104 protein-coding genes, 2 tRNA genes and 3 pseudogenes (2 of these 109 running past the window's edge) are annotated in these 114,187 nt (G+C 68.7%); 38 read left to right on the forward strand and 71 right to left on the reverse strand.

Annotated elements, in window-relative coordinates; genetic code table 11:
• Positions 1–617: 617 nt before the first annotated feature.
• Genes AC25Y0_RS10785 through AC25Y0_RS10800 form a run of 4 tightly spaced genes read left to right on the forward strand, consistent with a single transcriptional unit; the run spans position 618 to position 4,655 of the window.
• Positions 618–1,748, forward strand: a complete 1,131-nt coding sequence (locus AC25Y0_RS10785; RefSeq protein ID WP_488121911.1) for a glycosyltransferase family protein — start codon at positions 618–620, stop codon at positions 1,746–1,748.
• Complete coding sequence (locus AC25Y0_RS10790; protein ID WP_488121910.1) at positions 1,745–2,815, forward strand: glycosyltransferase; 1,071 nt, start codon at positions 1,745–1,747, stop codon at positions 2,813–2,815. The genes AC25Y0_RS10785 and AC25Y0_RS10790 overlap by 4 nt, the downstream gene beginning before the upstream one ends.
• Positions 2,812–3,813: a glycosyltransferase gene (locus tag AC25Y0_RS10795; protein WP_488121909.1), complete on the forward strand. Its 1,002-nt coding sequence runs from the start codon at positions 2,812–2,814 to the stop codon at positions 3,811–3,813. The genes AC25Y0_RS10790 and AC25Y0_RS10795 overlap by 4 nt, the downstream gene beginning before the upstream one ends.
• Before the next feature lie 5 nt (positions 3,814–3,818).
• A complete protein-coding gene (locus AC25Y0_RS10800; RefSeq protein ID WP_488134650.1) occupies positions 3,819–4,655 on the forward strand; it encodes a glycosyltransferase family 2 protein in 837 nt (278 codons plus the stop codon).
• Here AC25Y0_RS10800 and AC25Y0_RS10805 read toward each other — a convergent pair.
• The 10 genes from AC25Y0_RS10805 to AC25Y0_RS10850 are packed head-to-tail and all read right to left on the reverse strand — an operon-like array spanning position 4,642 to position 13,339.
• A complete protein-coding gene (locus AC25Y0_RS10805; RefSeq protein ID WP_488134651.1) occupies positions 4,642–5,412 on the reverse strand; it encodes an enoyl-CoA hydratase/isomerase family protein in 771 nt (256 codons plus the stop codon). The two genes, AC25Y0_RS10800 and AC25Y0_RS10805, sit on opposite strands and share 14 nt — an antisense overlap.
• A gap of 39 nt (positions 5,413–5,451) precedes the next feature.
• Positions 5,452–6,597, reverse strand: coding sequence for a 1,2-phenylacetyl-CoA epoxidase subunit PaaE (paaE, locus tag AC25Y0_RS10810; RefSeq protein WP_488121906.1), 1,146 nt, complete (start codon positions 6,595–6,597; stop codon positions 5,452–5,454).
• On the reverse strand, positions 6,597–7,079 hold the full coding sequence (paaD, locus tag AC25Y0_RS10815; RefSeq protein WP_488121905.1) for a 1,2-phenylacetyl-CoA epoxidase subunit PaaD: 483 nt from the start codon (positions 7,077–7,079) through the stop codon (positions 6,597–6,599). Before paaD ends, paaE begins: the two co-directional genes overlap by 1 nt.
• Positions 7,073–7,906, reverse strand: a complete 834-nt coding sequence (gene paaC, locus AC25Y0_RS10820) for a 1,2-phenylacetyl-CoA epoxidase subunit PaaC (RefSeq protein ID WP_488121904.1) — start codon at positions 7,904–7,906, stop codon at positions 7,073–7,075. Before paaC ends, paaD begins: the two co-directional genes overlap by 7 nt.
• On the reverse strand, positions 7,903–8,208 hold the full coding sequence (gene paaB, locus AC25Y0_RS10825) for a 1,2-phenylacetyl-CoA epoxidase subunit PaaB (protein WP_488122284.1): 306 nt from the start codon (positions 8,206–8,208) through the stop codon (positions 7,903–7,905). Before paaB ends, paaC begins: the two co-directional genes overlap by 4 nt.
• A complete protein-coding gene (paaA, locus tag AC25Y0_RS10830; RefSeq protein WP_488121903.1) occupies positions 8,208–9,179 on the reverse strand; it encodes a 1,2-phenylacetyl-CoA epoxidase subunit PaaA in 972 nt (323 codons plus the stop codon). Before paaA ends, paaB begins: the two co-directional genes overlap by 1 nt.
• Positions 9,180–9,223: 44 nt before the next feature.
• Positions 9,224–9,643 carry a hydroxyphenylacetyl-CoA thioesterase PaaI gene (gene paaI / locus AC25Y0_RS10835; RefSeq protein ID WP_488121902.1) on the reverse strand — a complete coding sequence of 140 codons (420 nt, stop codon included), beginning with the start codon at positions 9,641–9,643 and terminating at the stop codon, positions 9,224–9,226.
• Positions 9,640–11,700, reverse strand: a complete 2,061-nt coding sequence (gene paaZ / locus AC25Y0_RS10840) for a phenylacetic acid degradation bifunctional protein PaaZ (protein WP_488121901.1) — start codon at positions 11,698–11,700, stop codon at positions 9,640–9,642. Before paaZ ends, paaI begins: the two co-directional genes overlap by 4 nt.
• Positions 11,697–12,596, reverse strand: coding sequence for a 3-hydroxyacyl-CoA dehydrogenase family protein (locus tag AC25Y0_RS10845; RefSeq protein ID WP_488134652.1), 900 nt, complete (start codon positions 12,594–12,596; stop codon positions 11,697–11,699). The genes paaZ and AC25Y0_RS10845 overlap by 4 nt, the downstream gene beginning before the upstream one ends.
• Positions 12,593–13,339 (reverse strand): enoyl-CoA hydratase/isomerase family protein, encoded by a 747-nt coding sequence (locus AC25Y0_RS10850; RefSeq protein WP_488121899.1) that lies wholly within the window; start codon positions 13,337–13,339, stop codon positions 12,593–12,595. The genes AC25Y0_RS10845 and AC25Y0_RS10850 overlap by 4 nt, the downstream gene beginning before the upstream one ends.
• A 114-nt stretch (positions 13,340–13,453) precedes the next feature.
• Here AC25Y0_RS10850 and AC25Y0_RS10855 point away from each other — a divergent pair, with 114 nt between their 5' ends.
• On the forward strand, positions 13,454–14,086 hold the full coding sequence (locus AC25Y0_RS10855) for a TetR/AcrR family transcriptional regulator (RefSeq protein WP_488121898.1): 633 nt from the start codon (positions 13,454–13,456) through the stop codon (positions 14,084–14,086).
• 440 nt (positions 14,087–14,526) lie between these two features.
• Here AC25Y0_RS10855 and AC25Y0_RS10860 read toward each other — a convergent pair whose 3' ends face one another.
• Positions 14,527–15,696, reverse strand: a complete 1,170-nt coding sequence (locus tag AC25Y0_RS10860; RefSeq protein ID WP_488134653.1) for a thiolase family protein — start codon at positions 15,694–15,696, stop codon at positions 14,527–14,529.
• Between the two features lie 127 nt (positions 15,697–15,823).
• Here AC25Y0_RS10860 and AC25Y0_RS10865 point away from each other — a divergent pair, with 127 nt between their 5' ends.
• Positions 15,824–16,753: a helix-turn-helix domain-containing protein gene (locus AC25Y0_RS10865; RefSeq protein WP_488121896.1), complete on the forward strand. Its 930-nt coding sequence runs from the start codon at positions 15,824–15,826 to the stop codon at positions 16,751–16,753.
• Here AC25Y0_RS10865 and glgX read toward each other — a convergent pair.
• Both glgX and AC25Y0_RS10875 read right to left on the reverse strand, forming a co-directional pair.
• The gene (glgX, locus tag AC25Y0_RS10870) at positions 16,729–18,981 is read right to left on the reverse strand and encodes a glycogen debranching protein GlgX (protein WP_488134654.1); all 2,253 of its coding nucleotides are present in this window, start codon (positions 18,979–18,981) and stop codon (positions 16,729–16,731) included. The two genes, AC25Y0_RS10865 and glgX, sit on opposite strands and share 25 nt — an antisense overlap.
• Positions 18,954–20,129, reverse strand: coding sequence for an alcohol dehydrogenase catalytic domain-containing protein (locus AC25Y0_RS10875; RefSeq protein ID WP_488134655.1), 1,176 nt, complete (start codon positions 20,127–20,129; stop codon positions 18,954–18,956). Before AC25Y0_RS10875 ends, glgX begins: the two co-directional genes overlap by 28 nt.
• 195 nt (positions 20,130–20,324) lie before the next feature.
• Here AC25Y0_RS10875 and AC25Y0_RS10880 point away from each other — a divergent pair, with 195 nt between their 5' ends.
• Positions 20,325–20,780: an SRPBCC family protein gene (locus tag AC25Y0_RS10880; RefSeq protein WP_488121893.1), complete on the forward strand. Its 456-nt coding sequence runs from the start codon at positions 20,325–20,327 to the stop codon at positions 20,778–20,780.
• A gap of 23 nt (positions 20,781–20,803) precedes the next feature.
• Here the strand turns inward: AC25Y0_RS10880 and AC25Y0_RS10885 are convergent, their stop codons facing one another.
• Positions 20,804–21,325: a gluconokinase gene (locus tag AC25Y0_RS10885; RefSeq protein WP_488121892.1), complete on the reverse strand. Its 522-nt coding sequence runs from the start codon at positions 21,323–21,325 to the stop codon at positions 20,804–20,806.
• A gap of 120 nt (positions 21,326–21,445) precedes the next feature.
• Between AC25Y0_RS10885 and AC25Y0_RS10890 the strand changes: the two genes are divergently transcribed.
• The 4 genes from AC25Y0_RS10890 to AC25Y0_RS10905 all read left to right on the forward strand — a co-directional run bounded on the left by AC25Y0_RS10890 (position 21,446) and on the right by AC25Y0_RS10905 (position 24,826).
• Positions 21,446–22,111, forward strand: a complete 666-nt coding sequence (locus tag AC25Y0_RS10890) for an RraA family protein (protein ID WP_488121891.1) — start codon at positions 21,446–21,448, stop codon at positions 22,109–22,111.
• A gap of 117 nt (positions 22,112–22,228) precedes the next feature.
• Positions 22,229–23,110, forward strand: coding sequence for a manganese catalase (locus AC25Y0_RS10895; protein WP_488121890.1), 882 nt, complete (start codon positions 22,229–22,231; stop codon positions 23,108–23,110).
• 162 nt (positions 23,111–23,272) lie between these two features.
• Positions 23,273–23,890, forward strand: coding sequence for a manganese catalase family protein (locus AC25Y0_RS10900; RefSeq protein WP_488134656.1), 618 nt, complete (start codon positions 23,273–23,275; stop codon positions 23,888–23,890).
• Between the two features lie 87 nt (positions 23,891–23,977).
• Positions 23,978–24,826: an SDR family NAD(P)-dependent oxidoreductase gene (locus AC25Y0_RS10905; protein WP_488134657.1), complete on the forward strand. Its 849-nt coding sequence runs from the start codon at positions 23,978–23,980 to the stop codon at positions 24,824–24,826.
• Between the two features lie 66 nt (positions 24,827–24,892).
• On the opposite strand, the gene AC25Y0_RS10910 is transcribed toward AC25Y0_RS10905, so the two are convergent.
• Positions 24,893–25,093, reverse strand: coding sequence for a hypothetical protein (locus tag AC25Y0_RS10910; RefSeq protein WP_488122306.1), 201 nt, complete (start codon positions 25,091–25,093; stop codon positions 24,893–24,895).
• Positions 25,094–25,138: 45 nt separating this feature from the next.
• On the opposite strand from AC25Y0_RS10910, the pseudogene AC25Y0_RS10915 reads away from it, so the two are divergent.
• Together AC25Y0_RS10915 and AC25Y0_RS10920 are read left to right on the forward strand one after the other, a co-directional pair.
• Positions 25,139–25,306: pseudogene (locus AC25Y0_RS10915) on the forward strand (transposase); the annotation flags it as partial.
• A gap of 44 nt (positions 25,307–25,350) precedes the next feature.
• Positions 25,351–26,004 (forward strand): DUF6226 family protein, encoded by a 654-nt coding sequence (locus AC25Y0_RS10920; RefSeq protein ID WP_488134658.1) that lies wholly within the window; start codon positions 25,351–25,353, stop codon positions 26,002–26,004.
• 10 nt (positions 26,005–26,014) lie between these two features.
• Here AC25Y0_RS10920 and AC25Y0_RS10925 read toward each other — a convergent pair whose 3' ends face one another.
• Genes AC25Y0_RS10925 through AC25Y0_RS10940 form a run of 4 tightly spaced genes read right to left on the reverse strand, consistent with a single transcriptional unit; the run spans position 26,015 to position 29,625 of the window.
• Positions 26,015–27,121 (reverse strand): glycerate kinase family protein, encoded by a 1,107-nt coding sequence (locus AC25Y0_RS10925; protein ID WP_488134659.1) that lies wholly within the window; start codon positions 27,119–27,121, stop codon positions 26,015–26,017.
• Between the two features lie 19 nt (positions 27,122–27,140).
• Positions 27,141–28,010 carry a 3-methyl-2-oxobutanoate hydroxymethyltransferase gene (gene panB, locus AC25Y0_RS10930; RefSeq protein WP_488134660.1) on the reverse strand — a complete coding sequence of 290 codons (870 nt, stop codon included), beginning with the start codon at positions 28,008–28,010 and terminating at the stop codon, positions 27,141–27,143.
• The gene (gene panC, locus AC25Y0_RS10935) at positions 28,007–28,864 is read right to left on the reverse strand and encodes a pantoate--beta-alanine ligase (protein WP_488134661.1); all 858 of its coding nucleotides are present in this window, start codon (positions 28,862–28,864) and stop codon (positions 28,007–28,009) included. The genes panB and panC overlap by 4 nt, the downstream gene beginning before the upstream one ends.
• On the reverse strand, positions 28,861–29,625 hold the full coding sequence (locus AC25Y0_RS10940; protein ID WP_488121883.1) for a DUF2520 domain-containing protein: 765 nt from the start codon (positions 29,623–29,625) through the stop codon (positions 28,861–28,863). The genes panC and AC25Y0_RS10940 overlap by 4 nt, the downstream gene beginning before the upstream one ends.
• Before the next feature lie 84 nt (positions 29,626–29,709).
• Here AC25Y0_RS10940 and AC25Y0_RS10945 point away from each other — a divergent pair, with 84 nt between their 5' ends.
• The gene (locus AC25Y0_RS10945) at positions 29,710–31,215 is read left to right on the forward strand and encodes an aminotransferase class I/II-fold pyridoxal phosphate-dependent enzyme (RefSeq protein ID WP_488121882.1); all 1,506 of its coding nucleotides are present in this window, start codon (positions 29,710–29,712) and stop codon (positions 31,213–31,215) included.
• Here AC25Y0_RS10945 and AC25Y0_RS10950 read toward each other — a convergent pair.
• From AC25Y0_RS10950 to AC25Y0_RS10980, 7 genes are all read right to left on the reverse strand, one after another.
• Complete coding sequence (locus tag AC25Y0_RS10950; RefSeq protein ID WP_488121881.1) at positions 31,161–31,871, reverse strand: RibD family protein; 711 nt, start codon at positions 31,869–31,871, stop codon at positions 31,161–31,163. The two genes, AC25Y0_RS10945 and AC25Y0_RS10950, sit on opposite strands and share 55 nt — an antisense overlap.
• Complete coding sequence (locus AC25Y0_RS10955; RefSeq protein WP_488121880.1) at positions 31,868–32,869, reverse strand: glycosyltransferase; 1,002 nt, start codon at positions 32,867–32,869, stop codon at positions 31,868–31,870. Before AC25Y0_RS10955 ends, AC25Y0_RS10950 begins: the two co-directional genes overlap by 4 nt.
• The gene (locus AC25Y0_RS10960) at positions 32,866–33,267 is read right to left on the reverse strand and encodes a 6-pyruvoyl trahydropterin synthase family protein (RefSeq protein WP_488121879.1); all 402 of its coding nucleotides are present in this window, start codon (positions 33,265–33,267) and stop codon (positions 32,866–32,868) included. Before AC25Y0_RS10960 ends, AC25Y0_RS10955 begins: the two co-directional genes overlap by 4 nt.
• On the reverse strand, positions 33,264–34,247 hold the full coding sequence (locus AC25Y0_RS10965; protein ID WP_488134662.1) for a zinc-dependent alcohol dehydrogenase: 984 nt from the start codon (positions 34,245–34,247) through the stop codon (positions 33,264–33,266). The genes AC25Y0_RS10960 and AC25Y0_RS10965 overlap by 4 nt, the downstream gene beginning before the upstream one ends.
• Positions 34,248–34,369: 122 nt before the next feature.
• Entirely contained in the window at positions 34,370–34,768 is a 399-nt protein-coding gene (locus AC25Y0_RS10970; protein ID WP_488121877.1) for a DUF1304 domain-containing protein, read from the reverse strand.
• 138 nt (positions 34,769–34,906) lie between these two features.
• The gene (locus tag AC25Y0_RS10975; protein ID WP_488134663.1) at positions 34,907–36,613 is read right to left on the reverse strand and encodes an acyl-CoA dehydrogenase family protein; all 1,707 of its coding nucleotides are present in this window, start codon (positions 36,611–36,613) and stop codon (positions 34,907–34,909) included.
• A 62-nt stretch (positions 36,614–36,675) separates the two neighbouring features.
• On the reverse strand, positions 36,676–37,095 hold the full coding sequence (locus AC25Y0_RS10980; protein WP_488134664.1) for an OsmC family protein: 420 nt from the start codon (positions 37,093–37,095) through the stop codon (positions 36,676–36,678).
• Positions 37,096–37,170: 75 nt separating this feature from the next.
• Here AC25Y0_RS10980 and AC25Y0_RS10985 point away from each other — a divergent pair, with 75 nt between their 5' ends.
• Genes AC25Y0_RS10985 through AC25Y0_RS10995 form a run of 3 tightly spaced genes read left to right on the forward strand, consistent with a single transcriptional unit; the run spans position 37,171 to position 39,467 of the window.
• Positions 37,171–37,935 (forward strand): ATP-binding cassette domain-containing protein, encoded by a 765-nt coding sequence (locus AC25Y0_RS10985; protein WP_488121874.1) that lies wholly within the window; start codon positions 37,171–37,173, stop codon positions 37,933–37,935.
• The gene (locus AC25Y0_RS10990) at positions 37,932–38,603 is read left to right on the forward strand and encodes a methionine ABC transporter permease (RefSeq protein ID WP_488121873.1); all 672 of its coding nucleotides are present in this window, start codon (positions 37,932–37,934) and stop codon (positions 38,601–38,603) included. The genes AC25Y0_RS10985 and AC25Y0_RS10990 overlap by 4 nt, the downstream gene beginning before the upstream one ends.
• Positions 38,604–38,648: 45 nt before the next feature.
• Complete coding sequence (locus AC25Y0_RS10995; protein ID WP_488121872.1) at positions 38,649–39,467, forward strand: MetQ/NlpA family ABC transporter substrate-binding protein; 819 nt, start codon at positions 38,649–38,651, stop codon at positions 39,465–39,467.
• Positions 39,468–39,625: 158 nt separating this feature from the next.
• Here AC25Y0_RS10995 and AC25Y0_RS11000 read toward each other — a convergent pair whose 3' ends face one another.
• From AC25Y0_RS11000 to AC25Y0_RS11020, 5 genes are all read right to left on the reverse strand, one after another.
• Positions 39,626–39,772 (reverse strand): hypothetical protein, encoded by a 147-nt coding sequence (locus AC25Y0_RS11000; protein WP_488121871.1) that lies wholly within the window; start codon positions 39,770–39,772, stop codon positions 39,626–39,628.
• Positions 39,773–39,897: 125 nt separating this feature from the next.
• Positions 39,898–40,083: a hypothetical protein gene (locus tag AC25Y0_RS11005; protein WP_488134665.1), complete on the reverse strand. Its 186-nt coding sequence runs from the start codon at positions 40,081–40,083 to the stop codon at positions 39,898–39,900.
• Positions 40,080–40,610 (reverse strand): cation efflux transmembrane domain-containing protein, encoded by a 531-nt coding sequence (locus AC25Y0_RS11010; RefSeq protein ID WP_488134666.1) that lies wholly within the window; start codon positions 40,608–40,610, stop codon positions 40,080–40,082. Before AC25Y0_RS11010 ends, AC25Y0_RS11005 begins: the two co-directional genes overlap by 4 nt.
• 234 nt (positions 40,611–40,844) lie before the next feature.
• Positions 40,845–41,084 (reverse strand): putative acetyltransferase, encoded by a 240-nt coding sequence (locus AC25Y0_RS11015; protein WP_488121869.1) that lies wholly within the window; start codon positions 41,082–41,084, stop codon positions 40,845–40,847.
• Positions 41,081–42,562, reverse strand: a complete 1,482-nt coding sequence (locus tag AC25Y0_RS11020; protein WP_488121868.1) for an SDR family NAD(P)-dependent oxidoreductase — start codon at positions 42,560–42,562, stop codon at positions 41,081–41,083. Before AC25Y0_RS11020 ends, AC25Y0_RS11015 begins: the two co-directional genes overlap by 4 nt.
• Before the next feature lie 38 nt (positions 42,563–42,600).
• On the opposite strand from AC25Y0_RS11020, the gene AC25Y0_RS11025 reads away from it, so the two are divergent.
• Positions 42,601–43,011, forward strand: a complete 411-nt coding sequence (locus AC25Y0_RS11025) for an NUDIX hydrolase (RefSeq protein WP_488121867.1) — start codon at positions 42,601–42,603, stop codon at positions 43,009–43,011.
• Positions 43,012–43,047: 36 nt separating this feature from the next.
• Here AC25Y0_RS11025 and AC25Y0_RS11030 read toward each other — a convergent pair whose 3' ends face one another.
• On the reverse strand, positions 43,048–44,019 hold the full coding sequence (locus AC25Y0_RS11030; protein ID WP_488121866.1) for a carbon-nitrogen hydrolase family protein: 972 nt from the start codon (positions 44,017–44,019) through the stop codon (positions 43,048–43,050).
• 134 nt (positions 44,020–44,153) lie between these two features.
• Between AC25Y0_RS11030 and AC25Y0_RS11035 the strand changes: the two genes are divergently transcribed.
• Positions 44,154–44,915 carry a patatin-like phospholipase family protein gene (locus AC25Y0_RS11035; RefSeq protein ID WP_488121865.1) on the forward strand — a complete coding sequence of 254 codons (762 nt, stop codon included), beginning with the start codon at positions 44,154–44,156 and terminating at the stop codon, positions 44,913–44,915.
• Between the two features lie 27 nt (positions 44,916–44,942).
• Here the strand turns inward: AC25Y0_RS11035 and AC25Y0_RS11040 are convergent, their stop codons facing one another.
• From AC25Y0_RS11040 to AC25Y0_RS11075, 8 genes are all read right to left on the reverse strand, one after another.
• Positions 44,943–47,033, reverse strand: a complete 2,091-nt coding sequence (locus AC25Y0_RS11040; RefSeq protein ID WP_488121864.1) for an ABC1 kinase family protein — start codon at positions 47,031–47,033, stop codon at positions 44,943–44,945.
• A gap of 100 nt (positions 47,034–47,133) precedes the next feature.
• Positions 47,134–48,039, reverse strand: a complete 906-nt coding sequence (locus tag AC25Y0_RS11045; RefSeq protein WP_488121863.1) for a DMT family protein — start codon at positions 48,037–48,039, stop codon at positions 47,134–47,136.
• 7 nt (positions 48,040–48,046) lie between these two features.
• On the reverse strand, positions 48,047–49,702 hold the full coding sequence (locus AC25Y0_RS11050) for a cation:proton antiporter (protein ID WP_488121862.1): 1,656 nt from the start codon (positions 49,700–49,702) through the stop codon (positions 48,047–48,049).
• A 9-nt stretch (positions 49,703–49,711) separates the two neighbouring features.
• Positions 49,712–50,383, reverse strand: coding sequence for a GAP family protein (locus AC25Y0_RS11055; protein ID WP_488121861.1), 672 nt, complete (start codon positions 50,381–50,383; stop codon positions 49,712–49,714).
• Between the two features lies 1 nt (position 50,384).
• Positions 50,385–51,428 (reverse strand): DUF998 domain-containing protein, encoded by a 1,044-nt coding sequence (locus AC25Y0_RS11060; protein ID WP_488121860.1) that lies wholly within the window; start codon positions 51,426–51,428, stop codon positions 50,385–50,387.
• Positions 51,425–52,138, reverse strand: a complete 714-nt coding sequence (locus AC25Y0_RS11065) for a hypothetical protein (RefSeq protein ID WP_488121859.1) — start codon at positions 52,136–52,138, stop codon at positions 51,425–51,427. The genes AC25Y0_RS11060 and AC25Y0_RS11065 overlap by 4 nt, the downstream gene beginning before the upstream one ends.
• Positions 52,139–52,218: 80 nt before the next feature.
• Positions 52,219–53,628 (reverse strand): glutamate decarboxylase, encoded by a 1,410-nt coding sequence (gene gad / locus AC25Y0_RS11070; protein WP_488121858.1) that lies wholly within the window; start codon positions 53,626–53,628, stop codon positions 52,219–52,221.
• Positions 53,629–53,731: 103 nt separating this feature from the next.
• Positions 53,732–55,015, reverse strand: a complete 1,284-nt coding sequence (locus AC25Y0_RS11075; RefSeq protein WP_488121857.1) for a metal-dependent hydrolase family protein — start codon at positions 55,013–55,015, stop codon at positions 53,732–53,734.
• Positions 55,016–55,221: 206 nt separating this feature from the next.
• On the opposite strand from AC25Y0_RS11075, the gene AC25Y0_RS11080 reads away from it, so the two are divergent.
• The 4 genes from AC25Y0_RS11080 (at position 55,222) to AC25Y0_RS11095 (ending at position 59,566) form a co-directional block, all read left to right on the forward strand.
• Positions 55,222–55,464, forward strand: a complete 243-nt coding sequence (locus AC25Y0_RS11080) for a LapA family protein (RefSeq protein WP_488121856.1) — start codon at positions 55,222–55,224, stop codon at positions 55,462–55,464.
• Positions 55,465–55,574: 110 nt separating this feature from the next.
• On the forward strand, positions 55,575–56,618 hold the full coding sequence (locus tag AC25Y0_RS11085) for a linear amide C-N hydrolase (protein ID WP_488121855.1): 1,044 nt from the start codon (positions 55,575–55,577) through the stop codon (positions 56,616–56,618).
• Between the two features lie 58 nt (positions 56,619–56,676).
• Positions 56,677–58,221, forward strand: coding sequence for a response regulator transcription factor (locus AC25Y0_RS11090; protein WP_488121854.1), 1,545 nt, complete (start codon positions 56,677–56,679; stop codon positions 58,219–58,221).
• 7 nt (positions 58,222–58,228) lie between these two features.
• Positions 58,229–59,566, forward strand: a complete 1,338-nt coding sequence (locus AC25Y0_RS11095) for a threonine/serine exporter family protein (protein WP_488134667.1) — start codon at positions 58,229–58,231, stop codon at positions 59,564–59,566.
• Between the two features lie 15 nt (positions 59,567–59,581).
• Here AC25Y0_RS11095 and AC25Y0_RS11100 read toward each other — a convergent pair whose 3' ends face one another.
• The 7 genes from AC25Y0_RS11100 to AC25Y0_RS11130 form a co-directional block, all read right to left on the reverse strand.
• Positions 59,582–60,943 (reverse strand): hypothetical protein, encoded by a 1,362-nt coding sequence (locus AC25Y0_RS11100; protein ID WP_488121852.1) that lies wholly within the window; start codon positions 60,941–60,943, stop codon positions 59,582–59,584.
• A 265-nt stretch (positions 60,944–61,208) separates the two neighbouring features.
• Positions 61,209–62,642, reverse strand: coding sequence for a helix-turn-helix transcriptional regulator (locus AC25Y0_RS11105; RefSeq protein WP_488134668.1), 1,434 nt, complete (start codon positions 62,640–62,642; stop codon positions 61,209–61,211).
• A 390-nt stretch (positions 62,643–63,032) separates the two neighbouring features.
• Positions 63,033–63,344 (reverse strand): response regulator transcription factor, encoded by a 312-nt coding sequence (locus AC25Y0_RS11110; protein ID WP_488134669.1) that lies wholly within the window; start codon positions 63,342–63,344, stop codon positions 63,033–63,035.
• Between the two features lie 4 nt (positions 63,345–63,348).
• A complete protein-coding gene (locus AC25Y0_RS11115; protein WP_488134670.1) occupies positions 63,349–63,840 on the reverse strand; it encodes a hypothetical protein in 492 nt (163 codons plus the stop codon).
• A gap of 59 nt (positions 63,841–63,899) precedes the next feature.
• The gene (locus tag AC25Y0_RS11120; RefSeq protein ID WP_488134671.1) at positions 63,900–64,241 is read right to left on the reverse strand and encodes an ATP-binding cassette domain-containing protein; all 342 of its coding nucleotides are present in this window, start codon (positions 64,239–64,241) and stop codon (positions 63,900–63,902) included.
• A gap of 277 nt (positions 64,242–64,518) precedes the next feature.
• Positions 64,519–67,728, reverse strand: a complete 3,210-nt coding sequence (locus AC25Y0_RS11125) for a M20/M25/M40 family metallo-hydrolase (RefSeq protein WP_488121849.1) — start codon at positions 67,726–67,728, stop codon at positions 64,519–64,521.
• Positions 67,729–67,888: 160 nt separating this feature from the next.
• Positions 67,889–68,458 carry a GAF domain-containing protein gene (locus AC25Y0_RS11130; RefSeq protein WP_488121848.1) on the reverse strand — a complete coding sequence of 190 codons (570 nt, stop codon included), beginning with the start codon at positions 68,456–68,458 and terminating at the stop codon, positions 67,889–67,891.
• Positions 68,459–68,587: 129 nt separating this feature from the next.
• On the opposite strand from AC25Y0_RS11130, the gene AC25Y0_RS11135 reads away from it, so the two are divergent.
• Positions 68,588–70,300 (forward strand): AMP-binding protein, encoded by a 1,713-nt coding sequence (locus AC25Y0_RS11135; RefSeq protein WP_488121847.1) that lies wholly within the window; start codon positions 68,588–68,590, stop codon positions 70,298–70,300.
• 24 nt (positions 70,301–70,324) lie between these two features.
• Here AC25Y0_RS11135 and AC25Y0_RS11140 read toward each other — a convergent pair whose 3' ends face one another.
• The 3 genes from AC25Y0_RS11140 to AC25Y0_RS11150 all read right to left on the reverse strand — a co-directional run bounded on the left by AC25Y0_RS11140 (position 70,325) and on the right by AC25Y0_RS11150 (position 71,947).
• Entirely contained in the window at positions 70,325–70,831 is a 507-nt protein-coding gene (locus AC25Y0_RS11140) for an Hsp20/alpha crystallin family protein (protein ID WP_488121846.1), read from the reverse strand.
• Between the two features lie 158 nt (positions 70,832–70,989).
• Positions 70,990–71,145: a hypothetical protein gene (locus AC25Y0_RS11145; RefSeq protein WP_488121845.1), complete on the reverse strand. Its 156-nt coding sequence runs from the start codon at positions 71,143–71,145 to the stop codon at positions 70,990–70,992.
• A gap of 97 nt (positions 71,146–71,242) precedes the next feature.
• Positions 71,243–71,947 carry a response regulator transcription factor gene (locus AC25Y0_RS11150; protein WP_488134672.1) on the reverse strand — a complete coding sequence of 235 codons (705 nt, stop codon included), beginning with the start codon at positions 71,945–71,947 and terminating at the stop codon, positions 71,243–71,245.
• 263 nt (positions 71,948–72,210) lie between these two features.
• Here AC25Y0_RS11150 and AC25Y0_RS11155 point away from each other — a divergent pair, with 263 nt between their 5' ends.
• From AC25Y0_RS11155 to AC25Y0_RS11165, 3 genes are all read left to right on the forward strand, one after another.
• The gene (locus AC25Y0_RS11155) at positions 72,211–72,531 is read left to right on the forward strand and encodes a transposase (protein WP_488134673.1); all 321 of its coding nucleotides are present in this window, start codon (positions 72,211–72,213) and stop codon (positions 72,529–72,531) included.
• 99 nt (positions 72,532–72,630) lie between these two features.
• Positions 72,631–73,149, forward strand: a complete 519-nt coding sequence (locus tag AC25Y0_RS11160) for a DUF1269 domain-containing protein (protein ID WP_488121842.1) — start codon at positions 72,631–72,633, stop codon at positions 73,147–73,149.
• Positions 73,150–73,229: 80 nt separating this feature from the next.
• Complete coding sequence (locus tag AC25Y0_RS11165; RefSeq protein ID WP_488121841.1) at positions 73,230–73,841, forward strand: trimeric intracellular cation channel family protein; 612 nt, start codon at positions 73,230–73,232, stop codon at positions 73,839–73,841.
• A gap of 49 nt (positions 73,842–73,890) precedes the next feature.
• On the opposite strand, the gene bsh is transcribed toward AC25Y0_RS11165, so the two are convergent.
• Complete coding sequence (gene bsh / locus AC25Y0_RS11170) at positions 73,891–74,865, reverse strand: choloylglycine hydrolase (RefSeq protein ID WP_488121840.1); 975 nt, start codon at positions 74,863–74,865, stop codon at positions 73,891–73,893.
• 251 nt (positions 74,866–75,116) lie between these two features.
• Here bsh and gad (AC25Y0_RS11175) point away from each other — a divergent pair, with 251 nt between their 5' ends.
• Positions 75,117–76,493: a glutamate decarboxylase gene (gene gad / locus AC25Y0_RS11175; protein ID WP_488121839.1), complete on the forward strand. Its 1,377-nt coding sequence runs from the start codon at positions 75,117–75,119 to the stop codon at positions 76,491–76,493.
• Between the two features lie 9 nt (positions 76,494–76,502).
• Positions 76,503–78,023 carry a glutamate/gamma-aminobutyrate antiporter GadC gene (gadC, locus tag AC25Y0_RS11180; RefSeq protein WP_488121838.1) on the forward strand — a complete coding sequence of 507 codons (1,521 nt, stop codon included), beginning with the start codon at positions 76,503–76,505 and terminating at the stop codon, positions 78,021–78,023.
• A 68-nt stretch (positions 78,024–78,091) separates the two neighbouring features.
• On the opposite strand, the gene AC25Y0_RS11185 is transcribed toward gadC, so the two are convergent.
• The 6 genes and pseudogenes from AC25Y0_RS11185 to AC25Y0_RS11210 form a co-directional block, all read right to left on the reverse strand.
• The gene (locus AC25Y0_RS11185) at positions 78,092–78,910 is read right to left on the reverse strand and encodes a tyrosine-protein phosphatase (RefSeq protein ID WP_488134674.1); all 819 of its coding nucleotides are present in this window, start codon (positions 78,908–78,910) and stop codon (positions 78,092–78,094) included.
• 879 nt (positions 78,911–79,789) lie between these two features.
• Positions 79,790–82,474, reverse strand: coding sequence for a helix-turn-helix transcriptional regulator (locus AC25Y0_RS11190; protein ID WP_488121837.1), 2,685 nt, complete (start codon positions 82,472–82,474; stop codon positions 79,790–79,792).
• 80 nt (positions 82,475–82,554) lie between these two features.
• On the reverse strand, positions 82,555–86,268 hold the full coding sequence (locus AC25Y0_RS11195; protein ID WP_488121836.1) for a hypothetical protein: 3,714 nt from the start codon (positions 86,266–86,268) through the stop codon (positions 82,555–82,557).
• The gene (locus tag AC25Y0_RS11200) at positions 86,265–86,891 is read right to left on the reverse strand and encodes a hypothetical protein (protein WP_488134675.1); all 627 of its coding nucleotides are present in this window, start codon (positions 86,889–86,891) and stop codon (positions 86,265–86,267) included. The genes AC25Y0_RS11195 and AC25Y0_RS11200 overlap by 4 nt, the downstream gene beginning before the upstream one ends.
• 138 nt (positions 86,892–87,029) lie before the next feature.
• Entirely contained in the window at positions 87,030–87,176 is a 147-nt protein-coding gene (locus tag AC25Y0_RS11205) for a hypothetical protein (protein ID WP_488121834.1), read from the reverse strand.
• 484 nt (positions 87,177–87,660) lie between these two features.
• Positions 87,661–87,817: pseudogene (locus AC25Y0_RS11210) on the reverse strand (transposase); the annotation flags it as partial.
• A gap of 159 nt (positions 87,818–87,976) precedes the next feature.
• Between AC25Y0_RS11210 and AC25Y0_RS11215 the strand changes: the two are divergent.
• Positions 87,977–88,171: pseudogene (locus AC25Y0_RS11215) on the forward strand (IS3 family transposase); the annotation flags it as partial.
• Between the two features lie 589 nt (positions 88,172–88,760).
• On the opposite strand, the gene AC25Y0_RS11220 reads toward AC25Y0_RS11215, so the two are convergent.
• The 6 genes from AC25Y0_RS11220 to serS form a co-directional block, all read right to left on the reverse strand.
• Positions 88,761–88,852 (reverse strand) — tRNA-Ser (locus tag AC25Y0_RS11220).
• A gap of 65 nt (positions 88,853–88,917) precedes the next feature.
• Positions 88,918–90,189: an LCP family protein gene (locus tag AC25Y0_RS11225; RefSeq protein WP_488121832.1), complete on the reverse strand. Its 1,272-nt coding sequence runs from the start codon at positions 90,187–90,189 to the stop codon at positions 88,918–88,920.
• Positions 90,189–91,469, reverse strand: coding sequence for an LCP family protein (locus AC25Y0_RS11230; RefSeq protein ID WP_488121831.1), 1,281 nt, complete (start codon positions 91,467–91,469; stop codon positions 90,189–90,191). The genes AC25Y0_RS11225 and AC25Y0_RS11230 overlap by 1 nt, the downstream gene beginning before the upstream one ends.
• Positions 91,470–91,524: 55 nt before the next feature.
• Positions 91,525–91,609: transfer RNA gene (locus AC25Y0_RS11235), tRNA-Ser, on the reverse strand.
• Positions 91,610–91,872: 263 nt separating this feature from the next.
• Positions 91,873–92,790, reverse strand: a complete 918-nt coding sequence (locus AC25Y0_RS11240; protein WP_488121830.1) for an HAD hydrolase family protein — start codon at positions 92,788–92,790, stop codon at positions 91,873–91,875.
• Positions 92,787–94,061: a serine--tRNA ligase gene (gene serS, locus AC25Y0_RS11245; RefSeq protein ID WP_488121829.1), complete on the reverse strand. Its 1,275-nt coding sequence runs from the start codon at positions 94,059–94,061 to the stop codon at positions 92,787–92,789. The genes AC25Y0_RS11240 and serS overlap by 4 nt, the downstream gene beginning before the upstream one ends.
• A gap of 53 nt (positions 94,062–94,114) precedes the next feature.
• Here serS and AC25Y0_RS11250 point away from each other — a divergent pair, with 53 nt between their 5' ends.
• Together AC25Y0_RS11250 and AC25Y0_RS11255 are read left to right on the forward strand one after the other, a co-directional pair.
• Entirely contained in the window at positions 94,115–95,320 is a 1,206-nt protein-coding gene (locus AC25Y0_RS11250) for a diacylglycerol/lipid kinase family protein (RefSeq protein ID WP_488134676.1), read from the forward strand.
• A 4-nt stretch (positions 95,321–95,324) separates the two neighbouring features.
• Entirely contained in the window at positions 95,325–96,659 is a 1,335-nt protein-coding gene (locus AC25Y0_RS11255) for a cryptochrome/photolyase family protein (RefSeq protein WP_488121827.1), read from the forward strand.
• Positions 96,660–96,662: 3 nt separating this feature from the next.
• Here AC25Y0_RS11255 and AC25Y0_RS11260 read toward each other — a convergent pair whose 3' ends face one another.
• The 6 genes from AC25Y0_RS11260 to AC25Y0_RS11285 all read right to left on the reverse strand — a co-directional run bounded on the left by AC25Y0_RS11260 (position 96,663) and on the right by AC25Y0_RS11285 (position 104,606).
• On the reverse strand, positions 96,663–97,163 hold the full coding sequence (locus tag AC25Y0_RS11260; RefSeq protein ID WP_488121826.1) for an Ig-like domain-containing protein: 501 nt from the start codon (positions 97,161–97,163) through the stop codon (positions 96,663–96,665).
• A gap of 133 nt (positions 97,164–97,296) precedes the next feature.
• Positions 97,297–99,363, reverse strand: a complete 2,067-nt coding sequence (locus AC25Y0_RS11265) for an alpha-galactosidase (RefSeq protein ID WP_488121825.1) — start codon at positions 99,361–99,363, stop codon at positions 97,297–97,299.
• 7 nt (positions 99,364–99,370) lie between these two features.
• A complete protein-coding gene (locus AC25Y0_RS11270) occupies positions 99,371–100,702 on the reverse strand; it encodes an ABC transporter substrate-binding protein (RefSeq protein WP_488121824.1) in 1,332 nt (443 codons plus the stop codon).
• Positions 100,703–100,771: 69 nt separating this feature from the next.
• A complete protein-coding gene (locus AC25Y0_RS11275; RefSeq protein WP_488134677.1) occupies positions 100,772–101,671 on the reverse strand; it encodes a carbohydrate ABC transporter permease in 900 nt (299 codons plus the stop codon).
• On the reverse strand, positions 101,668–102,597 hold the full coding sequence (locus tag AC25Y0_RS11280) for a carbohydrate ABC transporter permease (protein ID WP_488121822.1): 930 nt from the start codon (positions 102,595–102,597) through the stop codon (positions 101,668–101,670). The genes AC25Y0_RS11275 and AC25Y0_RS11280 overlap by 4 nt, the downstream gene beginning before the upstream one ends.
• Entirely contained in the window at positions 102,594–104,606 is a 2,013-nt protein-coding gene (locus AC25Y0_RS11285; RefSeq protein WP_488134678.1) for a beta-galactosidase, read from the reverse strand. The genes AC25Y0_RS11280 and AC25Y0_RS11285 overlap by 4 nt, the downstream gene beginning before the upstream one ends.
• A gap of 232 nt (positions 104,607–104,838) precedes the next feature.
• Between AC25Y0_RS11285 and AC25Y0_RS11290 the strand changes: the two genes are divergently transcribed.
• The 3 genes from AC25Y0_RS11290 to AC25Y0_RS11300 all read left to right on the forward strand — a co-directional run bounded on the left by AC25Y0_RS11290 (position 104,839) and on the right by AC25Y0_RS11300 (position 109,181).
• On the forward strand, positions 104,839–105,867 hold the full coding sequence (locus AC25Y0_RS11290) for a LacI family DNA-binding transcriptional regulator (RefSeq protein ID WP_488121820.1): 1,029 nt from the start codon (positions 104,839–104,841) through the stop codon (positions 105,865–105,867).
• Between the two features lie 166 nt (positions 105,868–106,033).
• On the forward strand, positions 106,034–108,025 hold the full coding sequence (locus tag AC25Y0_RS11295; RefSeq protein ID WP_488134679.1) for an alpha/beta hydrolase: 1,992 nt from the start codon (positions 106,034–106,036) through the stop codon (positions 108,023–108,025).
• A 91-nt stretch (positions 108,026–108,116) separates the two neighbouring features.
• The gene (locus AC25Y0_RS11300; protein ID WP_488121818.1) at positions 108,117–109,181 is read left to right on the forward strand and encodes an LLM class flavin-dependent oxidoreductase; all 1,065 of its coding nucleotides are present in this window, start codon (positions 108,117–108,119) and stop codon (positions 109,179–109,181) included.
• A 3-nt stretch (positions 109,182–109,184) separates the two neighbouring features.
• Here the strand turns inward: AC25Y0_RS11300 and pheA are convergent, their stop codons facing one another.
• On the reverse strand, positions 109,185–110,135 hold the full coding sequence (pheA, locus tag AC25Y0_RS11305) for a prephenate dehydratase (protein WP_488121817.1): 951 nt from the start codon (positions 110,133–110,135) through the stop codon (positions 109,185–109,187).
• 100 nt (positions 110,136–110,235) lie between these two features.
• On the opposite strand from pheA, the gene pgm reads away from it, so the two are divergent.
• A complete protein-coding gene (gene pgm, locus AC25Y0_RS11310) occupies positions 110,236–111,876 on the forward strand; it encodes a phosphoglucomutase (alpha-D-glucose-1,6-bisphosphate-dependent) (RefSeq protein WP_488121816.1) in 1,641 nt (546 codons plus the stop codon).
• A 3-nt stretch (positions 111,877–111,879) separates the two neighbouring features.
• Here the strand turns inward: pgm and AC25Y0_RS11315 are convergent, their stop codons facing one another.
• Positions 111,880–112,833, reverse strand: coding sequence for a LacI family DNA-binding transcriptional regulator (locus AC25Y0_RS11315; protein ID WP_488122280.1), 954 nt, complete (start codon positions 112,831–112,833; stop codon positions 111,880–111,882).
• Between the two features lie 169 nt (positions 112,834–113,002).
• Here AC25Y0_RS11315 and galT point away from each other — a divergent pair, with 169 nt between their 5' ends.
• Positions 113,003–114,187, forward strand: partial view of a galactose-1-phosphate uridylyltransferase gene (galT, locus tag AC25Y0_RS11320; protein ID WP_488121815.1) — the 5' portion only. It continues 3 nt past the right edge of the window; only the first 1,185 of its 1,188 coding nucleotides appear in the window; the start codon lies at positions 113,003–113,005; the stop codon falls past the right edge of the window.
• Position 114,187 carries a 1-nt sliver of a galactokinase gene (galK, locus tag AC25Y0_RS11325; RefSeq protein ID WP_488121814.1) on the forward strand. It continues 1,181 nt past the right edge of the window, so just 1 of its 1,182 coding nucleotides falls inside the window; the start codon is cut by the window's right edge — 1 of its three bases falls inside, at position 114,187; its stop codon lies beyond the right edge, outside the window. Before galT ends, galK begins: the two co-directional genes overlap by 4 nt.

Consider the following 114,187-nt stretch of genomic DNA (forward strand, 5'->3'; position numbering starts at 1 on the left):
TGGGCTACACCACGCTACGGGGCACTACTGCCCGGCACATCGCATGTTCCGGGGCTGCGGCGGGTCGTGCTCGGCGACAACGACCAGATCGTCGCGATCTACACCCAGGAACGGGTATTCAGCCGGCGGCAGCGTCGTGCGATCGGTCTCCGCGACGGAGGGTGCATCATCCCCGGCTGCCACGTCCCCTTCGAATGGTGCGAAATGCACCACGTCGACGAACACTCCCGAGGCGGTCCCCCACACACCGACAACGGCATACCCCTGTGCTGGTGGCAGCATCGCACCCTCGACACCAGCGGGTGGCGCATCCGAATGAGACGCGGTGTTCCCGAAGTCCGTGGACCCGCCTGGTGGGACCCCCACCTGAAATGGCGACCCGTCACCAGCTCGCCCACCCGACTTCTCGACCGACTCACCGCGGATCGGCAAGCGCCGCCTCGGGGCCGCGTCCGCCGGCAACGGCAACGGCAACAGCAACAGCAACAGCAACCCGGACTCCAGACAGATGCGCGTACACCGTCCGCGTCATACACGCGAGAAGCGCTTCTGGCTACCCCCATGACCGTGCCCAGCTCCCGACATACCTTTTTGCCCATACCGCGAAAAGGAGCTCGATGAGCATCGCATACGTACGCACGCTCCGCGCGGGCACCCAACCTCGCACAGGCGAGATCCGCGTCGCGACCGTTCCCGCCGACCACGTCTACGTGCGCCACATCGACGCCGCAGTAGCGCAGAACGCCCTCCCGACGATCATCCGCCCGGCCGACCCCGATCCCGACGACCCCGCGCGGTCCGCCGTGTCGCGCTGGTGGCCGCCGGTCATGCTCGAGCCTGCATGGGCGAAGGCGCACGCGGACGAGTTCGACGTGTTCCACATCCAGTTCGGCTTCGATGCGCGCTCGCCCGCAGAGCTGCAAGAGCTCGTCGACGCGTTGCGCCGAGCCGGTCGCCCCCTCGTGTGCACGGTGCACGACCTGCGCAACCCGCATCACCTGGATCGCGCCGAGCACGACGCGCAGCTCGACGTCCTCATTCCCGCTGCCGACGCGCTCATCACCCTCACCCCCGGCGCAGCCGCCGAGATCGCGCGGCGATGGGGGCGCGAAGCGCTCGTCCTGCCGCACCCGCACGTCGTGGATTTCGACCGGATGTCCCGGACTCGCGACAACCGACACCGGCCCGCCACCTTCCGGGTCGGCGTCCACGTCAAGAGCATCCGGGCGAGCATGGATCCCGGTCCCGTGATCGCGACGCTCGTCGAGGCGGTCCGAGACATCCCCGGCGGGGTGCTCCAGGTGAACGGCCACCGCGACGTGCTCGAGGCCGACGGCGCCCGCTACGACCGGGCGCTCGCGGAGCTTCTGCGCGCCGAGGCCGCAGCAGGGTGTCTCGAGCTCCACGTCCACGACTTCCTCGATGACGCCGCCCTCTGGGACTATCTCGAGTCGCTCGATGTCTCCGTGCTCCCCTACCGCTTCGGCACGCACTCCGGATGGCTCGAAGCCTGCCGCGACCTCGGCACGGCGGTCGTCGCGCCGAGCTGCGGATACTACGCAGACCAGGGCCCCGTCCAGACCTACCAGCACGACGAGACGGGGCTGGATGCGGCATCCCTCACCGACGCGATCGTGCGCGCACACCGCAACGGGCGGCCAGCCCCCGTCCCGATCGACGTGCGCGCGGCTCAGCGCGAGCACGTGGCGAGCGCCCACGCACGGCTCTATCAGGATCTGGTGGGGTGACGCCCGTGCGCATCTGCCTCATCGCGTCCAGCCGATTCCCCGTCGCCGAACCGTTCACGGGCGGACTTGAGGCGCACACGCACAGCCTCGCCCGTGCACTTGCTGCGCGCGGCCACAGCATCTCCCTCTTCGCCGCGCCTGGATCGGACCCGAGCCTGGGCAGCCGAAACCTGTCCGTCGACCCGTTCGTCCCGAGCGACGACGCGCGGCGCGACGTCGCGGCACCGCCCGACCAGTGGATGCAGGAGCACGATGCTTACTTGCAGCTCATGCTCGAGCTCGCCGAATCCGCCCACGAGCGCTTCGACGTCATCCACAACAACAGCCTTCATCACCTGCCGATCGCGATGTCGAAGGCGGTGCGCGTCCCGATGCTGACGACGCTTCACACACCGCCCACTCCGTGGCTCGAGTCGGCGATACGCAGGGCGTCCCCGTCGTCGGAGTTCGTCGCCGTCAGCGCGTTCACGGCCCGTCAGTGGGCGTCCTCGGTCGCCGCACGCATCGTCCTCAACGGCGTCGACGCCGACCGCTGGCCGGCGGGGCCGGGCGGTGACTCTGCGGTCTGGTTCGGCAGGCTCGTTCCCGAGAAGGCGCCGCATCTCGCGATCGACGCCGCCCGCCTCGCGGGGTTCGACCTGGACATCGCGGGACCGGCACTGGATGCGGCGTACTTCGCTCAGCAGATCGCCCCGCGCCTCGGGCCCGACGTCCGCTACCGCGGTCACCTGGCCGCCGGGCCCCTGGCGACGCTGGTCGGACGCTCCGCCGTCGCGATCGCCAGCCCGCAGTGGGACGAGCCGTACGGGCTCGTCGCCGCCGAGGCGATGTCCTGCGGCACGCCCGTCGCGGCTTTCCGCCGAGGTGGCCTGCCGGAGGCGATCGGCGAAGGGGGCGGGCGGCTCGCCGATCCCGGAGACGCCCAGAGCCTCGCGGCCGCCATCGTTGCGGCATCCGCCCTCTCACGGACGGATGTGCGCGAAGATGCTGTGCGCCGCTGCTCTCTCGACGCGATGCTCGACGCCTACGAAGACGTGTACGCGATGGGCGGGCGACGCGCGGCGTGATCGGCTACTACATCCACCACCACGGGCGTGGACATCTTTCGCGCGCGACCGCGATCGCGAACGTCCTCGGCGACGAGGTGACGGCCCTCTCGTCGACGCGAAGACCGACCGAATGGCCGGGCTTGTGGGTCTCGATCCCGCCCGACGACGCAGACCCTGCACTCGACCCGCGAGCGAACGGCCGGCTGCACTGGGTGCCGCTGGGCTCGTCCGGGCTTCGCGACCGCATGACGGAGATCGCCGAGTGGATCGCGCGTGCGCGTCCGGACGCGATCGTCGTGGACGTGTCCGTCGAGGTCGCGCTCCTGGCCCGACTGCTGGGCGTTCCCGTGGTCACCGTCGCTCTGCCCGGACAGCGCGGTGACCCAGCACACACTCTCGGCTTCGATGTGTCGGCGGCCATCATCGCCGCCTGGCCGGCGGAGGCGACCGGGATGGTCACGGGACTGTCGGCCGACGCCGTGGTGCGACTTCATCCCGTGGGTGCGATCTCCCGATTCGCCCCACCCGCCGATGCCCCCCAGACCCGCGCACCGCGAGCGAGACGGAAGGTGCTCGTGCTGAGCGGAGCCGGGGGCGACGAGTACTCCGGCTCTCTCGCCGCAGCGGGCGACTCCCTCGCACCGGACTGGGAGTGGGAGCACCTCGGCGGATCGTCGGGTCGCTGGTCCCCCGCACCATGGACCGCCCTCCTGGATGCCGACGTCGTCGTGACCCACGCGGGCGAAGGGATCCTCGCCGAAGTGTCGGCCGCGCGGCGACCGGCCGTCGTCCTCCCGCAGACACGCCCCCACGACGAGCAGACCACGACGGCCAGCGTGCTCGGCACCTCGTCGTGGCCGGCGATCGTGCTGGGGCCGCACGGCAGCGACGACTGGCCGAGCGTCCTGGCGGCCGCGGGCGAACTCGATGGAAGCGCCTGGGCGACGTGGAACGACGGCTCAGGTGCCGAGCGGGCCGCCGCGGTCATCCGCTCCGTCATCTCCGAGAGCAGATGACCCGGATGACCCGCGTCGCCCTCATCACGATCGCGCACGGTCGGCATGACCACTTCGCCCACCAGCGCCGGGCGCTGTCCCTCTCGCACGAACAGCCCGACGAGCACATCCTCGTCGCAATCGACGACCCCGCGCTCGCCCACAGGGAAACAGAAGGACCGCCGCCCCGCGTGGTCTCACTGCCGTGCTCGTCCGACGGCCTGCCGCTCGCCGCCGCGCGCAACCTCGGCGCGGCAACGGCGCTCGACGGCGGAGCCGACGTGCTCGTGTTCCTCGACGTCGACTGCCTCCCGGGTCCCGAGCTCATCGGCGGCTACCGTGCGGCGGCGGAGAGCGCCGCCGGCGAACGCCGTCTGCTCTGCGGCCCCGTCACCTACCTCCCCGCTCCCCCGGCCGGCGGCTACGACCTGGGTGCCCTGCCGTCCTCGGACGACCCGCACCCGGCGCGCCCGGCACCCGTGCGCGGAGAGACCCGGCTCGGCGGATCGCACGACCTCTTCTGGTCCCTCTCCTTCGCCCTGCGCGCGGACACGTGGGACCGCATCGGCGGATTCCACCAGGGATACGTCGGGTACGGCGGTGAGGACACCGACTTCGCCTGGACAGCGCGAGCGAAGGGAGTCGACCTCGCGTGGATCGGTGACGCGCGTGCCTTCCACCAGCACCACCAGATCGACAACCCCCCGATCCGCCACCTCGACGACATCCTGCGCAACGGCGCACTGTTCCGCGACCGCTGGGGCACCTGGCCGATGGGCGGCTGGCTCGACGCTTTCCAAGACCTCGGCCTCATCGAGCCGGTGCCGGGCGGCTACCGCAGGATCGGCGTCAGCGGCCCGTGAACTGCGGCTTGCGCTTCTGCTGGAACGCCGCGAACCCTTCGCGGTAGTCGTCGGTGTCGCACAGGGCCGCTTGCGCGGAGTTCTCGATGTCGACCGAGTCCCACAGGGCCAGGCGCTCGTCGCGCAGCCGAGCCACGAGCTTCTTGCTCGCGACGAAGGCGGCGGTCGCTCCGGATGCCGCGCGCTGAGTGGCCTCGATCGTCGCCGCCTGCACGTCCTCCGCCGGAAGAACGCGTGAGAACAAACCCGACTCGACCGCTTCCGTACCCGACATGAGGCGGCCCGTGTAGATCAGGTCGAGCGTCTTGTGCGCGCCGAGGCGCTCATAGAAGAGCGCGTGCCCACCCGAGTCCAGCGTCGCGCCGAGTCCCGCGAAGGGCGACCCGATCTTGGCCGAATCAGCGACGTAGACGACGTCGGTCGCGATGAGAAGGCCGAGGCCGACACCCAGGCATGCCCCGTGCGCTGCCGCGAACGTCGGTGCGGGAAAGTCGGCCATGCGCCGCAGCAGCGGTGTCACGAGCCCGCCGAGGTAACCCACGACATCGTCGTCGCGCGGGTCGACCCCCGAGATATCGCGCCCCGCGCAGAATGCCCGCCCCTCGCCGCGCAGCACGAGGGCACGCACGCCCGCGGCCGCCGCTTCGGCGTAAGCGCGGTCGAGGTCGCGGATGGCCGTCTCATCGAGCGCATTGAGCTTGTCGGGGTTGTCGAGCACGATGTGCGCGACGTCGCCGTCGAGCGTGAGGTCGATCATGGTTGTCCTTTCGCGGATGCCGCGGCCCGCGGCATCCGTTCACACGTCGTAGTCGACGACGACCCGGTCGCTCGTCGGATGCGATTGGCATGTGAGCACGTAGCCGCGCTCGAGTTCGTCGGGTTCGAGCGCATAGTTCTCGGTCATCGTCACCGACCCGTCCACGAGCAGCGCGCGGCATGTGCCGCACACCCCACCCGAGCACGCGAACGGCACGTCACCGCGAACCCGCAGCGCGGCGTTGAGGATCGTCTCGTTGGCGCTGACGGGGCTGTCGACGCTCTGCGACTGCCCGTCGAGCGAGAACTCCACGCGCCGCACGGGCTCGTCCTCACGAACGATGACGGGCCGGCCCGCATTGGGCAGCTCAGCGCCGGGCTCGCCCGTCGTGAACAGCTCGAACCGCACGTGCGCGGGATCCACGCCGATGTCCTCGAGGGTGTCGCGGCACAGCTGCACGAGCTCGAACGGTCCGCACAGGAACCACTCGTCGACCGTTTCGGGCAGCACGAGCGCGTCGAGGATGCGCCGCAGTCGCTCTTCGTCGATACGCCCCGACAGCAGGGGCGCCGACCGCTGTTCGCGCGAGAGCACGTGGTGAAGCGCAAGCCGCGTCGGGTAGCGGTCCTTCAGGTCGGCGAGTTCTTCGAGGAACATGACGTCGGTCGTCGAGCGGTTCGTGAACACGAGCGTGAATCGCGACGTGTCCGACCTGCCCAGAACCGTCGCAGCGAGCGCCATGAGCGGCGTGATGCCCGATCCCGCTGCGATCCCGGCGACGTGCGCGCCGTCGAGATCGGCCAGGCCCGACGTGAATGTGCCCTGCGGGCTCATGACGTCGATCGAGTCGCCGGGCTTGAGCTCGGTCTGCGCCCACGTCGAGAACCGGCCACCCTGGTCGCGCTTGATCGCGACGCTGATCGTGCGGGGGCCGTCGCCTCCGCCGCCCGCGTCCAGCGCCCGGCACAGCGAGTACGACCGGCGCATCTCGTGTCCGTCGATCATGGTGCGCAGGGCCACGTGCTGACCCGCGAAGTAGTCGAAGTCGCCGCGCAGCTGCTCGGGAATGGTGAAGGTCACCTCGACCGCGTTGTCGGTGAGGGCGCGCACGGCGCCCACCCGGAGCGTGTGGAAGCGTCCGCGTCGACGCGCGGTCGGCGCGTCGGTCTGCTGAAGGTTCGTCATCAGTGCACCCGGAAGTGGTCGAAGGGCTCAAGGCACGCGCGGCATTCCCACAGCGCCTTGCAGGAGGTCGAGCCGAACCGCGAGATCTCGCGGGTCTGCAGCGACCGGCAGCGCGGGCACGGCACACCCAGCTGCAGCCGCACGACGCCGGTCCCGGAGCGGCCGGTCGGCGGGGCGATGCCGAACTCCTCGAGCTTGCGCTTGCCGTTGTCCGTCATCCAGTCCGTCGTCCACGCGGGCGAGAGCACGAGGCGGACGTCGACGTCGTCGAAGCCGGCGGCCCCGAGGGTGAGCTCGAGGTCTTCGCGGATCGTGTCCATCGCAGGGCAGCCCGAATAGGTGGGCGTGATCGTCACGGTGACGTGAGCACCGTCGACGCGGACGTCGCGCAGGACGCCGAGGTCTTCGATCGTGAGCGCGGGAACCTCGGGGTCGAGCACACTCGCGGCGACGGTCCAGGCATCGGGAAGCACGGTCACCATGTCGCTCCCGGGTGCTGCCTGGCGAGCACCTGCATCTCGGCGAGCAGGTAGCCGAGCGTCGCGAAGTGGTGCCCGTGACGTCCGCCGGCCGATGAGCCGGGCACCTGGGGCACCTCGAGCTCTGCTTCGGCGAACACTGCTGCGATGACGTCGTCGAACGCGGGACGCAGCGCCGACGGGCGCACGGCGATGCCGTCCTCGGCGAGGGCGTCGGTGAGCGGCTCGTCGCGGAAAAGCTCGTCGACGTACGGCCAGACGTCGCCGACCGCGCGGATCATGCGGCGCCGCGATTCGTCGGTTCCGCCGGCGAGGCGCAACGTCCACTGCACGGCGTGGTCGCGGTGGTATTCGACCTCTTTCACGGACTTCGCCGCGATCGCCGCGAAGGTCTCGTCGGTCGACCGCTGCAGCGCCGTGTAGAGCTCGAACAGGTAGACCGATGCCACGAGCTGACGCGCGATCGTCTGCGCGAAGTCGCCGTTGGGCTGCTCGAAGAGCCAGGCGCTTCGGAACTCGGGCTCGTCGCGCCAGTAGGCCAGATCGTCCTCGGTGCGACCCGTCGCCGTGCCCGCATAGCGCAGGAGCGACCGGGCGTGGCCGAGCAGGTCGAGCGCGATGTTGGCCAGGGCGACGTCTTCTTCGAGCTCGGGCGCCTTGGCGATCCAGCCACCCAGCTGCTGTGCGAGCACGAGCGCGTCGTCACCGAGCCAGAGGGCGTACTCCCCCGCCTCGGGCGAGGCGACGGCGTCGCCGCCGGCGAGCTCGGCCGAGAGCTCGATCTGGTCGACCGTCACATCGCCGTGCGGGTTCGACGTCGTCTCGTTCACAGGTGCGGCACCCCTTCGGATGCCGTGTAGTACACGGCATGGCGGTAGTTCTTGCCCGCGGGGCTCTCGAAGTAGGCGCCCTTGGCGTCGGGGTCGCTCGTCGTGATCGCTTCAGCCGGCACGACCCACACCGAGGTGCCCTCGCCGCGGCGCGTGTACAGGTCGCGCGCGTTGCGCAGAGCCATGTCCGCATCGGGCGCATGCAACGACCCCGCGTGCACGTGCGACAGGCCGCGATTCGCGCGGACGAAGACCTCCCACATGGGCCAGGTCTCGCGGTCTGATGCTCCCGCCGTGGTCATCATGCCGCCACCCCTTCTGCCTTCGCTGCCTGCTTGCGCGCGTATTCGGCGGCAGCCTCACGCACCCAGGCACCCTCCTCGTGAGCGTTGCGGCGGTTGCGGATCCGCTCGGCGTTCATAGGCCCGCGGCCCGAGAGCACTTCGTTGAACTCGGTCCAATCGATCTCGCTCGTGTGCCAGCGCTGCTCGGCTTCGTCCCAGCGCAGTTCAGGGTCGGGCAGTGTGACCCCCAGGATCTCGGCCTGGGGCACCAGCATCCCGATGAAGCGCTGGCGCAGTTCGTCGTTCGAGAAGCGCTTGATCTTCCACGCCATCGATTGCGCCGAATTGGGCGACGCGTCATCGGGCGGGCCGAACATCATGAGAGAGGGCCAGTACCAGCGGTTCACCGACTCCTGCGCCATTTCGCGCTGGGATTCCGTTCCGCGCATGAGCGTCAGCAGGATCTCGAAACCCTGGCGCTGGTGGAACGACTCCTCCTTGCAGATGCGCACCATCGCGCGTCCGTACGGCCCGTACGACGCGCGGCACAGCGGCACCTGGTTGCAGATCGCTGCGCCGTCGACGAGCCATCCGATGGCGCCCATGTCGGCCCACGAGGGCGTCGGGTAGTTGAAGATCGACGAATACCTCGCCCGCCCCGCGATGAGCTGGTCGGTCATCTCGTCGCGCGTGATGCCGAGGGTCTGGGCGGCCGAGTAGAGATAGAGCCCGTGGCCCGCTTCGTCCTGCACCTTGGCCATGAGGATCGCCTTGCGCTTGAGGCTCGGCGCGCGCGTGATCCAGTTGCCCTCGGGCTGCATGCCGATGATCTCGGAGTGCGCGTGCTGCGAGATCTGCCGGATGAGCGTGCGCCGATAAGCGTCGGGCATCCAGTCACGCGGCTCGATCCGCTGCTCCGCGGCGATGAGCGCGTCGAAGGTCGCGAGGTCGTCCGCGGTGTCCACTGCGGCCAGTTCTGGTGATGTCATCGTCGACTCCGGATTCTGAGCGTCCTCGAATAACAGAACACTCGTTAAGTAAGTGTAGCGCGGGTCGTGACCGAGCGCCCGCGGAACTCCGCGACGACGGTGCCGTCTTCATCGGTCACCGTGACGTCGTACAGCCCCGTGCGCGCCGTGCCCGCACGACGGCGGGCTTCGGCGCGCAGTCTCTGACCGGCCCTCGTCTGCGCGAGGAACGAGATGTCGGCGCCCGCAGCCACCGTCACCTGCTCGTCGTCGTTGCACGCGAGCGCGAACGCCGTGTCGGCGAGCGCGAACACCATGCCGCCGTGCGTCATGCCGAACCCATTGGTCATGTCATCGCGGATGAGCATCGACACGGCGCAGTAGTCGGGACCATCGTGCTCGATGACCATCCCGAGGGCGGCCGACGCGCGATCCGATCTGAGCATCGCGCGCTGGCCGGCGAACCACTCGGCCGGGTCGGTCACGCCGGCTCCTTGGCGACGAGCGTCAGCACGTCGTACGTCGCGACGATCTCGTCTCGCTGGTTGTGGATCACCGCATCCCAGCGCACTTCGCCGTACTCGTCGGTCTCGCGCGGGGTGATCTGCTTCGCCGTGAGGGTGACGCGGATCTCGTCGTCGGGTGAGACGGGCGTGATGAACCGCAGGTTCTCGAGCCCGTAGTTGGCGAGCACGGGTCCCGGGTCGGGGTCGACGAAGAGCCCCGCCGCCCACGAGACGAGCAGGTAGCCGTGCGCGACGCGCCCCGGGAAGAACGGGTTCGCCGCGGCCGATTCCTCGTCCATGTGCGCGTAGAACGTGTCACCGGTGAAGGTCGCGAAGGTCTCGATGTCCTCGAGCGTCACGACGCGGGATGCCGACGCGATCTGGTCGCCCAACGTGAGCTCGGAGACCGACTTGCGGAACGGGTGCCGTCCATTCGCCTGCGCCGGAGCGCCCGCGTGCCACACACCGGTGAGGGCCGTGAGGATTTCGGGCGATCCCTGCACGGCGGTGCGCTGCATGTGGTGCAGCACAGCGCGGATGCCGCCGAGCTCTTCTCCGCCGCCGGCGCGACCGGGCCCGCCGTGCACGAGATGAGGCACGGGTGCACCGTGACCGGTCGAGGTGCGGGCATTGTCGCGGCTGAGGAAGAGCACGCGCCCGTTGAACGCCGCGATGCGGGTCATGAGTTCGACCGCGACGTCGGGGTCGTTCGTGGCGACGCTCGTCACGAGCGATCCGCCGCCCAGATCGACCAGGTGCGCCGCCTCTTCGAGCGTGTCGTACGCGAGGACGCTCGCGACCGGCCCGAACGCCTCGATGTCGTGGACGGCGGGGGTCGTGGCATCCGCGAACCCGATCAGCACGGGGGCGACGAAGCCGCCGTCGGGGGCGGGGCCCGTCGTTCCGTCGGCGCGCACGACCTCGGGCGCATCCGTCGATCCGACGAGCAGCCGGCCACCGGCGTCTTGCAGGGCCGCGATCTGACGCAGCACCTCGTCACGCTGCTGCGTCGAGACGAGCGGTCCCATCGTGACGCCCTCGACGTGGGGGTCGCCGATCACGACGCGCTCGGCGATCTTCTCGCGGACCGCCTCGACGAATGCGTCGACGGACGCCGCGGGCACGATGGCTCGGCGGATCGCGGTGCACTTCTGCCCGGCCTTGGTCGTCATCTCGACCAGGAGCTGCTTGACGTACGCGTCGAACTCGGGGGTGCCCGGCGTCGCGTCGGGGCCCAGCACCGAGGCGTTGATCGAGTCGGTTTCGCTCGTGAAGCGCACGTCGCGGTCGGCCTTGTCGCGCAGGCGTTCGGCCGTCGAGGCACTGCCGGTGAATCCGACGAGGTCGCCGAGCCGCACGTGGTCGAACAGGTCGGGCACCGAGCCGCTGACCAGCTGCAGCGATCCGTCCGGGAGCAGGCCCGAACCGACGAGGATGCGCACCCACGCCTCGGCGATGTACGCGGTGGGCGTCGCGGGCTTGACGACCGTCGGCACACCGGCGAGGAAAGCGGGGGCGAACTTCTCCAGCGCGCCCCACATCGGGAAGTTGAAGGCGTTGATCTGCACGGCGACGCCGGGCAGGCGGGTGAAGACATGACGCCCGAGGAACGAGCCGTCCTTCGAGAGCGGCTCGACGGGGCCGTCGACGTACACGGTCGAGTTGGGCAGTTCGCGGCGACCCTTCGACGAGTAGGCGAAGAGCACCCCGATACCGCCGTCGATGTCGTTCAGCGAGTCACGCTTGGTCGACCCGGCGCGCAGTGACAGCTCGTAGAGCTCTTCGCGGTGATCGTTGAGAACCAGCGCGAACTGCTTGAGCAGCACCGCGCGCTCGTGGAACGTGAGGGCACCGAGGCTGCGCTGCCCCGTCGTGCGCGCGTGATCGAGCACGCCGGCGAGATCGAGCCCGTGGGTGCTGACGACCGTGATGACCTCACCCGTCGACGCGTCGCGCACTTCGGTGCCGCCTTCGGCCTCTGACGCGTCGGGCGTCCACCACGCGTCGAGCACGTAGCTGGGCAGGATCCGGGTCATGTCTCACTCCATTCGTAGAAGCCCCGACCGCTCTTGCGTCCGAGGTGACCGTCGGCGACCATCCGGCGCAGCAGCGCGGGCGGTGCGAACCGGTCTCCGAGTTTGTCGTGCAGCTCTTCGGCGATGCCGAGCCGCACGTCCAGGCCGACGATGTCGGTCGTGCGCAGCGGGCCGACCGGATGCCGGTAGCCGAGCTCCATCGCACGGTCGATGTCCTGCGCCGAGGCGACGCCCTCTTCGAGCATGCGCATCGCCTCGAGGGCGAGGGCGACGCCGAGCCGGCTCGAGGCGAACCCCGGCGCGTCACGGACGACGACGGGTGTCTTGCCGAGGGCTTCGACCCATCCTCGGGCTGTGTCGACGAGGTCGGGGGCGGTCGCGCCGCCGATCACGACCTCGACGAGCGACGACGCGGGCACGGGGTTGAAGAAGTGCAGGCCCAAGAACCGCTGCGGGTGCGCGAGGTCGGCGGCGAGGTCGTCGATCGAGATCGACGACGTGTTCGAGGCGAGCACAGCACCATCGGGCAGCACTGCCTCGACGCGGGCGAGAGCGTCGCGCTTGAGGCCGCGGTCTTCGGGCACGGCCTCGACGACGAGGTCGCACGACGCGAAGGCCTGCGCGTCGCTGTCGACCGAGACGGCGCCTGCGAGGTCGTCGAGCGAGCGAGCGGTCGCACCGCGCGCGACCGACCGGTCGAGCGACTCGAGCACGCGCATGCGGGCCGAGGCTGCGGCATCCGGGGTCACTTCGACGACGGTGACGCGGGCACCGGCGAGCACGAAGGCGTGCGCGATGCCGGTACCCATACGCCCGCCGCCGAGGACGCCGACGTGCCGGGGGGCCGAAGCCGACCCGTCAGCCGCGTCGGGAGCTGAGGGCGCGGCGGGGCTCATCGCGACCTCCGGGTGAGGAAGGCGGTCATGCGTCGCTCCTTCTCGGGGCTCTCGAAGAGCTCGGCCTGCAGCTCGAGCTCGATCGCCGGGTGCGCGTCGGCGGGCGCGAGCAGGGCCCGCTTGGTGTGCATCGTGGCGAGCGGGTCGTTGCGCGCGATCCGGTCGGCGATCGCGTGCGCCGCACCGACGAGCTCGTCCGAGGGGTGGATGGCTGAGACGAGGCCCCACGCGAGGGCCTCGTCGGCATCGAGGATGCGACCGGTCAGCAGCAGCTCGGCGGCGCGAGCCTCGCCGACGATCTCGGGCAGGCGCCACGTCGCGCCGGCTGCGGCGATGATGCCGAGCCCCGTCTCGGGGTTTCCCATCTTCAGCGAGGGCGAGCCGATGCGGATGTCGGCGGCATAGGCGAGCTCGGCTCCGCCGCCGAGGGCATATCCGTCGACGGCGGCGATGACGGGCATCGGCAGCGCGCGCACTCGCCGGAAGGCGGTCGTGTTGATGCCCCGACGAGCGTCGGCGGCACGGCGTTCGCGCAGCTGGGCGATGTCGGCACCCGACGCGAACACGCCCCCCGCACCGGCGAGGATCAGGATGCGCGGCGAGGCCTCGAGCTCTTCGCACAGCGCATGCAGGCCGTCGATCGTCGCCTGGTCGATCGCATTGCGCGTCTGCGGACGATCAAGGGTCGCCAGCACGCGATCGTTCGCGTACTCGACGCGCAGAGCCGTCGATTCGCCTGACATCCTCGTCCTCTCGCCACGGTGCGCGATGATCGCGACCGGTATTTTCTCACCGATCGTTCAGTAATCATGTCAGAATCAGCCGCGAGCCCCAAGGCGGCGATGGGAGACTGAGGCGTGGCATCCGTTCCGTCAGCCGAGCATGAGACACCCGCGCGCCGCGGTCGTCCGGGCTATTCGCGCGAAGCGATCCTCGCCGTCGCGGTGGACCTGTTCAACGAGCGCGGGTACGACGCGACGTCGGTCGCCGATCTCGCGGCCCGCCTCGGGGTGACGAAGTCCGCGCTCTACCACCATTTCGCCTCGCGCGAAGAGCTGCTCGAGGTCGCCGTCGACGACGCCCTGACGGGGCTGGAAACGCTCCTCGACGCCCCCGCCGCCGTCACAGGCCCCCCGATCGACCGCTTGCGATTCGTGCTGCACGGGGCCGTGCTCGTGCTCGTCGAACGCCTTCCGTCGGTGACTCTGCTGCTGCACGTGCGGGGCAACAGCGACGTCGAGCGCCGCGCGCTCGAGCGTCGGCGCACGTTCGATCACCGCGTGACGGCGCTCGTGACGGCCGCGCAGGACGCGGGCGAAGTGCGTTCCGATGTCGACGGCGCGGTCGCGACGCGTCTCATGTTCGGCATGATCAACTCGCTCACGGAGTGGTATCGGCCGGGTGGCGGACTCGATGCCGACACTCTCGCGACCGACATTCTGCGGGTCGCTCTGGATGGACTCGGTATAGGAAACGTGTCGAGTATGTGACAACTCCGTGTCCACCATTTGGTGGACACGGGCTCAGGGAGTATTGTCGTCTCAGCACTGGGGCCGACCGCATTCTTGGGGAAAGCGGTCGCGGAGCGCGTCGAGGGCTATTCGTAACCCCTGGCGAAGTCGCGACGCGCTCAACACATGCAGTCTTCGAGACTGCGTGGCGGCCCCTCGAGTGGTGCAGTTGGCGCTGACCACTCGAGGGGCCCTTTCGATCTGTCAGCCGGTTGTCGACCGCTGGGGGACGGTCTGTGCATTACGTGCTGGGGACACGCGACAACGGGCCCTCTGAGACAGATTCATGACGATCTTATGCCGTCTCGACACCTCGCCGCGCACACGGTCCACCCCCCGGTACGCCTTCGGGCTCATGACCACCTCCTTTCGGGCGGGGTCAGCCCTCGCGCACCGGCGTCAGCGCCGGCAGATGCGGGTCAGCGCTCGAGGACGACCGCGAGCCCTTGCCCGACGCCGATGCAGATCGCCGCGACGGCGACACCGCCCCCGCGACGGCGCAGCTCATGCGCCGCGTGCCCGATGATGCGGCCGCCTGATGCCCCGAGCGGATGCCCGATCGCGATCGCCCCACCGTGCACATTGACCTTCTCGGGGTCGAGGTCGGGCCAGCCGCGCAGGCACGCGAGGCTCTGCGACGCGAACGCCTCGTTGAGCTCGACGAGATCGACGTCGGCCCACGTGCGTCCCGCGCGCGCCAGCGCCCGGTTCGCCGCTTCGACGGGGGCGACGCCGAAGACATCGGGGGCGTTCCCGAACGCCGCGCGACCGGCGATCCGGGCGAGCGGTTCGGCATCGATCACGCCGGCCCCTCCGACCAGCACGGCCGAGGCCCCGTCGTTGAGCGACGAGGAGTTGCCCGCCGTCACGGTGCCGCCGGCGGCGAACAGCGCGGACAGGCCGCCGAGCTTCTCGAGCGTCGTGCCATCCCGGATGCCCTCGTCTCGCGCGAGCGCGGCCCCGGGTACCTGCACGATCTCGTCGTCGTACACCCCGTCGGCCCAGGCCTCGGCGGCGCGGCGGTGGCTGCGCAGCGCGAAGGCGTCCTGCTCTTCGCGCGAGATGTCGTAGATGCCGGCCAGCTTCTCGGCGGACTCCCCGTTCGAGATCGTCCAATCGCGCGACAGCCGAGGGTTGGTCATGCGCCAGCCGATCGCGGTGTTCCACATCGTCTGGTTGCCGAGCGACGGCCACGGCCGCGGGGATTTCTCAACGACGTACGGCGCTCGACTCATCGACTCGACACCGCCCGCAAGCACGATGTCGGCGTCACCTGCCTCGATCGCCCGCGATGCCTGGATGACAGCCTCGACCGACGACCCGCACAGCCTGTTGACGGTCACGCCGGGCACCGTCGTGGGAAAACCCGCGAGCAGGGCACTCATGCGCGCGACGTTGCGGGTGTCTTCGCCGGCCTGATTGGCGTCGCCGAACACGATGTCATCGATCCGCGCGGGGTCCAGACCCGTGCGCTCGATCGTGGCGCGCATGACGACGGCGGCCAGATCATCGGGCCGGATGCCGGCCAGGGCGCCGCCCGCGCGACCGAAGGGAGTGCGTACGGCGTCGTACACGAAGGATTCACGCATGACGACGATTCTGCCAGGTCGCGGATGTGGCCCGCGTCCGCCGGCAATGTGCCGCTCCACGTCCGATTCGTGTCAGGATGACAGTGGCGGACGCTGGGGCGGCCACGACTTGAAAGACCCAGTGAACATGGCAGAAGTCCTGCGTTTGCAGAGCCGCGGAGCACGCTCGGCCGAAGAGATGTGGCAGCGGCACGTGCCGTCGGCCCGGTTCGAGACTGCCGAACCAGACCGGTTCCCCTTCGAGTGGGCTTCGGCCGAGATCGAGGGCCTGTCGGTCGTCTCCACATCGTTGACGGCGCGGGTGAGTTCGACGATCGAGCCTGAGAACCAGCTCATGGCCTGTCGTGTCGCCACCAAGCACGGCCGTGTCAGCAGCGGCGGGCATACTCTCGACGCCTCTCTTCCGTGGCTTGCGGCCGACGCTCCGACACGGGCCCGGTGGGACGGCACGGCGCACGTGCGCGCGTTCGTCTTCGACCGGGCGCACGCTGAGGAGCTCGCCCGGCACGCGTCCGGCGACGAGCGTCTCGTGCTCGAGGTGACCGATCCGGCTCCTCGCACCGCCGAGGCGGCTCGCGCGTGGGAGTCGACGTTCCGCCACGTCATGCACGGGCTCGGCGTCATGAGCGAGGGCGACGCCATCCTCGAAGCGGAGATACGCCGGCACGCGCTCATCATGACGCTGTCGACCTTCTCGACGACCTACCTCGATGCCGTCGAGCGCAATCGGCAGAGCACCGTCGCTTCGGCGAGCGTGCGCCGCGCCATGGCCTACATGGACGATCACGCCCGTGAGGCCGTCACGATCGACGACGTCGCCGCCGCCGTGCGCATGTCGACACGGGGGCTTCAGTACGCCTTCCGCCGTGCAACGGGGCAGACTCCCAGCGCATACCTGCGCTCGGCGCGACTCGCGGGGGCCCGCGCCGAACTGCTTGAGGGTACGACGGGAACGATCGCCGACCTCGCACGACGCTGGGGGTTCTCGAACCCCTCGCGGTTCGCCCAGCACTACCGCACCGCGTACGGCTCCTATCCGAGCGAGACGTGTCGCTGATCGGGTCGCCCTCCAGAGGCGGCAACGGCGTATTGCCGCAGTGATGCCGCGACGGAGCCCTCGACATCGCGCGTCTGCTCATCGATCTCGCCGAGCACGACGAGCGCCCGCGCCTCCACCCGCACGACCGACCCCGGCGCGACGGGCTCGTCCGACGGCAGCTCACCAGCGGTATCGACGTGCACACCCCACTGCGGGCTGAAGGCGACGCTCGGAATGGCGAAGTCGATCGGCTCGGCGCCCGCGTTGAACAGCACGATGAAGTGCAGGTCGGTGACGGGCTCGCCGCGGCGGTCGCGCTCGCGGATGCCCCTGCCGTTGAGGAACACCCCGATGGCCTGCCCGAATCCCGAGTCCCAGTCCTCGGGCCGCATGGCGGTGCCGTCGGGTCGCAGCCACACGACGTCGGGGATGGGATCGCCCTCCGCCATCTCGACCGGATGCCCGTCGAAGAACCGGCTGCGCCGGAAGGTGGGGTGCTCGCGTCGCAGGCGTGCGACGGCGGCGGTGAAGTCGATGAGCGGCAGGTCTGCGGCCTCCCAATCCACCCAGGCCGTCGGGTTGTCCTGCGAATAAACGTTGTTGTTGCCACCCTGCGTGCGGCCGAGCTCGTCGCCGTGCGAGATCATCGGCACCCCCTGCGACAGCAGCAGCGTCGCGAGGAAGTTGCGCTGCTGCCGTGCGCGCAGTGTGAGCACGGCAGGGTCGTCGGTCGGTCCTTCGACGCCGCCGTTCCAGGACCGGTTGTGCGATTCGCCGTCGCGACCGTCTTCGCCGTTGGCCTCGTTGTGCTTGTCGTTGTACGACACGAGATCGCGCAGCGTGAAGCCGTCGTGCGCCGTGACGAAGTTGATGGATGCCGCGGGCCGGCGCCCGGAGTGCTCGTACAGGTCGGCCGAACCGGTCAGCCGCGCCGCGAACTCCCCGAGCACCTGCGGTTCGCCGCGCCAGAAGTCGCGCACCGTGTCGCGGTACTTGCCGTTCCACTCGGTCCACTGCGGCGGGAAGTTGCCGACCTGGTACCCGCCTGGGCCGACGTCCCACGGCTCGGCGATGAGCTTCACCTGCGACACGACGGGGTCTTGCTGCACGAGCTCGAAGAACGTCGCGAGCCGGTCGACGTCGTAGAACTCCCGCGCGAGGGTCGAGGCGAGGTCGAAGCGGAATCCGTCGACGTGCATCTCGAGCACCCAGTAGCGCAGCGAATCCATGAGCAGCTGCAGCGCGTGCGGGTCGCCCGCGTTGAGGCTGTTGCCCGTGCCGGTGTAGTCGGTGTAGTAGCGGGGATCGTCGGCTTCGAGTCGGTAGTACGCGCGGTTGTCGATGCCCCGCATCGACAGGGTGGGACCGAGGTGGTTGCCCTCTGCCGTGTGGTTGTAGACGACGTCGAGGATGACCTCGATCCCGGCATCGTGCAGAGCCTTGACCATGGCCTTGAACTCCTGCACCTGCTCGCCGCCTTCGCCTGACGACGAGTAGGCGTTGTGCGGCGCGAAGAAGCCGATCGTGTTGTAGCCCCAGTAGTTCGACAGTCCCTTCTGCTGCAGCGTCGAATCGTCGACGAACTGGTGCACGGGCATGAGCTCGAGCGCCGTCACGCCGAGCTTCGTCAGATGCTCGATCACAGCGGGATGCGCCGTGCCGGCGTAGGTGCCGCGCAGTTCTTCGGGCACGAGCGAATGCAGCTGCGTGAGCCCCTTCACGTGGGCTTCGTAGATGAGGGTCTGGGCGTAGGGGGTCTCGGGGTGACGGTCGCCCGCCCAGTCGAAGTACGGGTTGACGACGACGCCCTTCATCATGTGCGCGGCCGAATCCGCGTCGTTGCGCGAGTCAGGGTCGCCGAAGTCGTAGCCGAACATCTCCTGCGACCACTGGATGCGCCCGTCCACCGCCTTCGCATACGGATCGAGGAGCAGCTTGTTGGCGTTGAAGCGCAACCCGTTCGCGGGGTCGTACGGTCCGTGCACGCGGTAGCCGTACCTCTGGCCCGGTTGCACGCCCGGAAGGTAGGCGTGCCACACGAAAGCGTTGACATCGACGAGGTCTACGCGCGTCTCGACGTCGCCGTCGAAGAGGCACAGCTCGACCCGCTCGGCGCCGCTGCTGAAGATCGCGAAGTTGGTGCCGTTGCCGTCGTAGGTCGCCCCGAGCGGATAGTCCGATCCCGGCCACGCCGTCTCGGGCGCGGCATCCGTCTGGGTCACGGGGTCAGGACGACCTTGATGCACCCGTCCTCCTTCTTCTGGAACGTGTCATACATGCGCGGCGCCTCGCTGAGCGGCACGTGGTGGGTCGCGAGGTCCATGACGCCGAGGGGATCGGCGGGATCCTCGACGAGCGGCATGAGGTCATCGATCCAGCGCTTGACGTTGCACTGGCCCATGCGCAGCGAGAGCTGCTTGTCGAACATCGTCTTCATGGGGAGGATATCGGCGTCGCCGGCGTACACGCCGCTCAGCGAGACGGTGCCACCGCGGCGGACGAGGTCGATCGCTCCGTAGAGCGCCGCGAGCCTGTCGACGCCGGCCTTGTCCATAAGGCGCTGAGCGAGCGGATCCGGCAGCAGGCCGACGGCCTTCTGCGCGAAACCCGCGATGCTGCTGCCGTGCGCTTCGAGGCCGACGGCGTCGACGACCGAGTCTGCGCCGCGGCCCTCGGTGAAATCGCGCAGCGCATCGACGACCGTGTCGGTCAGGTCGTACGTGAGCGCGCCGTGCCGCTCGGCCATCGCCCGGCGCTCCGGCTCGGGGTCGATCGCGAGAACCCGGAAGCCGTGCTGAACACCGATGCGGGCGACGAACTGGCCGACGGGACCGAGTCCCAGCACGGCCAGAGTGCCCCCCGCCGGCACGTCGGCATACTCCACCGCCTGCCACGCGGTCGGCAGGATGTCACTCAGGTAGAGGTAGCGGTCATCGGGCAGGTCGGCGCCGACCCGCACATGGTTGTAGTCGGCCAGCGGCACGCGCAGGTACTCCGCCTGGCCGCCGGGAACCTGACCGTAGAGCTTCGTATAGCCGAACAGGGCCGCTCCGCTGCCGTACTCGCGCACCTGCGTCGTTTCGCACTGCGACTGCAGTCCGCGCCGGCACATGAAGCAGTGCCCGCAGGAGATGTTGAACGGCACGACGACGCGGTCGCCGACCGCGAGGCTCGTGACGCCGTCACCGACCTCGACGACGACCCCCATCGGCTCGTGTCCCAGGATGTCACCGCGGTCGAGGTACGGACCGAACACTTCGTACAGGTGCAGGTCCGACCCGCAGATGGCGGTCGAGGTGATCTTCACGATCGCGTCTTTGGGCTCGATGATGACGGGATCGGGCACCTCCTCGACCGCTACGCTGCGCGTGCCTTGCCACGTGAGTGCCTTCATTGCGCGTCTCCTTGCGTTGGGGGCGGGGTTCCCACACTGACGGCTCGCACGACCATCTGTCAGACCCTTGATCGGACGGTGCGGAACCGAGAGAATCCGCGAGGTGTCGTCGGAGTGCGGTCGTGTCAACCCCGTGACCACGTGGGCGGCCGCGGGGTGGAATGGGGGGAAGACGACCAACAGAGAGGACCCATCGTGGTGCAGATCATCGAGACCATCGACGTCGACGTCCCCGTCAGCACGGCCTACAACCAGTGGACGCAGTTCGAGAGCTTTCCGCACTTCCTCGACGAGGTCGACGAGATCACGCAGATCGACGACACCCACACGCGGTGGAAGGTGACCGTCGCAGGGCAGCAGCGCGAGTTCGATGCCGAGATCACCGAGCAGCACCCCGACGAGCGCGTCGCGTGGAGAAGCGTCGGGGGCGAGACCGAGCACGCCGGTGTCGTGACCTTCCACAAGCTGACCGATACGTCGACGCGCGTCACGGTCCAGCTCGACTGGGAGCCCGAGGGCGTCGCCGAGAAGCTCGGTGCCCTCGTCGGCGCCGGAGGCCACGCCGTGCGCAAGGACCTGAAGAACTTCAAGGAGTTCATCGAATCCCGCGGTGTCGAGACCGGGGGCTGGCGCGGCGACGTCGAAGCCTGACCGCTCCCCCGGCACTCGCCGCCCTAGGGCAATGCTCGTCGACCGAGCCAGGCGACCGCCCCGGCGGTGAGTGCCGGCGGATCCGCGGCGACGTCGAGTTCGACCCCCAGCTCGTCGGGCCCGAGGGGTTCGAGCGCCTCGAGCTGCGACGCGAGAAGGGCGGGCGGCATGAAGTGACCGCGACGCCGCGCGGCGCGCGTGATGAGCAGCTGAGGTGATCCGCCGAGGTGCACGAACACGACACTCGGCGCCACCTCCCGAATGCGGTCGCGATAGCGGCGCGCGAGTGCGCTGCAGGCGATCACGAGGTCTCGACGCCGGGTCGCGGCATCCGCGAATCGTGCGCCGACCGCGTCGAGCCAGGGCCATCGATCGTCATCGGTGAGTGAACGGCCCGACGCCATCTTGGCCGTGTTCTCGATCGGGTGCAGATCGTCGGCGTCGATGAACTCGGCGCCGAGCTCATCTGCCAGCAGTGCCCCCACCGTCGACTTGCCCGAGGCCGACACTCCCATGACGCACACCTGCACGTGCTGTGCGTCCATGGCGAGCTCCGTTCCCGACGTCGTCTCCAGTGAAGCACGCCCCGATTCCCGCGAGACGGCAACCTGAGTCGCCCGCGCGCCGCACTGTACTCCGGGGGCGCCGTGCGATGTCATGGACGTATGAGCCTGCTCGATCGTTACGCCACCCTGGAGACCTCCGCCGTCAGCGATGCGCTGGATTCTCTGAGCCTGCTGTCCGGAGTGGGCGGGCTCCTCCCGCTCACGGTCGACGCGCCGGTCATCGGCTATGCGCGCACGGCGCAGCTCGAGCCGCGCCACCAGGACGTGCTGCACACGCATATCCTCACCGAGGTGGTGGATGCCGCCGGCGAGGACGACGTCCTGGTCGTCGACAACGACGGACGCACCGACGTCGCGGCGTGGGGTGGCATCCTCGGACTGGGCGCGAGTCTTCGCAGCATCCGCGGCGTCATCATCGACGGCGCCATGCGCGACGTGCAGGAGAACCGCCGGCTCGGCCTCGCCGTCTACGCCCGCGCCACGGTCCCTGCGTCTGCGCGCGGCCGACTGCAGCAGCGCACCGCCGGGCAGCCCGTGCACATCGCCGGTCGCGTCGTGCACGAAGGCGATCTGGTGTTCGCTGATCCGACAGGCTTCGTCGTCGTCCCGCGCGCTCACATCGACACCGTGCTCCGTCAGGCCGAGACGGTCGTCGCAAGCCGACGGGCGATCAGCGACGACGTCCGCAGCGGACTCGGCCTGCGCGACACGATGACCGATGCGCGCCTGGCCGGAACCGAGCGCCCCGCGAACCCCGTGTCCTGACCCTCTGCCAATATCGGTTCCTCGCTCCCGCTGCAACCCCCGTGCATTGCAGCGTCAATCGGCGTGGAGTGATTTCATCCGCCGTTCCCCCAACCCGCGGCGGGTGAGGAGAGTGACATGTACTTCCACCGGCAAGAGCTCCAGCACAAGGCGACGCCGGAGCGCCCCGACGCCGTCTACGCGCGCAAGCTGCAAGAAGTGCTGGGTGGCCAGTACGGCGAGATCACGGTCGCGCTGCAGTACCAGTTCCAGGCGTGGAACATGCACATCCCCGGCAAGTACCGCGACCTCGTCTTCGGTATCGGCGCAGAGGAGATGGGCCACGTAGAGATGCTCGCGGTCATGATCGCGCAACTGCTCGAGAAGTCTCCGCTCGGCATCACCGAGGATGCCGTCCAGGCGGATCCCACCGTGGCCGCCGTCATCGGCGGCACCGATGTGCAGCACGGCATCGTCGCGGGCGCGGGAGCGCGCGCCGTGGACAGCATGGGCAACCCCTGGTCGGGGTCTTACATCACGGCGAGCGGCAATCTGCTGGCGGACTTCCAGGCGAACGCCAACGCCGAAATGCAGGGTCGCGTGCAGGTCGCCCGGCTCTACCACATGACCGATGACCACGGCGTGCGAGACCTGCTGAGCTTCCTGCTCGCCCGCGACACGATGCACCAGAATCAGTGGCTTGCGGCCTGCGCTGAGCTCATGGAGGAAGGCACCGAGGAGCTTCCCGTGCCCAGCAACTTCCCACTCTCGAAAGAGGAACGCGACGTCTCGTACCAGTACATCAATTTCTCGGACGGCCCAGCCGCCGCCGACGGTCGCTGGGCGAGCGGCCCCACCCCCGACGGCCACGGAGAGTTCTCGTACGTCGCCGAGCCGACAGCAGAGGCACCGATGCCGCCCCCGACGCACCCCGACTCTCGGTTCTACGGAACGACCGAGCTGCCGAACACCGTCGAGAAGCTCGCGGGCGCCGCGCAGGACAAACTGAAGCGGGAATAGCGCGCCCCTCACGCTCGACCGCCGAACCCTTGCGATCGACGGTCTCCCCCTGCCATTAGCCGGTCCTCGCCCGGTCCGCAATCCCCGTGCTTTGCCGTCTCGATCGGCGTGGAGTGGTCCCATCCGCTGTCTCGTCGACGGGCGGCGGGTGAGGAGGGGGCCATGTTCGTCCCTTGGCGAGATCTTCTGCGCACGGTGAGCCCGGAGCGCCCCGACGCCGTCTACGCGCGCAAGCTGCAAGACGTGCTGGGCGGCCAGTACGGCGAGATCACGGTCGCCCTGCGGTACCAGTCCCAGGCATGGAGCATGTCTCTCCCCGGCAGGTACCGCGACCTCGTGTTCGAAATCGGGGCGGAAGAGATGGGCCACGTCGAGATGCTCGCTGTGATGATCGCGCAGCTGCTCGAGAAGTCTCCACCGGACATCACCGAGCACGCCGTGCGGGCGGATCCCACCGTGGCCGCCGTCATCGGCGGCACCGACGTGCAGCACGGCATCGTCGCGGGCGCACCCGCCGCCGACGGCATCGGCGCACTCTCGTCGGGGTCGTCCACCACAGCGGGTGGGCATCTGCTCTCGGAGTTCCGATCCAACGTCCACGCCGAGGTGCACGGCCGCCTGCAGATCGCCAGACTCCATCGCCTGACCGACGACCACGGCGTGCGAGACCTGCTGAGCTTCCTGCTCGCCCGCGAGACGGTGCACCGCAACCAGTGGCTGGCGGCCTGCGCGGAACTCATCGAGACAGGCGCCGCCCGAAGGGCAGGCGCGAACGAGTAGCGCAGTCCCGTCCCTGCCGGGCCCCTCACCTCCTGAGGAGCTCGATTATGGTTCGAAGACCGACGAATCACAGCGACCGGAGGATCCATGACCGACCGACGCGAGAACAACCCCGTCCGCGGGGCGACGGTGCTCATCACGGGCGCGGCCCGCGGGATGGGCGAGATCTACGCGCGGCGCGCCGTGACCGCGGGGGCCCGCGCGATCGCCCTGTGGGACATCGACGAAACTCTCGCGCAGCAGGTCGCCGCCGAACTGTCGCGATCCGGTGTCGATGCGCGCGCCTATCGCGTCGACATCTCGCAGCTCGACGACATCCGGCGCGGAATCGCCCAGGTGCGTGACGATCTCGGCGCACCCGACATCGTGATCAACAACGCCGGCATCGTGCGGGGCGCACCCTTTTGGGAGCACGATCCCGAACGCGACATCGAGGCGACGATACGGGTCAACGTGCTCGCCGCGATGTGGCTCACGCGCGAAGTGCTGCCGGACATGATCGCGGATGCCGCCAGACCCAAGCGCATCCTCAACATCGCCTCGGCCGCGGGCACCCTCGCCAACCCGAACATGAGCGTCTACGCGGCTTCGAAGTGGGCGATGATCGGCTGGAGCGACTCGGTGCGCCTCGAGCTCGAAAAGGCCGGACATCGCCACGTCGCCGTCACGACGTTCTGCCCGAGCTACGTCTCGACGGGCATGTTCGCGGGCGCGCGCGGGCCGCTGATGACCCCCATCATGACGCCGAGACAGGCAACGGCCGCCGCGTGGAACGGCATGGTGCGCGGCACCCCGGTCGTCCTGCGACCGTGGACGGTGAAGCTCGCGATGGCGCTGCGCGGGGTGCTGCCGACCCGGGTATGGGACACCGTCGCGGCGCGCGTCTTCAAGGTCTACTCCTCGATGGACGAGTTCACGGGGCGCCCGGGCGGCTGACTGCTCGAGGTACAGCCGACGTGCCCGATCTCAGATTCACGATCGGGCACGTCAGATGCTGCTCCGTTAGTCGGCAGTCACACGCGAGACGTCGTCGGCGGGCACCGCCTCGATGTCTTCCTTGTTCGTCTCCGGACCGAAGGCCAGCGCGACCAAGGTGACCGCAGTCAAGAATCCCAGGTAAACGATGATGATCCACCAGTGACCGAACGAAGCGATGAGCGCCGTCGCTATGAGGGGGAGGAATCCGCCCGTCAGATCGCGCACCGCCGGAAGAGGAGTGGACGGCCGATCGACTTCGGCGAGCAACAGAAGGAGCGTTACAAGGACCGCAATGTGGTCGAGCGGTGCTTCAATCGGCTCAAGCAGGGGCGCGGGATCGCGATGCGCTCCGACAAGCTCGCCCGCAACTACCGCGCCGCAGTCTGTCTCGCCGCAACGCTCATCTGGATCAAGACGGACCTCTCCCGTTCGGCCTGAGCGACGGCTCGACCGATGTCGCGTCTATGCGCGAGGATGACGAGGTGAGTTCCTACGTGCGTCCGTCGATCGACGCGCCGATCTTCCGTGACGCCGATGGGCAGATCATCGATTACGGGAACCGGTGGGATGGGTCGCCACCGGAGGACACATACTCGGTAGACACGCACCCCGAACGATTCGCGCCGCTCCACACCGTCGCCGACGCTCTCATCGCGCACCTCCGTGACACCTACGACGTCGAAGTCGAGGAGGGCGTGGAAGCAGCCGAGGATCTGCTCCATGCCTCGTATCACGAGGTGGTGCGAGCCGCACGGATTCGACCGAAGGACCCGACATGCGCATCCGTGACCTTGGTCTTCACCGCGTACCCGGGGATCTACATGCACGCGGGAGTGCTCAATGACTTCCACTATCCGGTCTGCGGATGCGACGCCTGCGACTCGAACTGGCCAGCCGAAGCCGACAACCTCGAGCGACAAGTGCTCGCCGTCGTGACCGGGCACTATCACGAGACCATCGAACGACGAGACCTCGACGCCTGGGTCGGGTATGCGTTCACGTATCCCGATGGCGCGAACTCGGGGGGATCCCGGGAGCAAGGCATTGCGCCCGAGCGACTCAAGGCCGCGGAAGCAATCCTGCGGAACGTCTCCGGGCCATGGGCCGAGTGGCCCAGCAACGCGTCATCCTCTTGATCAACACGGCCTAGCAGCGCGCGCGGTCTGCCGCCGTCGCGCCCGCCACTTTGAGCCATCGAGCGGTATCCGCCATCGCGGCCTCCGCGTCGCCGGCGAGCTCAGTGAGCGACACCGTCGTGCTGCCCGGGGCCTCCCCCTCCACAGCGCCGGCGATCACGATCGACCCGGCGCGCGCCCGTTGGGCGGCACTCAGCACGGAGCCCACGACCTTGCCCGTCCGGCTCGTGGCATCGAACCGCCCCTCACCCGTGATCACGACGTCGGCTTGCGCGAGCGCGTCGTCGAGCCCCGTCAGCCGCGAGATCGTCGCGGCGCCGGGCTCGGCGACCGCGCCCCAGAACTCCATGAACCCGAACGCCGTGCCGCCGGCCGCCCCCGCCCCGGGCAGGGCCCGGGCGGCATCGGATGCTCCCGCGGCATCCGCGAAGAGCCGCAGCGCGCGCTCCAGATCGGCGATCTGATCGGGCGTCGCGCCCTTCTGCGGCCCGAATGTCTCCGCGGCGCCGCCGGCCCCGAGCAGCGGCGCCGTGACATCGCACAGCAGGCGGATGCCACCCGGCGGCGGCGCGAGGAGGTGCGCACGCTCGACGACGCGCACGTCGAAAAGCCCGGCGGCCCCGTCCGCGATGGGCCTCCCCTGCCCGTCGAGCAGGCGCAGTCCGAGGGCGGCCAGCGCGCCGGCGCCGGCGTCGGTCGATGCCGAGCCGCCCAGTCCGAGCAGCACACGCCGAGCGCCGTCGGCGAGTGCCCGCGCGATGACCTCGCCGACGCCGCGCGTCGTCGCGCCGAACGGGTCGGGTGCGCGCATGAGCGGGAGCCCCGACGTCAGCGCGAGCTCGATGCACGCCGTGCCGTCGGGCAGGAGCAGATAGCTCCCCGGCGCCGGGGAGCCGTCGGGACCGGTGACCGGCGCCGGCTCCGCCCAGCGCGCCCCCGCGACGGACGCGGCGATCGCGTCGAGCGTTCCCTCTCCGCCGTCGGCCTGCGGCAGCGTCACGATCGTGTCGTACGGGCGCACCGAACGCCATCCGCGCGCGATGTTCTCGGCCACCGCCCGCGCATCGAGAGTGCCCTTGAACGAGTCCGGCGCGACGACGACCGTGAGCGCCCTCACTGCCCCTTCGCCTCCGGCATCACAGCGCTGAGGTCCGCCGTTCCAGCGCCGCGCGGGCAGCTTCGACGGCTTCGGGGCGCGACCGGTACGTGTGCTCGGCGGCGGGGAACGCCCCGCTTCGGACGGCGTCGGCATACGCGGCGACGCCGGCGGTCATGGCATCGCCGATGTCGGCGAACCGCTTGACGAAGGTAGGGAGCTTGCCCGGCGTGATGCCCAGCAGGTCGTGCAGCACGAGCACCTGCCCGTCGGCCGGTCCTGCGCCGATGCCGATCACCGGAATGCGCAGCGCCGGGAGCACGACGGCGAGAATCTCGGCGGGCACGGCTTCGACGACGAGCGCGAACGCTCCGGCATCCTGCACGGCGAGGGCATCGTCGACCAGACGCGCGGCGGAATCCTCCGTGCGGCCCTGGGCTCGCAGGCCGCCCAGCGCGACGGCGGTCTGCGGCGTGAGGCCGACATGACCGACGACGGGGATGCCGGCGTCGACGATGGCCCGGATGCGCGACAGCCGCGGCGGGGTCGCTCCCTCGAGCTTGACGGCGTCGGCGCCCGCGCGCTTGACGAAGTGCACGGCTGTGGCGACGGCCTGCTCGTCCGACACCTCGGTCGAGCCGAACGGCAGGTCGCACACGACGAACGCGGTGTGCACGGCGCGCCGCACGGCGCCGGCCAGCACGAGCATCTCGTCGACCGTGACCGACACCGTCGAGGCGTGGCCGAGCACGACCTGGGCGCCCGAGTCACCCACGAGCACCATGTCGACTCCGGCCGCATCGGCGATGCGCCCCGAGGGATGGTCGTATGCCGTCACCATGACGATCTGCTCGGAATCGGCCTTCATCTGGGTCAAACGCGTGATCGTGATCGGCGCACGGTGCGTCATGACGACTCTCCCTCCGGCGCGAGCACGACGTTGTCGATCAGGCGGGTCGCCCCCACCCGGACGGCGACGGCGACGAGCGCGGCGCGATCGACCTCCCGCATCTCCTCGAGGGTATCCGGGTCGACGATCGCGACGTACTCGGCGGTCAGCCCCGCTGCGGCGAGCACTTCGGCGGCGTGCGCCCGGAGCACACGCGTGTCGCGCTCCCCCGAGGCCGCGGCATCCCGGATCGCGCGAAGCGCACGGGGAATCGAAAGAGCCCGCTCGCGCTCAGACGGGGACAGCAGAACGTTGCGACTGGATCGCGCGAGCCCGTCGGCGTCGCGTGAGGTGGGGCGGACGGCGATGCGCACGGGCAGTCCGAGATCCGTGACGGCACGGCGCACGATGACGACCTGCTGCGCATCCTTGGCACCGAAGTACGCGACATCGGGCCGCACCGCCAGCAGCAGCTTGACGACGACGGTGGCGACGCCGTCGAAGTGCCCGCGGCCGCGGTGCGCACCCTCGAGCGTCTCGGCGATGTGGCCCGTGACGCTCACCGTCGTGGCAGAACCGGCGGGGTACATCTCAGAGGCTGTCGGCACGAACACGATGTCTGTGCCGACGGATGCCGCCAGCTCGGCATCGCGCTGCTCGGTGCGCGGATACGCATCGAGGTCGGCGGCGTCCGTGAACTGCGTCGGGTTGACGAAGATCGACAGCACGACGGTGTCGTCGGCCTCGCGCGCCGCGCGCAGGAGGGTCAGGTGGCCCTCGTGGAGAGCACCCATGGTGGGGACGAAGCCGACACTCCCGCTTCCGCGTGCGGCGAGCGCGTCGCGCAGTTCGGCGACGGTGCGAACGACGATCATGACGGTCTCCCCTGCGGCTCTGCGGCGGCCAGGTCCCGCGTCGCCGACACGAGCGCGTCGAAGAGCTCGAGGCGTCCGGGCAGACGCTCGGCGACAGCGGCACGCTGCTGTCGCACGGTCTCGTCGTCTCCGCGGGCGATCGGGCCCGTGAGCGCGACGTAGGCGCCGTGGTCCGCCCAGTTCTCGACCGCCGCACGCACGAGCGGCACGAGGGCCGACCGGTCGACACCGGCGGTCGCGGCGAGTTCCGCGGCGAATCCCTCGACGGTCACGAGGAAGTTCGCGGCGATGCTCGCTGCGGCGTGGTACGCGACGCGATCGACGTCGTCGACCTCGAAAGCCTTCAGACCGAGAGCCGTCGCGAGCATCGCGGCCGCGCGCGCGGCCCGCGGCGTCGAGGCCGCGAGCGCGGCGGGGACCCCCGCGAAGCGGGCGCCGGCACCCGTGACGGTCATGAGCGGATGGATGCTGAACGCCTCGTGCCCCGCGAGGGGGTCGAGCGTCAGCGCACCCGAGAGATGCCCCACCAGTCGTCCCGGCGCGATGTGGGCCGCGGCCTCGGCGATCGCGGTGTCCGGCACGGCGAGCAGCACGATGTCGACGTCCTCACCCGTCGCACCCCGTGCGGCGGGCCCGCGCACCGCGACGCCGGCATCGGCGAGGGCCGCCGTGAGGGCGGCGCCCATCCGTCCGGCACCGACGACGAGGACGGTCTCGCCGAGCGTTGCGTCGGGCGTCGAGGTCGAGTCTTCGGGATTCACTGTGGGGATGCTATCGCGCACGCGCCGCAGCGGGGCGCGCCCTGCCGAGGCCCCCTCGGCGCCGTCCTCGCTAGGGTCGTGCGTGTGCCCAGCCTCATCCCCCACGATGCGCCGCTCCTCGACGCATGGCAGCGCTACATGGCGGCCGCCGACGCCGGCGCCGTCACGCCGTTCAGCATCCCCGGCCACAAGCACGGACGCGACCTCGTCGGCGAGGTGATCCGCGGCGATGTGCCGCTGTTCGCCGGTCTCGACACGATGAAGCAGTCACACGGTCTGCTCGCCGACGCCGAGGCGCGCGCCGCTGCAGCGTGGGGCGCGGACTGGGCGCGGCTGTCGACGGGCGGATCGACGCACGCGAATCAGGCGGTGGTGCTCGCACTCGGCCGCCCCGGCCAGTCCGTCGTCGTCTCGCGCACGCTGCACCGTTCGGTGCTGCTCGGCATCGTGTTCGCGGGCCTGCGACCGGTGTGGGTGCGGCCCGAGATCGATGCCGTGACGGGGCTCCCCGGCGCCGTGCCGGTCGAGGTGGTGGCATCGGCGCTCGCGGCGAACCCTGACGCGTGCGGTGTCCTGATCGGCGACCCCTCGTATACCGGCACCCTCTCGGACATCGGCGAGATCGCTCGGGTCGCGCATGCGGCCGGGGTGCCGCTCGTCGTGGATGCGGCGTGGGCGGCGTACTTCGGCTTCTCGCCGCTCGTGCCCGGTCACGCTCTCGCCCGGGGCGCGGATGCGCTCGTGACGAGCGCACACAAGACGCTGCCGGCCTGGAGTCAAGCGGCCCTGCTCATCGCCCGCACGACGCGCGCGGGCGGCCTGCTCGACCCCGACCGGCTCGAGCGCGGGTTCGAGGCGTCGCACTCGACGAGCCCTGCCGGAGCGATCCTCGCGAGCACCGACGCGTCGCGCGCGCTGCTCGAGCACGACGGCGAGCGCCTCATCGGCCGGCTCGTCGCCCTGGTCGCGCGCGCCCGCGCCCGGCTCAGCGCGGTCGAGGGCGTCGAGGTGCTGCAGAGCCGGGCCGGGCTCGCCGTCGATCCCGCGAAGCTGGTCGTGCTCATCGCCGGCACCGGCGCCCACGGGCACGCGATCGAGGCCGACCTGCTCGACCGCGGGATCAGCCTCGAGATGGCCGACCGCGACGTGCTCGTGCCGATGATCACGCTCGCCGACGACGAGCAGACGGTCGACCGTCTCGTCGACGGCCTCATCGTGGCCGTCGACCGTCACCGCGGCAGCGCGCGCGAGGTCGCGGCTTCATCGGCCTGGGTCGTCGAACCGCGTCAGGCGCTCACCCCGCGCGAAGCGTTCTTCGCCGCGCACGAGAGCGTCGACGCCGACGCCGCGGTCGGGCGCCCCTGCGCCGAGCTGATCGCGCCCTACCCGCCCGGAGTGCCCGTCCTCGCTCCCGGCGAGGTCGTGACGCAGGCCGCACTCGATGCGCTGCGCGCGACGCGCGCCGACGGCGGTCGCATCGCCTATGCGGCCGACCCGACTCTCGCGACGATCCAGGTCGTCGCGGCCGCGGCGGCTCACGGCGTCGTCGCCCCGGCGGCCTCGCTCGGACACCGCGACGACAGCGCGTAGCGCAGCAGCACGACATCGCCGATGGGCCGCGTCTCGAGAAGCTGCGCACGGTGCTCGTCGTCCCACGGGAACTCTCCCGGGTGCACGAAGCGCGGCGCGCCTGCCTCCCCCACGAAGAACGGCGCGATCACGAGCTGCAGCTCGTCGGCGAGGCGCTGCACGAGGAACTGCGTGTGCACACGCCCGCCGCCTTCGACCATGAGCCTCCCGATGCCCCGCGCCCCGAGGTCGGCGATGAGCTCGGCCATCGGCGTCTCGCCGTCCAAGCCCACGATCGCCGCAAGATGCCCCAGTTCTCTCGTGAGGTGCCCGACCGCGCTGCGGGGACAGTAGACGATCTTCTCGACATCGCCGAGCGTGAAGAACGACGAATCGGCGGGCAGATCGCCGGTCGCCGTGATCGTGACCTTCGCGGGCGTCGCGGGAAGGCCCTGCGCGACCCGTTCGCGACGACGCTCTTCGCTGCGCACGAGCAGTCGCGGATTGTCCCGGCGCACCGTCGAGGCGCCGACCATGATGGCGTCGTTGTCGGCTCGCAGCTGGTCGACGCGGTCGAAGTCGGCCTCGTTCGACATCGCCAGCCGGTGCGGCGCGGCACTGTCGAGGCATCCGTCGAGCGACATCGCTGCGCTGAGCGTCACGTACGGCCGCGTCATCGCACACCCGCCAGGGCATCCGAGACGCGTGCCACGGTCGTGTCCCACCCGCGTCGGAGCGGACGGGCGCGCCGGGCTGCCTTCGTGAGACGACCGCGCAGAGCCGGGTCGGTCATCCACTGCCGAAGGGCGTCCGCGAGCGCTCCGGCGTCGCCGGGCGGCACGAGCAGTGCGGCGTCCTCGGCGACCGCCTCGGGCACACCGCCCACCCTGCTCGCGATGACGGGGATACCCCGCGCCTGCGCTTCGCCGGCGACCATGCCGTACGCCTCGACGCGCGTCGGCACGACGAGCAGATCGGTGCGGTCGTACAGGCGGTCGACCTCCTCCGCCGAGCACACACCGACGAGGTCGACGCGTTCATGCAGACCGGCCTCGTGCAGCTGATCGCGAAGGCCCTCGACGAAGGCAGGATCCACATCGGTCGCGCCCGCCAGCGTGCAGTGCCAGTCAGGGATGCCGGTGAGTTCAGTCAGCGCCGCGATCAGGACGTCCTGCCCCTTGTGCGGCGCGAGCACGCCGACGCACAGCAGGCCTCTGCCATCGGGCGTCCCGCTCGCGACGGCGGCGGGAGCGGTGCCCGGAGCGGCCACCGCGATGTCATCCCGCTCGAGCTGCGCCGCCGTCCAATCGCTCGTCGCGATGACAGCGCGTGCCGCGCGCACAGCGCGCCGCTCGCGTTCGACCATGGTGGGCTCGGGCTGCGGAAACGCCGAGGACACCATGTGCGCGAGCACGACGATCCGCAGTCGCTCAGAGGCGGCCTCGATCGCCCCAGCCGAGGCCCCCGCCACGAGCCCGTCCACGAGCACGAGGGCGCCGTCGGGTTCTGCCTCGAGCGCGCGCCGGGCCTCCGCGGGCTCGACCTCGACGGTGCGCACGCGCCACCCCGTGCGCAGGAGCCCGTCGCGCACCTGACGGTCGTACACGTTCCCCCCGCTCACCCGCGCGGGATCATCGAGCCCACGTGGCACGACGAAGCTCAGGGCATCCGTCACAACGAGACCTCGTAGGTGGCCCAGGCGATGTGCGATTCGTGCAGCGTCACGGCGATGGCGTCGATCCTGTCGGCGCCCTCCCCGAGATCACCGTCGCGCGCCGCCGTCACGAGCTGCTGCGCGACGTACTCGCACAGTCGCTCCGTCGTCGTGTTGACGCCCGTGAAGCGCGGATCATCGTCGAGGTTGCTGTAGGTCAGCGACGACAGGATGCCGCTCAGCACCTCAGAGGCGCGGCCGATGTCGACGACCACACCGTTCGCATCGAGCTCGGCGGCACGGAAGGCCGCGTCGACGACGAAAGTCGCCCCGTGCAGCCTTTGCGCGGGGCCGAACATCTCGCCGCTGAAGCTGTGCGCGATCATCATGTGGTCGCGCACCGTGAGCGTGTAGGTCATTCGTCGTCCTTCCAATCGATGACGTGGCAGAGCCCGCGCAGCTCTCCGGCGGCGATCGCCGCCATCGTCTCGGGCAGTCGGGTCCACGATGACTCGCCCGTGAGAAGTGCGTCGTAGGCGGGGTCGCGCAACAGCCGCAGCGCGATCTCGAGCCGATCCCCGGTTGTGCGGGTTCCGCGTCGGCGCGCGGGCACGACGCCGACCTGGCTCGAGCGGATCGTGAGCCTTCGCGAGTGGAAGTCCTCGCCCAGCGGCAGACTGACTTCGCGGCTGCCGAACCAGCTGGCCTCGATGATCTCGCCCTCGGTCGCCGCGGTGCGAAGCGCCGTGCGCAGGCCCTCGGCGGATCCGCTCGTGTCGATCACGATCTCCCGGCCGGGAGGAGCGTCGTCGGGCAGGTGGAACGCGACGTCGAGCGCGGCGCACACGTCGGCCTTCGTCTCGTCGACATCGACGACCGCGATCTGCACGCCCGGGATGCCGCGGGCCAGACGGGCGACGGCACAGCCGATCATGCCCGCACCGATCACGGTGATGCGGTCGCCGACGAGAGGTGCGGCATCCCACAGAATGTTGACCGCCGTCTCGACCGCTCCCGCGAGCACCGCGCGGCGGGCGGGCACGCCGTCGGGCACGGGGAGGAGTGCGTCCTCGGGCACGACGAAGGCGGATTGGTGCGGCGCGAGGGTGAAGACGGTGCGGCCTTCGAGACTCGACGGCCCGGTCTCGACGACGCCGACGTTCAGGTAGCCGTACTTCACGGGCGCCGGAAAGTCCCCCTCTTGGAGGGGCGCCCGCATGCGGGAGTGCTCGCGCTCGGGCACCTCACCGCGAAACACCGTCGACTCGGTTCCCCGGCTGATGCCGGTGTACGTCGTGCGCACGCGGGCTTCACCGAAGTCGGGATCGCGTATCTTCTCGCGTCGAAGCGCACCGCGGCCGGGTTCTTCCACCCAGAAAGACGTGGCCTGCACCGTCATCCGACCCCCTTCGTCATCGCCGAGACAGTTCGCCACCGTCGACCGGTCAACGCGGCTCACCCCACCATCCCGCATCGCGCGAATAGTGGCGAGGGGGTTGCCAACGGCCCGCGCTCAGGGCATCACGCGAAGAGCATCAGCACGAACCCGACGAGGGGCAGGGTCCCCTGCACGAGCGCCGCCCGCAGATAGCCGCGACCGGTGGTCAGCAGCACGAGCGCCGCCGCGGCCATCGACCCGAGCGCGAACAGCACGAGCGTGAACCCCGCGACCGACACCGTGGTCCCGCGCTCATCCGCGAAGAAGAGCACGATCCCGATGATCGCGCCGATCCCGAGGAACAGGTTGTAGAACCCTTGGTTGTACGCCATGGACTTCGTCGCGTCGGCCGCCGCTTGATCGCGCACGCCGAACCGACGCCAGATCCGCGGTCGACTCCACTGCACGCTCTCCATGACGAAGATGTAGACGTGCAGGAGGGCCGCGAGCGCTGCGGCAACCGCGGCGAGGATCGCGATCATGCCGAAGGATAGCGCGCTACCGGGCTCGCCGTGTGGTATGCGCTCAATCTCCGCCGTCGAGGAGCCCGTTGTATCGCAGCCGCAGCGCTCGCTCCGTGCTCGCGACGAGCGTCATCAGCTGCAGCGGCAGCGCAGGGATCAGGCGATCTCGCCGGCGGCCACCGTCTCGGCGAGCGCGTGCACGCGGGGCAGATGGTGCGCGCTGTAGAACCTCGCGGCGGTCAGCCGTGCCGCATCCGTCTCGGTCTCGGCAGGGTGCGCGAGCACGGCGGCGACCGCCTGCGCGTGCATCCATCCGCCGGCGAGTGTGCCGAGCAGCATGAGGTAGGGCACGCTGACGGCGTACGCGTCGCGCGATCCGTCGAACGCGAGCAGGGCGGTCGTGGCGCGTCGGGCCGCCTCGACGGCGCGCGTCAGCGGGTCGCCCGTCGCCGCGTCGAGAGGACGAAGAGCGGCCACCGTCTCGTCGATCAGGTCGAACAGGTGCTCTGCCGTCTTGCCGCTGTCGCGCAGCACCTTGCGTCCGACGAGATCGTTGGACTGGACCGCCGTCGTGCCCTCGTAGATCGTCGTGATGCGCACGTCGCGGTAGTGCTGCGCGATGCCCGTCTCTTCGATGAAGCCCATTCCGCCGAAGACCTGCACCGCGTCGCTCGTGACGCCGATGGCGTCTTCGGTCGTCCAGCCTTTGAGGATCGGCACGAAGAACTCGGCGAGGGTCGCGACCGCCGGATCGGTCTCGCCACGGTCGAGCAGGTCGCCCACGTAGACCCCGAGCGCCCGCATCGCGAAGATCTTGCTCGACATCGACAGCAGCAGTCGACGAACGTCGGGGTGCTCGGCGATCGGCGTCCCCGCGGGACGGTCGAGCACGCGACCCTGCAGGCGCTGCAGGGCGTAGTCGGCGGCACCCTGGTACGCGCGATCGGCGATGCCGGTCGCCTGGAATCCCATGCCGGCGCGCGCCGAGTTCATCATGACGAACATGCCTGCAAGGCCCCCGTGCAGCTCGCCGACGAGGTAACCGGTCGCGTCGGCGTAGTCCAGCACACAGGTCGGGCTGCCGTGGATGCCCAGCTTGTGCTCGATCCCGACCGTCGTGATGGCGTTGCGCTCCCCGAGCGAGCCGTCGCCGGCCACGAGGAACTTCGGCGCGACGAACAGCGAAAGGCCCTTCGCCCCCTCGGGTGCTCCCGGCGTGCGCGCCAGCACGAGGTGGACGATGTTCTCGGCGATGTCGTGATCGCCCCACGTGATGAAGATCTTCTGCCCGCGGATCGCCCAGCTGCCGTCGCCGCGCGGCGTCGCAAGCGTGCGGATGGCGCCGAGATCGGTGCCCGCGGCAGGTTCGGTGAGGTTCATCGTGCCCGTCCAGCGCCCGGACACGAGCTGGGTCAGGTAGGTCTCGCGCAGTTCATCGGATGCCGCAGCGTCGAGCGCGTGGATCTGCCCGGCCGTCAGCAGCCAGCACAGCGCGAACGCCGCGTTCGACGCGTTCCACATTTCGCCGAGACCCGCGCGGATGCCGCCGGGCAGCCCGTCGCCGCCCGCCGAGACGGGAGCCTCGGCGGTGACCCATCCGGCCTCGACAAAAGCCTGGTAGGCCTCGGCGAAGCCGCCGGGCAGGTGCACGTCGCCGTCTTCGAGGCGGGCGCCGACCTGGTCGCCGATCCTTTCGAGGGGGGCGATGACCGACGCCGCGAACTCACCCGCCGCGGCGAGGATCTCGGTCGCGTCATCAGCGGTGAGCTCCCCTGCGGTCGCGCGGGCGACGAGGTCGGTGCCGAACACCTCGCTCAGCAGGAACGTGTAGTCCTCGATCGGGGGACGGTACGAATCGACCATGTGAGCCTCTTTCACGCGACGACGACAGTGACACTGCGGGTCAGTCTACGTGCGACTACGTATCATGCGGCCGAGAATTCCTCGGCATGGACGCGCACCGTCGCCGCTCCGGCGAGCAGCTTGGACACGGGGCACCGTGCGTGGGCGGCGCCGAGAACGCGCTCCGCTTCGGCGGCGTCGGCATCCTCGACCGACAGGTAGGCGTCGACGTGGAACTCGAGCCCGGGGCCGGGGTCTGCGTCGTGCAGTTCGACCTCGACGCGCACGGCCGTGCGCTGTGCGCCGCGCACGATCACCTGCGCCGTCGCATTGAGGCAGGTCGCCCAGGCCAGGGCGACGAGCTGTTCGGGATTGGTCGCGGCGGCGGTGGGCGAACCCTCCGCGAGCGGGGAGGCCACGGTCACCTCGAGACCTCCCGGCACGAGGCTCACGCCGTCGCCTCCGTCGCGGTTGACAGCTTCGGTTCGGTACCGTGCACTCATCCCATCAGTATAATTGGACGCTGTACAGAAACTAGCCGGGCGGTGTACGGCGCGATCAGGAAGCGACCAGACCCGATGGGCACAATCGAGCCGGCCATCGTGACGTTCGACGCCGTCACGAAGCGCTTCGGCGCGCACACCGAGGGGCGACCCGCCCTGAGCGACGTCGACCTCACGATCGAACGCGGCGAGATCTTCGGCGTCATCGGCGAAAGCGGCGCCGGCAAGTCGACGCTGCTGCAACTCATCAACGGGCTCACGACGGCGACGGCGGGAACCGTGACCGTCGACGGTGCCGACGTCGCCCGGCTCGGGCGGCGCTCCCTGCGCAGGCTGCGCCGTGACATCGGCGTCGTGTTCCAAGGCATCCACCTGCTCAGCAGTCGCACCGTGCGTGACAACGTCGCCCTACCCCTCACACTCGCGAAGCGGACGAACCGCCGGGAACAGCAGGAAGCCGTCGATGAGATTCTCGCGTTCGTCGGGCTCTCTCACCGAGCCGACCACTACCCCGCCCAGCTGAGCGGCGGGGAGCGGCAGCGCGTCGGCCTCGCGCGGGCTCTCGTGGCGCGACCCACCCTGCTGCTCTGCGACGAGCCGACCTCGTCGCTGGACACGGCGACGACCTCCGACGTGCTTCGGGTGCTGCGCGACGCACGCGCCGAGCTCGGCACGACGGTCGTCGTCATCACGCACGACCTCGATGTCGTCAAGGCGCTCTGCGACCGCGCGGCGTTGCTCGAGCGCGGCGTGCTGCAAGAGGTGTTCCGCGTCGCGCGCACCGAGTACCCCACGCTGCCGACGTATCGCGAACAGGTGCGACGGGAGCTGATGTCGTGACCTGGCTCACCGACCTGTTCAGCGAGTACGGCGACGCCATCGTCGAGGCGCTCGCCGAGACGGGCTACATGCTCGTCGTGTCACTCGCCGCCGCCGTGCTCATCGGTCTGCCGCTCGGCGTCGTCGTCTTCCTGACCCAGCGCGGCGGACTGGCCGAGCACCGCGTCTTCTGGACGGCGGCGAACATGTACATCAACATCGTGCGCTCCTTCCCGTTCCTGCTGCTCGTGGTCTTCCTCATCCCGTTCACGCGCCTCGTGATGGGCACGAGCTTCGGCACACAGGCGGCGACCCTCCCCCTCTGCTTCGTCGCCGTCGCCATCTACGCGCGCCTGGTCGAACAGATCCTGCGCGAGATCCCCGCGGGCATCTCGACGGTCGCCGATGCCATGGGGGCGACACTCCCGCAGGCGGTCTTGCGCGTACTGCTTCCCGAGGCCCGATCCGGCCTCGTCTACGCGCTCACCTCGGCGGCTATCAGCCTGCTGTCCTACTCCACGGTGCTCGGCGTCGTGGGCGGCGGCGGCATCGGCGACTTCGCGATGCGCTACGGCTACCAGGAGTACAACGACGCCCTCATGTACATCACGATCCTCATCATCATCGTGTGCGTCCTCGCGATCCAGGCGGTCGGCTACCGCACGTCGCAGCGCCTCGATCACCGCTGAGTCTTCCGCGCAGAAAACCCCACCAGAGAGAAGAGAAGAACCACCATGGCAAAAGCCCGCTTCGGCATCCTCGCCGGCCTCGTCGCCTCCGCGCTCCTCGTCGGAGGCTGTGCATCGGGCGGCGACGCGCAGACCGAGCCCGCCGGCGACGAGCCGGTGACGATCCAGGTCGCCGCGGTCACCTCGCCCATGACCGATGTCGTCAAGGCGGCCGCCGAGGCCATCGAGGACGGCTACGAGATCGAGCTCGTCGAGGTGTCCGACTACGTGACGGCGAACGTCATCGTGAACTCCGGCGAGGTGTTCGCGAATTTCTCGCAGCACGAGCCGTACATGCAGACGTTCAACGCCGGCAACGACGGCACGCTCGTTGCGGTGCAGCCGGTCTACAACTTCGTCATCGCGTTCTACTCCAAGACGATCGACGACATCGCCGACCTTCCCGAGGGCGGCACGGTCGCGATCCCCGACGACTCGTCGAACCTCGGTCGCGCACTCAAGCTGCTCGCCGACGAAGGCGTCATCACCCTCGACCCCGCCGTCGACCCGTACGCCGCGACCGTCGCCGACATCACCGCCAACCCGAAGGACCTCGAGTTCCTCGAGGTCGGCATAAGCGCCCTCAACGCCGCCTACGACGAGGCCGACCTCGTCTTCCAGTGGCCCTCGCACATCAGTGCGCTCGGACTCACCCCTGACGACGACGGCCTCATCACCGAGCTCGACGATCGCTTCGTGCTGAACCTGGTCGTGCGCGATGAAGACGCCAGCTCCGCCGCGACGCAGGCTCTCAAAGCCGCGTTCGCGAGCGACGAGGTGCGCGAGGTGATCGAATCCAACCCAACGATCCAGCCCGCCTTCTGACCGTGAGCGCGACGCCCCGGGCTGGCGCGGGGCCGATTCCACGGGATGGGTCGAACGTCAACCCCGGTGCGGCGGCGGGGTGGCTCGCCTAGCGTCGCGTGGAGGAGAAAGGACTCATCCCATGCGCCGACGACGGCCGGGATTTCGGAAGATGGACGCTAGCGCTCCGCGGGAGCATCGGCGGCCCCCTCGGTCGATCCGCTCGCGGCATCGGCTTGCTGCTCTCCCTCGTGCATCTGCTCGGTGAAGTCATCGCCCGCGAGGTCGGATCCTGGGCGGGTACGGTCCGGGTCGTGTCTGTCCATGCACACCATCGTGCGTCGCACCGCCCGGTGGGGGAACGCCCTTGACACAGCCTGAGGATCCACCGCCGTCACGGCGGGCCGCCGGTGGATGGCGCGCGGCGCGCGATGTCGTGTAGCCGCGCGGTTCAGAGGTTGCGCTCGGTCTGGCGCTCGGAGGGAGCGCCGACCTCTTCGGGCAGCTCCTCGACGGCGGCCCGCACCCAGGGCTGGCGCCGAAGCACCTCGTCGATCTGAGCCGTGAGGGGGTGCGGCTCACTGTCGTCGAAGGTGGTCGCTGCGGTGTCCATCAGGTCGGTGATGGCCGACTTCATGTTCTTGTACCCGTCCCACAGGGTGCTCGCGGCGATGAAGGGGCCGCGACGGAGTCGGTGCACCACAAGCCCAGCCCGATGCCGCCCACGCCGACGATCGAACCGACGGCGGTCATCCAGTCCGCCTTGTTCATGTCGGCATCGGCGTACAGCACCTTGTCGTGCAGCTGCTCGGCGAGCTTCATCTTTACGCGGCCGAAGTACACCGGCAGCGGGATCGTGAGCGCCATGACGAACATCATGAGCCAGCCCAGCCAGACCGTCTGGCCGAAGAGCTCGACCGACCCGATGGGCGGATGCTCGGCCGCGAGGAGGCCCGTTACGGAATCGACGATGAGAAACAGACCCATCGCGAGCAGCGCGACCCCGGCGACGAGGTGGGCGACCCCGACCGCGCGATGGAATCCGTGTGAATTGCCCATCACCAGGTAGACGAGCGCGATCGTGAACCACTCGATGCGGATCGCGCGGCGCAGCGCCTCCTCCTGGCCGGACGGAAGCTCGTTTCTTCCGAAACGGATCGCCATGCCTCAGCCCTCCGCGTTCCGGAGGAACCGCTCGACGCTCACGAGGAACGCGTTCTCGCCCATCGGGGCGAGCATCACATGGCGCCGGGCTGCGCCGTCTGCGTTGGTCGATTCCGTATACGGCGCCGTCGTGGCGGCCGTCTCGGTCCACGGGGTGTCGTCGGTGAAGCCGGCGATGACGAGGTCAGCAGGGGCGGACCCGGGCTAGGATTCGGCCGGTCCGCTACGGGCGCGTCACCGCGGTCGCGGCTCGGGAGCGGGCGGCACTTCCTTCGCCGCGATGATGTCCGCCCTCGCGATGCGGTCGATGCCCCGTTTGCCATCGACCACGACGGTGGTCTCATCGGCGCTGAGCAGCTCACCGAGGGCATCCGTCGCCAGACCGGAGGCGAGCAGGTAGCGCACCACGACGCGGTGGCCGGGTGCGGGGATCGCGATGCGTCCGCGCCCGGCCGCACGTTCGTCAGCGGTCACCAGGCTCCCGGGGCGTAGTCCTTGAGGAAGACGCCGAAGAGGTCTTCGCCGGCTTCGCCGCGCACGATCGGGTCGTAGACGCGCGCCGCACCGTCGACGAGATCGAGCGGAGCATGGAAGCCCTCCTCGGCGAGGCGCACCTTCGTGTAGTGGGGGCGCTCGTCGGTGATCCACCCCGTATCGACGCTCGTCATGAGGATCCCGTCGCTCTCGAACATCTCGCGCGCGCTCGTGCGGGTGAGCATGTTGACGGCCGCCTTCGCCATGTTGGTGTGCGGGTGCCCGGGACCCTTGTACCCGCGGCCGAACACGCCCTCCATGGCACTGACGTTGACGACGTAGGTGCGACGCGCGGGACTCGCCGCCAACGACGGGCGGAGTTTCGAGACGAGGAGGAACGGCGCCGTGGTGTTGGCCAGCTGCACCTCGAGCATCTCGAGCGGGTCGACGTGCTGCACGTGCTGCGTCCACGAGTTGACGTGGTCGAGATCGGGAAGCAATCCGCCCGCATCGATCGCTGTGCCGGCGGCGAGTCGCTCGAGCGAGCTCGATCCCGCCGTCATCGCCTGCTCGGTGAGCTCGTCGGCGCGCGCGGCGGCGGCAGCCAGGATCGGGTGCGCCGTGATCGAGCGCTCAAGAGCCTGGGGATGACGGTCATTGGTGTGGCCGAACGTCACGAGTTCGGGCAGGGGGCCGTCGGGAAGCGGTGCGAGCTCGGCGTCCACGAGCGGCTGATAGGCGCCCGGCGAGCGCCGTACCGTCTGCGTCGCGTTGTTGATGAGGATGTCCAGGGTCCCGGCCGCCGCGACGTCGTCCGCGAGCCCGATGACCTGCGCGGGGTCGCGCAGGTCGATGCCGACGATCTTGAGCCGGTCGATCCACTCGGGCGCATCGGGCAGGCTGCTGAAGCGCCGCACGGCGTCGCGCGGGAACCGGGTCGTGATCGTGGTGTGCGCCCCGTCGCGCAGCAGTCGCAGCGCGATGTACATCCCGATCTTGGCGCGGCCGCCCGTCAGCAGGGCGCGCTTGCCCGTGAGGTCGGTGCGCGCGTCGCGCTTGGCGTGACTCATGGCGGCGCATTCGGGGCAGAGCTGGTGATAGAACGCGTCGACGAGCGTGTACGGCTGCTTGCAGATGTAGCAGGCGCGCGCCTTGATGAGCGTGCCGGCCGTCGGCGCCGTGGTCGCCGTCGAGATCGGGATGCCGCGCGTCTCATCGTCGATGCGGTCGGGTGCTCCGGTCGCCGTCGCGGCGACGACGTCGCGATCGGCCTGCGCGATCGCCTCGCGGATCTCGCGGCGGCGCACCTTCTTGACGGCCTTGAACATCGCGGCCGTCGCGCGGCGCACGGCGACGAAGTCCGGGTGCGTCTCGTCGAGCCCGGCCATCCCGTCCAGCACCCGCAGGGTGACCTCGAGGTCTGAGGGGTCGATGCCGCTGGGCGGCAGGTCGGTCGCGGCAGAAGTCTCGGGAGGCACACGAGATTCTACGACGCGCGGGCTGTTAGCGTTCCGGGGTGAGTTCTTCCGCTGAACCGGCCCCGCGCAGCATCCGTGTGTCGGCCGCCGTCATCGCCGACGGCGATGGTCGTCTGCTGCTGGTGCGGAAGGAGGGCACCTCGGCATTCATGCAGCCCGGCGGCAAGCCCGAGCCGGGAGAGTCGCCCGACGAGACGCTCAGCCGTGAACTCGAGGAGGAGCTCGGTCTGCGCGTGGATCCCCGCGACCTGCGCCCGCTCGGGGAGTTCACGGCCGCCGCCGCCAACGAGCCCGGGTTCGTCGTGGTCGCCGACGTGTTCGTCGCCGATATCGGCGCCCAGGTGCCGGCGATCGCCGCCGAGATCGCCGAGCTGCGATGGATCACGCGTGCCGACGCCGACGGGCTCGAGATCGCCCCGCTCGCGCGCGAGAACTTCCTTCCCGCCTGAGGTCGCAGCACGCGCCTCGCGCACCGCCGACCCCGGTCAGCGCGCCGCTTCGGGCCCGTCCTGGTCGGACGCACCGGACCGCACGACGACGGACTTCGGCGTCGTGTCGACGGTGAGCGAGAACACATCGGGCCGGGCGTAATGACCCACGACATCGAGGTCGTACTTTCCGCGCGCCTGGTCTTCGAGGTCGATGTCGGCGACCAGGAGCACCTCCTCGCCGTAGACGGGTCCCGCCAGCACCTCCCCGAACGGTGAGACGATGACGCTGCCGCCGCGGATCAGGTCGCCACGGGCATCGCCGGACCGCTGCAGGTCGTAGTCGTCGGGCAGCGAGTCGACGTTGAGGTACTGACACGCGCTGAGAACGAAGCACCGGCCTTCGTAGGCGATGTGACGCATCGTCGCCTGCCAGATGTCGCGGTCATCGACGGTCGGAGCGCACCACAGCTGCACGCCCTGCTGGTAGGTCGCGAGCCGGAACTGGGGCATGTAGTTCTCCCAGCAGATCGTCGCGGCGAACCGGCCGGCCGGAGAATCGACGACGTTGATCGTGGAGCCGTCGCCCTGGCCCCAGACGAGGCGTTCGCTGCCCGTGGGCATGAGCTTGCGGTGCTTGCCGAGGAACTCCCCGTCCGGCCCGACGTACACGGCTGTGCAGTAGAGCGTGCCGCCGTCACGTTCGATCACGCCCACCACGATCGTCATCCGGGCGTCGCGCGCGAGCTGGGCGATCTCGTCGATCTCGGGCCCCGGAATGGAGATCGCGGACTGGGCGTAGCGGAGGAACTCGTCTCTGCCGGCATCGCTTCGCGAGCCGAGCACCGCACCGAACGACAGCCCCTTCGGATAGCCTCCGACGAGCGCTTCGGGAAGCACGAGGAACGCGACGCCCTGCGCACGGGCCTCATCGACGCAGGCGCGCAGCTTGCGCATCGTCCCGGCGGTGTCGAAGAGCACCGAGCCGACCTGAGCAACCGCCACGCGCACCATCACGTCTCCTCGCATCGGGCGTATCCCTGCTTCACCTTATCGACCGCTCCACCCTCGTGTTCTCGCGGGATCACCCGGCTTCTCACCCGCCGAATCATCCCGCTGTGACCCTGCCGCGGCCCGCTCGCACCCGGTGATACGGTCACCACGTGATCCCCGAAACACCGACCGCCGTCGACGATGCGACGCTCGGCATCACCCTCAGCGGAGGCGGTGCGTTCGGTGCAGCGCACGTCGGGGTTCTGCAGGTGCTGGAAGAACGGGGCATCCGCCCTGGCATCGTGACCGGCACGAGCTCGGGTGCGCTCGTGGGCGCCGCATTCGCGGCGGGTCTCGACGGTGACGCCATCGAGCGCATCGCACGGACCTTCCGCTGGCGACGTATCGCCCGCTGGACCTTCCGGCCCCGGTGGGGCCTGTTGGACACACAGGTCGTGACCGATGCCATCCGCGGGCTGCTCCGAGAAGACCCGAGGATCGAAGACCTGCCCCGCCGCTTCGGGGCCGTCGCGACGGATCTGCGCACCCGCCGCGCCGTCACCATCGACAGCGGACCGCTGAGCACGGCCCTGCGGGCGACGATCGCCGTGCCGGGTCTGCTTCCCCCCGTGCGCGTCGGCGACCAACTGCTCGCCGACGGCGGCATGGTCGACAACGTGCCGCACGCCGCGGCGCGAGAACTCGGCGCCGAGCGCGTCATCGTCGTGCACCTGCACGCGAAGTGGGAGAGCGTACGCATGATGCGCACCACCACACGCACTGCTGACCTGGCACGCGATCCGAGCGTCGTGCTCGTTCAGCCCGAGATGCAGCGGATGGCGCAGTGGACGATGCGCGACGTCGACCGCCTCATCGCCGAGGGTCGGCGTGCCGCGACCGCCGCACTCGATGCGGATGCAGCCGTGCGCTAGACACCGGAGACCCCGGAGGGCGTCCGGTCATCGCAGCCCGGTCCCGTCGTCGCGCATGAGCGCGGTGCGCAGCGACCTGAGCACCAGCAGCATGCCCCCGAGGCCGAGCACGGCGCCGAGGAACGGGAACAGGGCGACATCGGGCGTCAGGGACGGGCCACCCCCGAACACGACGAGGAACACCGACGCGGTCACCAAGACGACACCCACGAGCGCCGTCGTGATCTGACTGACCAGCGAAGCGACCCAGCTGCGTTCCCGCGGGTCGCGGAACATCCGCAGGCTCATCCCGAAGGTGCCGCTCTCGAGCTGCGACGTGATCGCCTCGATCCGTCTCGGCATCCGGCGCAGCTGCTCACCGAGCACCTGCACCTGGACACGGGCATCGGCCAGCATCTCCCGGGGGTCGAACGCCTGACGCGCGAAATACGATGTGCGGGTCAGGGCCCGGTCGACCATGTCGTAGTCGGGCACGAGCTGTCGGAGGGCCCCCTCCGCCGAGGCGATCGTGCGGAAGACGAGAACGAGCGCAGGCGGAAGTGAGAGCTGGTGCCGCCGGAGGACATCGATCACCTCGGTGAAGATGCTCGCGTCGGTGCGTGCGTTGTGCACGCGCGTGAGGATGACACCGATCTCATGCTGCAGTGCCCGTCGGTCCAGTTCCGCACCGTCTTCGGGCTCGCTGGTGATCATCAGCAGCAGATCGGTGAGGGCGATGTCGTCTTCGGCCGCCATGGAGGACATCATCGCGACCAGAACCCGTCGCATGCTGCGTTCGAGGATGCCGACGGAACCGAAGTCGATGAGGGCGATGCGCCCGTCGGGCCGCAGGATGATGTTTCCGGGATGCAGGTCGGCGTGAAAGATCCCTCGGACGGCGATCTGCTCGAAGACGGTGTCGACCAGGGAGTCCGCGATCTCGCGCGCCGTGGGGAGCGGGTCGGGCCTCGTCCAGGCGACCGTCCCCACCATGTCGCCGATCTCGAAGTGCTCCTCGTCGGTGCGCACACGCGGCGGGGCGTCGGTCATGGCGGCGGGCAGTCCCCCGGCGAGGTTCGAGAAGGGGACGCCCTCGATCCGCTCCTGCACCATCATCCGCTCGGTGCACAGCGCCGGGTACACCTCGGGCACCTGCACCGTGCCGACGGTCGAACGCGCCAGGGTGTCGCGCAGCAGTTCGGTGTTGGCCAGCTCGATGCGGTAGTCGAGTTCCTCGTTGAGGGACCGCACGAATTCACCCGCAAGAGCGTTCAGCCCGTAGGCGCGCGCCCACGCCGCCCGACGCTCGGCCTGTTCCGCCAGGCGCACGATGATGTCCGAGTCGATCTTGACCGACGCGCGGGCATCCGGTCGCTGGATCTTGATGACGACGTTCGCCCCTTCGGTCTCGCCGTCTGCGGGGTGCAGCCGCGCGGCGTGCACCTGGGCGAGCGAGGCCGCCGCCATCGGCTTTTCATCCACCCACGCGAACGCCTCGTCGATGGTGCCCGGCAGCTCGGCCTCGATCGCCGCCTTGGCGTCGTCCCAGGGCAGGGGCGTGGTCTGCATCTGCAGCGTCGCCAATGCCTCGGTGAACTCCTTCGGGAGGATGTCGTCGCGCGTCGAGAGCACCTGCCCGATCTTGACGAAGGTGACGCCGGCTTCGTTCATCGCGGCCACGAGTGCCGCCGGGACGTCCTGGTCCTCTCCCCTGCGGTGGCTGCCGAAGAGGCTGAGACCGTGCTTGGACGCGATCCGCAGGGTCTGCGCGTAGCGCAGCATGCGCTTGCGACGGCTGAGCAGCTCCTTCACCGCGTGGATCGGGTGCCACCCTCGGCCCGAAGGCCAGAACAGCTCGGAGACCATGATGACGGCGACGGCGATGGCGAACTGCCAGCCGAGAGCCACCGCGACGAACACGATGCCGATCGGGCTGGAAACCACGAATCGGCCGTCGACCATGACATCGCCGGCTTCGAGCGCCGCCCGCACGATCGGGACGGTCGCCGCATAGACGATCGCGACGAAGAGGATGGCCCGAACCCACCCGATCGACGTGCCGAGCACATGTTGCGCGACCCACCCGGCACACACCGCGAAGACGGCGCCCAGCACGATCGTGCCGACGACTTCGAACATCGAACCTCCCAGGCCTCCCAGACTCTAACTTCGCCGCGAGACGTGCTCGGGCGATCCCGCCGGGTTTCACCCGACGGGCACTCTCCGGATCACCCGTCCATCACCCGACCGGCTCACTGCGCTCGGCCCGGGACAGCGCGAACACTCCCGTGACGGCGACGAGCCCCGCCGCGATGAACGCGAAAACCGCCCACAGGGGTGCGTCGCTCGCCTCTCCGAGGATCGTGATGCCCAAGACCACCGCGACCGTCGGGTCGATGACGGTCAGCCCCGCGACGACAACCTCGGGCCGGTTGGACACGTGTGCCCGCTGCACGAAATAGATGGACAGCGCCCCGGCGATGCCGATCCCCACGAGACAGCCGATCGTGAGGAGATTCGAGCTGTCGATCGCGAAGTCGCGGTGATGCCACGCCGTCTGGACCCGGAGGATGACGGTCTTGCCGAGCGTCGCGACGAACGCCGAGAACACTCCGCCGAGAAGCACCCAGAGGATCGGCGGAGCGGGTCGGGCCCGACCGGCGATGAGGACCACACCCGACACGACGAGCACTCCCGCGAGCACAGCGAGGACGGCAATGAGCTGGACGTCCGTGATCGCGTGCTGCGTGCTGACGAGGGCTGCCACCGTGACGAATGCCGCGACGCCGACGACGCAGACGACGATCGCCCGAATGACCGCAGGCGTCGGTCGCCGTCCGAGCGCGATCGCCGTGATGAGCACGGTGAAGACGAGGGCTGCGACCCCGATGGGCTGCACGACGATGAGCGGCGCGAACGCGAGACTGCCCATCTGCAGCAGGATCGCGACCCCGAGAAGCGCCCCTCCCAGAAGCCACAGACGGCTGCGGATGAGCTGGATCGCCCGCGAGCCGCCTGCCCCGTGGTCCGTGTGCTCTTCCACGGAGCGCACGCCGCGCGCCTGCAGGAGGTTGCCGACCGAGAGCACCGCGGCCGAGGCGACCGCCAGGGCGATGCCCGCCAGCGGCAGGGAAGTGAGGTCCATCCCTCTGTCACCCTTCGCTCTCGAGGCGCAGCCGCACACTGATCTCGTACGCGTCGAGTTCGTCGAACACGTGTCGCACGACGCTTGTGTCATGCGCTCCGGATGCCGCGATCTGACGCAACCGTACCCTCATGACGCCGATGAGGGCGAGTTCGAATTCCAGCGCCTCGGGGCCGGCGACCTCCGCGTCGGATCCGAGCCCGGCGAGGAGCCGTGACGGGGGACGGGCGTACAGCGTCTCGGGAAAAGCACCCTTCTCGCGGTGCAACGAGCGGTCCACGATCGCGCTCTGCGCGGCATCCCGGAGCTGTTGGTTGACCGACGTGAGCGCATGCCTGGGCAACCGCGTCTGCGCCGACGAGCCGAGCCCCACGAGCCGTGCCACCAGGGGCAGCGACATCCCCTGCAGAAGCAGGCTTCCTGCCGCGACGACGAAGGCGATGAACACGAGCAGGTCGCGCTCGGGCGTGTCTCTGGGAAGCGTCTGCGCTGCGGCGAGAGTGACGACGCCCCGCATCCCCGCCCACGTCACGATGACGCTGTGGCGCCAGGTGAGCGGTGACGCATCGAAGTAGTCGATGTCGGCCCGGATCCGGCCGGCGCGCTTCGTGCTGGCGCGTCGGCTCTCACCACTTGCCGTGTTCAGCCGTCTGCGTGTGGCGCGGCCGACGCGCGAGGAGTGGAACGCGAGCATGGGGAAGACATAGGCGGCGCGCACCAGGATCAGGATCAGGAACGCCGCGCCGGCGATCATCGCCCCGTGCAGCAGACCCTCATGCGCCGCGATGTTCTTCTCGACGATGCCGTAGAGCTCGAGCCCCATCACGAGGAAGACGGCGCCCTCGAGGATGAACTCGACCGTGCGCCATGTGAGCTTGTCCGAGATCCGCTGCTCCGGGGTGAGTCGGCGCACGGCGCCTTGACCGCACACAACCCCGGCGACGACCGCCGCCACCAGACCCGAGCCGTTGACCGCATCGGTCGGCAGATAGGCGAGATACGGCACGATCAGGCCGACCGCCGTGCTCGCCGCCGCATTGCGCGTCCACTCCCGCAGCCGGAGAGCGAGGACACCAGCGACGGTGCCGATCACGACAGCGGACAGCACCGCCCAGGCGAAGGCGCCGAGCGTCGCGGCGAACGAGAAACCCGCCGCCGCCGCGGCGATCGCCGTGCGCAGCAGCACGAGCGCCGTCGCATCGTTGAGGAGGCTTTCACCCTCGAGCAGTGTCACGACCCGGCGCGGCGCACCCTGCTTTCGGACGATCGAGGTGGCGACGGCATCCGTGGGACTCAGGATCGCGCCCAGGGCGATCGCGAGCGGAAGCCCCAGGCCCGGGATCGCCCAGGCGAAGAAGAGCCCGAGCACGAGGGAACTGATGATGACGAGGAGGATCGCCAGCCCGCTGATCGCACGCAGATCACGCCGCAGTTCGATCGCGGGCGCCGACACCGCCGACGAGTACAGCAACGGCGGAAGGACCCCGACCAGGATCAGCTCGGGCTGAACGCTCAGCGCGGGAATGGCGGGAACGAGACTGACCGCGACGCCGAGAGCGACGAGGACGAGCGGTCCCGCGACCCCGATGCGGTCGGCGAGCGTCGAGGTCAGGGTGATCGCGATGATCGCGATCACCGCGACGATGAGCAGTTCGATGGTCATTCCGGCGCGTCACCCGACCAGGTCGGCCACGCCTGAGCCCACCAGTTTGAACCCGAGGACGATGAAGAGCACGGTCACGATGACGGCGTGGTTGGCGACCAGCCAGTCCCGCGGCTTGGCGAGTGTCGCCTCGGCGCGGTCCGGCGCCACGATGCTGACAATCCACGGGATCGCGACCGCCGTGACGCCGAGCACGGCGAAGATCAGGACGACCGAGACGATCTGCTCGACGGGCAGGTCGGCCTGCGAGATCCGCCCGCCGGCGGCGATCAGCAGCGGCAGGTCCTTGGGCGACAGCGGACCGGACAGCAGCACGCCGACGACGAACGCCTTGCCGATCGTGAGTCCGTCGATCTGGTTCATCCAGCCCGGAGTGTCCTTCAGACCCCTCTTGCGCCACTGCAGCACGGCCATGGTCAGCAGCGCGACGCCCAGCAGGATCTCGATGACGTCGACCAGCAGCCGGGGAACCGAATGCGCGTCTTCGGTTCCCGCGGAACGGCCGATGAGCACGAGCACCCCCACGAAGACGACCATGAAGACGTAGCAGCCCAGCACGAACGCCGTGCCGTTGGAGCGGCCCTTGCCGGCCGTCGCCATGAGGATGACGGCGACGATCGCGAGCGGACTGATCGCGACCGCGACGGCGAGAGTCAGCAGGTCGGCGAGGAGGACGAGCACGTCAGGTTCTCGTCTGCACGTTGCGCAGGAACAGGATGATCCACGCGAAGATGAGCACGGCGGCGATGAGCTCGACGGCCGTGAGGTTGTAGATGCCTGCGGCGAAGAGCACGGTCAGTCCCACCACGGCGGCGACGAAGACGTACCCGAGCACGATGAACGTCTTCGGCACCGTGGGCAGCAGCCACGGTGCACCGATGACGAGCACGCCGAAGGCCACCGCCATCCCCGTCGCGACGGTGTTGTGCAGCAGGAAGAAACGGTCTACGGGGAAGACGCCGACGCAGGCGAGCATGACGCCGATGAGCACGAACAGAGTGCGGACGACGGCACGGCGACGACGCTCTGCCACCGTCGTCGCCGGCAGCGACGCCGTGCCGAAGCGTGCGATCGTCGTGACGATGACGCCCGAGATGATCAGGGTCAGATTGAACGTCAGCGAGGAGATGTCGTGCGTGATCCCCAGCGCGGACAGGTTCATCTGCCACCACTGCGGATCGCTCGAGCTCAGCATCGCGGTGATCATCCCGACGGCGAGGAAAAGCGCGAGCACGAGCGACAGCTGGCGCGGGGACAGGCTGAGGCCCGACAGGTACGCCGCGTATCCGCTCAGCGCCGTCGCCGATGCCGCCAGCACGACGGCGGGGGTGGTGAACACGGTCGCGCCGACGAAACTGTGCTCGAGGACCGTCGCCACTCCCGTCCAGCCCAGGAGCGCGATCGCGGCGTGGGCGACCGACAGCGCCACGAGGTCGAACCACAGATAGCGAGCGCGGGTCTCGCCGGGGATCCCCCCGATCTTGAGGACGGATGCCACCAGCCGACCACCGGCAAAGGCGAGTGCGGCAGCGACCGCTCCGGCGATCGCGACGAATTCGCCGAGCGATCCTCGCCCCGCGATCGGGAGTTCGCGACCCCAGAACACGACCGCGGCCACTGCGGCGGTGACGGCGAAGACGGATGCCGCGATGATGATCGCCGCGGACTCGTCGTCGATGAGCGCGCGACGCGGCTTCGGCGGGGCCGACGTCTTCTCGGAGGTCACTGGACGTCCGGGGTGGTGGCGCGCGCTCCGCGGGATGCGACGCCCCGAGTCGCCGAACGATCCCACTGCGGCAGCACCATGAGGGACGCGAGCAGGAAGCAGAGCGCGCCGATGAAGGTCCCGCCGTTGGCGACGGCGTCATTGACCGTGTCGCCGCTGGGAAGGATGTACGCCCCGACCGCTGACACGCCGAAGGCGACGCAGCCGAGGAAGTTGACCAGCACCGCCCACCACGCACGCTTGCCCAGGTCGAGCAGGCGGGCCTGATGCGCGTAGGCGACGAAGGCGAGGACACCGCTCACGAGGAAGGCGACCGAGCCGCCGGCGTCCGGGTTCCAGACGAAGCGCTCCTCGGACGTGATCGTCCTGGCGTGCAGAGCAGCCGTCGTGCTCACGTTGAACATGAGCGTCCCGAAGGTCTGCGTCGCGGCGGCGAGCCACTCCGCGCGCACCATCCGGCCGGGAGCGTACGCCACCGGAACCGCGATGGCGCCGCTCAAGAACAGCTGGATGAGACCGGCCGTCGTGAAGAACCATGCGCCGACGAAGTAGCAGAGGTTCGATGCACTCGCACCCATCAGGTCGCCGAGTCCGGGTGCAGACCCCAGCGCGAACAGTGACGAGCCGATCACGAAGATCCAGCACTGCTTCGTCAGGGTCGGCACGAATAAGCGCCGCGGAAGGTCCGCCGCCATGGCCGCCGTCGTCATGGTCTCTCCATCCGGGTTTCGATCGATGAATCGCGTGTGCGGGGAGGGCCAGCCCGGCGCCCTCCCCGCACACAGTCGAATCAGTGGTGGAAGTGGGACCCGCTGGCGACCTCGCGAGGAAGCGGCGCCGTGAGCGACTCCAAGAACTCCACCTCACCCTTGATGTCTGCCAGGAGCGCCGTGGCTAGGTCACGGCTGAGGCCGACCTTGACCACGATGCGCTGGAGCACCATGTCCGACATGTTGTCGGCCATGGGGTACGCCGGCACGAGCCAGCCCTTCATCCGCAGGCGGTCCGCGAGATCGTAGAGGCTCCACTTGTCGGTGTAGCCGTCCTTGAGCACCCACGCGAACACCGGGATGGTGTCACCCTTGCTGATGAGGTCGAAGGGACCGATCTTCGCGATCTCGCTCGAGAGGTAGGTCGCGACGTCGATCGAGTTCTGCTGGACGGCACGGTAGCCCTCACGACCGAGACGAAGGAACTGGTAGTACTGCAGCAGCACCTGGGCGCCCGGCCGCGAGAAGTTCAAGGCGAGCGTCGGCATGTCGCCACCGAGGTAGCTGACGTGGAAGATCATGCTCTCGGGGAGCACGGCCTTGTCGCGCCACACGACCCATCCGACGCCGGGGTAGACGAGCCCGTACTTGTGACCGGATGTGCTGATGGAGTTGACCCGGTCGATCTGGAAGTCCCACACGAGGTCGGGCTGGCAGAACGGAGCGACCATGGCGCCCGATGCACCGTCGACGTGGATCTTCACGTCGAGTCCGGTGTCGGCCTGGATCTGGTCGAGCTTCTTCGCGATCGCCTCGACGGGCTCGTAGGCGCCCGTGAACGTCTGACCGAGGATCGCGACGACGCCGATGGTGTTCTCGTCGACGTACTTCTCGAGCTCGAATCCATCCAGCACCATGTGGTCCGGGGTCACGGGAACGTAGCGGGGCTCGATGTCCCAGTAGTTGCAGAACTTCTCCCACACGACCTGGACCGCCGCCGACATGATGAGGTTCGGCTTCTCGGTCGACTTGCCCTCGGCCTTGCGCTTCTCCTGCCACAGGCGCTTCAGAGCGAGACCGCCGAGCATGCATGCTTCGGACGAGCCGATCGTGGACGTGCCGATCGTGTCGGCCGTGTCGGGGACGTGCCACAGTTCGGCGAGCATGCGCCAGCAGCGGTCCTCGATCGCCGCCGTCGCCGGATACTCGTCCTTGTCGATCATGTTCTTGTCGGCTGCCTCGGAGTACAGCTTCAACGCGTAGTCGTCCATCCAGGTGGAGACGAAGGTCGCGAGGTTGAGGCGCGAGTTGCCGTCGAGGACCGCCTCGTCGTGCACGATCTGGTAGGCGGTCTCAGGAAGACTCGGGCCGTCCGGCATGACGAACTTGTTGAACTCGGTCGCTTCGCCGGGCCGCACGAAGACGGGGTTGATGGCGAGCGTCGGGTCGATGTTCGTCGACTGACGCGCCTTGGTGGTGTTGGAAGGCACTTTCACTCCTGACATTTCGGGGACATCGAGCATTGGTAGGCGTCGAGCGCTCCGAGCGTGGCCGCCCAGACCTCGACCTGCGGGTGAAGGGTCCGCGGCCCGATCAGAGGGTGTTCTTGACGACCTGCCCGTTCTTGACGATGAGGCGGAAGTTGGTGTCGGGGTCGGCGATGAGCGAGAGATCGGTGAGCGGGTCGCCGTCGACGAGGATCATGTCGGCCCAGCCGTTCTCGGCGATGACGCCGAGCTTGCCGCCGCGGTAGGTGTTGCGTTCGCCGGCCATCTCGAAGAGCTGGGCGTTGCCCGATGTGAGCATCTTGAGCGCTTCGGCGTTCGTGTAGAACTCGCTCAGGCGGGCCGCCATGGCGCTCTGCCGCGGTGCGGACTGCGGCTCGAGCAGCAGGTCTGTGCCCCACGCCGTCTTGACGCCGTACTTCTTCGCCCACTCGTACACCTGCTCGGTGCCGTGGCAGATCTCGGTGTTCTTGGCCGCGCGCGACGGGTCGGGATAGTGGTGGTCGTCTTCGGCGAACGGCTGCATCGAGAGCCAGATCTGCGCGTCGGCGATGCGCTTGATCGTCTCTTCGTCGGCCAGATGGCCGTGCTCGATCGATGCCACACCGGCATCGATGGCACGCGCGATGCCGGCCGGCGTGTAGACGTGCGTCGCGACGTACGTTCCGTAGTCGTTCGCTGCCTGGACGGCGGCGCGGATCTCATCCGGCGTGTACTGCAGCGTGTTGAGCGGGTCGTACATCGACGCCGCGCCACCGCCGAGGGTGAGCTTGATCTGGCTTGCGCCGTGCTTGAGCTGCTCGCGCACCGCGGCGAGGACGCGCGGGACGCCGTCGGCGATGCGCGTGAAGTGGATGTCCTCGGTGCGGCTGGGCTTGCCGCCGAACTCCTCGGGCACGTCGTACACGAACGAGAAGTCGGCGTGACCCGACGTCTGGGAGATCATCGCCTGGCTCGGGAAGATGCGCGGCCCCTCGAACACGCCCCGGTCGATGAGCGACTTCACCGGCGCGGTGTCGCCGCCCATGTCGCGAACGGTCGTGAAGCCGCGCAGCAGCATGCGCTTGGCTTCGGCGATCGTGTTGCCGTACAGGGCCCCGGTCGGACCCTGCAGGAACTCCACCATGCTGTTCGCGTTGCCCATGAGGTGAACGTGAGCATCGCTCAGTCCGGGCATCAGGAACTTGCCGCCACCATCGATCTCGAGCACACCGTCCGAAGCATCGCCGGCGACGGGCGACGACGACACAGCGACCACGTGGGCGCCCTCGACGAGCACGTCGACGTTGTCCTGCGTCGCGTCGTTCACGCCGTCGAACACGCGGACGTTCCGGATGATCATGCGCTGGGGTGCCTTGGTACCTGGGGTCATGCCGGTGAGACTATTCCGCGCCCTGATACCGAGAGACGGATGCCGGGAGATTTCGCCCGCGTCGTCATCCGGTCTTTAGCCCGCTGATCACCCCGCTATCACCCCGTCGTGCGCGGCCGCGTTTTGTGGATAAGGTCCGTTCGAGGCGCTCGTCGCGCGGTCCACGCGGGGCCGACGCACTCGGCGTAGAGCGAGAAGGAGAACGTATGCCAGACAAGGAAACCGTCACCACCGACAAGGACGCACGCGCTGCGAACGGCAAAGTGATCCTCGCGATCATCCTGTCGGTCGCCGCGCTGACATTCGTGTTCTCCAATGTCGGACCCGCGACGCTGCGATTCCTGTTCTTGCAGTTCACGATGCCCGCCTGGGGCTGGTTCCTCGCCGTCCTCATCGCCGGCGTCGTGATCGGATCGCTCTTTCCCTGGTTCCGCCCCCGCAAGAAGTAGCGCCGCGCCGATGCCCGCGGCCGAGATCACCGGGCACATGATCGCGACGGCATGTTTGCCGTCTCTGTCTTGACGTCTCTGTGACGTTCACTGAGTGAGGAATGAACCGCATGTGCACGAGAGTGGTGTGGCCGGACGCCTCCGGCGCCGTCATCGTCGGCAGGAACATGGACTACCACCGTGACCTCGCGACGAACCTATGGATGCTCCCCCGGGGTGTTCACCGCGATGACGGGGTCAACGGTGATCTCGCTTGGACCGCCCGCTACGGCAGTGTCGTGGCGACGGCATTCGACATGATCACGGTCGACGGGATGAACGAGGCCGGTCTCGCGGGTCATGTGCTGTGGCTCGCCGAATCGGAATACGGTGAGCTGGACGCCTCCCGCCCCGCACTCAGCCAGGCCGTCTGGCTGCAGTTCTTCCTCGACGGGTTCGCCACCGTCGCCGAAGCCGTCGCCTGGGTAGAACAGACGCAGGTGCAGCTCGTGCCTCTCAGCGATCCCGCGACCGGCGAGGTCCCCGCGATCCACCTCGCACTCGACGATGCCTCGGGCGACTCGGCGATCATCGAGTACATCGACGGCGTGATCGAACTGCACCACGGTGCCCAGTACCGCGTCATGACCAACTCACCGAAGTACGACCAACAGCTCGCGCTTCTCGCCCAGCTGGAAGCGTTCGGCGGCGACCGCCCTCTTCCCGGCACGACGCTGGCGACGGACCGCTTCGCCCGCGCGGCGTATTACGTCGACCGACTGCCCCAGCCTGCGACGCAGGTCGAGGCGATCGCGTCGATGCTCAGTGTCGTCCGCAACGCCGCGCAGCCGTTCCGGATCCCCGATCCCGGCAAGCCCGACGCTTCGCAGACCATCTGGCAGGTGGTCGCCGACCTCACCCGGCGCCGCTACGTCTTCGAGTCCACCACCCGCCCCAACATCGTGTGGGTGGATCTGGCAGATGCCGACTTCAGCGAGGGAGCGCCGCAGCGCGTCTTGGACCTCGCGAGCAGGCTCGCCGTCGAGGGGGGCATCGCCGGCAACGTGACCGAGAGCTTCGACGCCGGGCGCGAGCTGCGGCTGCTCACCCTCACCGACCTGCGCCAGGCTGCCGCCGCGCGCGCAGCGCGGTCGGCCGAAACCAACGGGTCATGACGATCCCCGTCCTCACCGGGAGGCATCGGCGCCGCTCAGGTCGACGAACAGGTCGCTGGTGAACCTCCATGACGAGGTCAGGGCCGAAGCCGAACTGCGACGGGCCATGGCATCGGGCAAGCCGGAGACGATCGCCCAGGCGGCGATGTCCAACGTCTGGCCTCTGTACAGCGCGCACTTCGAGCTGCTGACCGCCGCGGTCGAGGCCCTCCCGAGCGCCATCCTCACGCGGTATCCGGTGCTGCAGGTCGCGCATCGCATGACACCGGTGCTCGCCCGGACGACGCGCCCCTTCAAGCCCCTCATCTATCCCGAGGACGCGCGATCGATGTCCCCGGACGAACTGGACATCCTCACTCTCGTGCAGATGATCGCGTTCCGCTTCAGCGGTGACGTCTCCGCGGCCCTCATCTATGCGCATCGCCTCGAGGAGCGCATCAACCACGTCCGGGTCGAATCGCGCGAGCGCACCGACGGACCGCTCTGGTACTACCACCAGCAGATCGGCTCGACCCTGCTCGCGGCGGGCGACTCCTCTGGCGCACTGCTGGAGTTCGCCACCGCACGACAGCTCGGACGACTGTCGAATCAGCCGGATGCCGAACGCCTCGCCCTCGGACGCACGGCCCTCGCGCACGCTGTGCGTGGGTCACTCGATGACGCCGAGCTCGCGCTCTGCGACCTCGCGCACCAACCGCCGGCGACCAGCGCGCACGTCAATTCGAGCACGATGACCGAACGCAGCGCCGCCGCACTCGTCGCGGTGGAGCGCATGGCGGACGACGCGGACGACATGCTCGCGGATCTCGAACCCTACGACAGCATCGAGCTGAGCTGGCCGTTCGCGCTTCTTGCGCGCACGCGATCCCTCCTGGCGCGCCATCGGCCCGACGAGGCCATCGAAGCCCTGCATCTGGCAAGCGAAGCGCACCCGACCCGACACGGATCCTTCGCATCCGACGTCATCCACTCCGCGACCATCGAGGCACTGTGGGCCGCGGGCGATGTCGCAGGAGCGCGTCGCGAGGTCGCGTCGAGCACTCAAGCAGGCTCGCTCACGACGATCGCGTCTGTTCGGCTCGCCCTGCAGGACTCCCGTCTGGATCTCGCTGCGCGGGGTGTGCGGCGGGTTTCGGCCGATCTGACCCTCGGCCCGGGGCAACGGGTCGAGGCGCTCCTGCTCTCGACCTGGCTCGAGATGATGCGCACCGACACCGTGGACACCGAGACCGCGCGGCAGATCGCGCGCCTCACCGAGAAGGGGAATATCCGCCGGCTCCTCGCCACGATGCCGCAGCAGCTGATCTCGCTCGTGCGCAGCGAACTTCCGGCCTCAGAGGTTGCCGGGTTCGACGTTGCGACAGCCGGGCTCACCCACATCGAGACCCGTCGAAAGCCCGACCTCACCCACGGTGAGCTGCGCGTACTGAACGCGCTGTCTCAGCAATCGACGACGGCTGCGATCGCCGCATCGTTCCATGTCTCCCCCAACACGGTGAAGTCGCAGCTCAAGTCCATCTACCGCAAGCTCGGCTGCTCGACGCGCGACGAGGCGCTCAAGATCGCGATGCGCCATCACCTCATCGCCCTGCCCGTCGAATGAGGAGGCGATGATGTCGCGTCGTGGACGGCGAGAACCCGGTTTCCTCACGCGAGCCCGGGGCGCGCTGCTCGCACTGCGTCCGACGGACCCGAGCGCCGATACCGGCGTGACGACCGATCGCGAGGCGGGCGTCACGGGGATGCTCGGGCAGCTCGGCGCGACGCTGCTCGCCTCTTCGCAAGCCACGAGCGATGTCGAGGAGACACTTCAACAGCTCGCCGTCCGATACGGACGACCTGAACTGCGCATCTTCGTCCTTCCGACGCTCGTACTCCTCGAAGACCCCTCGACCTCTCCGTCCCAGACGGCATTCGTCGCCGCCGACCCGGAGCCCCTTCGACTGGATCAGGCGGGAGCGGTGGAACGTGTCGTCCAGCGCGCGTTCGCGAAAGTACCCGATCCGGCCCAGGTCGTCGCGGACCTCGCCGAGATCAAAGCCGCACCGCCCCGGTTCGGTTCGATCCTGACGGTCGTCGGCTACACGCTCCTCACCGTCGGCTTCGGCATGGTGCTCAATCCCACCGTCACCGCCCTGCCGGTGTACGTCGTGCTAGGCGTCATCGTCGGCGCCATCGTGCTCATCGGTGCCCGCGCCCCGACGCTCTCGCTGCTCCTGCCGGTCGCGACCGCTTTCGCGGTCACCCTCCTGATATCGCTGCTGGTGCGCCCGCTCGTCCACGACGACGTGCTGCGACTCGTCGCACCGTCGCTCGTCTCCTTCCTTCCTGGACTCACCCTCACGATCGCCGCGGTGGAACTCACCTCCGGTCAGGTGATGGCGGGAGCGAGCCGGCTGGTCTTCGGTGTCGCACGGCTGGCACTTCTCGCGTTCGGGGTCTTCGCGGGCATCACGGTCGCCGGGGAGCCGCCAGCCATCACCACGGCTCCCACTCAACTCGGCGCATGGGCGCCGTGGGTCGGCCTGCTCCTCGTCAGCCTGGGCTACTACCTCTTCTCCTCGGCGCCGTCCGGGTCTCTGATCTGGATCGTGTACGCCCTCGTCATCGCGCACTCCGCGCAGCTGCTCGGCAACCTTCTCGTCGGAGCCGAACTGTCGGGACTCATCGGCGCGCTCATCGTGATTCCTGCCGTGTACCTCGCCAGTCGGCTCAGACCCGCAGCGTCGACGGCGATCATGCTGACGTGCGCCTACTGGGTGCTGGTGCCCGGATCGATGGGCTTCATCGGGTTGAGTGAAGCGGCCTCCGGTACGGCGGGAGCCACCAGCACGATCCTGCGCACGTTCGGCTCGCTCATCGCCATCGCGATCGGGATGGTGCTGGGCGCCGGCCTCAGTCGGGACGCCTCGGTAGTGGCAAAGGGGTGGCGGCGCCCACAGGCGTGACCGCTCTGCCCGACCTCATCCCGCGCGCGGGATCGTCGGATGCGGAACGTCTCGCGCCGCAGCGGTTCTCGGCCGCCGCGCGAGCTCACTGAACCACCACGCGAGAAGCGCCACGACGAGCACGAGAACGACGTCACCGATCCCGAGCGGACGCAACGCCGCGAGCCAGACCACGGCGCCCGCCGCGATGATCGCCCGGACGAGCACCCGGCGACGATCCATCCACGCACCGAACGCCCCCGTGCTGAATGACCGCTGCGCGAGCCCTTCGCGGATCGACGCGTTGACGGCCGAGACGGAACGACGAAGCGACGTCGCGGTGCGCCAGCGGCCCTGGCTCCATGCGAGAACCGCCACGACGATCCCCACAACGGTCATGACGACCGCCGTCTGACGCATCGCGGCGATCACCTGCTCGTAGATCGCCAGCAGCGCGTCAGACCTCACGCCCGTGTCCAGGGGCGCCAGCTCGAGGACGAGCTGGCCGACACCGAGTGCGACCGCCAGCGTCGCGCCCCCGAAAGCAGCCGCGACGCCGACTCCCAGGATCGCCGTCGTACGGCGGCGGGCGAGGAGCACACCGCCTGCGAACAGAGCCAGCGTGACGACCGGCAGCCACCACCCCACGGTCGAGGCAAGGCCGTAGACGAGCCGGACCGTGACGAGGGCGTCGCTCTGCGCGACAACGATCGTTCGGTCCATCGGCGGGATGACGCTCGCGAAGGTCACCCCACGATCGATCAGCTGTGCTTTGACCTCGGCGATGATCGGACCGAGCTGGATGCCGATGGCGCCGGCGCCATCGATCGTGACAGGGCCGTCATCGGCACCCCCGGTCGCCGCGATGACGAGAGCACGGTGGCTCGCGGCGAGCGCGGTGCGCCAGACATCCGCGAAGGTCTCTGACTCCACGACCCGCGTGATCGTGTTGTCGACGATGCTGCGTGCCCCGGCTGCGGCTGGCGCACGCAGCAGGTCGAGAGCCGCGAGAGCGCGCGGCGGCAGGTCCAGCGTCGCCACACCATCGAAGAGGTCGTCGGTCAGCTGTCCGATGTCGACCTGGTCATCCACGACACTTGACATCTCTTCGATGAGCATCGCCTGGACGGCAGGATCCTCGGCGAGCGGCCCGAACGTCGCGACGAACCTGTCGGCGTCGACGAGCTCCGCCCGCACCCAGCCGCCCACGATCGACACGGGAACGAGCAGTCCTGCCAGCACGATGCACATCGCCGAGAGGAAGGCTCGCCACGATCGGCGTGGGCGGACATCAGGCGCCGAGAGCGCGGCGTCCGCTTCGATCAGACGCCTGTTCTCGGCCTCGAGCTCTGCGATGCGCGCCTGCAGGACGCTGTCTTCCCGTTCGCGATCGGACACCGGGGCCACCGCCTAGACGCTCGCGTCGGCTGGGGCGGCCCGGGCGATGCGGATGCCCGGGAAGGCGCGGGGTAGCGGTGAGGACATGGCGACCTTCTCGTGCTCGTGCGGAGTCACATCTGTCGAGGCACAGACATGACGACGGCCACCCGGAGACTATCCCCCGCCCACCCCGCGCACACCCTGCGCCGCTGCAGAATCGCCCGACGCCTCATCCGCGGCATCACCCCGCGTTCACCTCCGTGCGCGCGTCCGGATGCGCGCTTCACGCCCGCGCTGAGATCTTCGACCCCGTTGTGAGCTCCAGGATGTTCAGTCGCTGCGCCACACTGATCGCTTCGGCTCGCGTAGAACACCCGAGCTTGCGGTACAGCGAACGCAGCTGGGATTTGATCGTGTTCGGCGACACATGGAACCTCGACGCCATCTCAGCGATCGAATCGTTCCCCGGGAGGGCGTTGAGAACACGCAGTTCGCCCTGAGTCAGCGCCGGCCGGGCGCGCATCTCGAAGTTCGCCAGACCCGCGGTCATCTCCGCGAAATCCGCCGCGGACTCGCTCGACAACCGCTCCCGCACCAGGTCGACGAGCTGGCGCGGCATGATCTCGAGCAGACGCCGGTTGTCGGCCCTCCGGGCGATCCGAGAGATCTGGAGCGCCGTGTCGCGACCGAGATCATCGGTGCTGGCAAGCTCGAGCCATCCCGACAGCAGCACGGATTCCGCACGTTGGGCGGGTCCGAGTCTGCGATCGCGGGCGAGGAACTGGAGGGCCTGCGACGCGGCTTCGAACCGGCCTTCGTGCAGAGAAACGCGCACGGTCGCCAGCCGGGTGAGCACGCCCGTGTCGGCCCGCTCGTCCGCGATGCTGCGAGCGCGCGGGATGTCTCCGATCGCCAGGAGTGCCTTGATCGACGTGGCCGCGATCACTTCCGCTGCGAAAGAGCTGTGGTCGGTGCGGTGCGATCCCGCGGCCAGCTGGATCGCCTCGAGCGCGTCCTCAGGTTGCTGCCGGGCGAGGAAGGCGCGCGTGCGCGCGAGGAGTGCGAAGGGCCACGTCACATCGACACTGTCGTACGATTCGAGCTCGCTCAGCCGCGCATCCATGTCGTCCGACATGCGTTCGACGGCGATGAGCGCTGCCGCGGTCCTCTCCGCTGTCGCGCTCGACACCGCGAACCCGGGCGAGGGCGCCGGCATCCGTGCGGCGTCAGCAAGGGCGCGCTCCGCTTCGGACAGCGCGCCGCGCACGGCGTGCGCTATTGCGGCTTGACCGAGCGCCACCCGTTCCGCGTAGGGCTGCATCGAGAACGACCCGAGTTGGCGGGACGTTGCGAACTCGAGCAGGGCCCGGCCGGTATCGCCGGCGACGAGAAGCGTCGTGCCGATCTGGTGGTGGTAGAACCAGAGCGGACCGTCCATCCGGTCTCGAGCCTCGACGCGGGTGCGCAGCATGCGATCTTCGAGGCGGCGTGCATAGCCCAGGGCAGCGGCGATGTTCCCGCTCAATCGACACGCCATCATGTGCGCGAGCACGAGCGCATCGACCTCTGCGGGCGGAATCGACCGTGAATCGTCGGGAGGTGCGAGGGGCAGGAACGGACGCGACGTCTGCGCAAGCACGGCTGTCATCGGGTGCAGCACCCGGAGCACGGGATGGCGCTCGAGCGTCGCGCTCGGAAGCGCGACGATGGTCGTCACGAGCATCTCGTAGTGTTCGCAGTACAGCGGCCAGATGTTCGATATGGCGGCCTGCGCGATAGAGTCCGCATTCCCGGAGTCGATCGCCCGGCGGAGTTCTTCTTCAGCCCGGCGAGAGTCGTTGAAGTTCACGACCGCGCCCCTCGGACAGACTCCGGATCGGCGGCGGTCGACGCTGCTGCTCGCACGGTCGGTAGCGCACCCGAGTGGTCCACAGTAGTTTTCACTGATCTGATCCTTCGATTCCGCGTGTCTGCCGTGCAGGTCCCCCTCGACCTGTTCCAGAACGTCGAACCACCCCTGACTCGCCGCTATGACTCCTGTATAGCGCATGTGGTCGACGGGGTGATGGGGCCGTTCCCGCACATCACCCGCGGCGTCACCCTCGGATCACCCGCCTGCGGACAGCAGGTGCATCCGCGTCGCGATCCGCAACGCTTCGCCTCTCGTCGAACAACCCAGTTTCCGGTAAAGCGAGCGCAGCTGCGACGTGACCGTGTTCGGGGACACCTGGAACGCCGCGGCCATCGACGCCGTCGAGTCGTGGCGCAGCAGTGCATTCAGAACGCGCACTTCGCCCGGAGTGAGCACAGGTCGGGGCGCCACCTCGACATACGTCAGCGCCCCCGCGACCAGGTCGAACTCGTGCACGACTGCCCCGTCGATCTTCTCGCGCGTGCGGTCGATCAGCTGCCGTGGCACCGTCCTAGTGATTCGGCGGTTGTCCGGGTGAGCACGCCGGCGTCGACCCGATCTGGTGATGAAAGAACCAGATCGGACCGTCAGGGCGGTCGCGGGACTCCACACGCACGTCCCGGATGCGGCCCCGGAGTCGCTTCGCGAAGAGCAGGGCGGCGTCGATATCCCCGCTGGCGCGGAAGGCGATCATCTGCGTGAGGAGGATGATCTCGACTTCTTCGGCGCTCATCGAGCGAGCGTCGTCCGGGTAGACGACGGGCGTGAACGGACGCGTCGTGCGGGCCAGCACCGCCGTCATCGGGTGCACCACGCGCAGCGCGGGAAAGTTGTCCAGCGTTGCGCTGGGAAGGCCGGACACCGCCGCGATCAGCGCCGCGGTGGGTGCGGTCAGGAGCGGCCAGATGTTGAACATGGCCACGCGGGCGATGACATCCGGAGCACCGGACCGCACTGCCCGGTCGGGATCGTCGATCGCACGCGTCGAATCGTTCAGGTTCACGGTGGATCCTTCCCGCGACCCTGGTCGGCAGATGCTCGGCGGACGTCACAAGCCAGCGCTCATTCCCCCGCGCGGCGGGACGCCGCGATGAGGTCGCGCGAGTACGGGTGTGACGCGACTCGAAAGAATGCCGACGTAGAAGCGGTCTCCACAACGCGACCGTACTGCATCACCGCAACCCGGTGGGCGACGCGTCGCACCACCGCGAGATCGTGCGAGATGAACACGCACGACACCCCCGTGCGCTCCTGCAGTCCGACGAGGAGATCGAGCACCGACGCCTGCACGCGGGTGTCCAAGGCCGACGCCGGTTCATCGCAGATGACGATGGGCGCGCGGCCTGCGAAGGCGCGCGCGATCGCGACGCGCTGCTTCTGGCCGCTGGAGAGATGATGAGGCAAGAGGTCGAGCACCTCGACGGGGAGCCCATCCGGTCCACGAGCTGTTCCGCCGTGGTGTCACCGTGCAGCAGTCGGATCGCCCGCCGCAGGGTCTAGCTTGAGGCTCGCCGCCGGCCACGCCGCAGGCGGTGGTCATGAGGACGATGCCGGCGGTGATCGCCGCGAGGACTGCCCGGACGACCGGAGGGCGAAGGGACACGGTTTCCTCTCGTCAGCAGCAAGCATGCGCAGGGCGGGGATGCCGGAAAGCGCATCCCCGCCCTGCGTTATTGCTGGATCAGCGTTCGGTCGGATACGCCGTGTGCGAAGCGACCTTCGTCTCGGTGATGCGCTCACCGTCGACGAGGGTGCTCGCCGTCGCCGACGCCTCACCGGCGGGCACGGCGGCCAGGCGTGAGTTGACCGACACCGCGACCGACTTTCCGGGCGCAACCGCGGGGAAGGTCTTGCTGCCGTACGCGGTGGTGATCACGATGTCCGCCGGTACCGACGCGGTGTTGGTCGCCTCGACCGAAAGGTAGACCTTTCCCGCGAGGGTCCGCGGCGTCACGTCGACATCGATACCGACAAGCTCGCCCTCGACGAGGTAGATCTCGCGGACCTGCGTGTTGCCCTTCGTGTCGACATACACCTTGTACGGGCCGACCGTGTAGGTGCCGGCGGCGTTGTTGTCGATCGTGAAGGTGTCCGTGACAGAGGATTCGCTGCCGTCGACACGCGTCTCGTGCACCGTGATGGTCAACTCATTCGTGTTGCCCGTCAGCTTCTTAACGACCGCCGTCGGCTCGGCGTCGACGACCGCGTTGTCGACGGTCACGTACACCGCGTCGGGCGATGCGAACTCGGCGTTCTTCGCTCCGTCGCCGAGCACGAAGAAGCCCCGCTGCTCGATGGCGCCGCGTTCCGGGAACGGGTCGGCGTTCGTCTCGAGGAACGTCGGGTTGACCGTGTACAGGTCGGTCTTCGAATCCGCCAGAACGGTCTGCACCCCGGTGTAGGGCGCATCCGTGATCGCGAGGTTGACCGCCAGATAGACGACGTCGGGGTTCGTCGCCGACGTGCGTGACGAGAAGTACGCGTCGGCGCTCTGCCCCTCGGGAACCGCCAGCGGCACGACCTCGTCGCCGACGAGGACGTTGAACCCGAAGTCGCCGTACCCGCCGTCCACGAAGGTCGCCCATGCGGCATCCGACAGGTGATCCGGCCGCTCCACCTTGAACTCGAGCCGCATCGGTGCCACGTACGTCGAGCTGAGGTACTCGGGGTTGTCGAGCGGAAGGTAGACCCCGCCCGGCGCATGTCCGAGCTCGAATGCCGCCGCCGGTCGGGTGTTGTTGCCGCGTCCCTCCCACATGGGGATGTTGAACGAGGTGGCGCCGAGCAGCGCCTTGCCGCCCAGCTGGCTCGCGCCGACCTCGGCCGATGCGTCCTGGAAGGTCCCGATGGTGACATCGAGCAGGTCGAGGTCGGAGCGATCGGCGTTCAGGCCGGCGATGTCCGCCCACATGAACTTCGCGCCAGCGGGTCCGGTGTACCGGGCCATTTCGAGCATGCCGTCGGCCATCATCTTGGTCATCTGCACGGCCGAGTCCAGCGACATCCGCTCGTTGGCCGTGTGCCACCAGCGCTCGTTACCCGGGATCACCGCTCCGAAGGCGGTCATCTTGTTGCGGAAGTTGCTGGCGAGGGTGCCACCAGTCGTTCCCTGCGGATAGACGATGTCCCTGAGCGCGTACGGGTCAGCGAAAGCCGCGGGGTCGTGATCGATGGAGGCCTTGTAGCTGCCGTACTGAAGAGCCGTCAGGGGGTTGTCGTGAGTGACGTACAGCCCGGCGCCGATGGGTGCTCCCAGAGCGCCGATCGTGAAGCCCTTCGACTCGAACGCCGCCGCGACCGCCGTCATCGCCTGCGTGGAGTCTTCGGCCGTGACGTGCATGCTGCGCACGTACATGGGCATGCTGAGGCTGCTCGTCTCGGCCGTGTAGAAGCTCCGCGGAACCTCGGAGTTGATGTTGGCCATGAGGGCGAACGTCAGGTTCGGGGTGCCGTTGCTCGGGTTGCGCAGCAGCGCCTCGGGGATCCCCATGTACCGGCCGATGTACGCCTCGCCCTCGACGCCGTCACGGAAGAACAGGTCGGCGATGCCCTCGGCGGCCTTCTTCAGCTGCATGTCCGCCGCAGTGACGCCCCGCGAACCGAGCCCTTCGGAGAGCAGGAACATGCCCCACACGACGGCGTTCTTGCCGTACTGCGGGGTCGGCATCTCCATCGCGACGTCGGTGTTGACCTCGAGGGTGAGCGAGTCGCCCGTGATCGTGGTCTGCACCTTGGGGATGGTGCCGGCAGCCGCCGGGAGCCAGCCCTTCGCCGTCGCAGCCGCGGTGACCGCCGCGACGAATCCGTCCCGGTCGGCGTCGCTTGCGCCCGCCACGTCGAGGGTGAAGGTGGCTCGCGACGCGATCTGCGTCGTGCTCCCGTAGGCGATGTCCTTGAGCGTCGGGTCGCCGGCGCGCAGGGTCACCCCCGCGGTGGCGTCCGTCAGCCGGAACGCCTTGGTGCTGTCCGCGGAGAGGTCCATCGACACCGACGGCGTGACCGAGCCGGAGTTGCCGACGATCACCGGGAAGCGCGAGTCAGAGGTGTACGCCGCGATCGGCATCTCTTCACGGTTGAGGTTCTTGTAGGCCCAGTTGTCGTAGAAGCTCGGGTTGGCGTTGTACGGGATGGACTGGAAGGTGGCGGTGTTGGCCGCCGTGGGAGTACCGGGGCCGCCGTCTTCGTAGATGCCCATCACGATGCGGATGCGGCGGTCCATCGGAAGCCCTGCCTCCATGAGCGCCTTGGCCGCGAGCAGCGTGGCCAGCGTCGGGCCGCTGTCGTCTTGGATTCCTGCTCCGTAGATCCAGCCGTCCTGAATGTACGGGGAGTGGTAGGCGCCATCCATGCCGAGGTTGCCGTCGGCATCCCGCCACCGCTCCAGCTGCGCCGCCGTCACCGACGAGGTCGGCGAGTCGAGGTGGCTCAGCGCCATGATCATCTCCGGTGCATCCGGATCGCCGATCTCCATGTAGACGTACTTGTCGGGCTGGCGTTGGACGACCACGGGGAAGCCGAGGTCCTTGGCCAGCTTGACCACCCACGCGAGCTTGGCGACCTTCCGGTCGTACTCGTACTGGTTGGACTCGGTGTTGCTGACCGGGAACGGGTAGGCCGTCGGAGCCGTACCCCCGCGCGAGATCGAGTCGTAGCTCGATCCGTCCAGCATCGCGCCCACGAGGGTGAGGGGGTCATACGTCCCATCGCCCACACGCGCACGCTCGACGAGACCGGCGAGCGCCTCGACCTCGGCGTGGATCTGATCGCGCTCATCGCCTGACACCGACAGGTCGTAGGTGACGGTCGGCTCGAAGCGGTCGTCTGCGCCGACGCCGCTCGTGCCCTCCTGGGCCGCGGCGCCGCCGCCGGCGATGCCCATGGATAGAAGCAAAGACACGCCTAGTGTCAGTGCAAGTGGCTTCTTAAGCATGTTGGTGAACTCCCTGGCTAGAGGCAGATGCACGTGGGGGCGCACATCCTTGCCCGCCAAACGCTCTCAGGCTTTTCTCAGCGTGTCAACGTTCGCGCAGGTCTGCCCACGTCAGCGTGTCTCAGCGCTCCCCGACCGCCCCGAGAAGCCCTTGCCTGCGCGCGTGGATGACGGCTTGGTGGCGGCTGTTCGTGCCGAGCTTGGCGATCGTGCTCGCGGCCGCTTCGAGCAGAGCGACGCGGCGGTCCGCTTCGTCACGGATCTCGATCTCTCGAGCGAGCTCAACTGCCGCGTCGGCGAAGTCGTCGCGCGCGCGAGTGCCCCACGTCACCGGGTGGTGCGTCGCCGCGTACGCGACCATCCTCGTCGCGCCGTTCACGACGATCGGCGCCGCCATGACCGACCGGATGCCTTCGGCGAGGACAGGCTCGTCATAGTCGTGGCTGATCGATGTCGCACGACGGTAGTCGGTGACGACGACGATGCTCTTGCCCGCGAGCGCCCGTCCGCCCGCACCGCTGCCCGGCTCGACGACCAGTTCACGCAGGCTGTCGGTGGTCGTTCCGGAGAACTCCGTCAGCCGCAGCCCACCGCCCCGCACGACGCCTCCGAAGACGATCGGAAACCGGGAGGCGACGCGAATGCCGCGCAGCATCCGTCGCAGTGCGTCGATATCTTCGCGTCTGCGCATCCGACCGCCTCCTTGCCGTGTCGCGCCGATTGTATCCTCGCCCCGCCACGCACCCCCCTTTGGGGGATGGTGCGCGGGTGCACGGATCGCGAAGCTTGTCGCAGCATGTCTTCGATGGGGAGGAATCCGATGGCCACGACCGTCAACAGCGAGCGCTTCCGGCAGGCGCGCGATCAGCTCGTCGCACTCCGCGAGGATTACACCCGGGCACGTTCGGAGTTCTCGTGGCCCACGATCGACGGCGAGTTCAACTGGGCGATCGAGTGGTTCGACGTGATCGCACGGGGCAACGACGCTCCTGCGCTCGTGATCGTCGAGGAGGACGGCAGACGCACGACGCGCACCTTCGACGAGATGGCGTCACGCTCTGATCAGCTCGCGCATTGGCTGATGGGCCTCGGGGTCTCCCGCAGCGACGCGGTTCTGCTGATGCTCGGCAACCAGGTCGAGTTGTGGGAATCGATGCTGGCACTCATGAAAATCGGCGCCGTGATCCTGCCCACGACACTCGCCATCGGCGGCAGCGACCTCGAAGACCGTCTCGTGCGCGGCTCGGTCACGCACGTCATCGCCGCGACCGAGCACGCGTCGAAGTTCGACGGCATGGCGACCGCGGTCACCGGCATCCGGATCGGCGAGGGCCCCGCAACGTGGGCAGTCTATGAAGATGCCTTCCGCGCGCCGGCTGCCCCCGTCTCGCACCCTGGCACGCGGGCGACCGACCCCCTGCTGCACTACTTCACGTCGGGCACGACCAGCCGGCCGAAACTCGTGGAGCACACGCACAGCTCCTACCCGGTGGGTCATCTCACGACGATGTACTGGCTCGGGTTACGGCCGGGCGACGTGCACCTGGCCGTCAGCTCACCCGGATGGGCCAAGCACGCCTGGAGCTGCTTCTTCGCCCCGTGGATCGCGCAGGCGACGATCTTCGTCTACAACTATGGGCGGTTCGACGCAGAGCGCCTGCTCGAGACGATGCGCGTTGAGAGGGTCACGTCGTTCTGCGCTCCGCCGACGGTGTGGCGGATGCTGATCCAAGCCGACCTCTCGGCGGGGCCGGGCGCACTGCGCGAGACGGTCTCGGCCGGCGAACCCCTCAATCCCGAAGTGATCGCGCAGGTTCGCACGCAGTGGGGGCTCACGATCCGGGATGGGTTCGGTCAGACCGAGATGACGGCGGTGATCGCCAACTCCCCCGGCCAGCAGATCCGAGACGGCGCGATGGGCAGACCGCTTCCGGGCTGTCCGATCGTGCTGGTCGACCCCGTGACAGGCGAGCCCGCCGATGAGGGCGAGATCTGTGTCGATATGAGCACGGCGCCGACGAACCTGATGACGGAGTACGTGGGGGACGCCGCCCGGAACAGCGGGGCGTTCGCCGGCGGGTACTTCCATACCGGTGACATCGCCGTGCGCGACGAGAACGGCTATCTGACGTACGTCGGGCGAACGGACGACATCTTCAAGTCTTCCGACTACAAGATCAGCCCGTTCGAGCTGGAGAGCGTGCTCGTCGAGCACCCCGCCGTCGTCGAGGCGGCGATCGTGCCCGCCCCGGACGACCTGCGGCTCGCGGTGCCGAAGGCCTACGTCGTCCTGGCGGACGGCGTAGAACCCACCGCCGAGACGGCACACGCGATCCTGCTCTACGCGCGGGACAACCTCTCGGCGTATCAGCGCATCCGCCGGATCGAGTTCTTCGACCTGCCCAAGACGATCTCCGGCAAGATCCGACGCGTCGACCTGCGTCAGCGCGAAGACCGGATCGCGCGGGGCGAGGAGGTCGGCCGCGAATGGCGCGACGACCACATCCGCGAGGCCTCCGTCAGGAAAGCCTGACCGGCGGAAACACTCGCGGGCTTCTCAACCCTTCTGACCCTCCGCAGCTCCGGTGTTGTCGCTCGCGGTCGGGGACTTCTCGGAGTCCGCGCCGCCGGCGGACTGACCGTTCGTCGAGCCGATGGTGATGTTGCGCGGAGAGCCGCCGCCGCGCAGGGGCACCGTCACCTTCAGTACGCCCTTCTTGAAGTCCGCGGAGATGCGATCTTCGTCGGCTTGGTCGGGCAGTCCGATGCTCCGGTAGAAGTTCGTGCTGCTCTCGCGGATGACGTAGTTCTTGCCCTTGTCCTCTTCCTTCTCGCGTCGCTCCGCCTGGATCACCAGCGCGCCGCGGTCGACGGTCACCGATACCTCCTTCTCGTCGAAGTTCGGCAGGTGCGCCTCGACGATCAGAGCCTCGTCTCCTTTGGTGTAGATGTCGGTGGTCGGCATCTTCGCCCGAGTGGTACTGAGCAGGCCTTCGCCCATGACCTCCCGTCGAAGCGCGTCGAGTCCCAAGAACGGGTCGAATCGTGCAAGATTGCGAGCCATCGTCTCTTCCTTTCGCCTTCGTTGGGCTGACCGACCCCGACGCTTCTGGAGCGGCAGCGCGAGCAGCGTTCGGCCAGATTCCAGGACGTGGGGCGATGACGGCAGGGCCGTTGGTCCCCCCTTGCAGGGCGGCGGCCGCCCACTGAGGGGCGGCCCCGTCAGCAGCCCGCGGAATCGTGCAGGAGCGTGGCCGCCGACTCGGCGGCGATGAGTGCAGAGATGTCTATGGGCTGCGTCGGCGGCAGCGCCAGATCGCTGGGGCTGATGTCTCGTGGCGACCGGGGCGTCACGCCAATGGGGCTCGACTGCGTCATGATGCTCCCTCACTGCTGCGCTTGTGCGTAGGCGACACACTCGCCCGCAATGCGCTGGACGCGTAGAGCCATTGGTCCTCTCCGCCAGCGCCGACCTTCAGCGGTCGCGATGCCCCGTGGAGGGGGGAGATGCAGGGGGGTCCTCGTGAGTGATCTGGTAGATCGCCGCCTGGGTGCGGCGTTCGACATGCAGCTTCGAGAGCAGGGTGGAGATGTAATTCTTCACGGTCTTCTCCGCCAACCCGAGACGGTCGCCGATCTGACGATTCGTCATCCCCCGCGCGATCAGACGCAGAATCTGTCGTTCTCGATAGGTGAGGTCCGGCAGCAGTTCGGCGGGGCGACCATCGGCCGAGGCCCCGTCCGTCGAAGGTGCCTCCGTTGCTCCTCGGTGGGCGGTGCGGCGGACCGCGTCACGGACGTCTGTCTCTCTTGCGTCGTCGGGCAGGTATCCGTCGGCACCGGCGGCCAGCGCGGCCTGCCTCACGCGGTCCCCGTCTGCGTGGTCCAGGACCAGGGTCGGCACGTCGCCGTGTTCGTCGTGCAGGGTCTGCACCAACGCCACGGCGTCGGCGGATGACGCCGCGTCGACGATCACGACATCGGAGCGGGCGGTGGTGACGGCGGTGATGTCGGGCTCGGGGCCGGCGGCCTCGCCGACGATCACCAAGTCGTCGGACTCCTCGATGACCGCATGGAGACCGCGCCGCACGATGTCTCGCCGGTTCACGAGAAAGACTTTGACGTCGCCCTCGTCGAGGGCCTCCGGCGTCACAGCAGATTCTGGCGACTTTTCGGTCATGCCCATCCCCTATACGCACACAGCTAAGCACGCAGTGGCAGCGAATGTATAGGGCCCCCGACGCCGCCCGTGCCATCCGAAGTCTCGGGGCCGAAAGCCTGGACTGCGCCGAGAAACGTGATGTACCGTCTTGATCAAACCGGACGCCCTACCCGAAGGGCATTCGATGAGAGCGACGGCCGACCTGTCGGCTTCCGTGAGCTCGTGTGCGCCCATCGAATCCCTCGGTTCTCAGAGCCCTGACTCCCGAGACGAGGCTGATCGTGCCCTCACCACGCAGATACCCCCGCGAGCTTCGAGACCATGCCGTGCAGCTTGCTGCCCAGGCGAGAAGAGACGATCCAGAGCTGTCCTGGACGAGAGCGGCGGCCATCGTCGGGCAGCAGTTGGGGATCAACGCCAACACACTGCGCACCTGGTGCAGGCAGGCCGAGGCGCCCGTCGAGCGGCCGTCGAAGAGGCCGGAGGATGCCGCCCGGATCCGGTACCTGCAAGCGGAGAACCGCGAACTCAGGCGCGCCATCGAAGTCGTTGCGGCCGCGTATGCCCTCGCCACACGGGATTTCGACCCCACTTTGCTGTGACGGGTACGACCTCTTGACGGCGTGATGGGACCATCGACTCTTTCGGGATGCCCGATGCGACGTCAGGCTGGCACCTCGCAGACAACGGAGGACAGACCCATGACCGATCGGAATTATTCGCTCCTCGTCGCCACCTATGACGACGAGACGGCAGCAAAAGAGGACTTCGCCGCGATCAAATCGATGGATGACCTGAGCGTGAACGCTGCGGTCGTCCTCTCTCGTGGCGATGACGGAAAGGTCGAGGTCAAGGAGCACAGCGGCCGCCTGATCGGAGAGGGAAGCGCGATCGGCGCTGTCGCCGGCCTCGTGGTCGGCCTGTTCGCACCTCCTCTGCTCTTGACGGGTGTCGTCGGCGCCGCGATCGGTGCGGGCGTCGGAGCCATCATGAAGCGCCACGAGGAGAAGGAAATCGGCGTCGACGCGCAGGATTGGCTGCCGAACGGCTCTTCCGCGATCGTCGCGATCGTCGACGACCGTTACCTCGACCGAGTCGACAAGGCCGTCGACAAGGCGGCGAAGAAGCTGAACAAGGCCATCGACAAGGGCGACTACGACGCCGTCGTGAAGGCTGTGAACGAGGGTGACGAGAAGATCGTCGACGCTCTCGCCTCCTGACACCGACGCCCACACCCCGCTGATCCCCCGGCCAACGGCGGATCAGCGGGGGTCCTCGCGTTCACGGGAAGCCCTTCGACATGTGGCTTGACTTCCTCGGCACGTTCTTCTTCGCGATCTCAGGCTCTCTTGTCGCCGCTCACCGTGGATTCGACATCGTGGGGTCGGTGCTGCTGGGCGCCCTGACGGGGGTGGGCGGCGGAGTCGTGCGCGACCTGGTGCTGGGAGTCACACCGACGGCATTCTCGCAACCGATCTATTTCCTCGCGCCTGTCGCGGCGGCGGTCCTGGTCTTCTTCCTCTACGCCGCCGTCGAGCGGTTTCCGCGCACTCTGCTCGTCTTCGACGCGGCAGGGCTCGGCCTGTTCTGCACGGCGGGGGCAGCGAAGGCTCTCGAGCTGGGGATGAATCCGGTCGCCGCGGCGCTCTTGGGTGTGACGACCGGCGTGGGTGGCGGTCTTCTGCGCGACGTCGTCGCGAACCGCGACCCCGAGCTGTTCAACCCCGACGACATCTACGCGGTCCCCGCGATGGTGGGCGCCGGGTTGGTCACGGCCGCGTGGCTGGCGGGCTGGCACAGCCCGGTGGTGCAGGTGCTCGCCGGCATCCTGGTGTTCGTGTTCAGGCTCGCGTCGCTGCACTTCCGGTGGCACGTTCCGCACGCCATTCTGCGCTGGAACCGCGACTCGTGACCGAGCCCGTCCTCCGCCGGGCCGAAGCGATGGCCCGACGGAGGCGCGCTCAGTTCTGCATCTGAATCTGCTGCCCCTTGATCAGGGGGTAATCGACCAGCGTCTGGCCGTCGAGGTCTTCCTTGTGCATGTCCACCCCGGTGACCTGGCTGTTCTCGTAGGTCGTGTAGTAATAGATCCCCTTGTCGGTGTTGCAGCACGACGAGTAGATGGTGATCTCGAATTTGCCCGGGCTGACCTCTACGCATCCTCGCTGTTGCGCGACCGATCCGAGGATGTGGAAGAACTGACTGATCGACTCGGACTCGGAGTCCCCAGAGGTGGAGTTCATCTTCGTGAAGACCGCCTTGACGAAGCGTGACGCCGACGACAGATCACCGGGCAGGCCGATCGCGCCCATTCCCCGGCTATAGACATCGAACTCCAGCGCGTCCGAGAAGTTCTTCTCAGGCGGGTTCTTCGACAGGTGCATGAAGTTGTTGAGGTTGAAGGACTGGATGTCGAAGGTGGGGTTGTTCGTGAGGACACCCGTGGGGTTGTCATAGACCTTCAGCCCTTCCTTCACGCACTCCACGGTGAGCGACTCGTTGCGATCCGAGATGATCCAGTGCAGCGGAGAGAGGGGGAAGGCCTCGCTGAACGAGATGTTGACGAGGTTCAGCGTCTGCAGCGCGGTCCTCACCTCGGCCACGGTCTCGAACTGGCCGAGGATCCACGGGATGAACTCGAACGGCGTGATGTTCGTCTTGTCGGGCGCCTCAGGCTTGTAGTCGGCGTTCTCCGGGAAGTTGAGCCCAGCCATGCTGAGGCCCTTCTCATTCGTCGCGTCGTAGTAGAGCGGATACCCGTCGGAGATGGTTGCTATCCCGATGATCGCGTGATGGGTCGGGAGCGGGCCCGCCTTGCGGAACTCGAACGGAAAGTTCCGAGGCGTCACAGTGACCGTTTCGTTGTATGAGAACTCGAGATCGAGATTGCGGCCGAAGTAATGGTCGCGGGTGGTGTAATTCGCCCCTGTGCACATGTCGTGGTCCTCCGAATCGAGTGGTCCGCGGGGTGCGGTGGGGAAACCCTACGCGCGCGGACATCTGAACGGCATGGCCTAAAGGCCCATGACGAAACACCGCCCGCGTGTTCGGGACCGGGCCCGGGACCTACGTCCCTGGCCGCGCGGGGAACCCGGGCATACCCTCACCACGGGTGCAGGCGGCAGACGCCGTCGCACCCGCGGCGACCACGCTCGTGGCCGCTTGAGAGCGAGGCAGGAGAATTCCCATGAGTGCATCTCAGGCCGGCAGTGGTGCGGCACCGTTGTTCACCCGTCCGGGGGAAGCGACCGTCGCGGCGCGTCACGTCATTCCACCGCAGGAGTCCTTGCCGGACACCGCCAGACAGATCATCGATGACGAGACGATGCTCGACGGCAACTCCCGACTCAATCTCGCCACCTTCGTCGGCACGTGGATGGATGATGACGCGAAGCAGGTGTACGAGGCATCCTTCGACAAGAACATGATCGACAAGGACGAGTACCCGCAGACCGCGGCGATCGAAGACAACTGCTGGCACATGCTGGCGAACCTGTGGAACGCACCGGATGCGTCGCAGAGCATCGGCACGTCGACGATCGGTTCGTCCGAAGCATGCATGCTCGGCGGTCTCGCGCTCAAGCGGCGCTGGCAGCATTCCCGTCGCGTCGCAGGGAAGGACACCTCCAAGCCGAACCTCGTGATGTCATCTGCCGTGCAGGTGTGCTGGGAGAAGTTCTGCAACTACTTCGATGTGGAACCCCGCTTCGTGCCCATCAGCATGGAGCACAAGACCCTCGACGGGTACGACCTCGAGAAGTACGTCGACGAGAACACGATCGGCGTTGTCGCGATCATGGGTGTCACCTACACCGGCATGTACGAGCCGGTGGCAGAGATCGCCAAGGCGCTGGATGCGATCCAGGCCTCAACGGGGCTCGACATCGCGATCCACGTGGACGGAGCGTCGGGAGCGATGATCGCGCCGTTCCTGCAGCCCGATCTGCCCTGGGACTTCCGCGTGGAGCGCGTGCACTCCATCAGCACCTCCGGCCACAAGTACGGGCTCGTCTACCCGGGACTGGGCTGGGTGGTCTGGCGGCACACTCAGTGGCTGCCCGAGGATCTCATCTTCGAGGTCAGCTACCTCGGTGGCGAGATGCCCACCTTCGCGCTGAACTTCTCCCGTCCCGGCGCACAGGTGCTCTTGCAGTACTACATGTTCCTGCGGCTGGGGTTCGAGGGTTATCGCGCCGTGCAGCAGGAGTCGCAAGACGTCGCCCAGTACCTCGCCCATGGCATCGCGAAGATCGGTGCGTTCGAACTGTGGAACGACGGAAGCGACATCCCGGTCTTCGCGTGGTACCTCAAGGAGGGGCACACGAAGAACTGGAACCTGTACCACCTTCAGGACAGGCTTCGAATGAAGGGCTGGCTCGTGCCGGCGTATCCGATGCCCGACGATCTGAGCAGCCTGACGGTGCAGAGAATCGTCGTGCGGAACGGATTGAGCATGGATATCGCCGCCGAACTGCTCGAGAGCATCCAGACCGAGACCGCGTACCTCGACGCCCTCGAGTCGCCCATGCCCGTCGAGGGTCAGCATCCGAGCTTCCACCACTGAGGCAGCGCCATGTCCAACACATCCAAGCAGGCGCCGGACGCTGCCGCGCAGGCCGCGTCGAACCATCCCCTCGCATCTCGCCATACGGTCGTCAACTACCTCGGGGTCGGTCAGCTGGCGCTGCTGACCCTCGTCGTGGTGGCGAGCCTGCGTTCCCTTCCCGCGATGGCGGTGTACGGGCTCGGCAGCATCACCCTCTACATCATCCCCGCCATCCTCTTCCTCATCCCCACGGCCCTCGTCGCCGCAGAACTGGCGACGGGGTGGAAGGGCGGCGTGTACGTGTGGGTGCGCGAGGCCTTCGGCAACCGATGGGGCTTCACCGCTGTCTGGCTCCAGTGGATCCAGAACGTCGTCTGGTATCCCACGCAGCTCGCATTCATCGCAGCCGCGCTCGCGTTCGTCTTCGTCGATCCGTCGCTGTCGAACTCGGGGCTGTTCACAGCGGTCGTGATCCTGGTGCTCTACTGGGGCTCGACCCTCGTGACGCTGCGCGGCGGCAACCTCTTCGCCAAGCTCGGCTCGTGGGGCGGCATCCTCGGCACGCTATTGCCCGCCGTGCTGCTCATCATCTTCGGCTTCATCTGGCTGGGCACCGGGCAGAAGAGTGAGGTGCCGCTTGACGCGGCGGCGATCATTCCGCCGTTCACCGGCATCGCCTCGATCGTGCTGATCGTCTCGAACGTGCTCGCGTATGCGGGCATGGAGGTGAATGCCGTCCACGTGAACCAGATGAAGGATCCCGGCAAGGGATACCCGCGGTCGGTGCTGCTGGCCTCGATCCTGATCCTGCTGGTGTTCATCCTCCCCACCCTCGCGATCTCGATCGCCGTGCCAGAGAAGGAACTCGGACTCACCAACGGCATCATGCTCGCCTTCCAGGCCTACTTCGACAAGTGGGACATGGGCTGGGGGACGGCAGTGGTCTCCGCCTTGATCGCCGCCGGCGCGCTCGCATCGGTCATCACCTGGATCGCCGGTCCGTCGAAGGGCCTGCTCGCCGCCGCGGAAACAGGGCTGCTTCCTCCCGCCCTGCAGAAGCGCAACAAGGCCGGCGTGCAGTCCGGCATCCTCATGCTCCAGGGGACGATCGTGACGCTCCTGGCTGCGTTCTTCATCGTGGTGCCGAACGTGAGTTCTGCTTTCGTCGCCTTGGTCGACATGGCCGCGGCGATCTACCTCATCATGTACATGCTCATGTTCGCCGCGGCGATCGTGCTGCGCCGCAAGGAGCCTGACGTGAAACGCACCTATCGCGTGCCGGCGATGAACTTCGTGGCCGGTGTCGGCTTCATCGGATGCCTCGCCGCATTCGTCCTCGCATTCATCCCGCCCGATGGCTTCACGACGTTCTCGCCCGCCGTGTATCCCTGGATCGTGGGCGCGGTGATCGTCGTGCTGGGGGCACCTCCGCTGATCTTCTATGCCCTCCGGCGTCCCGGATGGGACCGCCGCACTCAGGCCGAGAAGGCTCTACACGGCACCCACGACGAGGATGAGACGACGGCACCGGCTAAAAGCTCCGAGTGATCTGCCGCGCGGCCCCCGGGCCAGGCAGGTCTCGCTGGCCTCGGATCCGAGCGTGATCTCGTTCGAGGTCAACCGGTCAGGCGGGCGCGGAGGGCGTGGAGCTCCGCGTCCGTGAGGCCGCCCGAGCGTAGGTACGCGACGGTGCCCCCGTGCTCATCGATCCAGGCGAGCGCCTGCTCGAGTGCCGCCGGAGGGGTGCCCGCAATCAGATCCCGAACCTTGTCATCGAGCGGCACTCCCATCTGCGCCACCATGCCGAACATCCGATCCCGCCACGGGCCGGCAAGGTGCTCCTGTGAGCTGGCGTAGTCGGCGATGATCGCGTCCCGTTCGACACCTGCCGCATCCAGAACGAGCGCAGTGCTCACTCCCGTGCGATCCTTTCCCGCGGTGCAGTGCACCACGACGGCCGTCGGCGGCTCAGTTGTTGCCGCAGCGACGAGGCGGGCGAGTTCCGCGAACGTACTCGCGCCCGAGGACAGCATGTCCACATACATGTCACCCAGCGGGGGAATCTCTGCGAGCGCCTGCTGCATCGCGGCTGCGACCTTCGATCGGTCAGTGCCCGCTTGCAGGGCTGCGCCCGCCTGCTTGGCCACGCCGGTCACCGCACCCTGCAGTAGCGGCAGCTCGATCAGATCGAAAGGGCGTTCGGTGGGCAAGCGATCCGGCGCCATCTGCCGTTCGGTGTCGGTGCGCAGGTCCACGACCACGCCGATAGGGCTCGCCGCCAGCGCCGACAGACCCTCGGGAGTGAGGTCGCTCAGTGCATCCGAGCGGAAGAACACGTCCGGTGCCGAAACGCCCCCACCGATGAGAGGCATCCCACCCGTGTCACGAAAATTGAAAGTGCCATCGAGCGTCACGGATTGCGCGTTCATCGTCATGGCCACACCATACCGACCGTGCGGAGCGTCGCAGCAGGGTGAAATCGGGACATCTCGCGGGTGAGCCCCCGGGTGAAGACGGCGGATCCACCAGAAGCCGGCGCCATCGGAGCGTTGCCAGCTCGTGCCGCTCTTGCTCTGCCGTGCCTCTGAATATCACCCCACCGCTTCTGGCACATCACCCGGCAGACACACGCGTTCGAGGGCTGTGCCCGGTGGAACGCTTCGACGGCGCGCCGCCACGCGTCACGACGTCGACGACCTGCGCCACCGGAATCCCCTCACGTGGAGGACGCGCGCCACGTGCGGGCCGATACCGCCTGAGCCGGGCTCTTTGTGGCGGAGACGGAGGGATTTGAACCCGGTCGGGAGGCAAACGTCGAGCATTCGCTCATGGTGATTCGCGTTGATTGGGCGCGGTTCGCAGTCGCGTTCGGTGCGGTTCAGCGGTGTTCCAAATCGTCCAACGGGACGCAATCGGGACCCAAGCGGCGGACCCATTCCCACCTCCCGGCGCAGACTGCCCAGTCGCCTCGCAATGGTTCCGCTTTGTAGCGTCACCGCACGCCGGGGCTCGTGGGCTCGTGGGCTCGTCCGGGATCAGTAACGCGGGGAGCTCGTGAAGTCATTGTGGAAGGGTCGTCCGGGCATCTCGCGTGATGACCGGAACGAGGACCGCCACGGATCCTATGGTGGGCGATGTCCGGGAGGAGTGGCCCGGTGCGGGACGGGTCCGTGTGATTGGGGACGCCTCGCCGTCATTTCGCGCGTCGGACGAGAACGAGCCGGTGACTGGACTCAACAAGACACTGTCGACACCTCACGAATCGGCACCCGAAACACGCCGCTGCCCTAGTCGACACGGCCGCATGGACCCCCTCAACCGGCCAGCGAACTCGTGGCGGCCAGCTCGACTCTGCTTCGCACCCCCAGGCGGGCGAAGATATTGCGAAGGTGGCTCTCGACGGTCTTGACACTGACGGAGAGCTCTTGTGCGATCTCTCGATTGGTGCGGCCCGCGGCAACCAGGCGCGCAACCCCGGCTTGGGCGGGTGTGAGCAGCGGCGCATCCGCGGGGTTTCGTCGCAACGCACACCGACCGAGCTCCTCATGGGCACGACGCTCCCACGGGATCGCGCCCAAGACCCCGAAGGACGCCGCAGCAGACCCGAGCAGTTCGGCCGCTCTCTTGCGATGTCCGCGTCGCCGCTCGAACGCTCCGTAGGCCAACACGGTTCGTGCTCGCACAAACGGCCCCGCGGGACAGTCGGCTGCTCGCCCGAACAGCGCAGCCGCCTCTTCGATATGACCGAGGGCTGCGGCCAACTGCGCACGCGCGCTCAGCAGCGGAGCGAGTGCGTCTCCGCCGGCTGCCGGCGTTGCTTCATCCAGCACGCGCGCGGCATCCTCGATGCGTCCGCGGGTGATGAGCGCTTCCGCGAGGTACCCTCGCCAGGGCTGATAGCCCTCGATCAGCCGCATCGACTGCACCGCCCGTCGTACCGGTGCGAGGGCAGCCACCACCGTATCGGCGTCCCCGCGTGCGGCGCCCAGATGGGCGCGGGCAATGGCCACCCACATCCGTCCGGTTGCGTAGCCCCGACCATTCATGAACTGCTCGGCCTGAGCGCAGCAGTCGGATGCCTCGGCATCCTCGCCGCGCGCGGCGTGCACGAAGGCGGCCACGGTCAAAGCCATAGGCGCGGTACGACCGTCCCATCCCGCCGTCGCGTAGGCGACTGATGACCGCGCATGCTCGAGCGCGGTGTCCCATTGTCCATTGCGGAAGCTCACGTCCGCATGGGTGAGGCGCACGATTGCGCGCACGATCGCCGGATGGGCCGCGCTGTCGATGTCCAGCGATTCGGTCATCGCAACGGCCCCGGCGAGGTTGCCGTCCCACAGCTCCACCAGCGCACGGCCGAGGGCGATACTCGGCGCGCTCGGGGAATCCGCGAATCCGGCGGCGATCGCCTCAAGGGCGTCTCGGGCCGGCGACAGCGTGCCCCGCAGCGCCCAGCCGGCCACGAAGATCGGCGCAGCGCCCTCGATCACACCGCCCTCGGAGGCCGCCGCGAGCGCGCGCTCCGCCCACACATGCGTCCGTTCACCGTCCCCGCTGTCGAGCGCGAGGAACGCCAGTAACTCCGCTGCGCGCACCGAGATCTCCGGTTCGGCACTGCGCTCCCATGATTGCCTGATCGCTTCCTCACCCCGCGAGGGCGAGCGCCTCTGCAACGCAAGGTGACCCTCTACGAGCAGCTCACGCGCCGACGGCTCACCACTGCGGGATTCCACCACCCGCGCCAACAGCTCTGAGGCACGGTCGGTGTGCCCCGCGCGCAGTAAGCGGTCCGTCGCCAGCACCCGGGCCGCGGTACGCGCAGCACGTGTAGGCAACAACTCCGCACTACAGATCAGAATCGATGCGGAGGCGGTCAGCGCCCCCCGGATCGCGCATGCCTCGGCGATCTCGACAGCTTCGGCCGCCAACGAAGCATCGAACGAATCAGCAGCGCGCAGACGATGCAGCAACGCCCGCACGGGATCATCGGCGACCTCAGCGGCCCGTGCGTGCAACCCGCGCCGCTCGCTCAGGCTCAACAGCTCGATGATCGCCGAACGCGTCAGCGCGTGCGGCGTTTGGATGACCACCCGCCCGTGGTCATCGGCCAGCACGAGCAACCCCGCCTCCACCGCGCGGTCGATCGCGCAGGCAGCGTTGGCCGTGCCGGCGATGGCCGCCAGCGTCGGCAGCGTCGCGGGACGGCCGAACACGGCGGATGCCGCCACCATTCGCCGTGCGGCAAGGTCGCACCGCGAATACGCCCGCGTCGTGAACTCTGCGATCGTCGCCGGCGCGGGAAGGGGGCCGTCGGGCCGACGCAACTCCTCGACCGGAGTCTCTGAGAGCACCGCGACAGTCAGTTGCGGGTGCCCATCGGTGTGCAGGTGCAGTCGGCGCGCGGCGTCGGGCGTCAACACGACGCCGGCCGCAGCGGCCAGAGCCCGCACCTCCACCGGGTCGAAAGGCAACAGCGAGAGCCGTGTCTGGATCCATCCTTGGCCGGCCCGCTCCAACACGTCGGGACGCTCTCCGCGTCGGTGCACAACCACCACCAGCAGCCCGGGTCCGGCGGTGCGGCGCAGGGCGAACGCGAGCGCCGCCAGCGACGCACGATCGGCCCAATGTGCATCGTCGATGACCAGGATCGTCGACGCCTCGGCTTCGAGGGCCGCCAGCAGCTGCCTTCCGGCTGCGGCAAGCGGTTCGCCCGTCCCGAATGGTTGCGCGACAAGATCAGCGGATGCTTCGCCGAGCAGTTGCTGGATGACCCCATGCTCGATCACCTGCTCTTCGAGTGAACCCGCCGCGTGCAGGATCCGCAGGCCGGGGTGGGAAGCGCGCTCGGCGTCAAGCGAGGCATCAAGCAACGCCGTCTTGCCGACGCCGGGCTCGCCGTCTATCCACACCAGCATTCGCTCGCCTGCCCTCGCACGCGCGGCCGCAGCTCCGATCGCGTGCAACTGAGCGCCGCGACCGACGAACCCGTCCGCGAGCATGGCTCTCCTTGCGCCCTGGCGCGCTTCGACGTCGAGCCCGCCGCCTTCTCACCGTAGCGGGCTCGAGGTCGATCAGGGCGTCAGCGGGCGCCAGCGGTGTGCATCTGACAATCCGGGCCGGCCTCAAGAAACCCGATGGACCCGATACCCATGACGGTATCGGCGTCATCGTCTCCGAGATCGGCGATGCTGATGTAGAGCGAGTGCTGTCCCGCGGGAAGAGGCGCTGACGTGTCCACGAACTGAGGGCGCTGAGCTTCACCCTCGCTGGCCCTGCCGCCGTCCGTCGAACGTACGACGTCATCGCGGTACTCTTCGACCTGCCCGGTCTCCGGGCTCCAGTCCAGGTACTCGTAGAATCTGATCAGGCTGTTTGGCGCTGTCACCGTCGCACCATCCGCACGCCAGGTCGACTCGTCGAGTTCGACCACGACGACATCACCTGGTCGCGAGGTTACCTGCTGTCCGTCTTCGTCGTATGTGCCCGGATATTCACGGCTGCTGACGTAGTAGTGCAGATTCAGGCAACTATCCGTCGGGGCGCTGTAGTCGATGCGTATGGTGGTGGCATCGTGCGCTGTCCCCCGTCCGGTCGCGGCAGCGCCGTACCGCACGCTGCTGGTCGTGGTGACATCGGCCGCGCCGGTGGAGAGCACCGGCATCGGGCGATCCGGCTCGTAAAGCCTGTCGATGCCCACCGCCGCGGCCGCGGGCGGTCCGCTCACCCACTCGGCGCCGACGATCTCGACCGGTACACGATCGGTGGATCGGTTGATCGCGTTCACCCAGTCCAAGGCCCTCATCACACCGCCGGGATTCGGATCGGGGTCTGGGTCTGGCGGCGTCGTCCCGGGCTTCGTGTCGAACACCGTCTCGTACGGCACCTCCCACGCCTTCAGCTGCCAGGTGAACGGCACATCGACAAGCGTGAACTCGCCGAGTTCCCAATCGATGATCGGAAGCTTTGCTTTCAGTTTCACGAAGAAGTTGCCGGTGAAGTACAGCCGCAGCAGCGCGATCTGCTTGGCCCCGTTCGTGAAGTCAGCCTTCAATGCGATCCCCAGTGCCAGACTCCCGCCCACGGAGGGCCCCGCGAGGTCGTAGATCGACGCACTGACGGTGGTTTCGGCCCCGGCGTGCACCTTGACCTCGCCGGACAGACCCGACCCCTTCCCGAAGGTCGGTTCCTTATAACTCGCTTTGACTTCGTCGACCTTCTGCCAGGCGCCGTCGGAATACAGGAAGCCCCACTTCGTCGTGTTCTCCGCTGCGCTGCTGACACTCGCCTTGAATGTCGCCTGCGCCGAGAACTGCGCCTGCCACTTCAGATCGAACTGTGACGTGATCACAACCGGCACCGGGCCGATCCAGAACGTCACCGGATTGAACTTCAGCGCCACGGTCGGGCCCGCGAACTTCTTGACGTACTTGCCGCCGAAATCCACGTTGCCATTGAGGGTCGCCTTGAGGGACGTGCTGCGCGCGAGACCGAACTTCTTGATCGTCGGCTCGGGATAGGGCGGCACCCATGAGCCGTCGTCACGCCAGACGATGTCGATCGACAACTCGAAGTTCAGGGTGATGGCGAACGCGAGAGCACCCTTGAGTGTGATGTCGTACCACAGCCCACTCTCCTCCCCTTTGCTGGTGAGCGTGTGCTCGAAGATGTGACCCTTCTCGGGAGCGCCTTCCAGAGATACGTTCTGCCCGGCCGGCGGTCGCGGGCTTCCCCCCGTCGGCGTTTCGGGAGAGGGATGGGGAGGAACAGGCATCCGCATCGGAACGACGCTGGGCGAGCGGGTCTGCGAAACCATCCCGCCGCCTCGCCCCCCTCCACGCGCCAGTCCCGACAGGGCGGCGTTGGAGGAGAGCGTTCCTGCAGCGTCCGTGCTCTCGTCACCCGCGACATAGGGGTACGTGTCATCGAGCTCGGTCAGTTGGGCTTCATCGGGGAACGCAGCCAGGTCGAGCTCTCTGACCGGAACCTCCCGCCAGGTGAGATCGAAAGCCGCGCCCCCTTCCGGTACCGCGGGAGCGACCTCGACGTCCGGGCCGCCATCGATGTTGATCAGTGGTTGGGTGCGCGCATAGTCGACGTAGACGAACGCGTCGGTGAACGAAGCGGCTACGGTCGTCGCTGTCCACACCCCGCCGCCGACGTCGAGCGCGACAACGCGACGCAGGAACCCCACAGGCGAGCCAACGCCGACACCGGCGATGATGATGTCGCCGGGCTCGATATCCGGATCAGCACCGAAGCTGACCGAGTCGGCGGTGGTCTGGAGAATCGAAGCGTCGTGCCCCGGATGACCGAGCAAAACGGTGTCGGCGTGCAAGATGATGAACTCGTCGGGGCCCGGAAGGACGATCGAGTTCCGCCAGGTCGTGGTGGTGCGCGTTCCGTCACGACTGACGAGGGTGAACTCGTACTCGAAATCGCCGTCTGTCGGGAAGGTGCTGCGGAAGCTCCAGGTCACTCCACGGTCATCCGGGTGCAGAGTCGCAACGCCGTGCGGCTCGCCATCACGGCGCACCTCGATGCGCAGCGGGGCGACACCGCCGGTGTCGGCCACCCCGCGGAAGTCGAGCGTGTAACCTTCCAGCTGCTGCGGGACCTCGGCCGGTGTGCGCACCGCAATCGCGGTGGACCTCGTCGGTGCGGAGGGTTCGGCCGAGCCCATGACACCGAGCGCGAGGATATCCGCCTGCACCGCACCGCGACGCAGAGTCAGGCGCGGATCATCCGTGGACAGCACAGCCAGCTGTGGCTGGGCGCCGAGGACCGGGTCGACGGCGGCGCCGCGTGCGCGCCCCCGGTAGCTCGCACCGACCTCGAGGGTCGTGAGGTGATCGCCGCCGTCGGCGGTCACGAGCGCAATGACGTGGTCGGCGCCGGCGATCTCGCCGGGTTGGTACGGGACGGATGCGGCGTCGGTGATGTCGTACGTATCGGCATCGCCGTGCACGAGCGGCCAGTACGCGCCGGGACCGTTGGATGACTCGGCATATGCCGGGGCCTCGGCGACGTAACCGCGGATATCGACGCGCACGTCGACATCCGCATCGCTGCCGACCTGCACATTGCCCTCCAGGTCGGGCGTCACGATCGTCGAGATCACCGTGCGGCCCTGACCGGCAGCCAGGGGCTGACCGTCGACGGTCACGATCGTCGAGCTCACCGCCTCGATGGTGAGACTGAGATGCACGGCACGGACATCGATCACCGGCACGCCGCCGACTCCGGTCAGACCGACGACGACGGGCGCGGCGGCGGGGACCGAGATCGTCCCGGCTGCGGGACGAGTCACCGCCGTGTCGAGGGCAATAGTGGATCCTGCCGCATCGGCGGCCCCCGAGAAGACGGCAAGGATCTCGACGCGGACGTCGGTGGGAACGGACGCCGACAGCTCGATGGCGCCCGCGCGCACAGGAAGCAGGACGGCAGTGGATGCCGATGCACCGACCGGCACGGCCAGGGCAGGGCTGCCCGCCGCGAAAAGTTCGGTCGCGACATCGACGTCGTACACCGACAAGCGCACCAGGGCGGAGTGACCGTCCTGGCCGAGCGCGATGGCGGTGGGCGTTTCGTGCACGGGGGTGGGGCTCTCACCGACCTCTCGCAGCGGGAACCCGGACATGACGGCGTACGCGGTGGCGATGCCGTCCGCCGGCAGGCCGGCCGGTGCTGCAGTGGCGGGCGTCGCGGCCAATCCGACCAGGCCGATGGTGACTGCTGCAGTCGCGGCGACGGCGACGGCTCGCATCACGGCGGTGCGATGGTTGCGCGTGGTCATGCTCTCCTCCGTCGGGTGAACGCCCAAAGACCGGCGAGTGTGAGCAGAGCGGCCACGGTGAGCATCCCGACAAGCGGCATCTCAGCACCGGTGTTACCCAAAGCTCCTGAGGGGTTCGACGCAGCACCCGAGCTGCCCGCCGCGACAGGCGCTGGTGCCGCGATCTGAGTCGCCGTCGGTTCAGGATTCGGTTCGGTCGGCGTGGGCGTGGGCGTGGGCGTCAGACTGACGCGAACGTGGTCTTCGTGCAAGATCGATCGATCGGCCGCGAGCACGGTGATCGCTATGTCGGGGTCCGCGGCGACCGACATCACGATCGATGCGTGCCGCGCGCTGCCATCGGATGCCAGCTGGGCGGTCACTCCGAACGGCGTCGTGCGCACGGCTTGGATGACACCGTCGATCGCGACGGTCGTGTTCGAGGCATCCGCCCGTGGAGATTCGACATCGATCCACGTCTCGGCAGCGGCCACGACAGCCGGGATGGTGAAGGTGACCTGTCCGGCACCGTCATCGCTGGTCTCGAGCGCCGAAACGGGTGCGGTCGCGCTCAGCGCGAGCGTCACGATCAGCGCGGCCACGGCGAGCGCTCCCCGGCCCCGCCCGGGCGTGAGAGGTGTCATCGTGAGTCCTCCTGCAGGTTTCGCTGGGTCCGAAAAATGACGGACACGGCCCCGAGCCTGCCGGTCGCGCAACCCGACGCGCATCGATGAAAACCCTGAAGCTCAGCTCCGCGATCGCCCGGGGGCGACCGGCCCACCTCAGGGCTCGACACACCCCTGATCCAGGATGCGGGCCACCAGGCGCTCGGCCGCGTGACCATCGCCGCGAGCGTTGAACCTGTCCCGCCAGACGGCGTAGCGGTCCGAGAACTCGGTCGGATCGCCGTCGAGCAGTGCGCACCACATCGTCCTGTGTCTGCACAATCGGCCCAGGGGCGTGCGCTGCCAGATCGAAATAGAACCCGCGCAGCTCGCCTCACCGGCGCAGAACAGTCCGCGCCGACCTCCACGGAAATCGGGGGACACTTGGGGTCCGTCCAGCTCCGGAATGTGCCCTCAGCAGCGGGGCCCGACAAATGGCGAATTCCCGACTGACCTGGGCTTTTATGGCGGAGACGGAGGGATTTGAACTCCACCGATCGAAGGGTGATGGGCGGTGGTTCAGGTAGATTGCCGCGGAATCACGCGGGTTCGAGGGGAACTTGAGGTGATCAAGAACAGCTCGGAGTCGCTCAAGTTTTCACAAATCTTTCTCACGTCTCGCAGCTGACGACGTAACGCCCGATCTCGGTCACCTGGGCGAAACCTGGAACGACGACGCGCCCTCAACCCTCGCGCGCAGGCGTGGTTCTGAACCACGCACTCGAGATCATCACGGAACTCCCATACGGCCTGGACGGCCGTTGTCTATATCGTCCTGGCGGATCCAGTTCGAGAGCGTGACAGGGGTGGATACCGAGTTCGACGGCGGTCTGCTTGGCCTGCTTACCGGCACGCACGAGCGCGACAGCGCGAGCACGCAACTCCGGCGGAGAGGGACGTGGCATGAGGATGAGCCTTCCGAATCAGGCCGCCAGTTAGCCACCGAACCTGGAACCCTTTCCGTGGGGCAGGTCATCTGAACTGTGAGGATTCGTCCTCGCTGGAAGGATGTTCCTGTGGCAAAGCCCTACCCGAAAGAGTTCCGCGACGATGTCGTGGCAGTGGCCATGGAGAGCTTTTTCAGCCTGCTCCAGAAGAACGTGTTGAACACCCGGCGTTGGGATAGTCGCGAGGAACTCCGCCTCGCGATGGTCGTCTGGATCGAGACGAAGTACAACCGCCGACGCCGTCAGCGCGGCCTCGGCAGACTCACCCCCATCGAGTTTGAGATGATCTATCAGGACGCAGAAGCGGCCTGATCACCCCAACCCTCGACTGTCAACAAGACTCGGGGCAGACCCAGGCGTCGCTCCAGGGAGCGCCGCCTCCACGCTGATGCAGCGGCCATACAGCGACAGTTGCGGAACTCGCGACGAGGCGACGAACACCCGCGCGCGCCGCTCATTCGCTTCGGCGACAGCGACGTCGCCGCTGACATGCGGAGCGGGCGGGAGTACAGTGACTCTCGCCCGCTCCTGTTGTTGGGTCAGCGTGCAAGTGTGGCGCCGGTCTGATTCACCTTCACGCTCAGCCCCGTCAACCCTGCGAACTCGCCGATCTTCAACATGAATCCAGCTTGCAGCCTCCCGTAAGAGGAGAGTCAATCTGCACGTCTTCAACACCTCGGCGACTACAGTCAGTCGATGACGGCAGGCCCCCGAGCACAAACCCAGAAGCGGTCTGCCGAGGCCGTCGCTGGCTGGACTATCCGTTGGTTTACGCACGCTTTACGCACGCCGCAGAGACGAACTCCCGCAGACTTTACGCAAGTCTTACGCAAGTCCGGAAAACCGGCATCCGAGATGTGCCGCGATCCCAGTGTTTACAAGGGAACCGCACCAGGAAATGTGGCGGAGACGGAGGGATTTGAACCCTCGGTCCCCATAAGGGGACTCCACCTTAGCAGGGTGGTGCACTAGGCCGGACTATGCGACGTCTCCGTGCGAGCACTCGAAAAGCACCCGCGCTCAGCCATCATAACCGGTCAAGCCCTTGCCCACGAACGTCAGCGTTCAGGGACCGTGCAGGTGACCTGCGCCGCCGTCTGGCCGGCAATGCTCGACGGCAGATCGACACGGTCCTCGGGCACTGCTGGTGCACCCGTGTCAGCCGGCGTCGGCTCGGCGTCGACTCCAGGCTGCGGCGCCTCGCCGGTCACTTCGACACCCTGGCCCTGGCTGGCTTCGCCCGTGAGGTTCAACGCCTTGTTCTCGCGCAGCGCGGTGAACAGCTCGTCCGCAGCATCCCGAACCGGCAGCACGCGTGAGAAGTGGTCGCCATACTCGGTCGGGTACTGCACGAAGACGATGTCTTCGTAGGGGACGTCCTTCACTGCCATCGCGATCTGCGCCATGAGCGTCGGGTTCGCAAGCGACTGGCTGAGCACCAGCTGTCCCTCATTCACCTGCGAGATCGCGGTCGTCGCGAGCGAGAACAGCGTGCCGGGATTGCCGAGTACACCGTCGCCTTGCAGCTTCCGCACCATCGACGACATGAACTGCTGCTGGTTCGAGATGCGGCCGAGGTCTGACCCATCGCCGATCCCATGGCGGATGCGCAGGAACTGGAGCGCCTCGACACCCTGCAGCGTGTGCGGCCCGGCGGCGAGGTTCAGGCCCGTATGTCCGTCGCTGATGTCACCGGCGACGCACACATCGACGCCGCCGATCGCGTCGGACATGTTGATGACGCCGGTCCAGCGAATGGATGCCGCAAAGTGGATGGTCTCGCCCGTGAGCTCTTCGACGGTCTTGACGGTGCACGGCAGACCGCCGTACATGTACGACGCGTTGATCATCTGCGCGCTCATCGCGGAGTGCTCGCCCCCACCGTCTTCGCGCGGGCACGCGGGGATCGGCACGATCATGTCGCGGGGAAACGAAACGACGGTCACTCGCCGCGGTGCATCCGAGATGTGCACGAGCATCGTGACGTCGTTGCGCTCACCCTCGGCATCCTCGTTGGCACAGCGCGGAAAGAGCGCGACGTCCTGTCCCTCGCACGAGTCCGATCCGACGAGCAGCAGGTTCACGCCACCCTCGATCGCGCCCAGCGACGGGGGGATCGCGTCTTCGTCGCCGATCGCGACCGAGCTGTCGGCGACCGCCTGCGCGGCATTCCAGACAGCGAAGGCCCCGACCCCGCCAGCACTCAGCCCGACGACCGCGAGGACGACACCCAGGATCGCGAGCATGCGCGTGAGCGGATGCAGCGCACCGAAGCGGGCGTGCCGCGCGAACGGACGCCCACCTTCCGGCCGAACAGACGTCGTCGACATCAGCCGTTCGACTTCAGGTTGCCGGCCGAGCAGGTCTGGTCTGCGGCCGACGTACCCGGAATCGAGTTGGGCAGCGCCACCGCTGTCTCGGACGGCGCGGGATCCGTCACGTCGGGTGCGGGCTCGGTCGGCGCCGCGTCGATCGCATCCTCGGACGGCTCGACCGTCACGACACCGCCACCGCGGTTCGGGTCGTTCGTGACCTCGATCGCCTGGTTCGCCGCGAGCGCGGCCCACAGCTGGTCGGCGGCGGCATAGTCCGGCACGACCCGATTGGGGTCGGCAGGATCGGTCACGACGGGGTACTGCACGAACACGATCTGATCGAACGGCACATCCTTGACGGCCAGGCCGATCTGGGCGAGCGTGACGGGGTTCGCGAGACTCTTCGACAGCGTGATGTTGTCGACCGCGGTCGTGGCGAGGCGGTACAGCGCCCCGAAGTCCGACAGCACCTCTTCGCTCACCAGCTTGCGCGCGAGGCGGGACATGTACTGCTGCTGATTCGAGATGCGGGCGAGGTCACTGCCGTTCTCGAGGCCGTGGCGCGTGCGCAGGAACTGCAGAGCTTCGACGCCCTGCACGTTGCGCATGCCGGCCGGCCAGTCGATGTTCGTGTAGCGATCGCGAATCCCGCCGTTGCCGATGCAGACATCGACCCCGCCGATCGCGTCGGTGATGTTGATGACGTTGCCGAAGCTCACCTTCGCCGCCATCGGGATGCTCTGTTCACTGAGCGCCGAGATCGTCTTGGCGACGCACGACAGGCCGCCGTACGACCACGCCGTGTTGATCTGCTGCTTGCTCATCGCCGCGGTCGTCGAGCCGTCCTCGCGCGTGCACGACGGGATCGGAACCATCAAGTCACGCGGGAACGACACGACAGTGACGCGCCGCGGATTGTTCGAGATGTGCACGAGCATGTTGACGTCGTTGAGTTGGCCGTTGGCATCCGGGCCCGTGCAGCGGTCGCCGAAAAGGTAGGCGTACTCGGGCTCGCACTCGTCGGTGCCGACGACGAGCAGATCGACGCCCGTCTCGATCGCACCGATGTCGGGCGGCACAGGAGCCTGGCCCTCGAGCTCGACCGCGTCATCCGTGACGCTCGCCGCGAGATCGTAACCGGCGTAGGACGCGACGCCCAGACCAGAGACGAGCACGACGCCGAGTATGACTCCGACGATCTTCAGCAGCATCGACATCGGATGCGGAGACGTCAGAGCCCCGTGACGCGCGACGGTGCGACGGCCACGCTTGACGGGCTTGGTCGTCTGGCTCACGGGGTCCTCTCAGGACATTCGGTTCGGATCGGTTCCCGCACACCCCTTGAATACGCGGAGGGTGTGGGATTCGAACCCACGGGACATCTCTGCCCACTGGTTTTCAAGACCAGGTCCATCGGCCGCTCGGACAACCCTCCCGGCGGATGCCACCGGCATCCGTCGAACAGGCGTCGAGTCTAGCCGACGGCACTGCTGAGTCATTGTTCCAGCGGCGGCTGTGCGACTTCTGAAAGCCGCGCCCGCCGCCCCGCGCCGTCCCGCGCCCGCCCCGCCGCGCCGCGCCCCGAACCATACCGATCCCGCCGAGACCGACGTCGTCGGCGTGCGGTTCGGCGCGATCGGTGCGGTTCGACGGAGAGCGAGCGGGCGGCAGACGAACCGCGGCGTCGGAGGCCGGGGGTCAGAGCGCGCGGAGGATGGCGGCTACCCCGCCGGCCTCGACCGACGCCGTGACCTCACCGGCGGCGTCGCGCACTTCCTGCGGACCCTGCTCCATCGCGACGGCGCGGCCGCCGTGCTCGAGCGCCCAGGCGAACATGCCGACGTCATTGCGTCCGTCGCCGATGACGAGCACGTTCTCGGGCTGGATGCCGAGCGTCGTGCGCACGCGCTCGAGCCCCGTGCTCTTGTCGACGCCGCGCGGGGCGATGTCGAGCCACGCCGTCCAGCCGACGGCGTACGAGACCTGGTTGAGGCCGATCCGCGCGACGAGCTCGACGAAGTCCTGCTCGGCCTTCTCGGGCGAGACCACGACGATGCGGCAGACGTCCTGCGTGCCCAAATCATCGAACGGCACTCGCTGCGCCGCGACGAGGTTCCAGTCGTCGAGGTACTCGGTGTAGAGCCGGTGCCCGTCGGGCAGTTCGACGAGGTACTTCCCATCGGGCAGGTGCTCGCGCAGCAGCGTCAGCACTTCGCGCGGGTCGAATGTCTCGATGTGCCACCGCTCGTACTGCAGATCGTCGGCGTCGATTCTGCGCAGCACGACGGCGCCGTTGGAGCACACGACGTACTCGGGAGCGATGCCGAGCACACGCAGGATGCCGCGCGTGCCCTCCCAGCTGCGGCCCGTCGCGATCATGACCTCGTGCCCCGCGAGGTGCGCGTGCTCGACGGCCTCGACGACGCCGGGGCTCAGCGATTCGTCTTCGAGGATGACGGTACCGTCGATATCGAGCACGATCAGCATGTGCTCGACACGGATGCCGGCGGCCTCGGTGTCGCGCGCGAGCTCGTCGACGAGCTCAACTGCCTCGGCCGGCTCGACGACGTCGATCTCGCCCGTTGCGGGCAGGCTCGACAGCTCGTCGTCGGTCATACGACCGGCTCGATGATGGCGAGCCCGCCGAGATAAGGGCGCAGCACCTCGGGTACGACGACGGATCCGTCAGCCCGCTGGTGCGTCTCGAGCAGCGCGACGATCCAGCGCGTCGTCGCGAGCGTGCCGTTGAGCGTCGCGACGGGCTGCGTCTTGCCGCCTTGATCGGCGGGCAGGCGGTGGCGGATATCGAGGCGACGAGCCTGGTAGGTCGTGCAGTTCGAGGTGGAGGTCAGCTCGCGATAGGCCCCCTGCGTCGGCACCCACGCCTCGATGTCGTACTTGCGCGCCGCGCTCGAGCCGAGGTCGCCCGCAGCGACGTCGATGACGCGATAGCTCAGACCCAGGTCCTGCAGCATCCGCTCCTGCAACCCGACGAGCCGCAGATGCTCGGCCTCGGCGTCGTCGGGCAGCGTGTAGACGAACATCTCGAGCTTGTTGAACTGGTGCACCCGGATGATGCCGCGGGTGTCCTTGCCGTACGAACCGGCCTCGCGGCGGTAGCACGTCGACCATCCGGCGTAACGCTTCGCGCCCTTCGTGAGGTCGAGGATCTCATCCATGTGGTAACCGGCCAGCGGCACTTCGCTCGTGCCGACGAGGTACAGGTCGTCGTCTTCGAGGTGGTACACCTCGGCCGCGTGCTCGCCCAGAAAGCCCGTGCCGCGCATGACTTCGGGGCGCACGAGCGTCGGCGGGATGAGCGGGGTGAACCCCTCTTGCAGGGCACGATCGAGCGCGAGCGACATCAAAGCGAGCTCGAGACGCGCGCCGATGCCGGTGAGGAAGTAGAAGCGACTGCCCGACACCTTCGTGCCGCGTTCCATGTCGATCGCGCCGAGCTTCTCGCCGAGCGCGAGGTGATCGAGGGGCTCGAAGTCGAATGCCGGCACATCGCCATGCGTGCGCAAGGTGACGAAGTCGGCCTCGCCCCCGGGAGGTACGCCGTCGATCACGATGTTCTCGATGCGAGCGAGGGCCGCATCCGCGGCCTCTTCGGCGGCGGTGACGGCGTGCTGGGCTTCTTTCACGCGCTCGCTGAGCTGTTTGGCCTCGGCCACGAGGGCGGCCTTCTCGTCTTTGGGCGCGCGTGCGACGGTCTTGCCGTGCGCATTCTGCGCCGCGCGCAGCTCTTCGAAGGTCGTGATGGCAGCACGACGCGCACGGTCGGCCTCGAGCGCAGCGTCGACGGTGTCGGAGGAGTGCCCACGCGCCTCCTGCGAGCGCTTGACCAGCTCGGGATTATCACGGAGAAGGACGGGATCGATCACCCGACAATCCTCGCATGCGGGCTCCCGCACGGCATCCTGCGCATAATGGTCGAATGGCCACCCCCGATCGGAACAGTTCTCACAACGCAGACGCACCCGATCCGGTGACGGCGGCGGCCCCTGACGATGTCATCCGCGAGCCCGAGGACATCGCCCCCGACAAGACCGACGGCGACACCGGCGAAGCGCGCCGCGTCGACGCCGAGGGCGACACCGGCGAAGCGCGCCGCGTCGACGCCGAGGGCGACACGGCCCGCATGGCGGGGGCCGGTGACAAGCCGGTCCCGAAGGCGGCGCTGGTCTACAACCCCATCAAGACCGATGCTGACCAGCTGCGCGACACCGTGTCGCGGATCTCGTCGGATGCCGGGTGGTCGGAGCCGCTGTTCTACGAGACGACCGTCGACGACCTCGGCGACGACATCACTCGTCAGGCCCTCGACGCGGGAGCCGATGTCGTGCTCGTCGCGGGCGGTGACGGCACCGTGCGCGCCGTGTCCGAGGCCATGGCGGGCTCGGGTGTTCCCCTCGCCATCGTGCCGAGCGGTACGGGCAACCTGCTCGCCCGCAATCTGCGCCTGCCGCTGACCGAGCCCGAGGCGATGATCCGCGCCGCGTTCGAGGGGGACAGGCACCCGATCGACATCGGCTGGGCGCGCCTGCGCCGTGCCGACGGCGAGCGCGCCGAGCATGCGTTCGTCGTCATGGGCGGCATCGGCCTCGACGCCGCGATGATCGCCAACACGAGTCCGCAGCTGAAGAAGACCGTGGGGTGGGTCGCGTACGTCGACGGCGCCGCGCGCTCGCTCGCCAAGGCCAAGCGCTTCCGCGTCATGTACCAGCTCGCCGGGCGGCGTCTGCATTCGGCCCGCGTGCAGAGCATCCTCTTCGCGAACTGCGGGTCCCTGCCGGCCGGACTCGAGCTCGTGCCCGATGCGTCGCTCGTCGACGGGGCCCTGGACATCGTCATCGTGCAGCCGAAGGGCGCGTTCGGCTGGCTCTTCGTCTGGCGACGCGTCGCATGGGACAACAGCGTGCTGCGGCGTTTCCGCGCGGGGCGGCGTGTGCTGGCGATCCGCACGAAGGACAGCTCGATCATCTATTCGCGTGGAACCGGGATCGCGATCGGCGCGAGCGAGCCGCACCCTGTTCAACTCGACGGCGACGAGTTCGGCGAGGCCGTCGAGGTCGACACACGGATCGACGCCGGCGCACTGACGATAGCGGTACCCCGCGGACACGACCTCAGCGGGCTCTGACGCCGTGATCGCCCCGTCGGTCGTCTGGTTCCGCGACGACCTGCGCCTGGCCGACAACCCCGCGCTGCACGCGGCGATCGACCGGGGTGGACCGGTCGTGGCGCTCTACGTGCTCGATGAGGAGTCGCCCGGCGTCCGCGCACTGGGGGCAGCGGCGCGCTGGTGGCTGCATCACTCGCTCGCTTCGCTCGGGGCGCGCCTGCGCGAGCGGGGTTGCAGACTCGTGCTGCGCCGCGGACCCGCCGGCCGGGTGCTGCGCCAGGTCGTCGCCGAAACGGCCCCGGCCGCCGTCTTCTGGAACCGCCGCTACAGCGAGCCCGAACGCGAGATCGACACCGAGCTGAAGTCCTCCCTGCGGGACGCGGGGATCGACGTCGCCTCGTTCGGGGCTTCTCTCCTGCACGAACCATGGGAGGTGCGCACAGGAACCGGGACACACTATTCGGTCTTCTCGCCGTTCTGGCGCGCCTGCCTTGCACTGCCCGCTCCCCGGTCCCCTCTGCCGGAACCGCACGAGATCCCGGGCCCCGGCCGTGCGCCCGCGTCGGACGACCTCGACGACTGGGCGCTGCTTCCCACCGCCCCGGACTGGGCCGGGGGCCTGCGCGAGACGTGGGAGCCGGGCGAGCCGGCAGCCCGCCGACGCCTGTCAGAGTTTCTGAGGAACGACGTTGCCTCGTATGACCGTGCACGCGACGAACCCGCGGCAGGAGCGACGTCGCTGCTGTCGCCGCGGCTGCGCTGGGGCGAGGTGAGCCCGCACACCGTGTGGCACGAGGCGATCGCGGCGGGCGAGTCGGGCGGCTTCCTATCCGAGCTCGGCTGGCGCGAGTTCGCCTGGCACACCCTGTTCCACAAGCCCGACCTGGCGGGGCGCAACCTGCGGAGCGAGTTCGATGCATTCCCGTGGCCGGCGCTGAACACCGCTCACCTGCACGCCTGGCAGCGGGGTGAGACGGGGGTCCCGCTCGTCGATGCGGGCATGCGCGAGTTGTGGCGCACGGGCTTCATGCACAACCGCGTGCGGATGGTGACAGCGTCGTTCCTCATCAAGAACCTGCTCATCGACTGGCGGCGCGGCGAGGAGTGGTTCTGGGACACGCTCGTCGACGCGGATGCCGCCAACAACCCGTTCAACTGGCAATGGGTCGCCGGGTCAGGCGCCGATGCTGCGCCCTATTTCCGGGTCTTCAACCCCGAACTGCAGGCGAAGAAGTTCGATGCCGACGGCCACTACGTCTCGCAGTGGGCCGGCGACGCGCCGACCGAGCCCATCGTCGACCTCGGCGAGACACGAAGGGCCGCCCTCGCGGCATACGAGGTCGTCAAGCGGAGCTGACGATCAGCGTCCGAGCGAAGCGAAGACTCCCGCGATGACCCGGGCGACGAGTTCGCTGAGCCACTCGAGCGACGGCGGCTCGTGCTCGGTCACGTCGAAGGCCGACGTGACGGTGCGGGCGCTGCCGGCTGCGTCGGTGACCGTCGCGCTGATCGTGTACGCACCGGCAGCGAGGTCGGCCGGCAGCGCGTACGAGCCGATCCAGGTGTGCGCACCGATCGAGGCGGTGGCCGACGTGGAGCCGACCGCTGCGATGAACGTGCCGTTGGCGTCGTAGAGGTCGATCGTGAGCCGCTCCAGCGGTGCGGCGTGCGCCGCCGACAGCGTGACGTCGCCGAGGCTGCCCCGCACGAGCGACGCGCCCGCGGCGGGCGACTCGATCGCGAGCGCCGGCGAGGCGGTGCCCACGGAGTCAGAGAACCCGGTGGCGGTGGATGCGACGGCGGTCGCCGGAACGGCGATGAAAAAGGCTTGCGCGACGATGACTGCGGCCAGGCAGCCCACGACAGCGCGCCCACGACGGTGCGTTAGCAAAGGACAACTCCCCAGCTGTGATCTTGCGATCAGTTCCCCAAACGGAAGCCCCGCGCTCCCGCATGCAACGTATCAAGAACCCGGCGAATCCGGAAGCATTCGATCACCCTCCAATCGCGGTCGCCGAGATCACGAGTGCCCCGCCGGGAGTGAGCAGCGGCATCGGCAGGCCCAGCGACGTGAGCACCGACCCGGGCAGCTCCACACCCTCCGCCAGCCAGGGCGGTGGCGCATCCTGCACGACCCGAGGCTCAGCCCCGATGTCGAGGGTCTCGACGCGGTAGCGGCGGTGGGGGTGGAGACCGCAGAGGCGAAGCGGCGCCGGGAGCGCGGCATCCGTCGCCGCGACGACCCCGTACGAGAAGAGCGCGCGACCGCCGTCGTGCGCGACCACCCCGTGCGCCATGATCGCCGGGTCGGAGTCGTCCAGTCGCACGACGCGGCCCGTGTGCAGCAGATCGCGGTGCCGGCGGTGCACGCTCGTCCACCGCCGGAGCGCGTCACGCTCGGCGAGGGTGATCCCGGTGAGGTCGGACTCGATACCGGCATGGCCGAAGAGGGCCGTGGCGAGGCGGAACGAGAGGTCGGACACGCGCCCGGTCGTGTGGGCGCGGGCGTCGCCGACGTGCGAGCCGAGGTATTCGGGCGGCACGAGCACACCGGTCCAGCGCTGGATGCGCTGACGCTCGAGCGGGTCGTTCGTGTCGCTGGTCCAGACCCGGTCGACACGGCGCAGGATCTCGAGGTCGATGCGGGCGCCGCCGGACGCGCACGACTCGATCTCGAGCAGCGGGTGTGCCGTGCGAAGGCGGTCCAGCAGGCGGTAGAGAGCGCGCACCTGGTCACGTGACCCCTCGATGAGCAGATCGCGGTTGTGGTCCCACTTCAGGTATGAGATCGGGTATTCGCGCAGCAGGGCGTCCAGCCGGGCGAAGAGGTGGTCCTCCACCTCGGGGTTCGCGAGGTCGAGGACGTGCTGCCAACGCCACGTCACCGATTCGGGATCGGTGAGCAGCCACTGCGGATGCTGCCGCACGAGGTCGGATTCCAGGCTCGCCATCTCGGGCTCGACCCAGAGCCCGAACTGCATGCCCGCCGCCGTGACCCGCTCGGCCAGCGGCGCGAGGCCTTCGGGCCATTTGGCCGGGTCGACCACCCAGTCCCCGAGCGCGCGCCGGTCATCGGTGCGCCCGGTGAACCACCCGTCGTCGAGGACGAAGCGTTCGACACCGACGTCGGCGGCCGCTGCGACGAGCGGCTCGATGCGCGACAGGGAGTGATCGAAGTAGACGGCCTCCCACGTGTTGAGCGAGACGGGACGCGGACCCTGATGCGTCGACCACGACCGCACCCACGGGTGCAGTCGATCGGACAGCCCGTCGATCCCCTCGTCGGACCAGACCGCGACGACGGTCGGCGAGACGTAGTCGTCACCGGCGGCCACGTCGAGGTGCTCGAACCGCTCCCCCGCGCCTACGACGGTGGGCCCCAGGGCGGTGCGCTCGAACCACTGACGCCGGTCCCCGCTCCAGGCGACGTGGGTCGCCCAGACTTCGCCCGCGCCGAACCCGAACCCGGTCGTGCCCGCCATCATCAGGAACGGGTCGTCGTGCCCGCCGCGGCCGTGCCGGCTCTCGCGCAGCCACACCCCGTGCGCGGGGTGAAGTCGCTGCGGTTCACGCTCGAGGGCCCAGCGGCCCGAGAAGTCGACGACCTCGCGGGCGCGCGCGGGCACCGGAAGCACGACGTCGGCTGCGCGCAGCCGCAAGGGCGTCGAGCCCAGGTTGCGGACCATCTGCCGCACGAGAAGCACCCCGTGCACGGTCATCTCGAGGCGGGTCGTGACCGCGGCATCCGCCCACCGACTCGTGACCTCGACGACATCGCCCTCGCGCGTCGTCGAGACATGTCGAGGAATGCCTCGTACGGCGTCGATCGACAGCGCCGGGCGACCTGACCACCCCTCGCCCAGAGCGGGCAGGAGGGGCACGGCAAGTGGGGCATCGATCGAACTCGGCCCGACGGCGGGGATGCCCGCGTCGCCCAGAGCGGCGAGGTCGGCGTCGGTGAGCGCCCCCAGATCGCCACCCCAGTGGGTGACACGGGGAACGCCCGCGCCGCGGGAGTCGAGCACGAGGCTGACTCCCGCGGCGCGGAGGTGATGAATCACGCGCAGATCACTCCGCGACGGGGATGGACTGCGCCTTGAGCGTCGAGATCGTCGACGACTGCGCCGACTCGAGCGCCTGCAGGAGCGTGCCCTGACCCGTGACGGCCTTCTGGAAGCCGTCCGAGACGTCGGCGTAGGTCTGCGTCATGGTCGGACCCCACACGAAGTCGGGGTTGACCTGCTCGGCGGCCTCGGCGAAGACATCGTAGATCTTCTGCCCGCCGTAGAACTCGACCCCTTCCTGCAGCGATGCGAGGCTGAGCCCCTCGGTCGTGGCGGGGTAGATGTTCGCCGAGACGTTGAGCGCCGTCAGCGACTCCTCAGACGTGTTCAGCCACAGCGCGAACTTCGTCGCCTCGTAGAGGTGATCGGTGCCCTTGAAGACCGCGATCGACGAGCCGCCCCAGTTGCCGGCGCTCTGCTCGCCGGCTTCCCACTGCGGTGCCGAAGCGACCGACCACAGACCCGCGGTGTCGGGTGCGCCGCTGGAGATCGAGTTGGCACCCCAGACGGCCGAGACCCAGCTCCAGACCTCGCCGGAGTTGTAGGCGTTGTTCCATTCCTCGGTCCATGCCGGGTACGTCGCGACGAGGTCCTCGTCCAGGAGCTCCTGCCAGTAGTCGGCGACCGTCGTCGACTCCTCGCCGGTCAGGTCCACCGTCCACTGGTCGCCGTCGTTGGTGAACCAGTCACCGTTGGCCTGCCAGACGAAGCCCGCGAACTGGTTGATGTCGGCGGTGGAGAAGTTCGTGATGTAGCCGCCGGCCTCGCGCACCTTGACGGCGGCATCCTTGTACTCGGCCCACGTCGTGGGAACCTCGATGCCGTTCTGCTCGAACAGGTCGGAGCGGTAGAACAGCGCCATCGGGCCCGAGTCCTGCGGGATGCCGAACACGCCGTCGTCGGTGCCGAGGGTGACCTGGCCCCACGTCCACGGGATGAACTCGGATTCGGCGGCGACGACGTCTTCGCACGCGGCGAGGTTCTCGAGGCCGTCCTGCACGCGGAAGCTCGACAGCGCGTCGTACTCGATCTGGCCGAGATCGGGGGCGTTCCCCGCCTCGAGCTGGCTGAAGAAGCTCTTGTAGGTGCCCGAGTTGCCGTTGGGGCCCGTCTGCACGCGCACCTGGATGTCGGGGTTCTCCTCGTTCCAGACCTCGACGACATCTTCGATGCCGGGGATCCACGACGTGAAGTCGAGCGTGACGTCGCCGTCGGCGGGGGCGCACGCGGCGGCGTCGACGCCGTCGCTGCCACCGTCACCGGCGGCGCATCCGGTCATCGTGATCGCGGTGAGCAGTGCGACGCCCGTGGCGACTGCCCTCTTGGTGTTCTTCATGATGTTCCTAACTTGGTGGGGGTGTTCTGCTGTATTTCGGATGCCGCCGGCCGGGGCCGACCGCGGGGATCACTTCACGGAGCCGCTGCCCAGTCCGTTGCGCCAGAAGCGCTGCAGCAACAGGAAGGCGATGATGAGCGGGACGATCGAGAGGAACGAGCCCACGAGCACGTACGTGCGCAGCTCGGGGATCTGGTTCAGTTGCGTGTTCCACGCATAGAGGCCGTAGGTCACCGGGAAGAGCTCTTCGCTGCGCAGCATGATGAGCGGCAGGAAGAAGTTGTTCCAGATCGACACGAACTGGAACAGGAAGACCGTCACGAGAGCGGGCATCATGAGGCGCACCGAGACTGTGAAGAAGGTGCGCACTTCGCTCGACCCGTCGATCCGACTCGCTTCGATGAGCTCATCGGGCACCGACGACGCGGCGTAGATGCGACTGAGATAGACACCGAACGGGCTCACGATGCTCGGCAGCAGCACCGCCCAGAACGTGTTGGTGAGGTTGACCTGGCTGAACAGCAGGAAGAGCGGAAGCGCGAGCGCCGTCGCCGGAACGAGGACACCGCCGAGCACGATGTTGAAGAACGTCTCACGCCCGCGGAAGCGGTACTTGGCCAGCGCATACCCGCACATGCCGGCCACGACCGTCGCCAGCAGCGCGCCGATGCCCGCGTAGCCGAGGCTGTTCAGCAACCACCGCAGGTAGACCCCGTTGCCATACGCCAGCAGGTCGCCGACGTTGTCGAACAAGTTCCAATCGGCGAACCACAGTGCGGGAGTGGTCAGCAGATCGCCGCGGTCCTTCGTGGAGGCGATGAACAGCCACCAGATCGGAACCAGGAAGTACAGCGTGAACACGCCCATGACGATGAGCGCGGCCCCGCGGGACAGGATGCTCTCGCGCGGCCCTCGCGACGGGGCGAGGTCGTCCGCGGTCGCGCCGCGGGTGCGGGTCAGGAGGCTCATGGGTTCGCCTTCCGCTGGGTGAGTCTGAGGAACACGAACGAGAGCGCGAAGGTCGCCAGGGCCAGCACGACCGAGAAGGCCGCGGCGAGGTTCGTGTTGGGGATGGCGCTCGTTGCGTAGATCGTCATGTTCGGCGTGAAGCTCGACGAGACGGCGGCGCTGAACGAGCGGAAGACCTGCGGCTCGGCGAGCAGCTGCAGGGTGCCGATGATCGAGAAGACAGCGGTGAGGATGAGCGCGGGGGCGACCATGGGGATCTTGATGGACCACGCGATCCGGATCTGTCCGGCTCCGTCCAGTCTCGCTGCCTCGTACACCTCGGACGGGATGGCCAGCAGCGCCGAGTAGATGATGAGCATGTTGTAGCCGACGAACACCCACGTGACCACGTTGGCTATCGACCACAGGACGAGTTCCGGCGAGAGGAAGTTGATCGCGCGCGTCACGTCGGTGAACGGCGACAGGTTGGGCGAGTAGAGGAAGCCCCACATGATCGCCGCGATGACCCCCGGAACGGCATAGGGCGCGAAGAACGCCAGCCGGAAGAACTTCTTGCCCTTCAGGGCGGGCGAGTCCAGCAGCAGCGCGAACAGCAGCGCGAGCCCGAGCATGATGGGCACCTGCACGACACCGAACAGCAGCACGCGGCCGACCGCCTCCCAGAACGGCGCATTCTGGAAGACGTAGATGTACTGCGTCAGTCCGCCGAAGACCTGCTGTGGCGCGCCGTATGTACCCTCGCGCTGCACGACCAGCAGCGACTGCCATACGGCGTAGCCGATGGGCAGGAGGTAGAAGAGCAGGAAGAGCACTCCGAAGGGTGCCGTGAAGATCGCGATGGCGCCCTTGTGCGGGGTCTTGCGGCGGGGCGGCCTGTCGGCGGGTGCCCGTCGGCGGCGAGGCGCCTGTGCCTCGAGAACAGTCATGCCCTCTCCTCTCGAACGACACGCACGGCGCCGGCCGGCACGACGACGGCTCCGGCCGTCGGCATCCCGGTGATCAGCTCTGTGCCGGCGACGGTCGCCGTGATGTCGACGTCGCCGTGGTTGACGACGAAGACGTAGGAACGGTCGTCGGCGCGACGGCGCACGATCTCGTAGCGGCCACCCTCTGCGCTGACGGCAGCGGGAGCCGAGACACCGGCGGCGGCGACGAGGCGTGCCATAAGTGCACGGTACGCCTGCGGGTCGGGCAATGTCGCGACGTACCACGCGTCGCCGTCGCCCCAGGTGTTGCGCGTGACGGCGGGGGCCCCCGCCGAGGGGCCGTCGACGAAGGATGCCACGACCTCTGCCGTCGTCGTGCGCGTGCGCTCGGACCACAGCGATGCCGTGGTGCCGTCGTCGAGGTTCAGCGTCGTCTCGGGGGCGGTGGGTGCGAACTCCTCTACCCGGATGCCGAGAGCGTCGCGGAAGGGACCGGTGTACCCACCCGTCCACACCCGGTCCTCGGCGTCGACCGTGCCGCTGTAGAACGTGACCAGGGCCGTGCCGCCCGCAGCGACCCAATCGGTGATGACGGCGGCTTCCTCGGCGCGCACGAGGTGCAGCCCCGGAACGACGACGAGACGGTACCCGCTCAGGTCGGCACCGGGCGCGACGACGTCGACCGTGACGCCGAGCGCGTGCAGCGCGTCGTAGGCGGCGTGCACCTGATCGAGGTATCCCACGGCCTGGCTCGGGCGCGACATCGACTGCGTCGCCCACCATGCCTCCCACGAGTAGACCAGCGCCACCTCGGCGACGACGCGGGTGCCGGCGACCTCGCCGAGACGCTGCACCGCCTGACCGAGCTCGACCACCTCGCGCCACAGCGCCGAGTCGGTGCCGGCGTGCGGCAGCATCGCGGAGTGGAACTTCTCGGCGCCCTGCACGGATGCCCGCCACTGGAAGAAGCACACGCCGTCGGCGCCGCGAGCGACGTGGGTGAGGGAGTTGCGCACCATCTCACCGGGCTGCTTGGCGAGGTTGAGCGGCTGCCAGTTGACCGCGCCGGTGGAGTGCTCCATGAGCAGCCACGGCGCGCCATGACCGAGCCCGCGGGTGAGGTCGGCGGCGAAGGCCAGCTCGACGGTGGGATCGGCCAGCCGGTTGTCGAGGTAGTGGTCGTTGGCGATGACGTCCATCTCGGGTGCCCACGACCAGTAGTCGAGGTTCTCGATGTGCGCCGTCACCATGAAGTTCGTCGTGATGGGCCGGTCACTGCGCGGTCGGATGACCTCGGCCTCGGCCCGGTAGTAGTCGAGCAGCTGGTCGGAGCTGAAGCGGTGGAAATCCAGCGCCTGGCCGGGATTTCCGAGCGACAGCGTGGACCGCGGGGGCAGGATCTCGTCCCACTCGCGATACGTCTGACTCCAGAAGGCCGTGCCCCACGCGGTATTGAGCGCCTCGATCGTGTCGTAGCGGGCCTGCAGCCAGCGACGGAAGGCGGCGGCGCTCTCATCGCAGTAGCAGAGGGCGTTGTGGCATCCGAGTTCGTTCGAGACGTGCCACAGGCTCACCGCGGGGTGGTTGCCGTACCGACCGGCGACTTGTTCGACCAAGCGCAGCGCGGCTTCGCGGAAGACCGACGAGCTGGGGCAGAACGCCTGGCGGCCGCCGAACGAGTGGCGCGTGCCGTCTTCGGCCATCGGGAAGAGCTCGGGGTGCTGTCGCGTCAGCCACGCGGGCGGTGAGGCCGTGCCGGTGCCGAGATTGATCCGGATGCCGGCGGCGTGCAGTCGCTCGAGGATGTCGTCGAGGCGGGAGAAGTCATATTCGCCGGCGCGGGGCTCGATGTGCGACCAGCCGAAGATGTTGATCGCGACGAGATCGACGCCCGCCTCGCGCATCAGCTCGATGTCTTCTTCCCACACCTCCGGAGCCCACTGCTCGGGGTTGTAATCGCAGCCGAAGGCGATGCCGTCGTGCTCGAAGGGGCGGTGGGGGCGGGTCATGCTGCGGTCCTCGACTCTGTGAACGTGCACAGCTGGAACCGAGATGCATCTGCGTTACGACGCTGTGAACGTGTACAGAGTAAGCACGGCCCTCGACGCTGTCAACACCGCGCCAGCCTTCCGGCGACTGGCCAGGCCGCATCCGGGCGGGCATACCGCGTCGTCCCGATCGTCCGCCCTGGCCTCACGGCCGGATGGCGGCGGCGCGGCCGGGTGCGCGCGTGCCCCTACGATGGGCGTCGTGGAGAGCACAGGTCGCCGCCGTCGAGCCACGGTGAAGGACGTCGCCCTTGAGGCAGGCGTCTCACGCGGCACCGTCAGCCGGGTTCTCAACGGACAGCGCTACGTGTCCGACGAGGCCCGCACCGCCATCGACGCGGCGATCGAGAAGGTCGGATTCGTCCCCAACCGCGCCGCGCGCAGCCTCGTCATGCAGAGCTCGCAGGCCATCGGCCTCGTCGTGCACGAACCCCACTCGCTGTTCGTCGAGGACCCGAACATCGCCTCGATCCTGCTCGGCGCGAACGCCGCCCTGTCCGAGGCCGACTACCAGATGGCATGTCTCATCGCCGACTCGCCGCGCGACATCGAGCGGCTGTCCCACTACCTCGGCGCCGGGCTCATCGACGGCGTCATCATCGTCTCTGCCCGCGTGGGCGACCCGATCACGCAGGCCGTGCAGAAGCTGCAGCTGCCCGCGGCCTTCGTCGGCCACCCGCGCGACATCGGCGAGGCCGCATACGTCGCGATCGACAACCGGGGCGCCGCGCGGCAGGTCACGACGCGCCTCGCGGAGACCGGCCGCGCACGGATCGGCATGATCGCCGCCGCCCTGGACCGCGACTCCGGTTCGGACCGCCTGGCGGGTTTCGTCGACGCGCTCGGGCACCACTTCGACCCGCAGCTCGTCGAGAGCGTGCCGCTGTACTCCTTCTCGGACGGGCAGAAGGGCATGCGCGCCCTCTTGGAGCGCGCGCCCGACATCGACGGCGTCTTCGCCTCGAGCGATGCGGTGGCCGCCGGCGCGATGGAAGTCCTGCAGGCAGCGGGGCGCGTCGTGCCACGGGATGTCGGCATCGTCGGGTTCGACGACAGCTCCTGGGCGCTGCGATGCGACCCGCCGCTGTCGACCGTGCATCAGCCGGCGAACCAGCTGGGACGCGCCGCGGCCGAGTCGGTACTGCGCCAGCTGCGCGGCGAACCGGCCGCGAGCAAGGCGACGGTGCTGGACTGCCCCATCGTGTGGCGCGCCTCAGCCTGACCGATCGGCCATCGCGCCAGACGGTTGACAGTGCCGGGGCCCGGTGTCACCCTGTGTACGTGCACAGGGCCAACCGCTCGTACCTGTGAACGTGCACACACTCGGAACACCCCCGCCGAGGCGCATCGCACCGATGACGCGCTCACCCACAACGAAGTAGGAGCACGTGAACATCACCGTCCCCCCGCGGCGCAGAGCCGCACTCGCCGGAGGGATCGCCGCCGCCGTGGCGGTGTCCCTCCTCGCTTCTCCTCCCGCGACCGCGCAGACCCCCGCGCCGGTCCCGCAGGCCGTGCAGACCGCACCGCCCGTCTCGGTGTCGATCGACCTCGAAGGCACATGGAAGTTCACCAAGGGCGACGACCCCGCCTTCGCCGCGCCGGGCTTCGACGACTCGGCCTGGTCGGACATCCGCGTGCCCGGCGACGGCACGCCCTTCGCCGACTACGACGGCTTCGGGTGGTACCGCCTGGACTTCGTCCTGCCCGCAGAGGCGCAGGGCGCCAACCTCGTGGCATCCCTCGGGTTCCTCGATGATGTCGACGAGGCATTCCTCAACGGCGTGCGCATCGGCGGGTCCGGCACCATGCCGCCCGCCGCGAGCAGCCAGTGGTTCGAGAAGCGCCTCTACCCCGTGCCCGCCGACGCGCCCGTCTTCGGCGGCGAGAACACCCTCGCCGTGCGCCTCTACGACATGAGCGGCGGCGGCGGCTGGTACGAGGGGCCGGTCGGCATCTTCTCGAAGGACGCCGTGCGCGAGAACGTCTACGGCATCTCGGGTCCGCTCGCCGATGACGCGCAGACCGCTGCCGTCAGCGCCGTCCTCGCTGCGCAGCGCGCCGCGCTGGCCGCCGGCGATGCCGACGCCTACCTCGCGACCCTCGAGCAGTCGTACTTCCACGACGGCCGCACGAAAGAGCGGCGGGACCGCGAAGTGCGCTCATGGCTGGCCGAGTCCGGAACGCTCTCCCTCAGCGACAGCGAGGTCGAGGTGGTCGCCGGTCCCGATGGAACGCTCATCGTCGACACGAACCGTACGATCACCGGCACCCGCGACGGCGCGAGCCACGTCTTCCAGCCGGCCGCGCAGGAGTTCCTGCGCTTCTCGCCCGAGACCCTGCGCGAAACCGGCAACCAGTCGCGCTTCTTTCGCGAGACCGTCGATTCCACGCTCGAGGGTGCCCCTCGGGAGTTCGTGACCTACCTTCCGCCGTCGTACCTCGAAGAGCCGAACCGGCGCTACCCCGTGGTCTATCTGCTGCACGGCATCAACGGCGGCAGCCGCGAATGGGAGCCGCGCGACATGGATGACGTACTGGACGCGCTGTGGGCCGACGGGCTCGCCGAGACCATCGTCGTCATGCCCGACGGCGAATCCCTCTGGTACGCCGATCAGCCCGGCGGCACGCCCTGGCGCAGCATGTTCCTCACCGAGATGATGCCTCTCGTGGACGCCGAGTACCGCACGCTGCCCTCGCGGGAGTTCCGTGGCCTGTCGGGGGTTTCGATGGGCGGGTTCGGCGCCTACTCCATCGGCTTCGCCAACCCCCAGCTGTTCTCGTCGCTCGCCTCGCACATCGGCGCGTTGAGCTTCTCGTCGGCGGGGTTGTCGACGCCGCTCTCGCAGGCGGCCGCCATGAGCACCGAGCAGCTGTCGCAGTACTCGTTCTACTTCGATGCGTGCGAGTTCGACGAGTACCGCTTCGACAACGCCGCCCGCACCATGAGCGCCACGCTCACCGCGAAGGGCGTGCCGCACACGTGGCTCGTCGAGCCCGAGGGCCGGCACAACGACGCCTGCTGGATGCCGCACCTCAGCGACTCGTTCGGCATGCACTCCGACAGCTTCCGCTCGTCGGGCCTGATCGAGGAAGCGCTCACGGTCGACGCGACCCCGCGCACACTCGGCGGCAAGGTGTACGTATCGGTCTCGGCGACCAACAACCAGACGACGCCGGCCGACATCGTGATCACGACGCCTTACGGCGCCAAGACGTTCGCCGCGGTGGCACCGGGCAAGACCGTCGCCGTGTCGGTGAACTCGCGTCTGGCCGCGGTGCCTGCTGGCCAGGCCAGCGTCACGGCGACCTGGACCGTCGACGGCGATACCGTGACCGAGACGCGGACCGCGCCGTTCGGCGTGTTCCCCTCCCGCTGAGTCGGACGATCGTGAGGGGCGGGGCTGGCAAGCAGCCCCGCTCCTTCGACTGTCCGGAATCATCCCCGGCACCGGCGGGTTGTGCCAGAGGATGTCTGCTTCCGCCGCTCCTGCCCTGTCCGTCCTCGACCTCGTGCCCGTGCGCACGGGGCAGACCAGCCCCGAGGCCGTCGCGGCGTCGCTCGGTCTCGCGCAGCACGCCGACAGGCTCGGCTATCGCCGGTACTGGTTCGCCGAGCACCACAACATGCCCGCGGTCGCCTCGACGTCGCCGCCCGTCCTGATCGCAACGGCGGCAGCACGCACGACGACGATCCGCGTCGGCTCGGGCGGGGTCATGCTGCCCAACCACTCGCCGCTCGTCGTCGCCGAGCAGTTCGCGGCGCTCGAGGCGATCGCCCCCGGGCGCATCGACCTCGGGATCGGCCGTGCCCCCGGCAGCGACCCGGTCATCTCGCAGCTGCTGCGCATGTCCGGAACGACGAGCGACGTGGAGCGGTTCCCCGAGCACATCCGCGACATCCTCGGACTCGTCTCGCCCGACGGCGCTACCGTGCGGTTCACCTCGGGCGGCACGTACGACGTGCATGCGACCCCGGCGGCGCGCACCGTGCCCGAGGTCTGGCTGCTCGGCTCGAGCGACTACTCGGCTCAGCTGGCGGCGAGCTTCGGCCTGCCGTACGTCTTCGCGAACCACTTCTCGGGTGAGGGCCTGGACCGAGCGCTCGATCTGTACCGCTCGCGGTTCCAGCCCTCCGCGCTGCTCGACGCCCCGCGGACGTTCCTCACGGCGAACGCGATCGCAGCTCCGACCTCAGACGAAGCCGAGGAGCGCGCTCTTCCGCAGCTGCGGATGATGGCGCGGCTGCGCACGAACCGGCCGCTCACGGCGCTCGAGTCCGTCGAACAGTCGATCTCGGGGGCGGCCGACTTCGACGCCCTCGCGCAGTCGATCATGGCGTCGTCGCGCGCGAACTGGTTCATCGGCACGGGTGCCGAGGTCGCGGCATCCGTCACGGCGTTCGCCGCGAAGCACGAGGTCGACGAAGTGATGATATCGCCCGTCGCCGGCTCGTACGAGAACGAGCCGATGGACACCGCGCACGGCCGCGCACAGACGCTCGAGCTTCTCGCCGCCGCGATGACCGCGGCGTGACCATCAGGCCGCGGGCTCGCCGCTGACGAGGGCCCGCAGCCAATCCCGCGCTTCGACGAAGACATCGTCGGCATACCGGTCGGGATAGCGCACGACCTGGCGGTCGGCCCGCGGGTACGAGCCGAGGAAGATCACGCGAGGGCTGAACCGGCGCAGCCCCATGAGGGCGTCCGCGACGCGCTCGTCGCGGATGTGCCCGTCCGCGTCGATGACGAAGCGGTAGCGTCCCATCTCATCTCCGATCGGACGCGACGCGAGCAGCGACAGGTTGATCCCCCGCGTCGCGAACTGCTCGAGCATCTCGAGCAGCGCGCCGGGGTACTCCTCGGGAAGCTCGACGATGAGCGAGGTCTTGTCGGCGCCCGTCGGCTCGGGCGGCTGCACCGTGCGACTCACCAGCACGAAGCGGGTCACGGCGTTCGGGTTGTCGCCGATCTTCGATGCGAGCAGCTCGAGATCGTGATGATCGAGGATGCCGGGCGGCGCGATCGCGGCATCGGCGTTGCTGGAGCCGTCCACGATGCCGACAGCGCTGGCGACATTGCTCGCGGCGGGCAGATGCGCGTGCGCGGGAAGGTTCTTGGTGAGCCATTGCAGGCACTGCGCGTAGGCGACGGGGTGCGCCGCGACGAGTGAGACGTCGTCGAGCCGCGTGCCGCGCGCTGCGACGAGCACGAACTCGACCGGCACGAGGTACTCCCCCACGATCCGCAGCCCCGGCACGGTGGCCAGGGCATCCTGAGCCGTCGAGACCCCGCCGTCGACCGAGTTCTCGATCGCGATCATGGCGGCATCCGACCGCCCCGTGACGACGTCGCCGAGCGCTTCGCCGACGTTGCGCACGGGCCGCCAGCGCTGGCCGCGGGCCTCGGGAACCTGCGCGAGGGCTGCTTCGGTGAAGGTGCCCGCGGGCCCGAGGAAGCTGTACGTGCGGGTTCCGGGCTCGGCAGTCACCCGCTCAGCCTACGCCGCACCCGCATCCGGGCACCGGGTGTCCTGCGGCTCATCGGACGTGTCCCGTGCGTTGCAGGCCCGCTGCGGGCAGACTGGGACGATGAGCCGAGCTGGACAGCCCGCCGAAGCATCCGACCTGATCGACGTCGACGACCTGATCGCGGCGTACTACGACCGCAGGCCCGACCCCGACGAACCCGCGCAGCGCGTCGCCTTCGGCACGAGCGGCCACCGCGGCTCGTCGCTGTCGTCGAGCTTCAACGAGGACCACATCCTCGCCACGACCCAGGCGATCGTGGACTACCGCCGCAGCCAGGGCATCGAAGGGCCGCTCTTCCTGGGCCGGGACACGCACGCCCTCTCCCGCCCCGCCGAACGCAGCGCGATCGAGGTGCTCGTGGCCAACGGCGTCGACGTGCGCGTGGACAGCCGCGATTCGTGGGTGCCCACCCCAGCCCTCTCGCACGCGATCCTGACCTACAACCGCGGTCGCGACATCGCCGACACCGGGCGCGCCGACGGCATCGTCGTGACGCCGTCGCACAACCCGCCGCGCGACGGCGGCTTCAAGTACAACCCGCCTCACGGCGGGCCCGCCGACACCGACGCGACCGGATGGATCGCGACGCGCGCCAACGAGCTGATCGCCGCGGGATTGGCCGGGGTCGCCCGCACCCGTTACGCCGACATCGAGGCGGAGTCGATCGGCACGTACGACTTCCGTGACGCCTACGTGCGCGACCTCGTGACGATCATCGACCTCGACGCGATTCGCCGGGCGGGCGTGCGGATCGGCGCAGATCCCCTCGGTGGCGCCTCGGTCGACTACTGGGCGCTCATCGCCGATATGCACGACCTCGACCTCACGGTCGTCAACCCCGACGTCGATCCGACGTGGAGCTTCATGACGCTGGACTGGGACGAGAAGATCCGCATGGATCCTTCCTCGCCCTCAGCGATGGCCTCACTGGTCGCACGGCGCGACGAGTACGACATCCTGACGGGCAACGACGCCGACGCGGATCGCCACGGCATCGTCACCCCCGACGCGGGACTGATGAACCCGAATCACTTCCTGGCGGTCGCGATCGACTACCTGTACGCGCATCGGCCCGGCTGGCCGGCCGATGCCGCGGTCGGCAAGACACTCGTGTCGTCGATGATCATCGACCGGGTGACGGCGGCGCTCGGCCGGCAGCTGTACGAAGTGCCGGTCGGCTTCAAGTGGTTCGTGCCCGGACTGCTCGACGGGTCGATCGCGTTCGGCGGCGAAGAGTCTGCCGGCGCCTCGTTCCTGCGCATGGACGGCTCGGTCTGGACGACCGACAAAGACGGCATGCTGCTCTGCCTGCTCGCCGCCGAGATCCTCGCCGTCACGGGCAAGACGCCGTCCGAGCGCTATGCCGAGCTCGAGGCCGAGTACGGTGCATCCGCGTACGAGCGGGTCGACGCGCCCGCGACGCCGGAGCAGAAGGCCACGCTCGCCCGGCTCTCGCCCGACGCCGTCGCGGCGTCGGAGGTGGCGGGCGAGCCGATCACGGGCAAGCTGTCCCACGCTCCCGGCAATGGCGCGGCGATCGGCGGACTCAAGGTGCAGACCGCCGATGCGTGGTTCGCCGCCCGCCCCTCGGGCACCGAAGACGTCTACAAGCTGTACGCCGAATCGCTGCGCGGACCGGAGCACCTCGCTCAGGTTCAGGCCGAAGCGCGCGCCGTCGTCGCCGAGGCCCTCGACGGCTGATGCTCAGGGCGCGCTGTCGCGCACGATGAGCGTCGTCGGGGTGACGTGCGCTGCGACGGGTGCGCCGTCGATCGCCGCCGTGAGGGCCAGCACGGCGCGCTCGCCGAGCGCCTGGAAGTCCTGGCGGACCGTGGTCAGCGGCGGGCGGAACTCCGCGGCATCCGGCACATCGTCAAAGCCCACCACGGCGACGTCTTCGGGGATGCGGCGACCGGAATCGGCGAGAGCGCGCAGCAGGCCGAGCGCCATCTGGTCGTTCGCCGCGAAGACGGCCGTGACGTCGGCGGGCAGCGCCGCGGCCGCGCGGTGACCGGAAGACGCACTCCAATCACCGCGGAGCACCTCGGGCCGGGCCGCCCCCGCCGCGGCGAGCGCTTCGCGCCAGCCCCGCTCCCGCTCATCTGCGGCGAACGACCCCGCGGGGCCCGCAATGTGCCAGACGGTCTCGTGCCCCGACGCGAGCAGGTGCCGGGTGGCGGCGAGGGCGCCCCCGGCGTGGTCCGAGTCGACCACGCCGAAGCGCGGGTCAGGAGGCGAGTCGACCACGACCAGGTGCAGCTGCGCGGGCGCTTCGGCGTCGCGCGCCAGGGCGGTCGCCTCGTTGAGCACGATCGCCCCATCGACGCCCTGGTCGCTCAGCCGCTCGAACGCGTCGGTGAGTGAGGCCCGCTCACTGGCCATGACAAGAGCGAGCGCGTAGCCGCGCACCGCAGCGGCGTCGGACACGGCCTGCAGCATGCGGAAGTTGCCGACCGTCGCGAGGGTCGACGCGACGACGCCGATCGTGCCGCTGCGGCCGGTCCGCAGAGCGCGCGCGGCGCGGTGCGGGCGATAGCCCAGTGCGGCCATCGCCGCCTCGACCCGGGCGCGGGTCGTGGGGTCGACGCGCGGGCTGCCGTTGACGACCCGGGACACCGTCTGCCCCGACACCCCGGCTCGCGCGGCGACGTCGGCCATCGAGACGCGGCGCCCGTCGGCGGCGGGTCGGGGCCGGGGGCTGCGCCCGCGGCGAGCCTCGTGGTCGCGTTCGAGACGCTCGAAGGCACGCATCTCGGGATCCACCGGCACCTCCGCGTACAACTCAGGAGTGTTGACGTTACCACGGGTTCGCGGGTACCGTGTTGACGTGAACACTCCGGAGAACGACACCCCCGCGGCCGGCGAAGTGCTCGGCGCCGGTGTCGTCAAGCGGTCCACCGTCCTCGCCGACGGCCGCGAACTCATCTACTTCGACGACCCCGACACGACCCTCGGCCCGGAACGCGCCGTCGACGCCCGTGTGAGCACGCCTCGCCCACCGACAGCGTCGATGCGCCGCGACGTCCTCACCGGCGACTGGATTTCGATCGCCGCGGCGCGGCAGAACCGCGCGTTCCTGCCCCCGGCCGAACTCGACCCGCTGGCCCCGCAGACTCCGACGAACCCGTCCGAGATCCCCTCGCGCTACAACGTCGCCGTCTTCGAGAACAAGTCCCCCTCGTTCGGCCCCGCCCTGGCCGAGGCGCACGGCGATGCGCCGGCCGCGATCGATCCTCCGCGCGGCACCGACGATCTGACGGCGCCCGGCCTCGGCCGCACCCGCACGTCGGTCGGTCGCTGCGAGGTCGTGTGCTTCAGCCCCGAGCACGAGGGGTCGTTCGGCACCCAGACCCGCACCCGCGCCCGCACCGTGATCGAGGCGTGGGCTGATCGCACGGCGGCACTGTCGGCCCTTCCCGGAATCGAGCAGGTGTTCCCGTTCGAGAACCGCGGCGAGGCGATCGGGGTGACCCTCGCCCACCCGCACGGTCAGATCTACGCCTACCCCTACGTCACTCCGCGCACCGCGACGCTTCTCGCCTCGATCCGGCGCGAGGGCGCCGACCTGTTCGAGCGGATCCTCGACTTCGAGCGGGCCTCCGAGCGCGTCGTGCTGGCGGGCGAGCACTGGACGGCGTTCGTGCCCTTCGCCGCGCGCTGGCCCCTTGAAGTGCACTTGCTGCCGCATCGCCACGTCGCCGACTTCGCCGAGACGAACGACGCCGAGCGCGACGAGCTCGCCCCCCTGTACCTGCGCCTCCTGCGCGGCATCGACGCCCTCTATGACACGCCGACGCCGTACATCGCCGCCTGGCACCAGGCTCCGGTGCACGAGGGCCGCGACACCGTGCGCCTGAATCTGCAGCTCACGAGCCCGCGTCGCGCCGCGGACAAGCTCAAGTACCTCGCCGGCTCGGAGGCCGCGATGGGGGCGTGGATCGGAGACATCCCCCCCGAGGTCGCCGCAGAGCGTCTGCGCGAGGCCGTCGCGACGATCCCCGAGGTGCAGGCA

The sequence above is a fragment of the Microbacterium sp. Y547 genome (assembly GCF_057669785.1).

Bases quoted from the DNA above. Each gene is read 5' to 3' on its own strand.
- AC25Y0_RS10785 (WP_488121911.1), top strand. From the start codon at position 618: ATGAGCATCGCATACGTACGCACGCTCCGCGCGGGCACCCAACCTCGC.
- AC25Y0_RS10800 (WP_488134650.1), top strand. From the start codon at position 3,819: ATGACCCGCGTCGCCCTCATCACGATCGCGCACGGTCGGCATGACCAC.
- AC25Y0_RS10805 (WP_488134651.1), bottom strand. From the start codon at position 5,412: ATGATCGACCTCACGCTCGACGGCGACGTCGCGCACATCGTGCTCGAC.
- paaE (WP_488121906.1), bottom strand. From the start codon at position 6,597: ATGACGAACCTTCAGCAGACCGACGCGCCGACCGCGCGTCGACGCGGA.
- paaD (WP_488121905.1), bottom strand. From the start codon at position 7,079: ATGGTGACCGTGCTTCCCGATGCCTGGACCGTCGCCGCGAGTGTGCTC.
- paaB (WP_488122284.1), bottom strand. From the start codon at position 8,208: ATGACCACGGCGGGAGCATCAGACCGCGAGACCTGGCCCATGTGGGAG.
- paaA (WP_488121903.1), bottom strand. From the start codon at position 9,179: ATGACATCACCAGAACTGGCCGCAGTGGACACCGCGGACGACCTCGCG.
- paaZ (WP_488121901.1), bottom strand. From the start codon at position 11,700: ATGACCCGGATCCTGCCCAGCTACGTGCTCGACGCGTGGTGGACGCCC.
- AC25Y0_RS10845 (WP_488134652.1), bottom strand. From the start codon at position 12,596: ATGAGCCCCGCCGCGCCCTCAGCTCCCGACGCGGCTGACGGGTCGGCT.
- AC25Y0_RS10850 (WP_488121899.1), bottom strand. From the start codon at position 13,339: ATGTCAGGCGAATCGACGGCTCTGCGCGTCGAGTACGCGAACGATCGC.
- AC25Y0_RS10860 (WP_488134653.1), bottom strand. From the start codon at position 15,696: ATGCGTGAATCCTTCGTGTACGACGCCGTACGCACTCCCTTCGGTCGC.
- AC25Y0_RS10865 (WP_488121896.1), top strand. From the start codon at position 15,824: ATGGCAGAAGTCCTGCGTTTGCAGAGCCGCGGAGCACGCTCGGCCGAA.
- AC25Y0_RS10875 (WP_488134655.1), bottom strand. From the start codon at position 20,129: ATGAAGGCACTCACGTGGCAAGGCACGCGCAGCGTAGCGGTCGAGGAG.
- AC25Y0_RS10885 (WP_488121892.1), bottom strand. From the start codon at position 21,325: ATGGACGCACAGCACGTGCAGGTGTGCGTCATGGGAGTGTCGGCCTCG.
- AC25Y0_RS10890 (WP_488121891.1), top strand. From the start codon at position 21,446: ATGAGCCTGCTCGATCGTTACGCCACCCTGGAGACCTCCGCCGTCAGC.
- AC25Y0_RS10895 (WP_488121890.1), top strand. From the start codon at position 22,229: ATGTACTTCCACCGGCAAGAGCTCCAGCACAAGGCGACGCCGGAGCGC.
- AC25Y0_RS10900 (WP_488134656.1), top strand. From the start codon at position 23,273: ATGTTCGTCCCTTGGCGAGATCTTCTGCGCACGGTGAGCCCGGAGCGC.
- AC25Y0_RS10905 (WP_488134657.1), top strand. From the start codon at position 23,978: ATGACCGACCGACGCGAGAACAACCCCGTCCGCGGGGCGACGGTGCTC.
- panB (WP_488134660.1), bottom strand. From the start codon at position 28,010: ATGACGCACCGTGCGCCGATCACGATCACGCGTTTGACCCAGATGAAG.
- panC (WP_488134661.1), bottom strand. From the start codon at position 28,864: ATGATCGTCGTTCGCACCGTCGCCGAACTGCGCGACGCGCTCGCCGCA.
- AC25Y0_RS10950 (WP_488121881.1), bottom strand. From the start codon at position 31,871: ATGACGCGGCCGTACGTGACGCTCAGCGCAGCGATGTCGCTCGACGGA.
- AC25Y0_RS10960 (WP_488121879.1), bottom strand. From the start codon at position 33,267: ATGACCTACACGCTCACGGTGCGCGACCACATGATGATCGCGCACAGC.
- AC25Y0_RS10965 (WP_488134662.1), bottom strand. From the start codon at position 34,247: ATGACGGTGCAGGCCACGTCTTTCTGGGTGGAAGAACCCGGCCGCGGT.
- AC25Y0_RS10970 (WP_488121877.1), bottom strand. From the start codon at position 34,768: ATGATCGCGATCCTCGCCGCGGTTGCCGCAGCGCTCGCGGCCCTCCTG.
- AC25Y0_RS10975 (WP_488134663.1), bottom strand. From the start codon at position 36,613: ATGGTCGATTCGTACCGTCCCCCGATCGAGGACTACACGTTCCTGCTG.
- AC25Y0_RS10980 (WP_488134664.1), bottom strand. From the start codon at position 37,095: ATGAGTGCACGGTACCGAACCGAAGCTGTCAACCGCGACGGAGGCGAC.
- AC25Y0_RS10985 (WP_488121874.1), top strand. From the start codon at position 37,171: ATGGGCACAATCGAGCCGGCCATCGTGACGTTCGACGCCGTCACGAAG.
- AC25Y0_RS10995 (WP_488121872.1), top strand. From the start codon at position 38,649: ATGGCAAAAGCCCGCTTCGGCATCCTCGCCGGCCTCGTCGCCTCCGCG.
- AC25Y0_RS11000 (WP_488121871.1), bottom strand. From the start codon at position 39,772: ATGGACAGACACGACCCGGACCGTACCCGCCCAGGATCCGACCTCGCG.
- AC25Y0_RS11005 (WP_488134665.1), bottom strand. From the start codon at position 40,083: ATGAAGTCGGCCATCACCGACCTGATGGACACCGCAGCGACCACCTTC.
- AC25Y0_RS11010 (WP_488134666.1), bottom strand. From the start codon at position 40,610: ATGGCGATCCGTTTCGGAAGAAACGAGCTTCCGTCCGGCCAGGAGGAG.
- AC25Y0_RS11030 (WP_488121866.1), bottom strand. From the start codon at position 44,019: ATGCGAGGAGACGTGATGGTGCGCGTGGCGGTTGCTCAGGTCGGCTCG.
- AC25Y0_RS11040 (WP_488121864.1), bottom strand. From the start codon at position 47,033: ATGTTCGAAGTCGTCGGCACGATCGTGCTGGGCGCCGTCTTCGCGGTG.
- AC25Y0_RS11045 (WP_488121863.1), bottom strand. From the start codon at position 48,039: ATGGACCTCACTTCCCTGCCGCTGGCGGGCATCGCCCTGGCGGTCGCC.
- AC25Y0_RS11050 (WP_488121862.1), bottom strand. From the start codon at position 49,702: ATGACCATCGAACTGCTCATCGTCGCGGTGATCGCGATCATCGCGATC.
- AC25Y0_RS11065 (WP_488121859.1), bottom strand. From the start codon at position 52,138: ATGACGACGGCGGCCATGGCGGCGGACCTTCCGCGGCGCTTATTCGTG.
- AC25Y0_RS11075 (WP_488121857.1), bottom strand. From the start codon at position 55,015: ATGACCCCAGGTACCAAGGCACCCCAGCGCATGATCATCCGGAACGTC.
- AC25Y0_RS11080 (WP_488121856.1), top strand. From the start codon at position 55,222: ATGCCAGACAAGGAAACCGTCACCACCGACAAGGACGCACGCGCTGCG.
- AC25Y0_RS11085 (WP_488121855.1), top strand. From the start codon at position 55,575: ATGTGCACGAGAGTGGTGTGGCCGGACGCCTCCGGCGCCGTCATCGTC.
- AC25Y0_RS11095 (WP_488134667.1), top strand. From the start codon at position 58,229: ATGATGTCGCGTCGTGGACGGCGAGAACCCGGTTTCCTCACGCGAGCC.
- AC25Y0_RS11130 (WP_488121848.1), bottom strand. From the start codon at position 68,458: ATGCGCAGACGCGAAGATATCGACGCACTGCGACGGATGCTGCGCGGC.
- AC25Y0_RS11135 (WP_488121847.1), top strand. From the start codon at position 68,588: ATGGCCACGACCGTCAACAGCGAGCGCTTCCGGCAGGCGCGCGATCAG.
- AC25Y0_RS11140 (WP_488121846.1), bottom strand. From the start codon at position 70,831: ATGGCTCGCAATCTTGCACGATTCGACCCGTTCTTGGGACTCGACGCG.
- AC25Y0_RS11145 (WP_488121845.1), bottom strand. From the start codon at position 71,145: ATGACGCAGTCGAGCCCCATTGGCGTGACGCCCCGGTCGCCACGAGAC.
- AC25Y0_RS11150 (WP_488134672.1), bottom strand. From the start codon at position 71,947: ATGACCGAAAAGTCGCCAGAATCTGCTGTGACGCCGGAGGCCCTCGAC.
- AC25Y0_RS11160 (WP_488121842.1), top strand. From the start codon at position 72,631: ATGACCGATCGGAATTATTCGCTCCTCGTCGCCACCTATGACGACGAG.
- AC25Y0_RS11165 (WP_488121841.1), top strand. From the start codon at position 73,230: ATGTGGCTTGACTTCCTCGGCACGTTCTTCTTCGCGATCTCAGGCTCT.
- bsh (WP_488121840.1), bottom strand. From the start codon at position 74,865: ATGTGCACAGGGGCGAATTACACCACCCGCGACCATTACTTCGGCCGC.
- gad (WP_488121839.1), top strand. From the start codon at position 75,117: ATGAGTGCATCTCAGGCCGGCAGTGGTGCGGCACCGTTGTTCACCCGT.
- gadC (WP_488121838.1), top strand. From the start codon at position 76,503: ATGTCCAACACATCCAAGCAGGCGCCGGACGCTGCCGCGCAGGCCGCG.
- AC25Y0_RS11185 (WP_488134674.1), bottom strand. From the start codon at position 78,910: ATGACGATGAACGCGCAATCCGTGACGCTCGATGGCACTTTCAATTTT.
- AC25Y0_RS11190 (WP_488121837.1), bottom strand. From the start codon at position 82,474: ATGCTCGCGGACGGGTTCGTCGGTCGCGGCGCTCAGTTGCACGCGATC.
- AC25Y0_RS11195 (WP_488121836.1), bottom strand. From the start codon at position 86,268: ATGACCACGCGCAACCATCGCACCGCCGTGATGCGAGCCGTCGCCGTC.
- AC25Y0_RS11200 (WP_488134675.1), bottom strand. From the start codon at position 86,891: ATGACACCTCTCACGCCCGGGCGGGGCCGGGGAGCGCTCGCCGTGGCC.
- AC25Y0_RS11205 (WP_488121834.1), bottom strand. From the start codon at position 87,176: ATGTGGTGCGCACTGCTCGACGGCGATCCGACCGAGTTCTCGGACCGC.
- AC25Y0_RS11225 (WP_488121832.1), bottom strand. From the start codon at position 90,189: ATGTCGACGACGTCTGTTCGGCCGGAAGGTGGGCGTCCGTTCGCGCGG.
- AC25Y0_RS11240 (WP_488121830.1), bottom strand. From the start codon at position 92,790: ATGACCGACGACGAGCTGTCGAGCCTGCCCGCAACGGGCGAGATCGAC.
- AC25Y0_RS11250 (WP_488134676.1), top strand. From the start codon at position 94,115: ATGGCCACCCCCGATCGGAACAGTTCTCACAACGCAGACGCACCCGAT.
- AC25Y0_RS11270 (WP_488121824.1), bottom strand. From the start codon at position 100,702: ATGAAGAACACCAAGAGGGCAGTCGCCACGGGCGTCGCACTGCTCACC.
- AC25Y0_RS11275 (WP_488134677.1), bottom strand. From the start codon at position 101,671: ATGAGCCTCCTGACCCGCACCCGCGGCGCGACCGCGGACGACCTCGCC.
- AC25Y0_RS11280 (WP_488121822.1), bottom strand. From the start codon at position 102,597: ATGACTGTTCTCGAGGCACAGGCGCCTCGCCGCCGACGGGCACCCGCC.
- AC25Y0_RS11285 (WP_488134678.1), bottom strand. From the start codon at position 104,606: ATGACCCGCCCCCACCGCCCCTTCGAGCACGACGGCATCGCCTTCGGC.
- AC25Y0_RS11290 (WP_488121820.1), top strand. From the start codon at position 104,839: ATGGGCGTCGTGGAGAGCACAGGTCGCCGCCGTCGAGCCACGGTGAAG.
- AC25Y0_RS11300 (WP_488121818.1), top strand. From the start codon at position 108,117: ATGTCTGCTTCCGCCGCTCCTGCCCTGTCCGTCCTCGACCTCGTGCCC.
- pgm (WP_488121816.1), top strand. From the start codon at position 110,236: ATGAGCCGAGCTGGACAGCCCGCCGAAGCATCCGACCTGATCGACGTC.
- AC25Y0_RS11315 (WP_488122280.1), bottom strand. From the start codon at position 112,833: ATGGCCGACGTCGCCGCGCGAGCCGGGGTGTCGGGGCAGACGGTGTCC.